At 61.3% G+C, this 115,343-nt stretch carries 85 protein-coding genes and 2 pseudogenes (1 of these 87 running past the window's edge); 36 read left to right on the plus strand and 51 right to left on the minus strand.

From position 1 onward, the window contains the following. Positions 1 to 1,698, plus strand: a pseudogene (locus tag IAE77_RS15775) (hypothetical protein); the annotation flags it as partial. 84 nt (positions 1,699 to 1,782) lie between these two features. On the opposite strand, the gene IAE77_RS15780 reads toward IAE77_RS15775, so the two are convergent. The 3 genes from IAE77_RS15780 to IAE77_RS15790 form a co-directional block, all read right to left on the minus strand. Further along, a complete protein-coding gene (locus IAE77_RS15780; protein ID WP_294228183.1) occupies positions 1,783 to 3,003 on the minus strand; it encodes a DUF1552 domain-containing protein in 1,221 nt (406 codons plus the stop codon). 313 nt (positions 3,004 to 3,316) lie between these two features. After that, a complete protein-coding gene (locus IAE77_RS15785) occupies positions 3,317 to 6,454 on the minus strand; it encodes an exo-alpha-sialidase (RefSeq protein WP_294228185.1) in 3,138 nt (1,045 codons plus the stop codon). A gap of 216 nt (positions 6,455 to 6,670) precedes the next feature. Next, entirely contained in the window at positions 6,671 to 6,835 is a 165-nt protein-coding gene (locus tag IAE77_RS15790) for a hypothetical protein (protein ID WP_294228187.1), read from the minus strand. A 253-nt stretch (positions 6,836 to 7,088) separates the two neighbouring features. On the opposite strand from IAE77_RS15790, the gene IAE77_RS15795 reads away from it, so the two are divergent. Then, positions 7,089 to 10,421, plus strand: coding sequence for a serine/threonine-protein kinase (locus IAE77_RS15795; RefSeq protein ID WP_294228188.1), 3,333 nt, complete (start codon positions 7,089 to 7,091; stop codon positions 10,419 to 10,421). A 250-nt stretch (positions 10,422 to 10,671) separates the two neighbouring features. On the opposite strand, the gene IAE77_RS15800 is transcribed toward IAE77_RS15795, so the two are convergent. Beyond that, entirely contained in the window at positions 10,672 to 12,933 is a 2,262-nt protein-coding gene (locus IAE77_RS15800) for a serine/threonine-protein kinase (RefSeq protein ID WP_294228190.1), read from the minus strand. A gap of 3 nt (positions 12,934 to 12,936) precedes the next feature. Beyond that, positions 12,937 to 13,605 (minus strand): sigma factor, encoded by a 669-nt coding sequence (locus tag IAE77_RS15805; RefSeq protein ID WP_294228192.1) that lies wholly within the window; start codon positions 13,603 to 13,605, stop codon positions 12,937 to 12,939. Positions 13,606 to 13,780: 175 nt separating this feature from the next. Between IAE77_RS15805 and IAE77_RS15810 the strand changes: the two genes are divergently transcribed. The 7 genes from IAE77_RS15810 to IAE77_RS15840 all read left to right on the plus strand — a co-directional run bounded on the left by IAE77_RS15810 (position 13,781) and on the right by IAE77_RS15840 (position 28,414). Beyond that, positions 13,781 to 14,650, plus strand: coding sequence for a hypothetical protein (locus IAE77_RS15810; RefSeq protein WP_294228194.1), 870 nt, complete (start codon positions 13,781 to 13,783; stop codon positions 14,648 to 14,650). Between the two features lie 156 nt (positions 14,651 to 14,806). Further along, positions 14,807 to 16,453, plus strand: coding sequence for a hypothetical protein (locus IAE77_RS15815; protein WP_294228196.1), 1,647 nt, complete (start codon positions 14,807 to 14,809; stop codon positions 16,451 to 16,453). Positions 16,454 to 16,516: 63 nt separating this feature from the next. Beyond that, positions 16,517 to 18,682 (plus strand): tail fiber domain-containing protein, encoded by a 2,166-nt coding sequence (locus IAE77_RS15820; protein ID WP_294228198.1) that lies wholly within the window; start codon positions 16,517 to 16,519, stop codon positions 18,680 to 18,682. Between the two features lie 314 nt (positions 18,683 to 18,996). Further along, positions 18,997 to 26,874 (plus strand): hypothetical protein, encoded by a 7,878-nt coding sequence (locus IAE77_RS15825; protein WP_294228200.1) that lies wholly within the window; start codon positions 18,997 to 18,999, stop codon positions 26,872 to 26,874. A 36-nt stretch (positions 26,875 to 26,910) separates the two neighbouring features. After that, positions 26,911 to 27,483: a hypothetical protein gene (locus IAE77_RS15830; protein ID WP_294228202.1), complete on the plus strand. Its 573-nt coding sequence runs from the start codon at positions 26,911 to 26,913 to the stop codon at positions 27,481 to 27,483. A 60-nt stretch (positions 27,484 to 27,543) separates the two neighbouring features. Further along, positions 27,544 to 27,951, plus strand: coding sequence for a hypothetical protein (locus IAE77_RS15835; protein WP_294228204.1), 408 nt, complete (start codon positions 27,544 to 27,546; stop codon positions 27,949 to 27,951). Positions 27,952 to 28,057: 106 nt separating this feature from the next. Then, positions 28,058 to 28,414, plus strand: coding sequence for a hypothetical protein (locus IAE77_RS15840; RefSeq protein ID WP_294228206.1), 357 nt, complete (start codon positions 28,058 to 28,060; stop codon positions 28,412 to 28,414). A 40-nt stretch (positions 28,415 to 28,454) separates the two neighbouring features. Here IAE77_RS15840 and IAE77_RS15845 read toward each other — a convergent pair whose 3' ends face one another. Both IAE77_RS15845 and IAE77_RS15850 read right to left on the minus strand, forming a co-directional pair. Continuing rightward, positions 28,455 to 29,609, minus strand: a complete 1,155-nt coding sequence (locus IAE77_RS15845; RefSeq protein ID WP_294228212.1) for a sialidase family protein — start codon at positions 29,607 to 29,609, stop codon at positions 28,455 to 28,457. 263 nt (positions 29,610 to 29,872) lie between these two features. Beyond that, a complete protein-coding gene (locus IAE77_RS15850; RefSeq protein ID WP_294228214.1) occupies positions 29,873 to 31,003 on the minus strand; it encodes an ATP-binding protein in 1,131 nt (376 codons plus the stop codon). Between the two features lie 116 nt (positions 31,004 to 31,119). Between IAE77_RS15850 and IAE77_RS15855 the strand changes: the two genes are divergently transcribed. Next, positions 31,120 to 32,172, plus strand: coding sequence for a LacI family DNA-binding transcriptional regulator (locus tag IAE77_RS15855; RefSeq protein WP_294228216.1), 1,053 nt, complete (start codon positions 31,120 to 31,122; stop codon positions 32,170 to 32,172). Here IAE77_RS15855 and IAE77_RS15860 read toward each other — a convergent pair. The 7 genes from IAE77_RS15860 to eda all read right to left on the minus strand — a co-directional run bounded on the left by IAE77_RS15860 (position 32,156) and on the right by eda (position 40,484). Continuing rightward, the gene (locus tag IAE77_RS15860; RefSeq protein ID WP_294228218.1) at positions 32,156 to 34,327 is read right to left on the minus strand and encodes a DUF1549 domain-containing protein; all 2,172 of its coding nucleotides are present in this window, start codon (positions 34,325 to 34,327) and stop codon (positions 32,156 to 32,158) included. The genes IAE77_RS15855 and IAE77_RS15860 overlap by 17 nt on opposite strands. A gap of 59 nt (positions 34,328 to 34,386) precedes the next feature. Continuing rightward, the gene (locus IAE77_RS15865) at positions 34,387 to 34,674 is read right to left on the minus strand and encodes a PcfJ domain-containing protein (RefSeq protein WP_345780988.1); all 288 of its coding nucleotides are present in this window, start codon (positions 34,672 to 34,674) and stop codon (positions 34,387 to 34,389) included. Between the two features lie 3 nt (positions 34,675 to 34,677). Further along, positions 34,678 to 35,670 (minus strand): hypothetical protein, encoded by a 993-nt coding sequence (locus IAE77_RS15870; protein ID WP_294228220.1) that lies wholly within the window; start codon positions 35,668 to 35,670, stop codon positions 34,678 to 34,680. Between the two features lie 175 nt (positions 35,671 to 35,845). Then, positions 35,846 to 37,645 (minus strand): M3 family oligoendopeptidase, encoded by a 1,800-nt coding sequence (locus IAE77_RS15875; protein WP_294228222.1) that lies wholly within the window; start codon positions 37,643 to 37,645, stop codon positions 35,846 to 35,848. A gap of 34 nt (positions 37,646 to 37,679) precedes the next feature. Next, a complete protein-coding gene (locus IAE77_RS15880) occupies positions 37,680 to 38,477 on the minus strand; it encodes a hypothetical protein (protein ID WP_294228224.1) in 798 nt (265 codons plus the stop codon). Positions 38,478 to 38,808: 331 nt separating this feature from the next. Then, positions 38,809 to 39,840: a sugar kinase gene (locus tag IAE77_RS15885; protein WP_294228230.1), complete on the minus strand. Its 1,032-nt coding sequence runs from the start codon at positions 39,838 to 39,840 to the stop codon at positions 38,809 to 38,811. Continuing rightward, the gene (eda, locus tag IAE77_RS15890) at positions 39,837 to 40,484 is read right to left on the minus strand and encodes a bifunctional 4-hydroxy-2-oxoglutarate aldolase/2-dehydro-3-deoxy-phosphogluconate aldolase (protein WP_294228232.1); all 648 of its coding nucleotides are present in this window, start codon (positions 40,482 to 40,484) and stop codon (positions 39,837 to 39,839) included. Before eda ends, IAE77_RS15885 begins: the two co-directional genes overlap by 4 nt. A gap of 102 nt (positions 40,485 to 40,586) precedes the next feature. Between eda and IAE77_RS15895 the strand changes: the two genes are divergently transcribed. Together IAE77_RS15895 and IAE77_RS15900 are read left to right on the plus strand one after the other, a co-directional pair. Beyond that, positions 40,587 to 41,891 carry an ATP-dependent 6-phosphofructokinase gene (locus IAE77_RS15895; RefSeq protein WP_294228234.1) on the plus strand — a complete coding sequence of 435 codons (1,305 nt, stop codon included), beginning with the start codon at positions 40,587 to 40,589 and terminating at the stop codon, positions 41,889 to 41,891. A 4-nt stretch (positions 41,892 to 41,895) separates the two neighbouring features. Further along, a complete protein-coding gene (locus IAE77_RS15900; RefSeq protein WP_294228235.1) occupies positions 41,896 to 42,540 on the plus strand; it encodes a DUF2490 domain-containing protein in 645 nt (214 codons plus the stop codon). 5 nt (positions 42,541 to 42,545) lie between these two features. On the opposite strand, the gene IAE77_RS15905 is transcribed toward IAE77_RS15900, so the two are convergent. The 4 genes from IAE77_RS15905 to IAE77_RS15920 all read right to left on the minus strand — a co-directional run bounded on the left by IAE77_RS15905 (position 42,546) and on the right by IAE77_RS15920 (position 50,635). Continuing rightward, positions 42,546 to 45,158 carry a right-handed parallel beta-helix repeat-containing protein gene (locus IAE77_RS15905; RefSeq protein ID WP_294228237.1) on the minus strand — a complete coding sequence of 871 codons (2,613 nt, stop codon included), beginning with the start codon at positions 45,156 to 45,158 and terminating at the stop codon, positions 42,546 to 42,548. A 120-nt stretch (positions 45,159 to 45,278) separates the two neighbouring features. After that, entirely contained in the window at positions 45,279 to 47,174 is a 1,896-nt protein-coding gene (locus tag IAE77_RS15910; RefSeq protein ID WP_294228239.1) for a bifunctional serine/threonine-protein kinase/formylglycine-generating enzyme family protein, read from the minus strand. An 80-nt stretch (positions 47,175 to 47,254) separates the two neighbouring features. After that, positions 47,255 to 47,965 carry a sigma-70 family RNA polymerase sigma factor gene (locus IAE77_RS15915; protein WP_294228241.1) on the minus strand — a complete coding sequence of 237 codons (711 nt, stop codon included), beginning with the start codon at positions 47,963 to 47,965 and terminating at the stop codon, positions 47,255 to 47,257. 54 nt (positions 47,966 to 48,019) lie between these two features. Continuing rightward, positions 48,020 to 50,635 carry a choice-of-anchor D domain-containing protein gene (locus tag IAE77_RS15920; protein ID WP_294228243.1) on the minus strand — a complete coding sequence of 872 codons (2,616 nt, stop codon included), beginning with the start codon at positions 50,633 to 50,635 and terminating at the stop codon, positions 48,020 to 48,022. Between the two features lie 127 nt (positions 50,636 to 50,762). Here IAE77_RS15920 and IAE77_RS15925 point away from each other — a divergent pair, with 127 nt between their 5' ends. Beyond that, positions 50,763 to 53,507: a choice-of-anchor D domain-containing protein gene (locus IAE77_RS15925; RefSeq protein ID WP_294228245.1), complete on the plus strand. Its 2,745-nt coding sequence runs from the start codon at positions 50,763 to 50,765 to the stop codon at positions 53,505 to 53,507. A gap of 27 nt (positions 53,508 to 53,534) precedes the next feature. Here IAE77_RS15925 and IAE77_RS15930 read toward each other — a convergent pair whose 3' ends face one another. From IAE77_RS15930 to IAE77_RS15960, 7 genes are read right to left on the minus strand one after another with little or no spacing between them, the layout of a single operon-like run. Beyond that, positions 53,535 to 54,689, minus strand: coding sequence for a prenyltransferase/squalene oxidase repeat-containing protein (locus tag IAE77_RS15930; RefSeq protein ID WP_294228247.1), 1,155 nt, complete (start codon positions 54,687 to 54,689; stop codon positions 53,535 to 53,537). A gap of 30 nt (positions 54,690 to 54,719) precedes the next feature. Next, positions 54,720 to 55,199 (minus strand): cupin domain-containing protein, encoded by a 480-nt coding sequence (locus IAE77_RS15935; protein ID WP_294228249.1) that lies wholly within the window; start codon positions 55,197 to 55,199, stop codon positions 54,720 to 54,722. A 10-nt stretch (positions 55,200 to 55,209) separates the two neighbouring features. Further along, the gene (locus IAE77_RS15940; RefSeq protein ID WP_294228251.1) at positions 55,210 to 55,731 is read right to left on the minus strand and encodes a GNAT family N-acetyltransferase; all 522 of its coding nucleotides are present in this window, start codon (positions 55,729 to 55,731) and stop codon (positions 55,210 to 55,212) included. After that, the gene (locus IAE77_RS15945) at positions 55,728 to 56,150 is read right to left on the minus strand and encodes a DUF4442 domain-containing protein (RefSeq protein ID WP_294228253.1); all 423 of its coding nucleotides are present in this window, start codon (positions 56,148 to 56,150) and stop codon (positions 55,728 to 55,730) included. Before IAE77_RS15945 ends, IAE77_RS15940 begins: the two co-directional genes overlap by 4 nt. Before the next feature lie 8 nt (positions 56,151 to 56,158). Next, a complete protein-coding gene (locus IAE77_RS15950; protein ID WP_294228255.1) occupies positions 56,159 to 56,647 on the minus strand; it encodes a GNAT family N-acetyltransferase in 489 nt (162 codons plus the stop codon). Further along, a complete protein-coding gene (locus tag IAE77_RS15955; protein ID WP_294228257.1) occupies positions 56,644 to 57,105 on the minus strand; it encodes an MOSC domain-containing protein in 462 nt (153 codons plus the stop codon). Before IAE77_RS15955 ends, IAE77_RS15950 begins: the two co-directional genes overlap by 4 nt. A gap of 42 nt (positions 57,106 to 57,147) precedes the next feature. Next, complete coding sequence (locus tag IAE77_RS15960) at positions 57,148 to 58,287, minus strand: FN3 domain-containing metallophosphoesterase family protein (protein ID WP_294228259.1); 1,140 nt, start codon at positions 58,285 to 58,287, stop codon at positions 57,148 to 57,150. A gap of 62 nt (positions 58,288 to 58,349) precedes the next feature. Here IAE77_RS15960 and IAE77_RS15965 point away from each other — a divergent pair, with 62 nt between their 5' ends. Further along, a complete protein-coding gene (locus tag IAE77_RS15965) occupies positions 58,350 to 59,072 on the plus strand; it encodes a GNAT family protein (RefSeq protein WP_294228261.1) in 723 nt (240 codons plus the stop codon). 12 nt (positions 59,073 to 59,084) lie between these two features. On the opposite strand, the gene IAE77_RS15970 is transcribed toward IAE77_RS15965, so the two are convergent. The 3 genes from IAE77_RS15970 to IAE77_RS15980 are packed head-to-tail and all read right to left on the minus strand — an operon-like array spanning position 59,085 to position 60,915. After that, on the minus strand, positions 59,085 to 59,426 hold the full coding sequence (locus IAE77_RS15970; RefSeq protein WP_294228263.1) for a hypothetical protein: 342 nt from the start codon (positions 59,424 to 59,426) through the stop codon (positions 59,085 to 59,087). After that, positions 59,423 to 60,289: a hypothetical protein gene (locus IAE77_RS15975; protein WP_294228265.1), complete on the minus strand. Its 867-nt coding sequence runs from the start codon at positions 60,287 to 60,289 to the stop codon at positions 59,423 to 59,425. The genes IAE77_RS15970 and IAE77_RS15975 overlap by 4 nt, the downstream gene beginning before the upstream one ends. 26 nt (positions 60,290 to 60,315) lie before the next feature. Next, positions 60,316 to 60,915, minus strand: a complete 600-nt coding sequence (locus IAE77_RS15980) for a hypothetical protein (protein ID WP_294228267.1) — start codon at positions 60,913 to 60,915, stop codon at positions 60,316 to 60,318. Positions 60,916 to 60,997: 82 nt separating this feature from the next. On the opposite strand from IAE77_RS15980, the pseudogene IAE77_RS30925 reads away from it, so the two are divergent. Next, a pseudogene (locus tag IAE77_RS30925) lies at positions 60,998 to 61,147 on the plus strand (GNAT family N-acetyltransferase); the annotation flags it as partial. A 56-nt stretch (positions 61,148 to 61,203) separates the two neighbouring features. On the opposite strand, the gene IAE77_RS15985 reads toward IAE77_RS30925, so the two are convergent. The 3 genes from IAE77_RS15985 to IAE77_RS15995 form a co-directional block, all read right to left on the minus strand. Continuing rightward, positions 61,204 to 63,354, minus strand: a complete 2,151-nt coding sequence (locus tag IAE77_RS15985; protein WP_294228269.1) for a hypothetical protein — start codon at positions 63,352 to 63,354, stop codon at positions 61,204 to 61,206. A gap of 74 nt (positions 63,355 to 63,428) precedes the next feature. Continuing rightward, complete coding sequence (locus IAE77_RS15990; RefSeq protein WP_294228271.1) at positions 63,429 to 65,624, minus strand: DUF1549 domain-containing protein; 2,196 nt, start codon at positions 65,622 to 65,624, stop codon at positions 63,429 to 63,431. A gap of 71 nt (positions 65,625 to 65,695) precedes the next feature. After that, positions 65,696 to 67,036 carry a DUF1501 domain-containing protein gene (locus tag IAE77_RS15995; protein WP_294228273.1) on the minus strand — a complete coding sequence of 447 codons (1,341 nt, stop codon included), beginning with the start codon at positions 67,034 to 67,036 and terminating at the stop codon, positions 65,696 to 65,698. Positions 67,037 to 67,112: 76 nt separating this feature from the next. Between IAE77_RS15995 and IAE77_RS16000 the strand changes: the two genes are divergently transcribed. Next, on the plus strand, positions 67,113 to 68,141 hold the full coding sequence (locus tag IAE77_RS16000) for a hypothetical protein (RefSeq protein ID WP_294228275.1): 1,029 nt from the start codon (positions 67,113 to 67,115) through the stop codon (positions 68,139 to 68,141). A gap of 105 nt (positions 68,142 to 68,246) precedes the next feature. On the opposite strand, the gene IAE77_RS16005 is transcribed toward IAE77_RS16000, so the two are convergent. From IAE77_RS16005 to IAE77_RS16015, 3 genes are read right to left on the minus strand one after another with little or no spacing between them, the layout of a single operon-like run. Beyond that, on the minus strand, positions 68,247 to 69,686 hold the full coding sequence (locus tag IAE77_RS16005; protein ID WP_294228277.1) for a DUF1501 domain-containing protein: 1,440 nt from the start codon (positions 69,684 to 69,686) through the stop codon (positions 68,247 to 68,249). A 46-nt stretch (positions 69,687 to 69,732) separates the two neighbouring features. After that, positions 69,733 to 69,912 (minus strand): hypothetical protein, encoded by a 180-nt coding sequence (locus IAE77_RS16010; RefSeq protein ID WP_294228279.1) that lies wholly within the window; start codon positions 69,910 to 69,912, stop codon positions 69,733 to 69,735. 48 nt (positions 69,913 to 69,960) lie between these two features. Then, positions 69,961 to 71,322: a DUF1501 domain-containing protein gene (locus IAE77_RS16015; protein WP_294228281.1), complete on the minus strand. Its 1,362-nt coding sequence runs from the start codon at positions 71,320 to 71,322 to the stop codon at positions 69,961 to 69,963. Between the two features lie 88 nt (positions 71,323 to 71,410). Here IAE77_RS16015 and IAE77_RS16020 point away from each other — a divergent pair, with 88 nt between their 5' ends. The 5 genes from IAE77_RS16020 to IAE77_RS16040 are packed head-to-tail and all read left to right on the plus strand — an operon-like array spanning position 71,411 to position 75,333. Further along, positions 71,411 to 72,397 (plus strand): hypothetical protein, encoded by a 987-nt coding sequence (locus tag IAE77_RS16020; RefSeq protein WP_294228283.1) that lies wholly within the window; start codon positions 71,411 to 71,413, stop codon positions 72,395 to 72,397. Between the two features lie 49 nt (positions 72,398 to 72,446). Beyond that, positions 72,447 to 73,175 (plus strand): 3-oxoacyl-ACP reductase FabG, encoded by a 729-nt coding sequence (fabG, locus tag IAE77_RS16025; RefSeq protein ID WP_294228285.1) that lies wholly within the window; start codon positions 72,447 to 72,449, stop codon positions 73,173 to 73,175. A 35-nt stretch (positions 73,176 to 73,210) separates the two neighbouring features. After that, complete coding sequence (locus IAE77_RS16030; RefSeq protein ID WP_294228287.1) at positions 73,211 to 73,462, plus strand: phosphopantetheine-binding protein; 252 nt, start codon at positions 73,211 to 73,213, stop codon at positions 73,460 to 73,462. A gap of 21 nt (positions 73,463 to 73,483) precedes the next feature. Further along, the gene (locus IAE77_RS16035; RefSeq protein WP_294228289.1) at positions 73,484 to 74,494 is read left to right on the plus strand and encodes a lysylphosphatidylglycerol synthase transmembrane domain-containing protein; all 1,011 of its coding nucleotides are present in this window, start codon (positions 73,484 to 73,486) and stop codon (positions 74,492 to 74,494) included. Beyond that, a complete protein-coding gene (locus IAE77_RS16040; RefSeq protein ID WP_294228293.1) occupies positions 74,491 to 75,333 on the plus strand; it encodes a patatin-like phospholipase family protein in 843 nt (280 codons plus the stop codon). The genes IAE77_RS16035 and IAE77_RS16040 overlap by 4 nt, the downstream gene beginning before the upstream one ends. Here the strand turns inward: IAE77_RS16040 and mfd are convergent, their stop codons facing one another. After that, positions 75,334 to 78,501: a transcription-repair coupling factor gene (gene mfd / locus IAE77_RS16045; protein WP_294228295.1), complete on the minus strand. Its 3,168-nt coding sequence runs from the start codon at positions 78,499 to 78,501 to the stop codon at positions 75,334 to 75,336. A 143-nt stretch (positions 78,502 to 78,644) separates the two neighbouring features. After that, positions 78,645 to 79,358 (minus strand): hypothetical protein, encoded by a 714-nt coding sequence (locus IAE77_RS16050; protein ID WP_294228297.1) that lies wholly within the window; start codon positions 79,356 to 79,358, stop codon positions 78,645 to 78,647. Positions 79,359 to 79,475: 117 nt separating this feature from the next. On the opposite strand from IAE77_RS16050, the gene IAE77_RS16055 reads away from it, so the two are divergent. The 3 genes from IAE77_RS16055 (at position 79,476) to IAE77_RS16065 (ending at position 84,148) form a co-directional block, all read left to right on the plus strand. After that, positions 79,476 to 80,840: a Gfo/Idh/MocA family oxidoreductase gene (locus IAE77_RS16055; RefSeq protein WP_294228299.1), complete on the plus strand. Its 1,365-nt coding sequence runs from the start codon at positions 79,476 to 79,478 to the stop codon at positions 80,838 to 80,840. Between the two features lie 46 nt (positions 80,841 to 80,886). Beyond that, entirely contained in the window at positions 80,887 to 81,603 is a 717-nt protein-coding gene (locus tag IAE77_RS16060; protein ID WP_294228301.1) for a sigma-70 family RNA polymerase sigma factor, read from the plus strand. A 61-nt stretch (positions 81,604 to 81,664) separates the two neighbouring features. Beyond that, positions 81,665 to 84,148, plus strand: a complete 2,484-nt coding sequence (locus IAE77_RS16065) for a serine/threonine-protein kinase (RefSeq protein WP_294228303.1) — start codon at positions 81,665 to 81,667, stop codon at positions 84,146 to 84,148. Here the strand turns inward: IAE77_RS16065 and IAE77_RS16070 are convergent. From IAE77_RS16070 to IAE77_RS16090, 5 genes are all read right to left on the minus strand, one after another. Further along, on the minus strand, positions 84,142 to 84,414 hold the full coding sequence (locus IAE77_RS16070; protein ID WP_294228305.1) for a hypothetical protein: 273 nt from the start codon (positions 84,412 to 84,414) through the stop codon (positions 84,142 to 84,144). The genes IAE77_RS16065 and IAE77_RS16070 overlap by 7 nt on opposite strands. A gap of 35 nt (positions 84,415 to 84,449) precedes the next feature. Then, positions 84,450 to 84,809 carry a hypothetical protein gene (locus IAE77_RS16075; RefSeq protein WP_294228307.1) on the minus strand — a complete coding sequence of 120 codons (360 nt, stop codon included), beginning with the start codon at positions 84,807 to 84,809 and terminating at the stop codon, positions 84,450 to 84,452. Between the two features lie 33 nt (positions 84,810 to 84,842). Beyond that, positions 84,843 to 85,595 carry a sulfite exporter TauE/SafE family protein gene (locus IAE77_RS16080; protein WP_294228309.1) on the minus strand — a complete coding sequence of 251 codons (753 nt, stop codon included), beginning with the start codon at positions 85,593 to 85,595 and terminating at the stop codon, positions 84,843 to 84,845. 74 nt (positions 85,596 to 85,669) lie between these two features. Further along, on the minus strand, positions 85,670 to 87,676 hold the full coding sequence (locus IAE77_RS16085) for a VCBS repeat-containing protein (protein WP_294228311.1): 2,007 nt from the start codon (positions 87,674 to 87,676) through the stop codon (positions 85,670 to 85,672). A 22-nt stretch (positions 87,677 to 87,698) separates the two neighbouring features. Continuing rightward, positions 87,699 to 89,303: a fucose isomerase gene (locus tag IAE77_RS16090; RefSeq protein ID WP_294228313.1), complete on the minus strand. Its 1,605-nt coding sequence runs from the start codon at positions 89,301 to 89,303 to the stop codon at positions 87,699 to 87,701. A 191-nt stretch (positions 89,304 to 89,494) separates the two neighbouring features. Here IAE77_RS16090 and IAE77_RS16095 point away from each other — a divergent pair, with 191 nt between their 5' ends. After that, entirely contained in the window at positions 89,495 to 90,658 is a 1,164-nt protein-coding gene (locus IAE77_RS16095; RefSeq protein ID WP_294228315.1) for a hypothetical protein, read from the plus strand. On the opposite strand, the gene IAE77_RS16100 is transcribed toward IAE77_RS16095, so the two are convergent. The 4 genes from IAE77_RS16100 to IAE77_RS16115 are packed head-to-tail and all read right to left on the minus strand — an operon-like array spanning position 90,636 to position 95,569. After that, positions 90,636 to 91,514 carry a hypothetical protein gene (locus tag IAE77_RS16100; RefSeq protein ID WP_294228317.1) on the minus strand — a complete coding sequence of 293 codons (879 nt, stop codon included), beginning with the start codon at positions 91,512 to 91,514 and terminating at the stop codon, positions 90,636 to 90,638. The genes IAE77_RS16095 and IAE77_RS16100 overlap by 23 nt on opposite strands. 11 nt (positions 91,515 to 91,525) lie before the next feature. After that, on the minus strand, positions 91,526 to 92,110 hold the full coding sequence (locus tag IAE77_RS16105; RefSeq protein WP_294228319.1) for a hypothetical protein: 585 nt from the start codon (positions 92,108 to 92,110) through the stop codon (positions 91,526 to 91,528). A 6-nt stretch (positions 92,111 to 92,116) separates the two neighbouring features. Further along, entirely contained in the window at positions 92,117 to 93,427 is a 1,311-nt protein-coding gene (locus tag IAE77_RS16110) for a PQQ-binding-like beta-propeller repeat protein (RefSeq protein WP_294228321.1), read from the minus strand. Positions 93,428 to 93,478: 51 nt separating this feature from the next. Then, the gene (locus IAE77_RS16115) at positions 93,479 to 95,569 is read right to left on the minus strand and encodes a hypothetical protein (protein ID WP_294228323.1); all 2,091 of its coding nucleotides are present in this window, start codon (positions 95,567 to 95,569) and stop codon (positions 93,479 to 93,481) included. Between the two features lie 144 nt (positions 95,570 to 95,713). Here IAE77_RS16115 and IAE77_RS16120 point away from each other — a divergent pair, with 144 nt between their 5' ends. Beyond that, positions 95,714 to 97,036 carry a hypothetical protein gene (locus tag IAE77_RS16120; protein ID WP_294228325.1) on the plus strand — a complete coding sequence of 441 codons (1,323 nt, stop codon included), beginning with the start codon at positions 95,714 to 95,716 and terminating at the stop codon, positions 97,034 to 97,036. 5 nt (positions 97,037 to 97,041) lie between these two features. Further along, entirely contained in the window at positions 97,042 to 98,259 is a 1,218-nt protein-coding gene (locus IAE77_RS16125; RefSeq protein WP_294228327.1) for an SGNH/GDSL hydrolase family protein, read from the plus strand. 29 nt (positions 98,260 to 98,288) lie between these two features. Here IAE77_RS16125 and IAE77_RS16130 read toward each other — a convergent pair whose 3' ends face one another. The 6 genes from IAE77_RS16130 to IAE77_RS16155 all read right to left on the minus strand — a co-directional run bounded on the left by IAE77_RS16130 (position 98,289) and on the right by IAE77_RS16155 (position 102,853). Next, positions 98,289 to 98,501 (minus strand): hypothetical protein, encoded by a 213-nt coding sequence (locus tag IAE77_RS16130; RefSeq protein WP_294228329.1) that lies wholly within the window; start codon positions 98,499 to 98,501, stop codon positions 98,289 to 98,291. Beyond that, on the minus strand, positions 98,498 to 99,037 hold the full coding sequence (locus IAE77_RS16135) for a nucleotidyl transferase AbiEii/AbiGii toxin family protein (RefSeq protein ID WP_294228331.1): 540 nt from the start codon (positions 99,035 to 99,037) through the stop codon (positions 98,498 to 98,500). The genes IAE77_RS16130 and IAE77_RS16135 overlap by 4 nt, the downstream gene beginning before the upstream one ends. Before the next feature lie 19 nt (positions 99,038 to 99,056). Beyond that, the gene (locus tag IAE77_RS16140; protein ID WP_294228333.1) at positions 99,057 to 100,226 is read right to left on the minus strand and encodes a hypothetical protein; all 1,170 of its coding nucleotides are present in this window, start codon (positions 100,224 to 100,226) and stop codon (positions 99,057 to 99,059) included. 400 nt (positions 100,227 to 100,626) lie between these two features. Next, complete coding sequence (locus IAE77_RS16145) at positions 100,627 to 102,054, minus strand: toll/interleukin-1 receptor domain-containing protein (RefSeq protein ID WP_294228335.1); 1,428 nt, start codon at positions 102,052 to 102,054, stop codon at positions 100,627 to 100,629. 143 nt (positions 102,055 to 102,197) lie between these two features. Further along, a complete protein-coding gene (locus tag IAE77_RS16150) occupies positions 102,198 to 102,431 on the minus strand; it encodes a hypothetical protein (protein WP_294228338.1) in 234 nt (77 codons plus the stop codon). After that, entirely contained in the window at positions 102,428 to 102,853 is a 426-nt protein-coding gene (locus IAE77_RS16155; RefSeq protein ID WP_294228340.1) for a PIN domain-containing protein, read from the minus strand. Before IAE77_RS16155 ends, IAE77_RS16150 begins: the two co-directional genes overlap by 4 nt. A 263-nt stretch (positions 102,854 to 103,116) precedes the next feature. Here IAE77_RS16155 and IAE77_RS16160 point away from each other — a divergent pair, with 263 nt between their 5' ends. The 9 genes from IAE77_RS16160 to IAE77_RS16200 form a co-directional block, all read left to right on the plus strand. Next, positions 103,117 to 104,616 (plus strand): sialate O-acetylesterase, encoded by a 1,500-nt coding sequence (locus IAE77_RS16160; RefSeq protein ID WP_294228342.1) that lies wholly within the window; start codon positions 103,117 to 103,119, stop codon positions 104,614 to 104,616. An 87-nt stretch (positions 104,617 to 104,703) separates the two neighbouring features. Next, the gene (locus IAE77_RS16165; protein WP_294228344.1) at positions 104,704 to 106,902 is read left to right on the plus strand and encodes a sialate O-acetylesterase; all 2,199 of its coding nucleotides are present in this window, start codon (positions 104,704 to 104,706) and stop codon (positions 106,900 to 106,902) included. 118 nt (positions 106,903 to 107,020) lie between these two features. Continuing rightward, positions 107,021 to 107,536: a hypothetical protein gene (locus IAE77_RS16170; RefSeq protein WP_294228346.1), complete on the plus strand. Its 516-nt coding sequence runs from the start codon at positions 107,021 to 107,023 to the stop codon at positions 107,534 to 107,536. After that, positions 107,533 to 107,733 carry a hypothetical protein gene (locus IAE77_RS16175; protein ID WP_294228349.1) on the plus strand — a complete coding sequence of 67 codons (201 nt, stop codon included), beginning with the start codon at positions 107,533 to 107,535 and terminating at the stop codon, positions 107,731 to 107,733. Before IAE77_RS16170 ends, IAE77_RS16175 begins: the two co-directional genes overlap by 4 nt. 58 nt (positions 107,734 to 107,791) lie before the next feature. Continuing rightward, a complete protein-coding gene (locus IAE77_RS16180; protein WP_294228351.1) occupies positions 107,792 to 108,676 on the plus strand; it encodes a ThuA domain-containing protein in 885 nt (294 codons plus the stop codon). Positions 108,677 to 108,757: 81 nt separating this feature from the next. Further along, complete coding sequence (locus tag IAE77_RS16185) at positions 108,758 to 110,224, plus strand: sigma-70 family RNA polymerase sigma factor (protein WP_294228354.1); 1,467 nt, start codon at positions 108,758 to 108,760, stop codon at positions 110,222 to 110,224. 80 nt (positions 110,225 to 110,304) lie between these two features. After that, positions 110,305 to 111,027, plus strand: a complete 723-nt coding sequence (locus tag IAE77_RS16190) for a family 16 glycoside hydrolase (RefSeq protein ID WP_294228356.1) — start codon at positions 110,305 to 110,307, stop codon at positions 111,025 to 111,027. Positions 111,028 to 111,038: 11 nt separating this feature from the next. Then, positions 111,039 to 113,084, plus strand: coding sequence for a redoxin family protein (locus IAE77_RS16195; protein ID WP_294228357.1), 2,046 nt, complete (start codon positions 111,039 to 111,041; stop codon positions 113,082 to 113,084). Positions 113,085 to 113,189: 105 nt separating this feature from the next. Next, positions 113,190 to 115,343, plus strand: the 5' portion of a protein-coding gene (locus tag IAE77_RS16200) for a hypothetical protein (RefSeq protein ID WP_294228359.1). Its footprint extends 72 nt past the window's final position; the window shows 2,154 of its 2,226 coding nt (coding positions 1–2,154); its start codon is at positions 113,190 to 113,192; its stop codon lies off the right edge, out of view.

Consider the following 115,343-nt stretch of genomic DNA (forward strand, 5'->3'; position numbering starts at 1 on the left):
GCCGCGCCGGCCGGACTGCCGATGGAGGCCCCTGGAAGCCCAGTCGGAGGCGGCATTCCGAATCACTCCCGCCTCATCCCGGGCTCGCCTGCTCTGCCGAACATGACCGCTGGCCATTCTCCCGGAATGATGGGTGGCATGGGCAACCCCGCAGGCAGTTCCCTGCTCGGCCGTGAAGTCTCTCCCGCCCCGCTGTCTCCCATGACCCAGCCCCTGGCGGCTGCGAGTGGGCCATCCTTGAGCCTCGGCGGCTCTGGAGACATGCCTGCATCTCCGATTCCAGCCGGACGCAGCATTCCACACCTCCGCGCACCACGAGGCACGAATTTCATCCGCCTGGCTTTCGCCGCAGTGTTTCTCCTCGGATTCCTCGGCCTCGTGGGATTCCTGCTGAAAGACTACCTCCCCGGCGTGATTCCGGGGCTGGCTGCAAACGTTGACACCGAAGAAACCAGCGCGCCAGGGGCCAGCATTCCGGCACTGCCGTCAGCTTCAGCCCCCAAGTCAAACATCACCGAGACGGTCAGTGAAGGAGGTCCCTCCAAATCCACGGCCAGCGTCGTTGCCGAGAGCCAGACCAAACCAATCGTGATTGGATTTGATCCTGCCGAGCCCGCTCCATCGGGCACCCAAATGACCACGACTGCGGAAGCTGCTTCCTCTGATGTCACCGGCTCGTCCAAAACAGCCCTCGTTGCAGCCGTCCCGGTGGATTCGGCCCCCGAAGTCGCCACGCCGGGAGGTTCGCTCCTCGAAGTTCCATCGAAACAGACGATGGCATCCACCTTGGCTGCGCCTCCTGCCGTCGAACCAGGGGCCACCCCTCCTGCTCCGGCCGTCACGGAAGAAGACACACCAGCCGAAGCCAGACCCGCAGTGGATGCGCTGAAGAAATTCCTGTTCGCCACTTCCCTGGCCGACCGTCTCCAGCACACCTTGGGAGCCGAACACATGAAGCCGCTGATGGAGCGCTACTACACACGTTCACCCGACGGCCCCGTGCTGGTGGATCGCATCCAGTTCGTGCGGATGGATCCCAATCCCGAACTCGGATCCGGTAAACACTGCATCTTCAGCCTCGAGAACAAGACGTGGGAGTTTCCCGTCCCGGTCATGCTCGAAGAGCAGCCCGAAGGGTTCAAAGTGGACTGGCTGGCGTTCGTTGAGTTCAAGGACCGTCTGCTGGAAAAATTCTTCCAAGGTTACCAGGAAGGGCCGGCGCGGTTCCACGTCGGCATCATCCGCCAGCACTACTTCGAGGACGATGTCCCGAACATCGACACCAAGGATGCATTCCGTGTGATGCCCGCCCCACCCAATTCCTATCAGGCGTCCGTTTTCATCAACAAAGACACCCAGCTAGCCCAGCAGTTGCGCAACCGCCTCCCCTGGGAGACGCATGTCTGGGCCGTGGTGGAACTTGAGTGGAAAAAGCTCGGCTCGCAACAGTGGGTGGAGCTCAGCGCCGTCCCCCAGATGCACTGGTACTCCCTCCCCATGTCGAAGCCCATCTCCGCACCGCAAAAAGCATCGCAGGAGAACGACATGCCCCCGGGCATTTCCAAAAACGGCAAAGGCAACGCCCGTCCCGCCGGCAGCGCCACCAACAACGGTGCCACCATGCCGCCCACCGGCATCCGGAAATCCACGCCAGATCTGCCGCAAACGATCAGGCGGCCCCTTCCCGCCGGACGTTGACCGGGTTGTCGCTCAGCTTATGAATCGGCTGAACAGATCTTTGCTGGCGGCCAGCCAGCAATATACACGGTCAAAAGCCTACGCTCAGCTCACTTCCAGCCTGCCTGTGCTGTCACCGACTTTCTCCGCAGGCACCCCCAGGCGGTCCAGCATCGAAAGATACAGATTGGTCATGGGCGTCTCACCTGGCAGAACGATCCGCTTGCCCGGGGTCCAGGTGCCTCCTGCACGACCTGCCAGCAAAATGGGCAGATTGTCATGGTTGTGACGGTTGCCATCGCCGATCCCGCCGCCGAAAACGATCATGGAGTTGTCCAGCAGCGTCTGGTCGCCCTCCTTGATCGATTTCATCTTGTCGAGGAAGTAACCAAACTGCCGCAGGTAAAACTGGTCGATCTTGGCGATCTTCTCCAGCTTCTGCGGGTCGCTTTGATGGTGGGAAATCGAGTGATGCGCGTCCGGCACGCCGATCTCCGGAAAGCTGCGGTTGCTGCCATCATGAGCGAGCATGTAAGTGGACAGGCGGGTCGTGTCCGTCTGGAAGGCCAGCACCATCAGGTCGAACATCACCCGGATATGCTCCTCGTACGAGTCGGGAATCCCCTCTGGAATCTTCACATCGGGCATTTGCGCGGTGAATTTCTCAGCACGCTCAATGCGGAGTTCAATGTCACGCACTGACGAAAAGTACTCGTCCAGCTTGCGCCGGTCTCCCGCGTTCACCTTTCCTTGCAGGCTCTTGGCCTCGTCGAGCACGGTGTCCAGGATGCTTTTCTGCATGCGTTGCGCCCGTGCGGCGTCAGCTCCGTTTCCTGCGGTCGATCCCAGTCCAAACAAGCGCTCAAACACCAGCCGCGGGTCCATCTCGGGCGCCATCGGCATCGTTTCGTTCTTCCAGGCCAGATTGAACTGATAAGCACAGGAATAACCGGAATCACACTTCCCCGAGCTGCGCTGCCCGTCGGTGCTGAGCTCCAGCGAAGGCAGGCGTGTGAGATGCCCGATCTTCTGCGCGGCGATCTGATCCACCGAGATGCCCAGATGAATGTCCGAACCGGCCGTCTTCTTCGGCATGCATCCGGTCAGGAAGGTGGCCGTCGCCCGCGCATGATCCCCGCCGCCGTTTCCATGGCTGCGGGCAAAGTCCTGCATCAGTCCCGACACCACCATGAAGTCCTCACGGTGTTTTTCGATCTGCTTCAGCGAGGCGGACAATTGGTAGCTGGCACCTTCGCCAGTCGGCATCCACTGGTCCACGTTGACCCCGTTGGGAATGTACAGCCAGGCCGCGCGAATCGGCTTCACGGCCGGTTTCGTCGCTGCAAACGCTTTGGCCCCAAAGGACTCCAAAAAGGGCAGCGAAATCATCGAACCCAGCCCGCGTAAGACACGGCGGCGGCTGGGCGAATGGGCGGCAAGGGAGGTTTCGCTGAATGGGTTCATTTTCAAAGCTGACTACGATGGGCGAACTGAGAAACTTTCGTGCCAGGAAAGCCCCGCTCTCCCGGCTTCGCAAGAGTTCACCATACACCCGCACTGGATCTGCGAAACCTCACAAAACATCGCTTTTTTTGGCTCGCCGTGGCCATGACGTGGCCAGCCACCCCGCAGCGCCGGCTCACTCATCCCTCACGCCTCTGAGTCCCGGCCCGCCTGCGCCGACGAAGCCGTGGCTGGCACCATTGGCATCGTCGATGACCCAGAAAGCATACAGGGAGCCTTTCGACTGATGGAAGCGCAATTTCACCGCCTTTCCAGTCAGGTCACCAAGGTCAGCGCCATCAGCCCACTCCACCTTCAGCTTCGTTTGATCACCTGAAGCCACTTTGGATCTTCGCAGCACCTTTCCAGCCGCATTGAGCACCTCGACACGCAGCTCGCCGTTCACGTTCACAAAGAGATGCTTGCCCTTGAACTGCACACTGCGCGTCGTCAGCTCACCGGAGCCGTCCATTGAGGCAAAACCATCGCGCCGCAGCGTGGCGAGGCCGATGCTGCCGCCGCAATACATGCCGCGATGACCATTTGACGCGATGCCGGAGTAGGCGCAGTAGGGGAAGACGAGTTGGTCATCGAGCACCACACACACGCCCGTCGTTGTGTGCAGATACGCGCGATCCCAATCACCTTCGCGTCGTGTGGCGGCGATGAAGGCGCGGCGATCGGGACGATCCCAGTGAAAGCCATCGCGGCTGAAGCCGACTTTGAGCTCGGTGATCTTCGTGAACTTGCCGGCATCGCAGACTTTGTTGTCAGGGCCGAGGTGGATCTGAAACATGCCGAGCATCACGCTCTCATACGCGACCGCGCTGAGGCTGTAGAGTTGCGCGGGCTTGCCGATTTGCGGATCAGGCAGGTCAAGGCGGTCGGCATTGGCCCAAAACACCGACTTCGACCAGTCCGCGCCCGCGATGAAGTCGCGCGACTCATGATACCAGCGATTGCGGCCCTGTTTGCTGCCTTGTTTGATGCTGTAAACCCAGCGCTCGCGAAAGGGATTGAAGAAGAACGAGCAGTAATCGCCCGCAGGGCCGGTGAAGACGGGCTGCGTCCACTCGCGGCCATCGGCGGAGGTTTGCAGTTGATGCCCGAGCTTGCCGCGATCGGTCATGAACTTGATGCGCGCGTCCTGCGATGCGAGATCGAGCCACACGCAGTTGTCGCCACCGGCTTCGTTGCCTTTGTCGCGCAGCAGATTGTCCTCGCGGATGCCGAGACTGGGTCGCGTCCAGGTTTTCAGATCGCGACTCGTTGCGAGGGCCAGCGGACCGCGCCAACCGGCGGTGTAGAACATCTTGAAGAGCTTCGCCGACGGATCGTAAAACACGCCGCCGTGGCCGAGGTAGGTCACGGCCTCCTGCGCGCCTTCCGTGCCGCCCGACGAGCCGAGTTCGTGCTTCGTCTCGGCTTTGAAAACGGGATTGCCGCTGAACTTCGTCGCGGTGTGAAACGTGCGCTTCAGCGTGCTGCTCTCGATGAGGAAATCGTCCACGAAGAGCTGACGGCCCACATCGATCGGGATGATCTTCGGCGGATGCTGCAAATACGGCACCGGCATCGGCTCGGCCGAATCCTGATCGTAATGCTCCGGCGGCCACACGTTTGGCAACACGATGCCGTTGTAGAGCTTCTCGCCGTTGTTCGCCGGCCATGGATTCGGCGCTTTTGGTTCGTAGAGGCCGATCTCGCAGCCCTCGCCCATGATGAGCACGACCATCTTCGTGAATCGCAGCCGCTCGCCCGCTTTCGCGGTCTTTTGATACAAACTCACGCGATTGATCTCGCCGGGAAAAAGCTGCACCTCGGGCACATTCACCTTCGTGAAGCCGGCTTTTTGCAGCGCTTCTTCCTGACTTGCAGCTTTGGGACGAATCGTCGGCGTGAGCGCGTAAAGCACGCCCGGCTTCTTCACCTCGACGGCGCACTTCTCGATGCTCGTGCGCAAAAACAGCCGATCACGCACTTCCGCGGGTATTTCGTCGATCACATACTCGCGGTCGGTGAAGAGCTTCTCGCCTGGATTCAGCTTCGCCAGCCCCTTGGGCAGCACGGGCGGCCACTCGATGCGTTTCTGGCCTGCTTGCGGTTCGAACTGGCCCACTGACTCCAGCTTGCCGAACATGATGCGATCCTTCTGCGTGCCTTGGGTGACGCTGAGCCAGATCACGCCCTGATGCTCATGCAGCGTGGGATATTGGAACGAATAAGGCGTGATGAAGCGGTATTTGCGCTCCCAGGTTTTGCAATCGCGTGAGATGTCGATGTTGAAGATGGTGCGGCGGTCGCCGTTGATCACCTCAGCGTCCTGCCAGCCGAGGTAATAGACCTCGCCAAACTTGTCGAAGGTCGGCTTGGAGTTCGAGCCCTTCACAAAGGGCATCTCCGTGCCCACGGTCCATTTTTTGCCATCAGCGCTCGTGGTGAAGTGGTAGTTGCCCTTGTCGTTGCGCACGATGGCCATCCAGGTGCCGTCGGGCAGCCGGTTCACGGCGGATTCGCTGAGTTGCTGGGTCTGCGGCTCGTTGTAATGGCCGATCACTTCAAAGGTGACGAGATCATCGTGCAGCACCGAGAGCGCGTTCTGCCCGACAGGGAAGTTGTTCAGCGCGACGTAGGTCTTGCCATCTAACTTCTTGAACGAATCGAAGATGAACAAGCCCGCGTCCCTGGCTGGACGACGGAGACCCTGCTTCGCCGCGTCGTCGTAGAAAGGCTGCGGCTGCATGTCGAAGGTGCCTGCCGCCGTCTTGAGCTTCGCGCGGAAAATGCGGTTCTCGAAGGCCACACGTCCCAGATCGAAGTCGATATACCACATCTGAGCCTGTCGCTTGCCGGGATCCTGACTGGTGAAATAGCAGCGCAGTGTCTTCGCGTCCTTCTGAAGGATCCGAGGCACGAAGCACTGCCCGAATGGTAATGTCTCGTTTTCAAAAACCTGCTCACTGCGGGCGAAGTCGATGATCTTCTCCACCTCCAGCGTCTTCACGTTCACAATCGACATCGTGACGTAGATGAACGGCCAGGCGGAGCTCTCCCCAGCGCGTTCATCATTCGCCTCCGTGACAACGAAGGCCCGGTCACCGACGCAGACGAACTCCGCATCATGCGTGCCCTTCACCTTCGGCGCGGTGACTTTGACAAGCCGCTGCATGACGATGTCGCCCGCGAGCGCGGGGTCCCAATTGGCGGGGAGGAGGCTTTGAGCGCTGATTGAGCCGCAAAAGAGCGCAGAGATCGCAAGGAGTCGGAGGAGCATGATGAGAGAGAACGAGGTTGGCGCAGACATTTCGCGCCTTGAATGGTGGTGTGGTCTGTTATGCTAACACTTTTCGCCGGGCGGAGCGTGCCGCGCGAAATCCTGCATGCGGAGCCTTTCCGGGAGAAATCGATGCCTCTGGCGTGGAATCGCCGCGCAAGTTGCATGAATCAGGCCGGCCTTGTCTGCCGTGCTTCAGCGATGGCCGGCAAGACATCATTCTGTCATCACCTTCCGCAGCCAGGCCAGCTCTTCCTCGATGTCTTCCGGCTTCATCACCGTCTTGGCGATCTCGCGCTCCAGCAGATCCCGGAATTTCTTTCTCAACCGATGCACCAGCAGGCGCACCGCGCCGGGCGTGGAGCCGAGTTTGACGGCCATCTCGTCATAGGGCGGTTGCGTGTCCTCGCTGGGTGGTGGGAAACGGGGAGGAGTGGGTCTTCATGAGGGCAAAGGAGCAGCGTCGTGAGGAAGGCCGGGGGGAGGGATCGGCGAGTTTATGCGGAGTAATCAAAAAACGCGAGAAACGAATTCCCGCTGTCCCCGCAAGATGACGTCAGCCGCCGTTCTGCTGCTCCGGACAAGATCCGCGCGTGTCTTCACTCTCCTCATCCCTCACGATCCGCCCTCTCTCATGAAATCTCCCGAGACAAACGAAGACACCTCACTTGGAGATTTCATCCGCGCAGCCGTGAAGGATCACGATCAGGGACGGTCCCACGAACAGGATGCGCCGACGGTCATCGAGAACGCACCACGGCGTGGGGCGAGGCTGGGAGTGCTGCCCGGCCATGAGGTGCGGGACTTCATCGCCCGCGGTGGCATGGGCGCGGTGTATCTGGCGCGGCAGCAGGCGCTGGAGCGTGAGGTGGCGGTGAAAGTGATGACGCGGGATGCGGGCTCGGCGGAGATGGCGGAGCGGTTTCGGCGCGAGGCGCTGGTGCTCGGGCGGCTGGCGCATCCAAACATTGTGCCGGTGTATGACATCGGCACCGATGATGAAGGGCAGCTTTTTTATACGATGAAGCTGGTGAAGGGCCGCACGCTCCAGCACATCCTCAATGACCTGCGGACGGAGGACGCGGCGGTGTTGAAGGAACACACGCTGGCCTCGCTGCTCACCGTTTTCCGCAAGGTGTGCGATGCGCTGGCCTTTGCGCACTCGCAGGGGATCATTCATCGCGATTTGAAGCCGGAGAATGTGATGGTGGGCGAGTTCGGTGAGGTGCTCGTCATGGATTGGGGGCTGGCGAAGAAGATCGGCGAAAAGGCGGATGCCGGGGAGCTGTCTCCCTCTTCGATGATGATCCGCAAGGCGGACTTCGGCGGCACGCTTGCCGGCTCGGTGATGGGCACGCCGCAATACATGAGCCCGGAGCAGGCGATGGGACTCGTCGATGAGCTGGATGCGCGCTCGGACATCTTTTCGCTCGGCGGCATTCTTTACGCCATCCTCACGCTGAGACCGCCGGTGGAGGGCACGACGCTGGAGGAGGTGCTGAACAAGGTGCGCACGGGAAACATCGCCTCGCCATCGGCCTATGGAGCCACGGCGGGCGAAGGCAAGGTTCAGGCCAAGGGAACTGTGCTGGAGGCGCGGAAGATCACCCCGCTGCCGCACATCGAAGGCGGCAAGGTGCCTGTGGCGCTCTCCGCCGTGGTGATGAAGGCTCTCGTGCTCGACAAAACGCGGCGCTACCAGACCGTCGCCGCCTTCAGCGCGGACATCGAGGCGTTTCAGGGCGGTTTTGCCACTACTGCGGAGCAGGCAGGGCTGGCGAAGCAGCTCGTGCTGCTCATCCGCCGTCACCGGGGCATCTTCACCACCGCCGCGGCGGCCTGGCTTATCATCACCGCGCTGGCGATGTGGTTCGTCTTCCATCTCCGCGAAAAGGAGCAGCGGGCCATCGCAGGTGAAGAGGCGGCCATCGTGGAAAAGGAAGCCGCGCGGAAGTCGGCTGCCACAGCGAATCTGAACGTCGCCGATGCGGCGTTGCGCGAGGGCAATAGCGCCGCGATGCAGGCGGCGCTCGATGCGGTGCCTGAGGATCTGCGCGATTCTACCTGGGGCTACCTGCTCGACCAGTCGGACACGTCGATCGCCCGCATCCGGTCCAGCGGCACGAATGATATCGAGGGTGTGGCTGCCGATCCCCGGCGTCCGGGTGTCTTTGCCGTGGCGGACAGGCATCGCCATATCACCGTGCTGGAGGTGCGCACCGGTATGCGGCTGCTGGAGTTCAAGGCGGCGTTCAGCGAGACCGATCCCCGCGACCAGTTCCGCCTCGCCTTCTCACCCGATGGGGAGCGTATCGCGGTGGGACGGAGTGGGGCTGGCGAGATCGTCATCCACAGTGCGAAGGACGGACAAAAGCTCGCAGGCTGGCCCGCCCCCGCAGCCAGTTGGCTAAAATTCAGCGCCGATGGCGGACGGCTGCTTCAAAGGACAGCCGGAGCCAAATCACATGTGATGATGTGGGACAGTGCGAAGGGTGATATCCTCTGGAAATATGCTCCAACAAGAGGTGCTGGCTTTGCGGACTTCACCCCGGACGGCCAGCAGGTGGTGACCATCGGCAAGGGGGAAGCGCTGCGGCTGGTCTCAGCTCAAGATGGCACTCTCGTGCGCGACATCGCACCCGGCGTCGAGTCTTCCATGACAGCCCTGTCGCTCGGCGGCTCAGATCTTCTCGCGGTAGCCGATGAAATGCGTGCCATCAAAGTACTGAACTGGCGTGATGGTCGCGTCATCACCCGCTTCCAGTGTGAGGTCTCCGGTCCCCGGATGATCAATGACCTCGTCTGGACGCCGGATGGAACGCAACTCATCACCGCCCTGGAGGGGACCGATGGCCGGCAGATGATCCGCGTGTGGGATGCCCGAACGGGTGCCATGCTCAGATCGCTGCTCGGCGGCAGCCTCGGGGTGCATTGCCTGGATCTGCATCCGCTTTCCGGCGAACTGCTCGTGACAGGGCTTGCCTCACGCGCCTGGAGCCTCACGGGGGCGAGAGCGGCGTGGACACTGCCGCAGGCTGGTATCACCAGCATGGCCTTCTGGGGAGCGGATGATGTGATCCTCGCCTCGCCGCCACCTGGCTCAGTTGTGGCTGTTGCCGCGCAAAAGCTCCTGCCTGACGGGGGATCGAAGCTGCTCTGGAAGCCTGTCAATCTCGGCTATCGGAACCCCATCGTCAGCCCAGACGGCCAGTGGGCTGCCGTGACCTATCCGAGGGGCAAAAGCACCGTCCTGCTGCGTCGAAAGGGCGACGAGATCGATCCCGTCCTCACGCTGAACACTCCCCACCAGGCTGACCATGTCCGATTCAGTCCGACTGGAGCCACCTTGGCAGCCTACAATTTCTCTGAGCTGGAGCTATTCAGCACCGCCACAGGGAAACCCCTGCCGAAGCTGGAACGAGAAGGCATCCGTTATTTCGCCGACCTCACCTGGATCAGCAAAGAGCGGCTCGTCGGACTCGTCATCGCGCATGCCCGGCGGCTGGAGGCCGGTTCTGAGGAATGGGTGGTCCTGTGGGATACCCGCACCGGCAAGATCCTCCAGACCACCAAGCATGACAGTGCACTGAACGTGCTGGCCGCCGCCCCTGATGGCAGCCGCTTTGCCGAGGCCGGTGTGGACAAAAAGGTGCGTATCCGGGATGCGGTCACGCTGGCCGTGCAGCAGGAATTCCGTGCGCACGATGGCCCGCTCACCGCGCTGGCCTGGCATCCCTCGCGGGGCATCCTCGCCACGGCTTCGACGGATCTCAGCATCCGCCTTTGGGATCTCGCCACCGGCCGCCGCCTGGAGGAGCTGCGCGGCCCGACGCGGCCGCCGCATCAGCTTTCCTTCAGCCCCAGCGGCCACCTCATCGGAGCCGCCTCCACGGGTGATCCGACCCCCATCTGGCAGCCGGAATCGCTGAAGGAGACCAACGAGGCGCAGCAGCCGGTGAACAAGTAAATGACCGGGAGAGCAGAAGATGCGTGGCTTGAAAATCGGAGCCGCAGGCTCCTTGGACTGCGTGCAGCCCTGCTGCCGCTTGTCGGAGGCAGCCCTGCTGCCGTCGGCGTCTCGGTAGGTTGGATGGCTGAGGCGCTGTCGCGTGGGCGGAGCCACTGTGTGTTGGAGGAGGTCTCTCGGACTTTGACGCCAGCAGGGCTGGCTGGTGAAAGCGGCAGCAGGGCTGCCGCAGTCCAAGGTGACACTCGCCTCACTTCTCATCCTTCAGCGCCTGCTGCGCTTCGGCGAGGTCTTGGCGGCGGGCGGCGAGCTTGGTGGCGGCAGCGGGGAGCGCTTCATATTTCTTCACCTGGGCTTCCAGAGCCTTGATCAGGGCATTGAGCGGCTCGCGGCGGTAGCCGTGGCCTTTGGGATAGACACGGCGGGCGACGGCGACGCCATCGCGCAGGTGTTTGAGCTGGAGTTCCTCATCACCACGTCGCGCGGCGATGATGGCCAGTCGTGCGAGGGCATGGTCTTCGTTCGGATTGCGGTCGCCGAAGAAGTTGTGGCCCTGGCGGACGGATTCTGTGAGCACTTTTTCCGCTTCGTCGAGCTTGCCGTTGTTCACGAGCTGCATGCCGAAGTTGTCGAGGCAGAGGACGATGTCGGGATGCTCGGGGCCGTGCTGTTTCTGCAAGGCGGCGAGTTCACGGCGATACATGGCCTCGGAGTCGGCGCCGCGTTTCAAGTGCATGAAGACGCAGGCGAGTGTCTTCGGCGCTTCCTTGAGGCGGGTGTCGGTGGGATCACGCTCCCAGATTTTCACGGCGCGCTCGGAGGGTTCGAGGGCTTCTTTGGCCCTGCCGGTCTTCATCAAGGACCAGCCAAGCTCGGAGAGCGCATCGCCGGTGTCAGGATGGTCCGGGCCGAGCACCCGCTCCAGCATGGCGATGCCTTCCTGGGCGAGCGGGATGACGTCTTTGAAGCGTCCGAGTTTTTCCAGGCAACCGGCGTGGTCGATGATGGCATTCGCCAGCACGGCATCGTCGCGGCCCGCAAACTGGGCGCGATACAGCTCCAGGCAGCGGCGGGAATGCTCCTCGGCCTTCACATACTCGTCGATGTCGCTGTAGGCACCGCTGATGGCACCGCGCAGCTCGGCTTCGACCTCGGGCTGATCAGCCAGTTCGTGGCCGATGCGCTCGGCGGTCTGATCCAGCACCTCGCGCATCATCGTGGCGTCACGACCGAGCGCTTTCGACACACCGGCGGAGGCGAGCATGTCCTGAAGGAAGCGGGAGACTTGTTTGCTCTTGCTCAATTCGGCATCCGCCTTCGCCAAGGCATCACGCTCACGCAGAAAGAGCACCGTGGAGGCGATGAGACCCGCCAGCAGCGCGAGAAGCACCGCCGCCGCGCCTGTGACGGCCACGCGATTGCGCCGTGCGAACTGTGTCATCACATACATCGTGCCCGGTGCGTGGGCGAGCACGGGCTGGTGCGCCAGATAGCGCTCCACATCGGCGCAGAGGGCATTGGCGGCGTCGTAGCGGCGGTCGCGCTCTTTTTCGAGCGCCTTCATGATGATCCAGTCGAGATCGCCGCGCAGCAGGCGCATGAACTCGGCAGGTCGTGTTTGCCGCGCTTCAGCGATGGATTGCAGGATGGTGGCCTTCATCGTCCGGATGCGTGTCGATGGCTTCGGCGCGGGTTTTTCGAGAAGCACGCGCATCATGCCCTCACGACCCGCGGCGGCGAGTTCGTTCGGCTCGAACGGCGTGCGGCCGGTGAGCAGCTCGTAGAGCACCACGCCGAGGCTGTAGATGTCCGTGCGCGTGTCCACGTCCTGCGCGCTGGTGATCTGCTCCGGGCTCATGTAGGCGGGCGTGCCGATGAAGCGGTGAATCTGCGTGACGATGGTCAGATCGGTCAGTTTTTCGGCTCCGGTGGCCTTGGCGATGCCAAAGTCGATCACCTTCACCTGCGCGCGGCCTTCGTGCTCGGTGACGAGGATGTTCGCGGGCTTCAGATCGCGGTGGATGATGCCTTTTTGATGCGCGTGCTGCACGGCGCGGCAGACTTCGATGAAAAGCCGCAGGCGCTCCGTGGCGGACAGCTTCCGCTCATCACAGAACTGCGTGATCATGACGCCGCGCACGAGTTCCATGACGAAAAACGGCCTGCCGGACGGGGTCGAGCCGGCATCGAGCACGCGCGCGATGTTGGGGTGATCCATCACCGCCAGCGCCTGGCGCTCCTGCTCGAAGCGGGCGATGACCTCGCGCGTGTCCATGCCGAGCTTGAGGATTTTGAGCGCCACCTGCCGCCTTACCGGTGCCGACTGCTCCGCCAGCCACACCGCTCCGAAACCGCCCTGGCCGAGGCATTCCTTCAAAGTGAAGGCCCCGATCACCATGCCCTCGTGCTCACCCATCGCGGCAGGTGCCTCCACACCGATGGTCGTCGATCCCTGGCTCACGAGCGCGTCGTGATCACGGAGGATGCCGCCGATGTCGAGGGACGAACTCATGGGTCACTCGGTCGTCACCTTCCGCAGCCACGCGAGTTCTTCCTCGATGTCCTCCGGCTTCATCACCGTCTTGGCGATCTCGCGCTCCAGCAGAGCGCGGAACTTTTTTCTCAACCGATGCACCAGCAGGCGCACTGCGCCGGGCGTGGAGCCGAGTTTGACCGCCATCTCATCGTAGGGCGGCTGTGTGTCCTCGCTGCCGAGGTAGGGATCGAGCGTCTCGAACATCTCCAGCCGACCTTCGTCTTCGAAGGCAGCACGCAGCTTCGTTCGCACGCCGTGGATCAAATCGCTGGCCCATGCGTGAAGGTAGATCTTTTCGGGGTCGCGCACATCCTTTGGCTCGTGGCCATAGCGTTCCTCGGCTTCCATCGCGTCGAAGGACAGCACGGCATGGCCGCCGCCACGTTTGAGCGCGTTGTTATGACGACCTTGATTGCTCAGCAGACGAATGAGCAGCGTCAGCAAAAACGAGCGCAGTTTTCCGCGATCCTGCCGTGCGTGCTTGATCGCTTCCTCCGCAATGAGCTGCTGGAAGAACGCCTGGGTGATGTCCTCGGCATCATGCGCACTCCGGCCGCTACGGCGGAGGTAGGCGTAAATGGGGAACCAGTAGTTTTTGCAGATCGCTTCCATCGCCCTGGTCGCCTCCTCTGGCGTGCCTTGCTGCACGGATTGGATAAGTGTCCAGTGAGTGGTGGGAAAGGGGGAAGAATGAGTCTTCATATGTGAAATGATGAAAACAGCCGTCGGATGAGGCGGGTGGAGGTTAGCTAAAAAATCTGAAAATAGCGAGAAACGAAATTCAGGCCTTTGCGCAAGCAAGGAGCGAATCGCCGCCTTGCCTATGAACATCTCGCCTCTGTTTGCCTCTCTATGCCGACTTCTGCCGGTCGGGATTTTGTTGATGGCGGCCGCTGGCCGGGGCCAGGCCTTCCCACCTGCGCCTTACTATACGCTCTACGGCATGGTGCGGGATCAGGTGGGACAGACCATCACCGCCGAGGGGGCGGTCATCGTCTTGCTCAAAGGCGGCGTGGAAGTCGGTCGCACGCCGATCAACTCCGACCTTCAGCTGGACCAGAACTACGAGCTGCGCGTGCGAATCGACCAGAACCGCAGCGGCACCACGTTCTACACCGAGAAGGCCGTCGCGGCGCAGGGTGCCTTCAGTTTGGTCGTGGAGATGAATGGCTCGCTGTTCTATCCCATCGAGGTCGCGGGCAATCTCACGGCGGGCAAAGGCGGCGAGCGTGTGCGGCTGGATCTGAATCTCGGCGAGGACCTTGATCACGATGGCCTGCCGGATGTCTGGGAGCAGTGGCAGCTCTATCAAGCGGGCCACTTCCCCGATGAGAACGGCCACTGGCCGATTCATCTTATCGACAAGAACGGCGACTTCGACCAGGACGGTCTGAGCAACTGGTTCGAATACGTCGCTGGCACGTTTGCCGGAGATGCGACGGAGAAGTTCGAGCTGGCCATCAAAGAGAAGACGGAGGGCAGCGTGCGCTTCGAGTTCTTCGCCATCACCGGCAAGACCTACACCATCGAGCACAGCACGGATCTGAAGACCTGGACGCAGGTGCCTTTTTCCATCGGCACGCCGACGTCTGGAGTGCCGAGCTACAGCGCGACAATCGTCGGCATCCTCAGCGCTTTCACCACACCCGCGCTTGGCAGTGAGAAGGAGTTTTATCGGCTCACGGTGAGGTAGAGAGGCAGAGGTTTGAACCACTAATGGACACTGATGAGCACTAATTTTTCCAAGCCTATGAATTCACTGTTAAGCCCGGCACAGGGGCCTGTTTCTCGCCTCAGGTTTCTGTCATTAGTGCCCATTGGTGTGCATCAGTGGTTCCTTCTTCTCTTCTTGTTTGGCACTGTGGCACAGGCGCAGTGGCAGACCACCACCTACGCACTGAAGGGGGGCTTCAATGCCATTTACCTGCATGGTGATGCCTCCTACACCACGCCGGACACACTGTTTGCTGCCGGGGACGCGCTGAAAATTCTGGAAGTGTGGCGCTGGAACCGAAATCCGACGCAGGTGCAGTTCACCTCTGATCCGCTGATCCCCACGCCGGGCACGCCGGAATGGAGCACTTGGTATCGAGGCAATCCGGGTGCGACCTCGCTGACGGCGCTGACCGGACAGCAGGCCTACCTCATCAAATGCACGGGCGCGGCGGCGGACACCTACAGCGTGCAGATCAAACACCGCCCGCAGCCGCCGGAGAGCACCTGGGTGCGCAATGGGGCGAACCTGCTCGGCTTCCCCACCTTCAAAAATGGCGCGAATCATCCGCTCATGTCAGCCTACTTCGCCACCTTCCCGGCGGCCATCACGGCGAACACGAAGATCTACAAGTATGAGGGTGGCGACCTGGGCGCGACGAACCCACTCCAGGTCTTTTCACCCACCTTCGAGCAGCTCGACCGCAACCAAGCTTACTGGTTTAATGCCGAGGTCGTCGGCAGCTTCTACGCGCCCATCGAGATCGCGCCGACGGTGCCTGGCGGGTTGGAGTTTGGCCGCACGCGCTCCATCATCGCCGTGCGGCTGCGGAACCGCACCAGCGCACCAGTCACGATGACGATGTCATTGGTGAATTCCGCCGCAGCCCCGGCCGGACAGACGGGCGTGACTGGTCCCGTGCCGCTGACCCGGCGCGTCTTCAACACCGGCATCGGCGAATATGAGGAAATCGCCATCACCGGGGCCTTTAATCAGGTCATTGGCCCGCAGTCCTCGCTGGAGCTTGAGTTCGGCATTGATCGCGGCGCGATGAACGGCGGATCGAGTGCCTTTTACGCCTCTCTGCTGAGTTTCCGGGACAGCGGGAATCTGCTGGAGGTCTTCCTGCCCGTCAGCGCGCAGCCGGCCTCGCTGGCGGGATTGTGGGTGGGGGATGTTTCGGTCAATCAGGTCACGAGCACGGTGGCAGGCTCCCCCGGAGCCACGACTCTGCGGCCCTTTCCGCTGCGCTATCTCCTGCACATTGATGATGGCGGCACGGCGCGGCTGCTGAGCCAGGTCTTTATCGGTGTGCTGGAGGCGGCTCCGAATGGCTTCGGCGTCTGCACCCTCGAGACCGCGCTCAAGGACGACAGCAAAGCCTCCGCCACGCGCCTGGTGGCAGCGCACATGCCGCTGGATCTCGCGCTGGCTCCCACCACGGGCGGCGTGGCTCTCGGCAGCACGGCAGAGTGGACGATTGCCATGCCCTTTGACGACAAGGTGAACCCCTTCGTCCACCAGTATCACCCCGATCATAACAACAAGAACGCGCGCCTCCAGCCAGTGGGCAACAAGGTGGAGAGCCACACCGTCACGCGCAAAGTGAGCTTTGAATTCCTCGGCCCCACGCCGCCCGGCAGCAGTGGCTGGGGCACCACCGTGCTTGGCGGGACTTACAGTGAGACGGTCACTGGCCTTCACAAGCAGCCGCTCAGCAGCGCCGGTGTCTTCACCTTCCGCCGCGTCAACGACCTGGGCGGCATCACCCTCACGCCCTAAAACCAACCCATCAGACGGATGGGCCGGATCGGACAGATCACTCAACACAGAACTCTCCAAAACATGAAAACAACACGCCTCCTCCTGGCAGCCCTGCTGCTTCTCCCCTGCCTGGCCCGCGCTCAAAGCCAGGTGCCCGGCCTCATCAGTTACCAGGGCATTGTCACTGACACAGCCGGAGTCCTGGTCGGCAATGCCGCGCCGGTGAACCGGGAGGTCTTCTTCCGCATCTGGGACAGCTCCACCGCCTCTGACGTGGGAAACTTGGTCTATTCTGAGCGTCAGGTCGTCACCATCAGCAAGGGAGAGTTCAGCGTGCTCATCGGCCAGGGGGCCGTGGTCACGGGCACGCCGCTGGGTTACAGCGAGACGGGCAAGGGGCCGCCCACCGTGACGGTCGCCACTGCCTTTGCAGCCAGCGGGCGCTACCTCGGTGTCACCGTGGATGATGGAACGGCGGCGGCGGACGTTGAGATCACCCCGCGCCAGCAGATGGTCTCCACCGCCTTCACCATCCGTGCTAGGCAGGCGGAGGCTCTTACCAGCGGCACCATCACGGGCGGCACCATCACAGGCGCGGTCACGGCCACGGACAGCACCTTTACTGGAGGCGTTTTTAACGCGGGCACCTTCGCCGGCACAGGCTCGGGTCTGACAGCCCTCAATGCCTCGAACATTTCGACTGGAACGCTGGCGGATGCGCGGCTGTCGGGCAATGTTTCCCTGCTGGGCTCCTCGATCGAGTCGGCGGAGATCACCAATGGCACCATCACCACCGCCGATCTGGCGGATGCCTCGGTCACCAAGGCCAAGCTGGGAGCGGATGTCGGCGTTTGGGACAACGCCTCCGGGAATGCCTACCGCAGCACGGGGAATGTCGGCATTGGCTTCTCCACTGCTCCCGCTGCGAAGCTCGAGGTGCGTGGACCCGCTGCCAGCACGTTGTTGAGACTCCAGCCGACGTCAGACAACTGGTTTGTGTCTGAGATGGTGGACTTTGCGGGAACGCAGAGGTTCTATACTGGGATCGCCAAAAATAGCAGTGATTTCGTTTGGGGCACTGGGCCCGGAGATGCGGCGATGGGGGTATCTGGTGCCAAGAAACTGTTTATCAGTGCGATTGGTGTCGCTGGGCAGCCTGTCGAAAGTGTCGGCATCGTCATGCATGGCAACAACGTCGGCATCGGCACCACCAGCCCGGCGTCGAAACTTTCAGTGAATTGCATAACGAATCAGGTCGGTGAAAACAATGCCTCTTTCGCCTCTCCAAACATCGGCACAGGTGTCTGCTTCATCCACTATGGCACCTTGGGCGACGTTTATTTTCGTTCGGCCAACACCAGCACAGGGAAAGTCATCATTCAGGATCAAGGCGGCAATGTCGGCGTCGGCACCACCAGCCCCACGCAGGCGAAGCTGGTGGTGAATGGTTTTGTGAGTCACCAGCCAAATTCGACCGCTTCCAATTTCATTTTGAACTCAGGCCAGACTCCCAACACTGTTGTGACTGCACAAAACAATTCCATCTACACATCTACCACGATCTGGTCGGGCGGCTGGGTTGTCGTGTCTTCGGATGGGCGCATCAAGACCATCACTGGCATTTCCAACAGCCAAAAAGACCTCGACATGCTGCGCGGAATCGAGATCACGGACTACTTTTACAAAGACAAGATCACCAAGGGCGGCGCAGCACAGAAAAAGGTCATCGCTCAGCAGGTGGAGAAAGTGTTTCCCCAGGCTGTCAGCAAGCAGACCGATGTGTTGCCTGACATCTTCCAGACCGGAGACTTCAAGGACGGCTGGGTGACTTTGAAGACCGACCTCAAGAAAGGCGAGCGCGTTCGCCTCACCGACGACAAGACCACCGATGTCTTTGAAGTGCTGGAGGTGAGGCCCGGCAAGTTCCGCACCGCCTTTAAACCCGAGGGCGACAAAGTCTTCGTCTATGGCCGCGAGGTGAAGGACTTCCGCACCGTGGACTACGACGCCATCTCCATGCTCAACGTCTCCGCCACGCAGGAGCTGGCGCGGAAGGTGGAGGCGCTGGAGAAAGCCAATGCCGAGAAAGACACCGCCCTCACCGCGATGACCCAGCGCCTCGCCGCTCTGGAAGCCAGGGACAAAGCCCGCGATGCCAAGCTGGCCGCCATCGAGTCGATGCTCAGCGGTGACAAGCCGGCGGCTTTGCCGGTGTCCCTGAGGAAGAGCGTGGGTGGGGCGGAGTGAGTCTTGTTTTTGGCCTCTGTCATGAAACTGGGAGTTCCAACACCTCAACGCGCCGACTCGGCATGGCGCAGCCCTTGGACTGCGGCAGCCCTGCTGCCGCTTTTCCGAGCCAGCCCTGCTGGCGTCGATGGCCGGGAGGGGGTGTTCAACACCCAGCGGCTCCGCCCTCGCGGTAGCGCCTCGGCTTCGATCTTACTCACAAGAACTCCGACGGCAGGGCTGCCTCCAAAAAGCGGCAGCAGGCTGCCGCATTCCACGGTGCTTCGCACTCCTCCGCTTCGTCATTCTGACTCCGTCATTGCCCTTTTCCGCCCATGAAACGCTTCCTCCTTCCCGCCCTCGGCTCTCTGCTTCTCGCCACCACGGCGGCGGCGCAGTTTGAACTCAAGGGCGGCAGCTTCAACAGCCTGCGGGCCGTGCCGGTGAACACGGGCGGCTCGCCAGCCGTCTTCACCCCCCAGTATTCCGGCCAAGCCGCGACCACAGGCTCCGCCGGAGCCATCGACACCACACCCGGCAATCCACTCGATGCGGGCAGCATCGCCGCAGAACACTACAACCGCTATCCGGCGGGCAAGCAGACCACCGGCGTCACCGTGGTGGGGGGCATCGTGCTGATCCGCTCCAGCGTCGGCGGTGTCTTTGCCTCCGGCGTGCCACGTTACTTCCTGGGGGATGAGATCGAGCGGCCTCTGGTGGCATCGACCGGCATCGGCGCCGTCGCTCCTGGGTATTGGCGGGCGAAACCGGTGGCCTATGGCGAGATCATCACTCATCCCGGCGGCGGGCAGGAAACACCGCTGCCGAACCCCAACGCGCCCGATCCTGCGCCCGCCCACAGCTTTTACTACAGCCCTCATGCGGGGAAGGTCTTTGCCCACGAGCCCGGACGGGTGACGGTGATGTGGGTGACGCAGGCACCCGTGGGACCAGGCGGCACGACGGGGGCGGGCGACAATCCGAAGGAGTTTCGCTTCAAAGAGGAGAGCTTCAGCGTCTCCTCCGGCACCTCGCGACCTGTGCGCACGATTTACTGGACGGAGCGCACCTTCAACGGGCCGGCGGTCACCATCCCCACCGGCCGCATCGTGACGGTGAATCCGGTCTTCAACACCTTTTTCCCGCAGAACGTGGACGAGGAATATGCCGGAGTGGGTGTGATCCCCGGCAATCCGAATGCGACACCGCCACCGGAGCTGCGCACGCTCTGGTTTCAAAATACGGCGGGCCTGGGCCAGCTCCGTGCCTATAACAAAGAAGGGCGCATCCTGGTGGAATATCTTGGCACCCTGCAAAGCGGCGGCGGCGCGGTGCATGAGTTCCTCGGTGCGGACATCGTGGAGGTGGTGCAGGCGGCACCGAGCATCGTGACGACGGTGAATCTGGGCGAGCAGCTGCTGCCGCGTGATTTCAACGGCCAAGTCCCCGATAATGCTGACGCCCTGCGGCCCACCGCCGTGATGAACCTGGGGCAGAACGGCGTGACCTACTATGGCACCAGCGCCCGCGCCGATGGCCAGCTCATCTACCACGCCGAGTGGGAGAACGACAACCCGGACCGGGTCAGCTTTTACTGGCTGGAGGAAAACGATGCGGCCATCCATTTCCTGGACGCTCCAGGCACGCCCAATCTGGGCATCGCCTGGCCGAAGTATCTCAACAAATACCACCAGGTCTGGCCCGGCCCGATATCCGAATATGCAGGCGTCAGTGTGGAGGACAACGGCAGCACGGCGGCCACCGGCCTCCAGTTCAGCGGCGGCAGCCTGCCCACGATCGTGCATCAGGATGATGGTGCGCAGACCGAGGCGGAGATCGACCAGGCCACGCAGCGGCTGGTGGTGGACTTCAGCGCCTCCACGGACAAGACCAACCGCAGCCTGCTGAAGTTCAGCACCGGCAGCTCGGTGTGGTATGTGCGGCTTTTCATCCAGTCGCAGAGCGTGCTAGGCACGCCGGAGATTCTTGATCCAGACGGAGCCGGACCGCTCACAGGCACACCAGCAGTGTACACGCTGGCGGATCTGGATGCCAATGGCACACGCGATCTGGTGGTGACCACCGCCATCGTGGGCCAGCGCATTGAACGGCCGGACTCGAATCACGAAATCGCGGGCTTCATCGCCGCTGGCAAAGGCTATCATCCAGGTGCGTATGTGAATCCCTTTTTAGCAGGTGTGCCTGCCGCCGCGGCAGGGGCCATCATTCCCGTAAATGCCATGCCCGGTGACGATCAACTCACGGTGTGGTGGTTCACCAAAGTGACACCTCCGGGCAATGGCTTCGAGCCGTTTTATGTGCCCTCGACATCGGGCGTGTACACCGTGTCGTATCCTTCGGGCGCAGATCAGATCATCATGGCTTCAAACGCGGGCACAGGGGATCTCAGCCCCGCACAGGCGGCAGGTGAACTCTACTACCAAAACAATGCCGCGCTGCCCGGCTACAACCCGAACGAGGAGCATGCGCTCATGCTCGCTGGACGAGCCTACGCGCTGCGGGATGATTTGAATGTCACCAGCGGCGGTGGCTTCACCTCGCAGCCCTTTGCCCTGATCAGCTACACCAATCCAGCAGACAACCGCCCCGCCATGCGCGTCTTCCAGGTGCTGCGTGAACTCGATCTTCCCGGCACGGCCAATGACGTGCTCTTCAACTATCCTGTGACCGCCGGTGCGCGCATACCCGCGCCCATGCCGTTGCCACTGCTGCCGCTGCCTGTGGATGCTAACGGCAATATGCCGAACCGCGAGGTCGTGGTGACGCCAGATCCAGCGCCGCACGCCACCGCGCCAGATGCCTACGACGCCTTCACCTACAAGGACAGGAGGGACTTCATCTGGGTCTATCGCGGGCCGCACAATGCCGGAACGCCGACTCTGGGCATGCAGTTCTACTACATGATGCAGGAGGGCTTCTTCATCCCTGGCGTGGGCACGCAGCCCGCCGTGGGCTCCGTGCTGCCCTACCTGCGCCCGCTCTCCGGCGGCGTGCCGCAGGGAGATGCCGTCACCGGCACACCGCTGACGGTGACCTACCGCCCGACGTGGCCGACCGCCGCACCGGAACTGCGCGTGGCGGAGACGCTGGCGCTGCCGAAGTTTGGCCTGCCGCAGGTGCGTGGACAAACCAGCGCGGAGGTGCTCTACCAGCAGTCCATCGCCCTCAACGGCATCGCCAAGAACAGCGTGACACTGCATGATCCCACGGTGGCAAAGAAGGTTCTGCTATCCTCTCAGGGGCTGACCGATCTCCCTGCCAGCATCGCCACCACGATCTACAACGGGCGCACCTATTTCCAGCGCCTGCCTCCGCATTTGCAGCAGCGCTTTTACATGACCCCGGTGCTCGGCGGTGATCTGGAACTGGTCCTGGAAGGTCAGTTCATCGATGAACCGGCGGGTGAGGACTATCTGAACCTCAATGTGCTCTCCGCCACAGATGTGGCGAAGCTAAAGGAACTGGCTTCTGATGATCCCGGAAACAAATGGAGCAATGCGATTGATGCCCTGAAAGCCAAGGTCGATACCTTCATCGAGAATCCGGCCAAGAAGGGCACCTTCAAAATCGGCAGCAGCACCGACGTCAACGGCACTAGCCTCGTCAAGATCAGTGACTCCGACACTGCCGTGGACAGCTACGCCCTCACCGCCACGGGCCAGGGAACCGGCTATGTGACCCTGCTGTTTGCGGATGGCGAGGCATTCACTCCAGAAGGCGATCCCATCAGCCTCGCCGTGATCAAGGTGGCCCCGCAGCTCTATGTGGGGGACATGAAGGTGCTCTTTTCCAGCAACCCGCTGGATGAGCAGGTCTCGCTGCGACACAGCGGCGACTTTGCCGCCAGGCCACAGGACTATGAGTTCGAGTGGCGCTACTCTCCGCTGGTGGACGGCCTGCCGCCTGCCACCTACGCCTACAATGCCCCGACAGCCGTCCTGAGCAACGCCACCACCTGGAAGCTGGTGCAGAATCCCGCTGCCGCCCTGCCCAGCGCCGCCGAATATACCACTGCGGCTACCGTGCCCGTGCCGCGCACTTTGACGATCTACAACGAAAGTTACGCCAGCGGAGAGCTGCCCGGCGTGGTGATGAAGAGCACCACGGATGTGGACTTCACCGCCGCACTGCCCGCCCAGGTCATCTTCAGCGCGGACCTCCCCAACGATCTCGACGGCTTCGTGCTCCATGTGAACGGCATCCCCGTGCTGGCCTTCCGCGCACCGGAGTCCTTTACCAGCAGCAACGCTGTCACCGGGCTTTCCAGCACCGGTCTGCCCCAGCAGTTCTCCCTGAGCCCGAACTCCTTCACCAAGGGCGTGAACACCATTGAAGTGGCGCTTTTCAGCGATGCCGACCCGCTGGTTTCCTCGCAGGTGAATTTCCGCCTCGAAACCGTGACCCGCAACGACCGCGTGGACCCCGCTGAGTATGCGGGCTCTCCTTGGTTGCAACCCAACGGCACCTTTTTGAATCTGATCACGCTCGGCGGCTCTCCCACCGCGCCGCTCGGTGATCCCGTGCTGCTCATGCAGGACAATGCCTTCACTGTGCGCTACCGGCCCAAGATCGGGATTGGGCATATCCTGGCGCCGGGAGCAGATCAAAGTGCCGTACCGTGGTCGGACTGGATGGATGCCCAAACGGTGCCCGGCTGGGTGAAGCGCGTGCTGGCGGCCATCAACCCCTTCAACCAGCGCATGACCGATCTTTATAACAACGCGGTGAACACCGATGTCAGCGTGCTCACGCAGGCCGGCACCCGCTGGGAAGGTGACATCGCGCTCAATCTGGAAAACATCAACAGTGCCGGACTCATCGAGATCTACGAGACCGTGCTCAACCGCGCCAAGCTCTTCAGCATCGACAACGGCTACGACGTGCCCGGTGTGAATGACGCGCTGCTGCTGGCCGCCGGTTATTTGAACGACCTCTACATCCTGCTGGGCAATGAAGCTTATGCGGATGCGGCGAATCCGACCATCTCGCTCGACGACCAGACCACCATCACCGAGGTGAACACCAGCCGTTTCTCCTTTGAAGGCCAGGTGGCCAGCGCACTGGAAGAGGAGCTGGCCCTGCTGCGCGGACGTGACGATTTCCTGGCCACCAGCGTGGCCACCGCGCCTGCCTACAACCGCCTCTACTGGAACTACACCGGAGGCATCAACAGCGGCGAGGTGCTCTATGCCGTGAACTACAACATCAAGGAAAAGGCGGGCAGCAGCACACAGAACGGCATCATCAACGCCGCCGACGCGCAGCGCATGTTCCCCCAGGCGCATGGCGATGCCTACGGTCACTATCTGACCGCGCTGAAAGGCTACTACCGCCTGCTCACGCACGAAGACTTCACCTGGACGCCGCGTGCCGAAGTGGTGCTGGTGCTCGGCCAGAATGTCAGCGTGGACTACTACGACGAGCGCAAGTTCGCCGCCGCCGCCGCCAACGTGGCACGATCGGCGGAGCAGATCCTCGCCCTGACCTGGCGGCAGGCCTATCAGGATGACAAAGCCACGGGCTGGGCCCATTTCCGTGATGACAAACTCAACAGTCGCACCAATGAAAGGCGCCAGTGGGGCGTGGATGAGTGGGCCGCACGCGGCACGGGCGGCGCGTATCTGCACTGGCTGTCCGGAAACGCCGTGCTGCCGGATGAGGATAACAATCCCCAGCACAGCGGCATCCAGATCGTGGACCGCAGCACCGTGCCGGAACTGGTGGAACTCGCCGCTGCCGGTGCCTCCATGCAGGAAACGCTGGACCACGCCAACGCGCATCTCAACCCGCTCGGTCTCAGCCCCGATGCCATCACCTTCGACATCTCACCCTCACAGCTCAAGGCCGGGAACACCCACTTCGAGCAGGTCTATGGCCGCGCCCTCAGCGCCGTCCTGAACGCCAAGGGTGCCTTTGACCAGGCCGGGCGCATGACCCGCCTGCTGCGCAATCAGGACAACCAGATTGACGACTACAACACCACCATCGAGGAGCAGGAGCGCGCCTTTGACTACAAGCTCATCGATCTCTTCGGCACGCCCTACACCGCCGATGTCGGTCCCGGCAAAACCTATGCGCAGGGTTATGACGGCCCCGATCTGATCCACTGGTTCCTCGTGGATGAGGCCAGCGATCTGGAGGATTCCTACGGTCCTGCCAGGACGATTTCAGTCAAACAACCGATGAACTTTGACCCGTCACTGAAAGTCTCCGGCTCGGACTTGGACGAGACGGCCAGCTTTAACACGATCTACAATCAACTGAATGATCCCGCGCTTTACGTCACCAGAGAGGTCTCGGTGGAACCAAACCGACTGGCTCAGAAGGCGAATATCTATCTCGGTGGCACCGCAGGTGAAAGACGCGTCACCGGTGAACTGCAAACCGCGCTGCTCTTAGCCCAGGAGGCACAGATCGAACTCCAAGGCAGCCTGGATAGTGTCGGGCGCTACATGAAGCGCTTCCACGCGAGTCGGGATCTTTTTGCTGAGATGGTGCGGATTCAGAGTGACATTCTCAGCAAACGAAAAAGCTCTCAAGCGACCATCATCGCGGCGGACAAACTCCAGAAGACTCTTGAGTCCAGCGCCAGGGAGGCAGATGCGATCGCAGCGGCCGCAAATGAGATCGCGACGGGTATTTCTGAGGCGTTTCCCAAAGTGCTTGGATTCTCAAACGATGCTTCCTCTGGTCCCCGTTCTCTCACCATTCTTGCAGGAGTTGCCATTGCCCAGGTGGCCCGGTTTATCGGAGTGGCCCAGGCCACGGAGGCGGCTCGGGAGGAAACGAAAATATTGGAAGCAAACCTTCTGCTCGAAAAAGATCTCGATGCCCTGGGCTTCGATCTTGAGCAGCGCCAGTTCATCTATGAGTTCTATCTGCTCTTCAATGAAGTCGTGGATCAGACCTTCAATGTGGCCGCCCGCGCTGGGCAGTATCAGCGCGCCAACGAGGAGATCCGCAACGTCCTCGCCCGTGGTGACCGCATCCTGGCCGAGCGTGAGATCTTCCGTCTGCGCGCCGCCGCTATCATTCAGGGCTACCGCACGCGGGATGTGGCCTTCCGCGCCTTTCGTAATGAGGCGCTGGAGCAATACCGTACGCTCTACGATCTCGGTGCGCGCTACACCTACCTTGCCGCCAAAAGCTACGACTACGAGACCGGCCTGCTCGGCTCACCCGCAGGTCGGGCGGTGATCAACCGCATCGTCGCCTCACGCGCTCTCGGCGATCTCACCAACGGCACCCCGCAGGCCACCGTCAGCACACTCGGTGATGCAGGGCTCGCCGGCACCATGGCGCAAATGACCGCCGACTTCGCCGTCGCGAAGGGCCGTCTCGGCATCAACAACCCGGACCAAAACGGCACGCTCTTCTCCCTGCGTCACGAGCTTTTCCGCCTCACCGAAGATCCCACTACCACCGCCGATGACGATCAATGGCAGCAGACTCTGGAGCAGCATATCGTCAGCGATCTCATGACCGATCCCGACGCCGCGATCTACTGCAACAGCCTCAGCAACTCCAATGGCGGCCGCGTGCCCGGCATCATCATCCCCTTCAGCACCACCGTGCGCGACGGGCTCAATTGGTTCGGCCTGCCCACCGCCGGCGGTGATCACGCCTACTCCGAATCCAACTTTGCCACCAAGATCTACTCTGCGGGAATGGTGCTCAAAGGCTACGTCGGCATGGACCCCTACGCCTTCGGTACTCCGAACGCTGGCGGCCCCACCACCAGCGGCTCGAACACCCTCAGCGCCACACCTTACGTCTATCTCATCCCCACTGGCACCGACTCGATGCGTGCGCCTGCCCCTGGCACCACCGGTTCCATCCGCAGTTGGGAGGTGGTGGATCAGGCCCTGCCGCTGCCTTACAACCTTGGAGCAACCGCCTTCAACGGTGCTCAGTTCTTCAACGCCAGCGGCACCCTCACCGAGAAACCCTGGATTGTCCGCCAGCACCAGGCCTTCCGTCCGGTGAACGATCCCGCCTTTTTCTACAGTCTCATCCCCCAGGAGTTCACCAGCAGCCGTCTCGTCGGCCGCAGCGTGTGGAACAGCGGTTGGAAGATCGTCATCCCTGCCTACACCCTGCTCAACGACGAGGAAGAGGGCCTGAACCGCTTTGTCCGCAGCGTGAAGGACATCCAGCTCTTTCTGCGCACCTACAGCAACTCGGGCAACTAGTGAGACAGGCATCCTGCCTGTCGGATCATCGCCAGCATGAATCGCACTGCTTTCATCACTCTCGCCGTCCTGGCGGTGGCAGCCATCGGGTATCGCATGGCTGCTCCAGACAGGAACGAGTGGCTGCCTGTCGCTCGTCAGGCAGGCACTCTGCCAGCAGCCCCTCCCACTGCGACGAAGACCGATCCCACGGAAGTGTTCCAGCGCGCTTTTTGGAAACGTCCTGTTGCTGAAGACCACATTCTTCACGCGGAACGCCGTGAGTGGGCGGACAGCAAGGGGGTTCAACACTGGCAGTGGTTCATCGCAGTCCAGCCCTCGCCTGCTTTGGTGAAGCACCTGCGCGACGACAACGCCTTTAATCTCGTGGTCGGAGTTCCATCCAAGCCGGTCGAACACGCTCCTGATTGGTTCATCACGCGCACGATAACAAACCAGATGCATTCGCCGATGGGGAAAATGTGTCTCCTCTTTGATGACACGACGAACACGCTCTACGCCACCGACAGTGGAGGCGGCTTCAGCGCCGGTGCCCCACAGCCAGGCAAGGCCATCCCGCAAACGGCTGCTGCAGGCCGTCTTCCCACATCGCCACCTCCCAAGCCATGAGTTCCTCATGACACACGACTCCCATGCGCTGAGCACTGCTCCATTTCAGCATTTTTGCATTTGGCATTCGTCATTGCCTCTGGTGCCGTTCCACAGCTTCTCAATCACCAGGGGCGCATCGCGGTCAACGGCACCAACTTTGAAGGCACGGGGCGCTTTAAGTTTGCTCTCGTCAACACCAACGGCAGCACCACTTACTGGAGCAACGACGGCACCAGCACTGCTGGCTCGCAGCCGACGGCGGCGGTGACGCTCACCGTGGCGAAGGGTCTCTACGCCCTCGCGCTCGGCGACACCACCCTGACGAACATGACCGCCGCGACGGCGACGACGCGAATGGCGGCAGCTTCTCGCCAGTCACCGGCATTTCCACCGCTGCCGCACCATCTCAGACAGCGAGGCATGGCTACGCAGGGCAGCTCACCGAAGCCACCGCACTGCAACTTGCCGCAGATCCCACCACGGTGAACGAAGGCAGCACCCGTCAGCTCAGCGCCAGCCTGCTCAACGATGATCTCACCACGACCGCACTCCTCGCCACCGCGGTAAGCTGGGGTGTGCAAACGCCCGGCAGGTGCAATACTTCGGACTGGGCAATTCAAACGCCTCACCGCTGCTCGATCCGGATTTCGACGGACAAACCAACCTCTTCGAGTTCACGGCAGGCATCGATCCCACCAGCAGCGTCTCCCGCTTTCTTTTGAGCAACGCCAAACTCCCCGGCCAGCCCAACCAGATGAACATCGTCATCAGTCCGCGCCTCACGGATCGCACCTACACGGTGAAATCGAGCGCCACGCCTGGCCCCGGCGCCGTGTGGACTCCCCTCACCAGTTTCACCATCACCGACAACGGCAGCACCCGCACGATCACCGATACGGATACCACGGGGGCGAGGAAATTTTATCGGGTGGAGGTCAGCCAGCCTTAGCCAGGGACAGAACTGAAACCGGTTTGATCTCGCGGGAGCGTCACTCCAGCCACCAGTGGAGCACGTTGGTCTTGCTGTCGTCGTAGGCGTGAGAGGCCTGGATGAGGAGGCGTTGTTTGCCGCTGCCGTCGGGGGAATCGACGACGAGGCTGTTCGAGTAGGCTCCGGCACCGGCGGTGCGCATGCGGAGATACACGCCGTCGTCCCAGGTGACGCCATCCTCGGACATGTAGAGGATCATGTGGCCGCTGCCTTCGCCATACGCGCCGCTGCGGCCGTGGAGGTAGTATTTGCCACCGAAGGCGGTGAGCTGCGGATTGCGGATCTTCCGGCTGACGGTCGAGGTGCCGACCTTGGGCCAGGTTTTGCCGCCGTCGGTGCTGATGGCGTAGTCGAGCATGCTCTCGTTCGCGCTGTTGTAGATGTGGGCGATCAATCCGCCGTCGTTGAGGCGTCCCAAGGCTCCGTAGCCGCGGCGGTTGGTGATGAAGGGCAGCTCGCTGCGCTTCGTGAAAGTCTCGCCGCCATCGGTGCTGACGTGCAGCTCATAGACGTGCTCCTTCGCGTTGCCGCGCCAGTCTTTCTCGGCGTCGTTGGCAAAGTGTAGCACGCGGATTTCGCCGTCGTGATACTCGGCATCGTAAATGCGACCGCGAGACGAGCACACGGGTTTGGGTTCGCTCCACGTCTGGCCTGCGTCAGTGCTTTTCGAGACCAACGGCTCCCAGTAGGGCTGCCAGAGGGCGTTCTTCGACACATCGCAGATGAGGTAAAAGAGCACGATCTCGCCTTTGTCGGTCACGACGGCTTTTTCGGCCATCGCGGTGCGGCCGTTGTGTTTGTTGAACAGCGCTTTGGTGAAGGTCAGCTCTTGGCGCGGCCCCCAGGTCTTGCCGCCGTCCTCGGATCGCTTGAACTCCATCCAGCCGACCGCTGAGTGGCCGCCGTTGTCGCTGGAGCAGTTTGGGTAAAACGCGAGCAGCTTCCCCGGCGCATACTGCACCAAGGCGTGGCCGAGATGCCCGCTGCGATTGGCCTTCGAGTGATCGACGAAGAGCAGGCCGTTGTTCGGCGGATTCGGCGGCGTGATGCGAGTGGCGCAGGCGGAGGTTTTGCCTGGCAGTGAGGGCGGTGGCGGTGCCGCGAGGGAATAGCCGCCAAGGAACGCAGAGATCGCAAGGAGTCGGAGGAGCATGATGGAGAGAACGAGGCCAGCGCAGGCATTTCGCGCCTTGAATGGCGGCGTCCCGTGTTATGCTAACATCATGCTCGGTGCTTCCCGTTGGGCAGATCCAAGAAGTTCACGGAGTGATGACGCAGTGTGGTCCGCACAGTCCCCTGTGCGGCGCTTGCTGGCTCAGTGGACACTCGAACCGCACAGAGGATTGCCTCGCTGCGGGCAGCCTTCGGCTGGCTACCTCCGCTTCGCTACGGTTGTGCGGACCACTTTAAGCCACTTTAAGCCCTCAAGCCCGATGGGTTGCACACCGTGACTTCGTGTGAACCGAAGCGTTTCACATGCGAAGGAGCCGCGGAGGGCGTGAGCAGGAAGTTCCGGCCTTTGGGGTAATAGCTGCGAAAGACATTCAAAGCAGCGCCGTCAAAGGCACCACTGCTCCACTTGCACTCGATCACGTCCACTGCATCGCGCTGACGGGGCATGACGAAATCAATCTCGCGGCCTTGCTTGTCGCGCCAGTATAGTGGCGGAGTGTCAGGGAAATGCGCCTGCAAATGCTCCAGCACGACATGCTCCCAGAGCGGGCCAAAGTCGTCCTGCCGCAGCGGGTCCCAGCCACGGGCGAAACTCACGAAGCCGGTGTCGAAGCCGTAAATCTTCGGCTGCTTCACCAGTTCGTTCAGCCCGCCGCCATGAAAGGGGCGCACCAGCGTCACTGCCTGAGTGATCTCCAGTGCGCTGACGTGACTCTCCACGGTGGGGCGCGTGATGCCGAGCGCGGTGGCTGTTTTGGTGACTTCAAACTGGCCGCCGCTTTGCTTCAGCAGGTATTCAAAGAGCGCGTTGAAGCGATTGATGTCGCGGAAACCGAACAAACGCTGGATGTCCCGCGCGAAGAACGAATCCAGCCACTCACGGTAAAACGAGGACTTCTTGGATTCAGCGAGCAAGGCAGGCGGGAGACCACCGTGAAACAGCCGTTTTTGCAGCGTGACACCGAAAGCCTCCAACTCATCCCAGAGCACCGGTGTGAGATGCACCAGCCGCTTCCGGCCCGTGAGAGTGTCGCGGAATTTTTTGCTCGCGGCGAGCGTGGACGAGCCCGTGGCCAGGATCTTGAGCTTCGGGAAGGCGTCAGCACCGATTTTGAGCACCCGCGCGGGATCGCGGAGCTGATGGATCTCGTCAAAAACCACCACAGGTTTGGTGCAGCCCCGGTAAAACATCTCCGGGTCGGCGATGACCTCCTCGGTCGAGGGCAGGTCGCAGTTCAGGTAGAGAACCTGGTCCGCACCGAGGCTGTCGGCCAACGTCGTCTTGCCCACTCGTCGCACCCCGCACAGCCACGCGATGGGCGCTTCTTCCCAGGAAGAGTGGAGTCTTTGGAGCCAAAAGGGGCGACTGATCATGCTTTCATACTATACAAATAGTAAAACTATAAGCAAGTTATGCCTTCAGACTCAAATCAGCCTCGTGAGCGAAAGCAGCCTCCTGACGCTCCCCCGAATGACTGTATCCTACCACCATGCCCACCACCGGACAGCCTACGCTCAAAGACATCGCCCGCGCGACGGGCGTATCGATCATGACGGTGTCGCGGGTGCTGCGTGGGGCGCCGAAAGTGGCGGCGGAGAAGCGGGAACTCGTTTTGAAGGAAGCGAAGAGGCTCGATTACCAGCCGGACCCGCATTTGATGCGCATGATGCAGGTGGTGCGCGGGAAAAAGGAGAAGCGGCTGCGAGCGGTGATCGCCGTGATCCGCGAGCACGTGCCGCAGGATGGTTTGCTCGGCCCCTCGTATCAATATGTGCCCATCGAGGACATCCGACGCCGTGCGCACGGGCATGGTTATGCGGTGGAGGAGTTTTATTTGGGCAAGGACGGCCTCACGCCGAAGAAGCTGCAAAAGATCCTGCACGCACGCGGCATCGAGGGCGTGATCGTGTCGCCGCAGAGCATGCAGTTGCCATGCAGCAGGCTGGATTACTCGCCCTTTGCCGCGGTGACGTTTGGAAACGCCATGAGTTCGCCTGCGCTGCACATGTGCGCCGGAAACATGACGCTGGGCATTCACATGGCCGCGGAGCAACTCGCGGCGCGCGGCTACAAGCGCATCGGCGTGGCGGTGACGAAGTGGATCGTCAATCGCTCGCAGTTTGGCTACAGCGGCGGCCTGTTTCACTGGCAACATGGCCTGCCGGAGGCGGATCGCGTGCCGCTGCTGCTCTTTCCGAGCAACGACATCAGCCAGGGCTTCGACGCCTTCTCGAAATGGATGCGCGAGCACCAGCCGGACGCGCTCATCACCTTCGACACGCACGTCCCCGGCTGGCTGAAGCGACTCGGCCTGCGTGTGCCGCAGGACATCGGCTTCGTCGTGCATGACTGGACTCCGAAGATGAGCAGCTACGCAGGCATCTACCAACAACGCGACCACCTGGCCGCTGCCGCAGTAGATTTGGTCGTCACGCAACTCTCGCAGCACGAGCACGGCGTGCCTGATGTGCCGCGCCAGATCATGATTCCACCGAAATGGATCGAGGGGCCAAGCATCAGGCTGCTCAGCGGACAAAAATGAACTGCTGCGTGTTAAGCAGAGCGAAGACGAGATCATCAATGGTGGTGAGACCAGATTTCGACCACGCGGCTTTTTCAGCCTGCGTCGGCAGGCGTGAAAGCAGCGTCAGATAGACGGAGGCGATTTGATCGTCGGGATACTTCGCCGCAGCGAGATTGAGGCGGAGCTGGGTATTGGGTTTGAGGATGCTCTCGAACAGATCGCTGTTCATGAGAACGAGCGCCTGCGGCATGGAGGCATCGGAGTTCGAGTTGTCGATGAGATCACGGTCGCTCTGGCCGAATTCACGCAGGTAGTGGCCACGTGGCGCCGGTGAGTCGAGATCAGCGGCACGCGGCCAGTCACGGGCCTGCTCGCGGCGGGATTTGAGGTAGGAATCAATATCAGTGATGCCGAGACGCTTTGCTTCATCCCGGAAAACCTCGTCGCGGGCGTCTGCGGCGGCTTTTTCTTCCCGTGGAATGGCCTGGTCGATGTCGTAGCCGGGCACATCGATGTAGTCGCGGTTCTGGCCGGACTTCTTGAGTTCTTCCATCGTGGGTTTGCGGACGGGAATGGGCGGAGGCGCGGGTTTGCCGGTTTTCTTGGTGTAAAGGCGGGCCACGGCAGGCACGACGACTTGATCGTGAATGCCGGTGCGGGCGACGAATTCGACACTGCGGATCTCGAGGTTCAGCTTTTCGATGAGCGGCTTGTCCTTGGACTTCTGCGCGGCGGTGTAGGCGTCACGCAGCGGTTTGGCGCGTTGGGAGACGGATTCATAGACCTCGGAAGCCTTCATCGCCCCGTTGAAGATCTCCTGCGGCGTCATCAAGTCGAGCGCGTCGCTGAGTTTGCCGCGATAGACGAGTTTTTGCGCCATTTCGGAGTCGATCCCTCTCCGCCGCGGGAGATCGGGAGTGGCATGGATGAGCGTGACAAAGCTGTCGTAAATCTGCTCTGCCGACATGCGCCGCAAGATCGGGCCGGTGAAGTGATAAACCTCGCCGACGACCAGTTCAGTCTGTGTCACGTCGTTTTGATAAGCCTGCGTGTTGTAGAGCGCGCGCAGGTAGGCTTTCAAATCGTAGCGGCTCTCGATCATGAGCTTTTCGAGGCGCTGCATGAGCGCCGGATTCATCGCCACGGTGTTGTCGAACAGTTCATCGACTGGCTCGATCAAACCGACGCCAAACACACGCTTCCACAGCCGGTTCGCGATGACTTTGGTGAAGCGCGGATTGTCCGGCGAGGTCATCCAGTTTGCGAAGGTTTGCAGGTCACCGGTTTCATGCTTGCCCAGCAGCGTGGCCGGTTTGACCGCGTCCTTCGGTTTGGCGTCGGTGTATTGGTAGTCGTGCGGCAGTCGCAGCACTCGTGTGGGAAGAGCCTGCACCTTGCTGTAGCGGACGAAGTCGCCCAGGTTTTCAAACACACGACCAATGTGGCGTGCGTTGGTGGCCAGTCCGGGCTTTTTGTCCGCTGCGCGTTTCAGTTCCATCAGTTCGCCTTTGTCGGAGACGCCGGTGAAGTTCGTCTCCAGCGGGTAGGTGAACGCGGCCATCTGGTAAAACTGCATCTGCGTCCATTTGTCGAACGGATGGTTGTGGCACTGCGCGCACTCGATGCGCGTGCCGAGGAACACGCGTGTCGTGTTCGCCAGATTGTCGAGCGGCATGCCGAGATCGCGCATGTAGTAGCCGATGGCCGGATTGTCCCACACCTTTCCCTGCGCGGTGAGCAGTTCGCGCACGAAGGCGTCATACGGCATGTTTTCGCGGATGCGCTTCTTCACGTGCTCCAGGTAGGGCTTCGACGTCATGTGCCCCTGGCCGCCATTGGCGTTTGACTGAATGCGCAGGAGATCAGCCCAGAACTGGAACATGTGCTGGCTGTAGCCGTCGCTGGCCAGCAAAGCGTCGATCAGCTTCGCACGCTTGTCCTTGTCCGTGCTCCGCAGGAATGTCTGCGCCTCCTGCATCGTCGGAATACGGCCGATGATGTCCAGATGGAGCCGGCGGACGAAGGTTTCGTCGCTGGCAGGCGGATTCGGCTTCAAACCGTTCTGCTTCCAGTCCTTGGCAAGGATCTCGTCGATCTGTTTCGCCGCCTCCCCGGCCTGCGTGCAGACGACAAGGCTGAGCGTGATGAAAAGCGTGCGCGTGAGTGCTTTCATGAAGCTGTGGCAAACGAGGCACTGTGACGGGATCTAGCAGGCGAAGCAAAGTGGCCATCTCAGCAAAGGTTGTTCTGTCGTGCCCACTCGTGGATCATGCGTTGGCACGAGTTGTTGACCGGCCGGTTTCGAAAAGCCCGGATCTGGACGATTTTGCGGCTCGGTGGATGTACCTCGATGGTGGCATAGGAGACGGCCCGCGTGGCACCGTCCGAGGCGATCTCCAAATGACGGAGGCTGAAGATGGCCGAGCTGCCCTCCCGGCAGCGGCGGGCGTAGCCAAAGACACAATGGCTCATCGCGACGCCCTCTTGCTTCAATGAGGCAAGCGAAGACAGCTCATCAATCCGTCAACAGGTGTTCAGATGCCCTGACCGAAGCGCCTCGCCGCCCAGAAACGGCGGCCAGGTCGCGGCCACCATCTTGGACAACTGCGCCTTTTCAGCCGCCGCACGCAGCTGCTCAGGGGAAAGCAGATGCCCGTTCGACCTCAACAACTCGGTAACAAACCGTTGGCAGTGCCGGACAAGGTCAGTCAGCGGAAGAGCCATGAGGCGTTCGACCTGCGCAAAACCACGATGTGCTTTCACCGCGACGATACTGTCGGCCACAAGGGCAAAGTGTGTGGCAGCCGAATCACCAGCGCCGACGAATTTCGCGGTCAGACGCAGCCACAGAGCATGATCGTAAAGCTCTTGCGGCACCCGGCTTCCCATGACCGCATCCTGCAGGACAGCACAGGCCTTCATATGCTGTAACTGCGCATGCCAGACAGCCTCGGCGAGGCTCTTTCCGCGTCCACCGACAAGCGCGTGATGGAGCACACGGTTCGAAACGCTCTGTGGGAATCCGTCCACCTGGCGGAGACTTCGCCCAAACCCAAGCGCGCACCAGCAATCGCGTTCAAAATGAACAAGGCTGCCTTTGAGCAGCCACGCCGAGTCGAGAAAACCGGGCACGTCATAGCGGGCCAGCAGGTGGCGCAACAGGTGTGCCCATTGGGCATGAGCATCATCCTCGGCTCTAGGCAGCCAATCCTCGGGATCTCGCAGCCAGCAGCCGGCATAGGCTCCAAGCCTCGCCACGGCCGCCACGATGGCGATCTCGTTGGGGTGAATTTCGTGCAGAATTCGACTTCGAGTCTCCAACACCGTGAAGATTCGCGCGCACTTTGCTTGGAGCCCCTTCAGATCCGCACGACGAAAGGTTCGGACCAGGGCGTGACAATGCTGGCGGAGACAATTGTTTGAGATGCGGCGCCCAGTCCATGCGCGACCAGCAAGGATCACCGGCATTACCAGCTCCTGTGGGCGCGTCGATGCGCGCCCGTGATGGGGATTCATGATTCTCTATGACAAACGGCCTGACTTGATCCGCCCACGTTCGTGCAGCGGATAACTCGTTCCCGGCATCGTGGCCGGACCTCAGCGAGTGGGCAGTATCAGGCGAATGAGAACAGAATCATGGCGGGCCGATGCTAGCGCACCAGCATCGTTCCGCCAGTCGTTGTCGAACTTTTTACAAACCGACGCGTTCATACGCCACCAGCGAAGGCTCGATCGCCTTCAGCGCCGTGGCCCAGAAGTCGGGCTTGGTGAGGTCTTCACCGAGCGTCTTTTTGACGACTTCCTCGCACGTGGCGCTGCCGGTCATGGCGAGGAAGGCCTCGTAGCGTGGCAGGAAGGCCGCGCCTTCGGCTTTGAAGCGGGCGAAGAGCGCCTGGCTGAGCAGGTAGCCGAAGACGTAGGGGAAGTTGTAGAAGGAGACGCCGGTGATGAAGAAATGCATCTTGTAGGCCCAGAACATCGGGTCGGTGCCGTCGGGCAGCAGCGTGTCGCCGTAGAGCTTGCGTTGCGCTTCGCTCATGAGCTCGCTGAAACGCGAGACGGACAGCTCACCGCCGGCGCGTTCGGTGTAGAAGGCCTTCTCGAACTCGTAGCGCATGGGAATGTTGATCAGGTAGGCGTGGGCGCGAAGCATCTCCTGGTCGAGCAGGTAGGCTTTCGTGGCTTCGGTGATGCCAGGGTCGCTCATGAGGCCGTCCAGGAGGATCATCTCGCCAAAATTCGACGCGGTTTCCGCGAGTGTCATCGGATAGCCGGCCGCGAACGAGCGTGCAGGACGCAGCACACACGAATGCCACGCATGACCGACCTCATGGGCGAGCGTGACCATGTCATGCACGGTTTTGTGGAAGGTCATATAGACGCGCTCCTCGTGCTTGAGCTGTGATCCGGTGCAGAATGCGCCCGGACGCTTCCCAGCACGCGGTTGGGCCTCGATCCAGCGCTGCGCGAGCATTTCGCGGAAGTAGGCACCGAGTTTCGGATACGCGGCGCTGAAGGCGTGATCCACGGTCTTGCAGGCCTCGTCCCAGGTGAGTTCTTTTTCGTCCGGCGCGGCGATCTGCGGCGCTTCGAGGTCGAAGTAGTGCAAAGCGGCCGTGCCTTGCAGCTTTGCCGCTTTGCGGATGGCACGACGCGGCAGCTCGATGTTCGCGTGAATGGCCTCCAGCATCGCATCCAGGGAGTTCCGGCTCATCGCACCGTCAAACAGCGGGGTGTCGAGGAAGTGAGGCAGACCACGACGACCATACAGGCTGAGACGCGTGCCCGCGATGCCGTTCAGAGCGGCGGCGAGGGTGGTGGCGTGTTCGTTCCAGGGCTTCTGCCCATCGTGAAAGGCTGCCTCACGCACTTTGCGGTCCGGCTCAGACATCAGCGCGCGGCGACGTGACATCGGCACGATTTCCTTGTGACCATCCGGAAAGGTCATTTCGAACTCCATCTTGCCCGTGAGCGTGTCGTAGAGCCGTCCCCAGGCGTGCAGGCCGTTCACGTTGAGATCGGCGGCCAGCGACTCCATCTCCGCGCTCATCTGATGCTGTCCTTCGTGCCGCAGACGCTTCACCGTGTGCTCCGCATCCTTCAATGACGATTCGGCGAGCATCGAATCGAACGCCGCGTCACTCAAGGCCGCGAGCGCGGACCGCAGGGATGCCAGCAATTTGGTGTTCTCGGCCTCCAGCGTCGAAATCCACGCCTCATCGGCTTTCACCGCCTCGTCATTGGCATCATCGGCTGACAGACAGCCGAGATAGGCGGAGAGATGGCCGAGACGGTCGCCCACGGCTTCGAGCGTGTTGATCACACCGACGATCTCATTCGCGTCGCTGCCGAGAGCCGAGGCCCGTTTCTTGAGTGCGTCGATGTCGGCCACCAGCGCGGCTTTGAAGTCGATGTAATCCGCCTTGCCGAAGCCGGAGAACCAGGATTCGAGGGACCAGCGGTCGGGTGTGGTGAGGGATGTGGTTGCCATGCGGCCTGATACGACGAATCGGCCGCCGTGCAAATCACGAGCGCAGGGCTTTGCGGATGCTGCTGACAAAAGTCACGGCGATCTTCAAAACCCAGGCGACAAACGGGATGAGGAAAAGCGTGAGGAACCAGCGTGCCTCATGAGCTTCCAGCCACATCTCAGCGCAGAGAGACACAAACACGCCGACGATGGAGCCCACGAAAACAAGAGCCAGCGCGAGCCCGGCCGGCTCGCTCCACCGCTTTCGTGGCAGGCTTTTGATGTTCCTCCTCGCTTTCGTTTGGCGCCGCAGTGGCGTGGCGAACGGAATCGACAATCCCAAAAAACCGACGGCGATGAATGGCACAGGAAACAACGCCATGCCGAGCCCGGGACGCCAGCCCCAGCTCAAGGTGATCTGCCACGGCTTCTCCGGATTCACGCGACACTGACGTGCGGAACGGTTTTCCACGCCACATCCGAAGAAAGCACCGTTCAAGACTGCCTCGCGCTGTCTGCCTTCGGCAGTGTAGCGAACCAAAAACTCGCGCGTGGTGGACTTTCCTGACCGGATGCTGCGATGGGCTGCCACCTTGCAAGGCACCAGATCCCAGTCCGCTGCTTTGACATGCTGGGCGACCGCAGGCCAGAAGTGCGAGGCCATGAAAACGCCCGCAATGAAAAAGAGCAGCAGGACACTCGTGACGAGGACGGGCTGCCCCCAAGGCGGAGGACGCAACGGCAGCAGCAGGACGATGCCAGCGAGCAAAATCACGCTGCCGATGATGACAGTCAGCATGTCACCGGAGGGTGTGAAACTGTCAAAAACACCCTTTTTGAGGTCGGGTGCCACGAGGCAAGAAACCGAAGTGCCCACGGGTCTCGAAAGGGCCGATTTCCACGCCAGTTCGCTGCTGGAGAAGAAGGATTGAACGGATGCCTCCCTGCCGGCGGACCCATTCCCGAATTCAACCGCCACCCGAGTCACCAACTCCACTGCCCGGGGCACGTCGTCGTCCCAACGCTGCCGGTTGAGCCGGACCTCGTGGTCCAGCACCCTGGCTTGAACAGCTGAGTAGCTGCGTTCCGGGGCAGCGCTCCATTGACGGTGTCCGGTGATCGCCAGAGTGGCCCCCAAGGCGATCAGGAGAAGCGAAACGAAAACATGTTTCATGGGCGTGCCATCAGCGGCTCACACGTCCTCCGCCATCGCCCTGCATGACGGCTTCGATCTCGGAACGGGTGCTGTAGTTGTAGTCGCCTTCGATGGAGTGCGCCAGGCATCCGGCGGCGGTCGCGAAGGAAATCGCGGTTGGAGCACTGGAGTTCTGGAGGAATGCAAAAATGAGGCCGGCGGTGAAGGCGTCGCCTGCGCCGAGACGGTCAATGACCTGCGTGATTGTGTAGGTTGGCGCGGTGTGCAGCGCGTCGGTGGCAGCTTCGTAGAGCGCACCGCTGAAACACTGCGCGGCAGCGGTGCTGCCATCGCGCAGGGTGAAGGCGGCGTGGGTGAGATTTGGAAACTCGGCCACGATCTGCTGCGCCAGCGCCTTCACATCGCCGTTGAACTCGATGCCGAGCATGGCGGTGGCGTCGCTGATGCCACCGACGAAAACGGTGACGTGCGGCAGCAGCGCACGCATGGTGCGCGTGGCCAGTTCGCGTGCGGAGAAGGGCGGTTCCCAGCGCCAAAGTTTGGTGCGGTAGTTCATGTCGCACACGACTTTGATCCCGCGCTTCCGGGCCTCTTGAACGACGAACAGCGCGACTTCGCCCGCGTTGCGCGAGATCGCAGGCGTGATGCCGGAGATCACGAACCACTCGCAGCCGGCGAAAATCGCCTCCCAATCGTAAGCGGAGGCCGGAGTGACGGCCACGGAGGAGGATTCGCGGTCATAGATCACATTGCCGCCGCGTTGATTGGCCCCGTGTTCGAGGAAGTAGATGCCAAGACGGCCTTCCGGCACACGCAGGATGTGTTTCGTCTCGACACCCAGGCTGCGCAGATCGGCCACGCAGGCGTCGGCGATGGCGTGATCGGGCAAGGCGGTCACAAAGGCAGCATCGACACCCAGATAGGCCAGCGAAGCGGCAATCGACGCCTCCGCACCGGCGAAGGTGGCGTTCAGGCCGCCAGGCATGGCCTGTTGAAAACGCGCAAAGCCCGGCGTGGCGAGCCGCAGCATGATTTCGCCAAAGGTGACGACGCGGCTCATGAACGGACCTGTTTGACGATGCCCGTGATTTCAGATGCGAGAGCGGTGATGGCCTGCCAGTCGCCCTTGGCGATGAGATCCTTCGGCGCGAGCCAGGAGCCGCCGAGCGCCAGCACCGCAGGCTCCTTCAAATAGGTGGCCGCGTTCGCCGCATTCACGCCGCCCAGCGGGATGAACTGCACCCCCAGGTGCATGAACGGCGCGGCGATGGTGCGCAGGTAGGGCAGGCCGCCGCAGGGCTCGCAGGGGAAGAACTTGAGCGCTTTGCAGCCAGCCTCCAGCGCGTGTTCGATGTCCGTCGGTGTGCACACACCCGGGGCAAAGGGCAGCCCGAGCCGCTGTGCCTCGGCCACGACACGCGGATTCATGCCCGGAGCGACCCCGAAGCTCCCGCCGGCCTCAATCACGTCGCCGACCTGCTCCAGCGTCAGAATGGTGCCCACGCCGGCCATCATCTCCGGAACCTCGGCACGGATGCGGCGGAGGGATTCGAGCGCGGCGTCCGTCCGCAGGGTCAGCTCGATGGCGGTCACGCCACCAGCGAGCAGCGCACGGGCCAGCGGCACGGCATCCTCCACGCGGTCGATCATGAGCACAGCGAGGACGCCTGCGCTGCGAAGGTGATGGGTGATGTGGTCATTCATCGCGTGAAGCAGGACGGGACCCGCGTTTTTGCAACCGACATGTGCGGCCGGCCGGCAGATGCGCGGCTGGCATCCGTCTTGCTCTCAGTCTTCGGGCCGCACATGACCCCAGCCCCGCCTGACACGAGCATCCAGTCGCTCGGCCCCTGTCGTTTTCATTCGCCCCTGCACCGCATCGGCGCTGTGGAGGCGCCTTTCAAATCCGAGGAGACAGACCGCATCCTCTATCACAGCCACCTGCTGGAAGACGGCCGCGATGTGTCCACACCCAGCTATGAGGAGGCAGGGCCGCGGGAAATGATCTACTTCGATCCCCATCGAACAACGATGGGCATCGTCACCTGCGGCGGGCTGTGCCCCGGGCTGAACGACATCATCCGCGGCATCGTGATGCGCAGTCATCTGCAATACGGCGTGTCACGCGTGTATGGCTTCCGCTATGGCTACGAGGGGCTGGTGCAGAGCTTCGGCCACACGCCGTTGATCCTGAAGCCGTCGTCCGTGGAGCAGGCGCATCATTTCGGCGGCACGCTTCTTGGGAGTTCACGCGGCAAGCAGGACATCGGTGAGATGGTGGACACGCTGGAGGACATGAAGGTGGACATCCTTTTCGTCATCGGCGGTGACGGCACGCTGCGTGGCGCGGCGGAGATCACGAAGGAAATCGAGCGTCGTGGATTGAAAAAGGCCGTCGTCGGCATCCCGAAGACGATCGACAACGACATCCGCTACCTCGACAAGAGCTTCGGTTTCGAGACCGCCTTCGATGCTGCCGTGCAGGCGGTGAAATGCGCGTATGTGGAGGCCACCGGCGCGGTGAATGGCGTCGGCCTGGTGAAACTCATGGGGCGCGACTCCGGCTTCATCGCCTGCTACGCCGCGCTGGCGGGCAGCAATGTCGATTTCGTCCTCATTCCCGAGGTGAACTTCGAGCTGGAGGGTGAAGGCGGCCTGCTGGAGACGCTGCTCTACCGCCTGCGGAAACGTGGCAGCGCCGTGATCGTCGTGGCGGAGGGAGCCGGCCAGCATCTGATGCAGACCGCCGACGGCACCGACGCCAGCGGCAACAAGCGATACGGCGACATCGGCACCTTCCTCAAAGATCGCATCAACGCCTTCTTCAAATCACGCAAGACCGAGGTGAACCTCAAGTACATCGATCCCAGCTACATCGTGCGCAGCGTTCCCGCGAACGCCCAGGACAATGTCTATTGCTCGCGGCTGGCCCAGTCTGCCGTGCACGCGGCGATGGCCGGCAAGACAGGCATGCTCGTGGGCCGCTGGCATGGCTCGTTCGTGCATCTGCCCTTGGAACTCGTGATCCAGGGGCGTCGGAAGGTCGATCCCACCCAGGAACTGTGGCACAGCGTGCTCGAGTGCACCGGCCAGCCCGCCATGATGAGGTGACCTGATGCCCCGGCTCATTCTGCTGCTCTTGCTCCTACCGCAGGCCCTGCGGGCTGACGAATGGTGGGCGTGGACCATGCTGGACCTGTGGCATCCGCCACCGTGGAGCGCGGGCGTGTTCATGGGCAACTTCCTCGACACCGAGGACGGCTCCCGGGTGCAGATCGTAAGCCCGCGGTTGAAATATCAGGCGCTCCCGTGGCTGCAGACGGGCATCGGGCTTTCAACCTTGAGCATCGAGAACACGACCACGCATGACCGTTACTGGCAGGAGCGGTTCGAGTTGGAGGTGAATCCGAAATTCAACCTCACGCCACACCTCCTGCTCGAAAATCGCAACCGCATGGAATGGCGCCTGAACGAACGTGAGGCCTTCACCACCAACCGCCTTCGCGACCGGCTACAGCTTTCCTGGACGCTTCCAGACCCCGTCGGACCGCTGACGCGGCTGTTCGCGAGCAATGAGTGGCTCTTTGACCTGCATCGCCAGAACTGGACCGAAAACCGTCTCGTGCCGCTCGGACTCACCTTCAAACTGGCTGCCAACACCGACCTCGATGTCTTCTACATGATCGATTCCCTGCGCCCCAGGAAGTCAACGTGGGACCATGAGTCCGTGCTCGCCACCTACGTGCGCATGCGATTCTAAGACCCTCAGCGCCGCTCCAGCTTCACGTTATCGATGAAAAACGCGGCTTTCTTCGTGCCGAGGGCGCTGAAGAGCATGTAGCTGGCGCTGTTCCAGCCGGGTTTGGCCGCGAAGGTGAGCCAGCCTTTCTTTTCGCCATCCTGTCGCGTGGCGTTGACGGTCCAGGTGCCTTTCTGCGTGTCGGCGTTGAGTTCGATATGCAGCCATTGATTCGGCGCGACCTCGAAGGGAACGGCCTTGCCATCAAGACCGGGGACGAATTTGCCATTCTGCCAGCGCACATAGGGTCCGGCGGCGAACTCGCCGTTTTTGCCGCGAATCTCGAAGAACCAATCCGCGCCGTCCTGTGCCATGATGTCGAACTCGATGTGGAAGGCGCCGCCTTCCCAAGTCGTGGGGTAAATGTCGAGCACCGGGTCGTAGCTGTGCTTCAAACCGGGCGCGTCCTGCACTTTGAGGCAGCGCTTGCCGCCGGGTGTGAATGGCGATGAGGTCTCATCGGTCACGCCGATGCTCTCGCCTTTGTTTTCGCGATCATACTTCGCCGTGCGGATGCCGAGCAGACCGAGCGAGGTGTGCTCGAAGTCTTGATCGACCGCAAAAGACGGCGCGGGCCACGGTTTGGCATCGGTATCCCAGTTTGAATAGTCGTGACCCTTCGCGGCGAGTTCTTGCCACTTCGCGTCGGCTTTGCGAACTCCGGCCAAGGTGAGGTCCCAGGGCTTGAAGCCGATCTTTTCGGCCGGTGAGCCCGGTTTGAGGCGGAAGTCGCGTTTCGCGATGTCTTCGAACATTGGATCGGCAAACTGGCTGCCGTTGTCGCGGCCCATCTTGCGCCATTCATCCCAGGTGAAGTGGCTTTTGGTGAGCTTCGCGGGGATTTTGCCGTCGGTGGGCCAGTAGAGGTTGTTTTTGAAGATGAGGCTGTCCTTCGGATCGCCGCGATCGATCTTGTCGAAGAGCTTCCAGTTCCACTCGCCGCCATCGAGCAGCGGTGACGCAGGGTCCCACACGACGATATTGTTCAGGTAGCGAAAGCGCAGTCGCGCCTCGTTTCGCGAGGCTTGGATCTGCGAGGAGTTGCCGAAGGCGAAGATGTTGTTTCGCACAGTGTTGAAGTAGCCGTAGTGCTGGTGAAAGCCCGCGTTCCAGGTGTCATGCACGAGGTTGTTTTCCATCAGCGTGTCCGTCGCGCCTTCATCATTGTAGAGTCCCCAGCCACCGTAGCGATGCGCGGCCACATGATGCACGTGATTGCCACGAATGATCGTGCCCGGCGAGGTGCCGAGACCATAAAAGCCGCCCATGTCGCTCAAATACGCCCAGCCGAGGTGATGAATGTGGTTGTTCTCGACAAGCGTCTCACGCGACGCGGTGTCGCCATAGCCCCAGTTCCATCCGGCGCTGATGCCGGTGTAATAAAAGTCGCCGATGTCGCAATGCGTGACCGCGCAGTGCTGCGTGTGCGTGAAGACCACGCCGCAGGCGCTCGGATGCAGCCGCCCGCCATGCTGAATGATGCAGTCATCGACAACGAGGTGGTGATTCACCCGCGCATCCGCCGGACGCCCCGTCTCGCCGACATACACGCCGCCGCCGCCGAGATCGTGGAGTCGGCAATGCTTCACCGACGAGTCTGCGCAGCCGTTTTTGAACCAAATGCCGTGCAGACCGGTGTGTGCGATCTCGCAGTCTTTGAAGTGAATGCCGCGCGAGTCCTCGATCTCGATGCAACCATCGCTTGTCGTCGCCGCCTGACCATCGTGCAAGCCCTCCGCCGGATACAAATGCTGGCTGTATTGAAACGAGATGCCTTCAAAGCGCACATCATGCGCGCCTTTCATGACGATGAACTTCGTCACGACCGGCGCGATCGCCTCCGCCTTCGTCATGTCCTCGCCCGGCAACGGCAGGTAAAGCACCTCGCCCTTCGCCTTGTCGAGAAACCACTCGCCCGGCGCATCCAGCGCGGCGCGAAAATTCTCCGCCCACCAGCGCTGATCTGGCTCGAACTCGACAAACGGATAACGCGCTCGCCCTTTGATCTGCACGGCGAGCGCTTCGTCGTTCAGCGCCTTGATGCGGCACTGTCCCACGGCCCAGGCATGCGTCACGGTGAGCAACACATCGTCACGCTCGGCCTGCGGCAGGGCTTTGAGCACCTCGAACTGCTCGGAGGGGATGCTGAAGGCATGGAAGTTCATGTTCTCCTTCAGATCCGGAAACACACCCGCTCCGACGGCCTCGGTGATGTGGTGGTAGCCTTTGTTCGGCGAGCGAGCCAGCGTCGCGCGGCGGCCATTGATCCAGAGCTGCTCAAACTTCCACGCCTTGTCCGGCAGCGCGGCTTTCCACATCGCTCCCTCTTTGACCCAGCCGGTGATCGGCTTCCCAGCCATGAAAACCGCGTTTTTGCCGCTCCACGTCACCTGCGAGTCGTCTTTGCCGAGTGTGATCGTCTCCGTGATCGGATGAATGCCATCCTCGACGACGATGCGCACGGGTTTGGGTGCCTTGCGAGCTTGTTCGAGCACGGCGGCGAGGTTCCCGGGTTTCAGAACGAGGTCGGCGGCAACCAGCGATGAGGTGAAGGCGAAAAAGATGGCGAGTCGGATCATGCGAACTCGATCTGGCGTGCGGAAATGAACTTCGCAAGAGCGGGCGTTGCGACAATCTTGCGGGCCTTCTCGTAGCACGGACTTTCCAGGCCGTGTCAGGCACGAGTTGGAAAACTCCTGCTACGGCTTCTTCGTCGTCGCGGGCTGCATCGCGAGATCGAGCATGATGCGGAAGCCGGAGTTTACTTGGGCGCGGCCGGGGTGGATGCCGTAGTGGTAATCGGGGCGGGCCTGGCGGGGATTGCCAGTGGACCAGGAGCCGCCGCGCAGGCCGTAGAGGATGATGTTGCCATCGCCGACGCTGTCGGGCGCGGGCGTGTCCACCCATTCGGCGACGTTGCCAAAGAGGTCGTAGAGGCCGAGGGCGTTCGGCTTGAAACTGCCAACCGGCGCGGTGCGCGGAAAGGGATCGCGGCGATTGAAGAAAGGGGCGCCTTCAGGCCAGGGCTGCACTTCAGTGGCCTCGATGCCGCCGAAGTTCGCGAGCGCGGCGGGGTCTTCGCGTTGCCAGTCGGTGGTGTCGAGCGTGGCGAGTTCATTCCACTCGTTCTCACGGGGCAGGCGGTAGGCTTGCTCTTTGGTGAGGCGGCCTTCCTGTCGCTCTTTCCAGGTGAGCCAGGCGCAGAAGAGCCGTGCTTCGATGAGATCGACGCCCGTGACCGGATGGTCGGGTGTTTGCGGAAAGCCGGGTGTGTCCCAGGTAGAGAGTCTTTCGCTGCGCTCGGATTTTGCCTCGCGCCCTTTGGTGAAGCCGCGGATTTGTTTGCGCGGATTGGCGAGACCCATGCGCCAGTCGGGCAGCACGGCGTTTTCGGCTTCGCTGAAGGCCTGGTAGTCGCGCAAACGTGTCTCGTAGATGCTGATGAGCAGCGGGAGCTTCGGCAACGGCACGAATTTCATGCCGAGACTGTTCTCCCAAGGCTTTTCTTTGGCTGCGGAGGCCGGTTTGGCGAAAACGGGCTTTGCTGGCTCAAAGTGCCGCGAGAGCACAAACCACGCGCCGAGGGCTCCACCGAGCCCGAGGACGGCGAAAGCGGCGGCGAGGGCAAAAACGAGCCGAGAGCGCTTTTGGCGCGAAGCATGTCGCGAGGCGATTTTTCGCACTTCAGCTGCCAAGTCGGCCACGGAGGTGGTGCGGCGCTGGGGATCGTCGGCGAGGGCTTCGGCGAGGATGCTGTCGATGCGTTTGTCGATGTCGATGCGCTGCGAAAGCGGTGTGTATTGGCCCATGGGCACAGCGCCGCAGAGCAGCTCGTAAAGCAGCACGCCGAGCGCATACACATCGCTGCGTTGATCGGCCACGCCGGCCTGTCGCGTGACTTCCGGGGCGATGTAGTAGGGCGTGCCAAAGGTGTCGCGTGTCTGCGTGAAGCCATACCAGTGTGAATCGTCCACCAAGGTCTTCGCGAGACCGAAGTCGGCGATTTTCACGGTACCGTCGCTGCCGACGAGGATGTTCGCGGGCTTGATGTCGCGATGCACGATGCCGCGCTCATGCGCATGGGCGATGCCGGTGCAGACCTTGTCGAAGATCTCGAAGGCCCTCGCGGCTTCGAGGCGCTGCGCTTTGAGCAGGCGGCGGAGGTCGCAGCCGTCGATGAACTCGCTGACGAGGTAGTGTCGGCCATCGGTGGTCTCGCCTTGATCGAGCACGCGGACGACATTTTCATGACTGAGCTGCGCCATGGCGCTGACTTCGTTTTCAAATCGCGCTGTGACCTCGGGATCGCGAGTGAGACGGCCTGCAACGACCTTGATGGCGACGATCTGGCCATCGTGCAGCCTTTTGGCGCGATACACCTCGCCCATGCCGCCGCCGCCGATGAGTTCGTGGACTTCGTAGCCGTCGATTTCGAGTGAGATGGCTTCTTTCTCGGCTGCGGGCTCGTCGAGCAGGCCCATGAGGCCGCTTTTCATGCTGCGGGCCACGCAGGCCGGGCACAGGCCGTTCACGAGCAACGTGGCATCGAGCGCCGCTCCACAGCTTGGGCAGGGTTGGATGGCGGCGTCACTCATTCGTCATTCGTCATTCGTCATTCGTCATTCGGATTTCGTCATTCGGATTTCGTCATTCGGATTTCGTCATTCGTCATTCATCACGCGACTTCTCCGAGGACGGAAAGCAGGTAACGCAGCTCCGTTTCGACATCGCCGCCGCTTTCGAGCGTGGAGGCGACCTCGGAGCGCAGTTCATCGGCGAGGCGTTTCCTCGCGCGGTGCATTTCGATCTTCACATGGCCTTCCGTCATGCCCAGAGCAGCCCCGATCTCGGCGTAAGGTTTCAACAATTCGGGATTTGCCAGCCCGGCCTTCAGCGCATCGAAGAGCGGCGTGCGGCCGCGTTCCTCGAAATGCGCGGCCATGCGGTCCATGGAGCGACGCAGCACGGACCAGGCCCAGCGGCGGTCGAACCACGCGTCCGCCACGTCCGGCGCGGCGGCCACATCAAAGGACTCCATCTCATCCATCGACACGATGGCCTGCCCGCCGCCGCGTTTCTGCCGCGCGGCATCGCGGCGGGCATTCGAGAGATGATTGCGCACGGCCTGCATCATGTAGCTGCGCAGTTTCCCACGCTCTGGAGCGACCTTGTGGAGATCGCCCTTCGTGATGAATTCCGACAAAAACTCCTGCGTGAAGTCCCGCGCTTCCTCACGCTCGCAGCCGAGCGCTCGCAGGTAGGTGTAAATCGCGGGCCAGTAGGCTTTGCAGATGTCCTCCAGCGCCTCACGAGACTCCGGTGCCTCGGTTTGAGCCGTGAGCACCTGAGTCCAGGCAGTGGCGGGAAAAGGAGCGCGGGAGGGCATGACGCCGCCACTTTGTCGTGGCGGCGTGACGCGGCAAGATGGGATGCGTGGCGATTATTGCGCCTGCACGCGGAAGAAGGCGGCATTGCCAGGGACTGTGAACTGGAACTCCAGCCTGCCCTGGCCGTTCACCGTCATCTGGGGTGCGACGAACGGCAACGGAGTGAAGTTGGTGAGGTTCGTGCTCTTCTCGATGCCAAGTGTCAGTGTGAAGGCGCCTGTGGTGGGACTTTTTTGCAGCAGCGGCGTGCCGACATTGAGCGACTGAATCTGCGCGGGCGAATACAAGTCGTAGGTATTGGGGGTGCTGAGCACATCATTGCGACCTGCACTGCGGTTCGCGTCATACTGTGCCTGGTTGTAAAGACCTGCCTGCGAGGCGCTGCTGTAGAGCTGGTTCACCAGCGTCGTCTGCTGCACCTGCCAGTTGAATCCCAGCGGGGTCATTTGCGACTCGGACGCGTCGCTGAGGCCATCTCCATCCTGATCGTTGGTGAAAGTGAGGCCCGCACCGGAGAGATTGATGTCGAAGGGTGACTCATCACTGTCTGTGTTCGGGATAGTGAGCGTGGCGGACTTCGGCCCGCCGGAGGCAGGTGTGAAACGCACCACAAAATTGCTGCCACCACCGGCTGGAATGGTGGCTGTTGGCAGCGACATGAGGCTGAATGACGCGGCGTCAGGCCCCGCGAGGCTGATGCGTGGAGTGCCGTTCAAGCCAAGCATCTGCCCACCGACGTTTCTCACGGTGAAAACCACATCCGCACTCTCACCCACGATCACGCCGCCGAGGCTTTGATTGCTGCCATCCGGGACATTCGTGGGGCCACGCACGAGGGCAATCTCCGCCGCTGGCGCCGAGCCGTCGAGCTGGATGAGGTAGGGATTGTGGTCGCCGTCGTTGTTTTGAATCGCGAGCACTGCCGACTTCGCGCCAGCGCTAGATGGCGTGAAGGTGACAGTGACCTCAAAAGCACCCCCTGCACCGATGAATCCCACCATCTGTGTCGGGGCCGCAAACATGGCTGCATCCGGGCCGCTGAAGGTGATGCTCGGCGACCCGGAGAAGTCGAGCTGGGCATCCCCCTCATTCACGATGGCGAAAATGCGGTTCAGCGTCTGCCCGATGACAGCCGGGCCAAAACTGATCTGGCCGCCTGATGGCACCGGGTAGCCATCGGACAGCACCGCCATGTCCGGTGTGCCGCTGCGCTCGAACATGTAAGCCGCTCCCGCGCCATCGCTGGCGAGTTCATTCGATACAGGGTCGATGCCTGTGCCCATGCCATCTTCCCCGATGGCGCTGATCAGGATCGTGTTGCCGGAATGGGCAAGAGCTCCTCCAAAGTAATCATCCGGCCCGGTGTTCGACGCTTTCAACGTCGAGTCATAAGACCAGATGTCCGAGCTAGAATGGGTGAAAAAATGCGCAGCACCGGAGTTATAGCTCGTCTCCGTCACGGGCGGATCAATGCCTGTGCCGCTGCCATCCTCATAAATAGATCCCACCAGCAGCGTATTGCCAGACAGGCAAAGACTGGCACCAAATGAATCACCTGCCCCGGTGGCTGGCGATTTCAGATAGGCCTTCTCCAGCCAGGTGCCTGACGAACGAAAATACGCATACGCCGCGCCCGCACCCAGGGTGAGATTGTTGTCTGCCGGGTCCACACCCGATCCACTGCCATCCTCGCTCGGCGCGCTGATGACAGCCCGATCACCGAAGAGCGTGACGGCCGTTCCGAAAAAGTCTCCAGCATCCGAGTTGGGTGATTTGATGAACGCCTGCTGCGTCCATGCTCCACCGCTGCGCGTGAAGACATACGCTGCTCCCGAATCGGTGACGAACTCGTTCGACGGCCCGTTGTTGCCGCGCGTCGAGCTGTCCTCATAGGGAGCGCCGACGATCATGCTTTGCCCCGAGATTTGCAGGCTGCGGCCAAACCAGTCGCCGCTGCCCGTGTTCGAGGGTTTCACATACGCCTCCTGTGTCCACACACCGCCAGAACGGGAGAAGACATACACAGCCCCCGCAGTCAATGCGTTCTCGTCCGAAGGTGCGTTCACACCTGTGCCACTGCCGTCCTCACCGATGGCCGATACCGCCATCCGATCGCCCGAGATCGAGACTTGAAACCCAAACCAGTCACCACTGCCAGGATTCGAGGCCTTGATGTAAGCCTGTTGAACCCAGCCGCCGCCCTGACGCACAAAGACATACACCGCGCCTGAATCCGTCATCGTTTCATCGGACGACGGATTCACACCGCTGCCGCCACCATCTTCGTGTGTGGCCCCCACGACGATCGTGTCGCCAGAGATCGACACGGAAGTGCCAAAAAGGTCGTTAGAGCCGGTGTTCGATGCCTTCAGATAGGCCTGCTGAGTCCAAGATCCATTGATCCGCTCATACACATAAACAGCCCCCGCGTTCAGGCTTGATTCATTCGAAGTGGAGGACGTTCCCGTGCCGCTGCTGTCCTCATAGGAAGCACCGACGACCATCGTATCCCCGCTCACCGCCACCGAACTGCCAAAGTAATCCCCGTCGCCCGTGTTGTGTGCTTTGATGTAGTGCTTGAACGTGAGGCCCGTCAGCGCCTGCGCGAGCGACATGGGTAGTAGAATGAAGGCAGCGACGAACAGACGACAGGGTGAGTGTAAATGCATGGTACCGTGAACTGCCCCGCGCGGAATCGCAGGTTACAAGTCTGCGCACACTTTTATGAGCCGCCTCTTTTTTGTAACCCGCACACCTCTTCCGGGGCTGCTTGCGATGAACCTCTTCGTTCCCCGCATGAAAAAAGCCCTCCCCGCCTTGCTACTGCTCATCTCGAATGCCCTCGCCCAACTGCCCCAAAACTGGTCGCCGAATTTCCCGGTGGCGACAACGGTCGGCTCCATCAATGCCATCGCTGAGTCAGCGGACGCCTACTACGTCGGTGGGTCGTTTAGCAAGCTCGCGGGAGTCGCTGCGCAAGGCATTGCACGTGTGGACAAGACAACCGGCAGGGTGACACCTCTGGGCGCTGGATTGACGGGTGGCACGCTGATTGTCAATGCGGTGGCCGTCATGGGCGGTGACGTCTTCATCGGCGGCACCTTTACCGCTGTGGATGGCGTGGTCGCCAGTCGTGTGGCAAAGTGGAATGGCAGCACATGGTCAGCGCTCGGCAGCGGTGCCAGTGGAACGGTGAACGCCATGGCCGTGCTCGGCTCCGAGTTGTTCATCGGCGGCACTTTTAGCTCTGTGGGCGGCGTGTCACTGACTTCGAGGTTGGCGAAATGGGATGGCACGAACTGGCTGGCAGTGGGTGCAGGTTTTAACTCCACCAGCGTGCCCACGGGTGGCCTGGCAGTGGCGGGCAGCGAGTTATTCGTTGGCCGTGGCACGCAGGTGCAAAAATGGAACGGCACCGCCTGGTCGAATGTGGGGCCGACGACCGACACGATCAGCGGCATCGCCACGCAGGATGGCGTCAACGTCTATGTGGTCGGCAACAGCAGCTGCCGTCATTGGGATGGCTCCACCTGGACGACGCTGAAGACCTTTGATGAGTTTACCACGGAGATCGCCCTGCTCGGCACGGATGTGTATGTGGGCGGGCAATTCAGCAACTTCCTCGAACGCTGGGATGGCAGTGCTTGGCAAACCGTGGGAAGCAGCGGTGTCACTCAATACCTGACGATGGTCGTGCAAGTCGGGGGCGCGGTGTTTGTAAGCGGTGACTTCACGGTGACCGATGGTGTGAAAACGCCCAGCCTCGCCCGCTGGGATGGCAGCGCATGGTCTTCCATCTTCGAAGACCTCGATGGCGGCCTCAATGGCGAAGGCTACTCCATCGTCGAGCTGAATGACAAAATCTACGTCAGCGGCGACTTCACCACCGCAGGAAAGATCGCGGCCAATCATGTGGCCTGTTATGACAAGCCCACCAACACCTGGACCGCACTGCCGGGCAGTCCAGGTGGCAACCTCATCGCTCACAACGGAGAGTTGTATGCATACTACTGGGTCGATGAACCCGCGCCTCCGTATCACTTCAACGTCGCGAAGCTGACCGGCACCACTTGGACGACCATTGGCACGCTCGAGGGCACCTCGATGGGCACCCCCGCGAGCATTGGCGGAGTGCTCTACATCATTGGCAACTTCTCATCCGTGAACGGCACACCCATCAACCACATCACCAAATGGAATGGCACGACCTGGAGCGACGCGGGCGCAGGCATCACACTCAATGCCGACTCCATGGTGCAATCCATTTGCCAGGTGGGCAGCCAGCTCTATGCCTCCACATTCAACAATGAACTCGTGGGCCTGGATTGGATTCAGACCAGCCACATTCTGCAATGGAACGGCAGTGCCTGGGTCACGCACACCAGCAACATCACACCAGTCGTGCAATCGATGATCGCAATCGGCAATGACCTCGTAGTCGGAGGGCTCATTGATTCCATCGATGGTGTTCCCTGCGGCAACAACGTCGCCCGCTGGAACGGCATCACCTGGAGCGCCCTCGGCACGGGTGTGAATGGGGCTGTCAACGTGCTCAAATACACCCACGGCCTTCTTTATGCTGGCACGCAGGTGGACGATGAGTTCCTCCGCGAATGGAACGGCAGCACCTGGGAAGAAGTGGGCGGCGGCCCCAACTGGGACGTGTGGGACATCGCGGTGCTGGGCGATGAGTTGTTCATCACTGGTGGCTTTACCGAGGCCGGATGGAACTACGCAGAGTTCGAAGGCCCTGTTTATACCGCTACCAGCTCCAGCTACATCGGCAGCTACCCGCTCACGCCGGAGCTCGCCATTGAGCAACCGGTGAACACCAACCTCATCGACGGGAGTGCCAGCATCAACCTTGGACATGTCACACAAGGATTGAGCAGCGGTGCCTTCACCGTGACGATTCGCAGTGCAGGCACGATTCCACTGCTCGGCCTGGGTTTAACCAAAGATGGGGCCAACAGCTCCGACTTCACCATCAGTGCGATCCCCTCCGTGCTGGAGGACAACACCAGCACCACCTTTACCATCACCTTCACCCCGGGCGGAACGGGCACTCGCAGTGCGGTGCTGCACATCGACAGCACGGATGCGAATGAGAGCCCTTTTGACATCGCGATAGCAGGCGTTGGTCTGCCTGCTTCGGGAAGCGTCGATGATTGGCGGTTGGCATGGTTTGGAACCACCAGCAACACAGGAGATGCTGCCGACGCCGCCGATCCTGATGGCGACGGGCTCAAAAACCTCCTCGAATTCGCGCTGTTGCTCAATCCGCTGCAATCCAGCGCTCCCAACTTCCAGATCACCCAAACAGGCGGGAATCTCGAGTTCACCTACACACGCAGCAAAGCAGCCGTGCTCGCCGGAGTGACCTTTCGCCTTCCGTGGACTGACACGCTCAATAATCTCGACTGGAGCGAGCTGGGAAGCACCCAAACCATCCTTGCCGACGACGGAACGGTGCAAACAGTCAAAGCCACCGTGCCCGAAGGCAGCAGCGGCCGCCGCTTCGTGCGCTTGGAGGTGCAGTGACGTAAATCGAGCTTCCCAACTCGTTCATCACTCAGCACCCAGCGCAGGCAGCTCATCACACAACGCCAGCGCCTTCAGCGCCTGGCAGGTCGCGATGTAGGTGCTGTAGTGGTAGTTCCCGCGATACAGCGAGTGCATCCACCAGCGACCGGAGACGCGCTGCTCCTTCTTCAACCACGTCACGGCTTTCTGAAGGCGCTCATCTTTGGCTGGCACACCGCTTTGACGCATCAGCACGACGGCGAGCGCGGTCATGTAGGCATCGCTTTCGGGTTTGGCGGCATCGGGGAGGCCTGTGATGAGCTTTCGAACGGTTTCGCTGACTTCGAAGTGCCAGTCGTTGAGTGCGGAGAAGTCGCGCGTGCTCCAGCCGCCGTCGGCGTGTTGTTTGGAGGAGAGGAGCTTCAGTGCGGCATCGCGTTTTTCGGCGGAAACGAGTTCCGGCATGTAAAAGGCGAGTTGCAGGCTCAGAACGCGATCCCAGTCATTTTTCGGCTCGGCGGTGCGAAGCCACGTTTGGAGCTTTTCGACCTTCCCGAGTAGTTTTTCGTCCTTCAGGCCCGCGAGCCATCCGGGAGCGGCGGTGATGGTGCGTGCGGCTTGCAGCGAGAGTTCGAAGTCGGTGGTGATGTGCGGGATTTCGACCTCGCCATGGCTTACGAAGGCTCCGCTGGCCGCCTGGCGCTCAAACATGTCGCGGATCGAGCGCTCGGTGTGCTCGCTCGTTTTGCCGGTGAGATGTTTGTCCCACTCCGCGAGGCCCAGCGAGCGCCACACGGCCGAAAAAGCGCCCGGCATGTGTTTGTAGCCGCTCTTCGTGGCCGTCTCCTTCACCTCTTTGACCTCTTTCGGCACGAACTCGATGAAGTCCGCCACGATCTCCTCGCTCGGTTTGCCGAGCTGCGGGATCAAAGCCGGCCGCTCGCTGAGGTAAGGCCCCGTTGTGTGGCAGTTCACACAGCTTTTTTCACGCACCCAGCACGTCGAGCCGTCATCGAGATACTGCACCGCCGCCTTGATCGACTCCGCGCCGAACTGCGTCACGCGCGGCTCATCGGCGGTGGGGATGCTCACCTTGATGTCGCCGGATTCGTATTGAAACGCGGGCTTCGGTTTCGGCGCGGGCGTGGTCGCGGCCAAAAGGACCGAAGGGACGAAAAGGACGGCAAGGACGTGTTTCATGCGGCAAGAGATACGGGCCTTCCGGCCTCATCATTCCTCACCATCATAATACTCCAGCGGACCGCCGCGAATGAGCTGACTCCCCGGCGAGCGCACGAGCCACTTGCCACTGTCCGGGTAGTGGCAGGATTCGCCGATGGGATTGTCGGCGATGACGTAGAGGATGAGGTCGGCATCGCTGTTGTTGATGAGCTGGTGTGGCTCGCCGGGTTTGAAGAGGAAGGCGTCGCCGGTTTCGATGGGTGTGATTCCTTCCTCATGCCGAACCTGGCCGGTGCCGGAGATGACGTGATAAAACTCCCACTGCGCACTGTGCGAGTGAAACGGATACGGCGTTTGGCCCGGCGGGATGCGCAGGATCTCGACATCGAAAGGATGGCGCTGCATCAAGTACGTCGAAAGCGGTTCACGGCCAAGCGCTTCGGACACTTCTTTGCTCGCGCCGCCAAACTTGCCCTTCGGCGAGGTCCAGGTGTGTTCTTCGAGGGTGTGGGTGTTGATCTTCTTCATGGAGAAACGTTTACGGCAGGTTCAGGCGAAACACGTCATCGCTTTCGGGAGCTTCGCCGTGTGGATACTCGTTGCGGATGATGCGCTGAAAGCTCAGACGGTTCAGCAGCCTGATGGAGCGCTCGTTGCGCCTGTCAGCGGTCGCGTAGAGCGCGGTGACCGCAAAGTCGTCGTGCAAAACACGGATGACCGCGCTGGCAGCATCGAAGGCGAGTCCGCGCCCCCAGTACGCGGGGCCGAGGATGTAACCGAAGTCGCCAGTGCCGTCGGTATTCACGGATGCCTGCATGAAGCCGGCGCACGCACCGCTTTCATGCGGGAAGATGATCCAGTTCAGCCAGCGCTCCGCGCCATCCGGCGAGAATGTGGTCTCGTAGCGCCGGTAGCGCTCCTCCAGCTCTTGCTGTGAGGCCGGCGGCTGTCGGTCGAGGTGTTCGTAAATGCGCAGATCGCCCAGGAGCACGAACATCTCCGCCGCATGCGCCACACGCACGGGTTCCAATCGCGACAATGACGTGTGGATGAGTTTCATGCGGCGACTATGCGAGTCACAAACCACTCCACCGAAGCGGAAAGCGTGTGCGCGCCGAATTCGTCGTGCAGCTCGATCTGCACGGTGATCAAGGCGCGGCCTTTGGCCTCCAGTTCGCTGCGCAGGGACTCGATGCCATCCAGTGCGGACACGGTGGAGGTGAGGCGACCCTTCGCGGGCTTGCGAAATTTCGACTCCAGCCTCCTCACGACCGGCACGATGCCCGCCATGTCGCCGATGGCTCGCAGCAAGAACTCACCACTCGATGCCTCGGCCAGCGCGAGTTGGGCGCTCGCATGAACGGTGCCGAGATGGTTCAGATACTGCGGCCCGGCGGGCAGTTGCAGCACTTTCGCGGGATCGTCCGCGATTTGCAGGCCGACATGCTGGTTAAAAGGGAGTTCGATGACGCTATGCATGAGAAGGATCAAAGCGGTTTGTGCATGCAGAGCCCGGCGCCGGCCTCCGGCACATACACAGCCTGCTCGAAGCCGGCGGCGGCGTAGATGCGGCGGGCGTGATGGTTGTTTTCCTGCACTTCGAGGGTGAGGCGGCAGCAGCCGAGTTCACGCGCACGCGTGGCGATGGTGTCCATGAGGCGTTTGCCAATGCCGCGACCGCGTTGCGCGGGCTGCACAAAGTAGTCCATGATGTAGAGCAACCGGCGCGCCGCGAAGGTGGAAAAGCCGAGAAAGCAAATCGCGATCCCGACCGCCTCGCCATCGGCGTAGGCCAGAAAAACGTGCGTCGTGGGATGCTGGCGCAGGCCGGGGATGAGATCACGACGCGCGGCATCAGACAAAGAATGCCCGTCGCCCATCGGATCGGCCGAATAGGCATTCAGCAGACGCAAGGTGTCTGCCGCATGGTCTTCGCGGATGAGATTGGCTTCGAGGGTGAGGATGGATGCGTTCATGGGGTTTCTGGCTCGGGAGTGATTGAGTCGCCCACGCGGATGACGCCATGGCTCAAGATGTCCGCTCGCAGGCCACCACGGTGGGCGAGCGGTTTCAGCAGCGCTTGGCCGGTCACTTTGTCCAAATGCGTGCATGGCGGGCAGAGGCGGATGCCCTCGATGAGCACGCCGCCGATGCGGAAGCGCTTTCCGACGAGGTCGTTCAGTTGCACACCCTCGGTGACGATGTTGCGGCGAGCTTCAGCGGCACTGAGGCCGAGTTCTGCCAGCACTTCGCCTTCGATCAGCGTGAGTTCGCGACCGGGGCCTTTGGGTTCCCAATCGCTAAAAGTGCCGCAGCCTTCAAAGTAACGATCTCCGACAAGCCCACGATGTGCAGACGCATGCGACTCGTTCACCGCATGTGGCAGCACGGTTGCCGCTGGACTGATGTAAATGGCAGACACTCGCGCAGGCATGCGCCGATGATGGCCGCCGCACGAAACGGCGCAAGGGCCGCGTCATTTTACTGGCGCAGCGGGATGGCGCTGGCGGATCTCCGACGTGTCGAGCACCTCGCCGCGGAGGTTTTTGAATTGGGCGGTGATCGTCGGAGCTCCGGCACGCAGCGTGAGCAGCAGGTAGTGATCCTCGCGGGCGTTGAAGCGGGAGTGCGGGTCTTTGTAGAGATCGCCGTCGCCTTTGAGGCAGGTGTTGAAGTAGGGCAGGCTGTTGAACTCGGCGCGTTCGGCGAAGTAGCCGTAGCCGGTGAAAACGGCGCTCGTTTGCTCAAAGAGCGGCAGCCAGGCCTTCTGGTCGTAGCCACGCATGAGCGAGTTTTGCTCGTTGTTCAGCGTGAGCACGAAATCGGCATCGGTGCGGGCCGCTTCGCGGGCAAACCACGCGTGCTGCTCCGATCCGGCGGTGATGGGATGATTCGTCTGCCACGTCGTGCCTTGATCCTTCGTGTGGCTGGCATCGAGAGCGAGCAATCGCAGGCGGAAGGCCGGAATGTCGAAGCGCCAGCGCCACTCGACATCCGGCAGCGCGAAGAAATCGCGGTAGGCCGTGGCCTCCACATCGTAAACCGCATGCGCAGGCGGCTTCGGGCCGCGCGAGGTGATTTCGCGGTCGTGATTGCCTAAAATCGGCATCAGCGGCGTGGAGCGAAAAAGCTCGCGATGCTGGTCGATGAGCGCGCTGAAGGCTTTTGTGCCTTCGCGACCTTTTCCGTGCAAATCGGGCACGTTGTCGCCGAGCGTCACGAGCAGATGCGGATCGTCCTTCATCAGCGAAGCGAGGTCTTTGCCCTTCGCGAAGCCCCAGTCGCCCACCATCGCGAGGCGCAGTTCCTTCGTCGGATAGCCTTTGAAGCGAAACACCTCCGACGCATCGCCACCGCTGCGCACGCGGTAGTGATAAACCACGTCCGTCTGCTCCAGCGGGATCTCGATGTGATGCAGCGTGACCGCCTCCGCGGCCTTCACCTGCTTCCCAAGCTCCGCGCTGGTGCCAAACTCGACCACCGAGTCGCCCGGCGTCGCCGTTTCCCAGTTGATGACGATCTTCGAGGGATCATTCGAGGCATGCGTGAGCCACACACGCTCGATCGGCGCGGCGGCGAGGCTGGTGGCAAGGAGGAGAAACAGCGGGCGGATCATGAGAAGGGAAAGTCTTGAGTCATACGCCAGATGCGCGAAGAAACTCGACTGCAATCACCACCATGCCCGAAATCCCGCATCAACCCCTCGGCGAAATCGTCGCCAACTGGCGCGAGCCTCCGTTTCCGGCCCGCGAGGTGATGCACGGCCGTTTTTGCCGCCTCGAGCCGCTCGATGCCGCAAAGCATGCGCGGTCGCTTTTCGATGCCTACGCGCTCGATCTGCATGGCTCTGGCTGGACTTACCTGCCTTACGGGCCGTTTGAGGTGTTTGAAGACTTCCGCGCCTGGCTGGAGCAGCAAAGCAGCACACGCGATCCGCTTTTCTTTGCCAAAGTCGATCCTGCGAGCGGCGAAGCCATCGGGTTAGCGAGCTACCTGCGCATCTCGCCTTCCTGCGGCAGCATCGAGGTCGGTCATCTGCATTTCTCGCCGAAACTCCAGCGCACGCCCGCCGCCACCGAAGCGATGTTTCTCATGATGCGCCACGCCTTCGAGCTCGGCTACCGCCGCTACGAGTGGAAGTGCGATTCCCTCAACGAAGCCTCGCGCAAGGCCGCGCTGCGCCTCGGCCTGTCCTTCGAAGGCATCTTCCGTCAGGCGACGGTGCGCAAAGGCCGCAATCGCGACACCGCCTGGTATGCCACCATCGACAAAGAGTGGCCCGCGCTGCGTGCAGCCTTCGAGCAATGGCTCAGTCCGTCGAATTTCGATGAGCAGGGGCGTCAGCGCGTGAGTTTGGCATCGCTGACACAGCCGATTTTGAATCCAGCTGTCTGCGCCTGACCCTTCGCGACATCATGGCTCGACGCGATAGTGGAGAAGCTCGCGGGTGAGGGGCGAAATGCTGTCATCTGGCTCTTGATAGCTCAAAAGAGCCTCTTGCAGCGGATCGTTCGCGGCCTCGGGCGGTGTGTCACGAATCATGAAGCTGAGGACGAGCACGGCCGCGATACCCGCTTCTGCCATCGCCACACGGGACCAGGTGATGAAGCGCGGAGGGACGCGGCGAAAATGCGCCTGCCACTCGCGCCGCAGGTCGTCCGGCATGGCGGGTGGATTTTCACGCGGCACGCGAGGGTGCTGCTGCTCGATGAGCCGCTGCGATGGGGGGGATTCTTCTGGAGCCTGCGGGTTCATGACGGATCGAGAAGGTGACGTCGGATGTGGAGGAGCGCCTCATCGAGCGAGTCGCGCAGACGACGGCGGCGTGTGGCTTCGGAGCTGCGGGGATCGATGTGCAGGGCGCTCATGAGACGGGCATCGGCGATGAGGCTGGTGTGAGTGTCTGTAGAACGAAGGATGAGACGATCAATGATTTCCCACTGGGCGGCCGTCAAGAGGCGTGCGCAGTGATCCCATACGTCCTGGAGGTCGAATTCCATCGCGCATGCCGCGTCGGCGGCCTCCTGATCATCGGAAACGAGGATCGCATCGCGTTTCAGCGCCGAGAGATGCCTCACATGATCCACCGCGCGGCGTCGAGCGATGGTTTTGACCAGCGGTGGCAATTGCTCCGCGACGAGCAGACCTTGGAGAGGACCGATGAGCGCCGCGAGCACCTCGGAGAAGACATCTTCGGCCTCCGCCACGCCCGCGCCATGAATCACCGGCATGGCGAGCGCGCGCAGCACCGGCATCGCGGCTGACCACGCGGCGTTTTCATGAAGGCGCAGGCCGCGCAGGTCCATCAGCGGCTCGTCGGGCTGCCAGTTCGCATCATGCCAGAGCTGCGAATCGTTTTTCGCCGCGCGTTCAGCCGCCACGCGCTGGAGGGCACGCTGACGGCCATGGCGCTGCAAAAAGGCACTGATCTCGATCGCGGTGGCGCGAGGTGGCAGTTCGTTCATCGCGTCGCACATGACCTCGCGAGCAATCTCCGCGGCCACGGTCATCGGCACGATCACGCCATCGCGTGGCTGGTGCGCCCAGAGCACACAGTCATGCCAGAAGCCCTCCGGGCCCTGTGGAGGCTCGGAGGGCGTGGTGGAGGTGGCGGACATGAGTCAGCAGCGGCTTCCGTGTTATCTTACTCGGTGAAGCTGAGGTTTTCCGGCTTGCGGCGCGGCGCGGGTTCAGCGGCGGTGGCAGTGACCGGCACGGAGCTGTCCACGATCTCAAAGGTCAACCCGCTCACCCACATGCGGCCTTTGCCAGAGAGCAGCACGCCGATGAGAAAACTCTCCGCGTGCTGCGGAATGTCAGCGACGATGGACACCTCCGTCCAGTCGGACGTGCCGCTCACGGTGCGCTTGTCCATGTTGTCGATGATCAGGGTGCGCTTGTTCACGTCATCCACGCGCATCCAAAGTCCTGCGCCACGGCCGGTGACATCGCGTGTTTTGACATAGCCTTTGAAACGGACGCGCTTGCCGAGGTAGTCCGCCGCGATGAATCCCTGCGTCATGGTGCCAAAGCCGCTCGCGTTGCCTTTGATCGACTCGATGAACACCGAGGGCTTGCCTTCGCGGGTGACCTCGGAATCGACTCCGCGCCTGTACTCATCCATTGGCGTGCCGCCCCAGCCTTTCGGCGGCGGCCCGTCTGCGGCGTGGAGATTTGAGACGACGAGGAAGCTCAGCGTGAGGACGCCGAGCAGACGATGGAGGGATGATGGGCGTGGGTTCATGGTGAAAGGAGCATTCAGAGGCTCCACCTCATCACGTCGGAATGCTTGCGGTGCTTTTGCAAACTCACGCCAAAAAGAGGAGGGCCGCAATCGCGACACCGCGTGGCATGCCGCCATCGACCAAGAATGGCCCGCGCTCCGCGAAGCCTTCGAGCGATGGCTCAGTCCGTCGAATTTCGATGAACAGGGGCGTCAGCGAGTGAGTTTGTCATCGCTGACACGAGCCGCGTGAAACCTCGCGGCAGCGCCACCGCGCTCGATGGTTCGAGGTTTTCCAGCATGCCCTGACTACTTCTTCGCCACTGCGGTCACGCGAACGCGGATCGGGTTCGAATAGACGATGAACGTCGCCTCTTTGGCCGCGGTTTTGGCGGTGAGGTCTTTGACGGCCTTGTCTGCATCCGTTTTGGCCTTGTCGGCGGCTTTGACCGCATCGGTGGCTGTTTTGACGAGTTCGGCCTTCTTCGGCGTCGTGTCGGCGTTGGCGGCATCGAGCTGCTTTTTGGCGGCGGCTTGGGATTCGACGGCTTTTTTCACATCAGCTTCGGCGGTGCCCAGTTCTTCGAGATTTCGACGCACTTTCATCTTCGCCGGACCTTGCAGGATGAAGCCGTATTCGCCCGGAGCGAGCTTCAGTGTCTTCACATCGAGCGTGAACTTGCCTGTTGCGGCTTTCGCCGGGATGTCGGCCTCGGGAGCCTTCGCGGCGTCGATCAAGCCGAGGGCCTTCAGCTTGATCGCATCGGGAAACTCGGCGTGGCGTGTGACTTTGAGAGGGATTTCGAGCTTTCCGTCGGCGGGGACTTCGAGGATGTCGTTCTTCTCGGTCTGAATGAGCGCAGGCGTGCTCAAGGTGCTCACGCCGATGGCTGGCGGCCCTGTGCGACGTGAGAGCAGGTTGTCACGTGTGGCGTCCTTGATGTCGAAGCTCACATAGGCCGACTTGGCGAGGCTCGTGACGAGTGCAGCGCCCGCTGGAGCATCGGGAGTGGCCTGGAAGGCCATGTAGCCGAGTGACTGGCCTTTGCCGATGAAGCCACCGAGGCTGATGAGACCGGCGGGCAGTTTGTCGGCCTTGAGTTCGATTGCTTCGCTCAGCGCGTTGCGATTCAGCACGGCCACTTCGAGCGCCAGGATGCCGCCGCGGCAGACATTCGCGCTGCCGACCTCGCCCGTTTTGGCATTGGCGGCTTTCGGCAGCGTGGCGTTCATCGCGATGAGTTCTGGAGTCTTCGGCGCACCGCTCGAAACGCGCAGTTCAAACGGCTGCGTGGTCGCAAAGGCATCGTTGAGCGTGATGCGAAAGGTGCCATCAACCTTCGCCTCATACGCGTAGGAGGGATCGCGGTTCGGAATCGCGCTCGCAACACTCGGCGCGGGCGAAATGGCTGGTGCGTCGGCCACTTCAGCCTGTGCGGTGATCGTGCCGTCGGGTTTGAGGTTTTCGATCACGAGATGCGGATCGGTGTCGTGGCCGAGTTGATGCGAGAAAACTTCGACGACAAACCTGTCTCCAGCTTTGAAGGGCATATCGTAAGTCCAGGCGGCTGATGGAACAAAAAAACCGCGGCGAACATCGCCAATCTTGAGTTCCTGCCTCATCACGCTGGGCATGATCCGTGGTTCTTCTGCTTTAGCCTCCTCCAATGCGCCGAAGAAGCCGTAGTCGTCGCCTGCGCGATGCATGAGCTCATGCACTTCCATGCGATACGTGCCGTCAGCAGGCGGCGTGAAGTTCATCCTGCCGCGCTTCAAGCGCGCCAGTTCGCGCCCTTTGCCGTCGCTGATCGCGCCAAGCACTTCCGCACGCGTGTCGGCCTTCAAGCCGAGAAAAGTCGCTGTGAGTGACTGGCCCTTTTTCGCCTCGAACGTGAACCAATGCGGAGTGGTGGCCTTGAAAGCACCGCTGATGGCCGAATTGACCGCGAGCTTGAGCGCTTTGTCGGGTTTCGCGTTCGTGCCGGGCGATTCGACCACGACATGTGGCGTCACGACGAACACACGCGGGTTGCTGACACCGTAGCGGCCGACAAAACGCAAATCGTGCGCCCCTGCGGGCAAATTAGCCGGAAGTGCGACACTGGCCTTGGTCGTCGTTGAAATGCTGATCGAGCGGTCTCCGATCAAAACAGCCGCAGGACCATCGAGATCCGTGCCACGAAGCGTGAACTCGACCGTAGCACCTGCCTTGCCGCCGAGCGGCGAGATGCTGGTGAGCACTGGGGAAGGAAAAGTGGCCTGGGAAAAGGCGCTCGAAGCGATGGCCCCGCAGAACAACATGCTGAGCATCGCAAGGCGCGGCAGCGTCTTGGGGTGCTCCAGCCCTCTGGAGCTTTGGGCAGGCCGGGAGGCTCCCGAAAAGCGCTGGAGGACCAGCGCACTCCAGGACGCTGTCGCGCCGTTAAGAGTGCCAGGGTGTGCAAACGTGCAGCGATTCATGGTACAATTCAGTTCTTCCATTTCATGGAGGCGGACGAGGACGTCCGCGCTCCGCATGAGGCGGCGCTTCCTGATCAATGATTGAACAAGAACTCCTTCGTGTTCAGCAGCGCCCAGAGAATGTCTTCATAGGCCTCCTTCTTGCCCTTGAAGGCCTCATCTCCAGTTTTGCCGGCGGTCTTCTTTTCGAGATGCGCGTGGGCGAACTTCACTTCGTCGGCATTCGGGTCACGACTGAGGGCGATGTGATATAGGTCGGTGATCTTGTCGTCATCGGGGCGTGTGTCCTTCGTCAGCGTGTCGGCGCGGCCGTTACCACGAGCGAGCTGGGTCTGGATGTCGGCGGCATTGAGCAGATGCAGGCTTTGCGCGAGGCTGGCCTCTTGCGTGCGTTCGCACTCGCAGGCGCTGGATGAATCCGGGCGACCGAACACACTGAGGAAGTAGGTGCTCTGGTTGTAACTGTTGTCGGGCAACGCCACGGCGCGTGTGCCAGGAGCCTGCCCGGCAAAGTTGCTCTCCACATCGAGCAGCGTGTTCACCGCGTCGTAGAGCACCTCGGCGTTGAGGCGTTTTGGGTAGTAGCGGCTGAAGTTCTGGCGGTCCTTGGCGTTGTGCGCGTTCGGCACGGCGCTGAGTTGATAAGTCGTGCTCGTGACGATGTTGCGGATGAGCTTCTTCATGTCGTAGCCGCTCTTGATGAAGTCTGCGGCCATCGCACTGAGCAATTCGGGATTCACCGGCGGATTGGTCTCGCGCATGTCGTCCTCAGGTTCGACAAGGCCGCGATTGAAGAAGTGCTTCCAGTAACGATTCACCAGCGTGTGCGCGAAGAAGGGATTGTCCTTCGCGCGCATCCACTCAGCGAGCGAGAGACGCGGATCCTGCTCCGGTTTGAGCTTCAAAGCGGCACCGCCGAGGCTGGTAGGCATGACTTGCTCCTTCGTGCGGATGTTCTGCGTCTGCGCGATGCCGCGCTTGTGATAAATCATCTCCTCGCCGGTGAAGGACGATGGTTTGCGGGCCACATTCGCGAAGAACGCGGCGAAACCATAGTAGTCCTGCTGGCTCCACTTCTCGAAGGGATGGTGATGGCACTGGGCGCACTGCATGCGCGTGCCGAGGAAGAGCTGCGCGACGTCCTCCATCTGCTGCTTCTGCTCCTTGACCTGACGATACCAGGCGACGGGCGGACTGTTGTCGAGATCGCCCGATGCGGCGATGACCTCGCGCACGAACTGGTCGTAGGGTTTGTTGTCCGCGATGCTGTCGCGAATCCACTGCCAGAAAAGATAGGTGCCGCGGGCATAGACGGGCTGTGTGCGTTGATTGCGCAGCAGCGCGGACCACTTGTTCGCGAAGAACTCCGCGTAGTCCGGGCTCTCCAGCAGCCGATCCACGAGCGCGGTGCGCTTGTTCGCGTCCTTCGAGGCCATGAAGTCCTTCATCTCGCCCGCAGTCGGCAGGCGACCCGCGATGTCGAGCGTGACACGACGGATGAACGTGCCGTCATCGGCGATTTCCGAAGGCGGGATGCCGATGGTCTTCAGTTTCGCGAAGACGAGATCGTCCACGAAATTGCTCACCGGAGGCAAGGTGGCCACGGGAGCACCCAGCGGCACGGTGGCGCGGAACGTGGACACTTTGCCCTGATAACGCACCATCACCGCGACATCGCCGGGCAGGTCAAAGAGCTTCACGAGGCCCGTTTCGCTCGTTTCGGCCATCGCCTTCTCGTTTGCCTCATAAAGAGCGCGTTTCGTCACATCGCGCGTCGAGCCGTCGGTGTAGTGCGCAGTCACTTTGAGCTGCTGTGCGCCTTTGAGCGGCATGGTGAGCTTCGCGGGCTCCACGCTGATGCGGGCCATCTTCGGATCGGTGTCCTTGCCATACGGCATGCCCTCGCGAATCCAGCGCACGAGGTCGGCGTAGTCCTCGGAGTTCGGATCGAGCTTCTTGCCGCCGCCGTGGGGCGTTTGCGCGACGGCCTTCGTCAAAAGCAAACTCTGCTCCGGCGCCCCTGGAAACACACGACGTCCACGCGCTTCCTTCACGATGTGCTCGTAATCCTCCTGCGGTTCGAAACCGAGCAGTGAGAGCTTGAAGCCGTTCTGACCGCCCGCCTTGCCGTGGCAGCCGCCGCTGTTGCAACTGCCCTTCGTGAGGATCGGCACGATGTCGTTCGCAAAGTTCAGCGGACGCGGCGCATCAGCAGCAAACGCTGGAGCGGCGGCGAATGCGGCGAGGAAGGTGAGGCGTGGCAGGTTCATGGCGGCGAGAACCTACGGGCGAAAGGCGCAAGTTTTGTCGTTTCAAAACAAACTAGGCGCAACGATCACGCTCACACCAGCTCCGGCATCGGCATATTGCCATCCACCAGATACTGCGGGCGGCCGGTGAGGTCGGTGAGCGTGGCTTTGGTGACGTCGATGCCCATTTGTTTGTACAGCGTGGCAAAGACCTCGCCGAAGGCGACGGGGCGGTCGGTGGGCTCGCCGGCGTGCTTGTCGGTGGCACCGATGACCTGGCCATGACGCATGCCGCCGCAGGCTAGCAGCGCGGAGGCGACACGCGGCCAGTGATCGCGGCCGCCTTTGTCGTTGATCTTCGGTGTGCGACCGAATTCGCCCCATACGACGACGGACACATCTTTGTCGAGGCCGCGGTCGTGCAGGTCGGTGATGAGGGCGCTGAGACCGGCATCGAGCAGCGGCAGGTCCTCGCGGAGCTGACCGAAGTTGTTCGAATGATAATCCCAGCGGCTGAAGGCGAGTGTCACGACGCGTGCGCCAGCTTCCACGAGGCGGCGTGCCATGAGGAAGTGGCTGGTGAGGCGGGGACCACCGTCGTCGCGGTTGCGGTTCTCGCCTTTGCCATAGCGCTCGACGTTGCGCGGGTCCTCGCGGCTCAAATCGAGCGCGTGCAGCAGTTTCGGGCTCGTGAGCACATTCAACGCCTGCTCATTGAAGACATCCACACCGCCCATGAGGCCGGTGGCGTCGAGATCGCGGCGCAGTGTGTCAAAGCTGGTCAGCAGCGTTTTGCGGTCGCCGAGACGATCGAGTGTGATGCCGTTCAGCGACATGTCCTCCGTGCCGCCGCCGCGATTCGGCTGGAAGGGCGCATGCGCGACGCCGAGGTAACCCGGCTCACCGGTGCGCGCCCAGGGCATGTGGCCCATCTTTGGTGCGAGACCGACGAAGGCCGGCATCGCCGGATTCACGCTGCCTTGCAGTTTCGACACGATGGAACCCATCGACGGCCAGCCACCAGGTGGTTGACGTTTCGCACTGCGACCCGTGAGGCACTGGAAGGCGTCGTGGCCCGGATCGCAGTCCGCCAGCGAGCGGATGATGGTGCATTTGTCCATCATCTTGGCGAGACGCGGCAGATGCTCGCAGATCTGGATGCCGGGCACGTTCGTGGAGATCGGTTTGAACTCGCCACGAATCTCGCTCGGCGCGTCCGGCTTCAGATCAAACATGTCCTGATGCGACGGACCACCTGGCAGGAAGACCATGATCGTCGCCTTGTGCGACTTGCCGGTCTTTTGCACGAACTCGGCACGCAGCACGTCATTCAACGACATGCCGCCCATCGCGAGGCCGCCGATCTTGAGGAAGTTGCGACGCGACACGCCATCGCAGAATCCGCCGCTGGATTTGGAGTAGATCGAGAGCATGGCCGGGTGAGGTGGTTGGCGCAAACCTACGAGGGCACTGACAGCTCTCTTGCTGCCGGGTCGTTGAGTTCAACACATGAGCGGACTGATCGGACACACGATGTATGGCCTTCTCGCGGAGAAGGCGGTGAAAAGCCGCGGCCTGCCCGTGGCGTCGTTGATCGCGAAACATCGCGCCAGTTTTCTCTGCGGTGCCTACCTCGGTTGCGACATCCAGGTGATGCCGGAGGCCGTTTGTGTCGATACGGGGCGCGAAGTGGGCTTCGGCACGGTGCCGCTGGAAAAAAGCCCGATCACGGGTGGTGCGGTGCGGCCGTGGGTGCTCGTGCATGACGGGCAGATGTATCGTCCCCGGCAGATTCACGAGCTGTTCTACGGCCGGGCGCATCTTGTCTTCGGCTGGACGAAAGCGGATGTGGGCCTCCGCGTTCCGTGGGACCATCTCGCCGACTACTGCTCGCTCGCGATCCGCGATGACATGACGAGCGAGCGCGGCCTCGCCTATGCGCTGGGCTGGATGGTGCACATCGTCGGCGATTCGCTCATCAAGTCGATCCAGCCCGGCATCCGCATGCATTTGCTCGACGGCGTTTACACGCCGCGAAACCGCATCGTGCAGGATCAGTTCACGTTTCACGCCATCGGCGGCGAGTTGGGCATCGACTGGCCGAAAACCTTCGCCGACATGGCGGCGACGCCGATTGAGCCGTTGCAACCGCACTACATGCGCATCGGTGAGAAACGCGGCAAACTCGGCGCGACCTTCGCTGACGGCTGGAAGCCCGAATTGCAGCCGCTACTGGCCGCCGTGCTCGCCGAAAACCGCCGCTGGCTGTCGAATCACACGCAGGACGTGCTGCGCGTCGTCACGCTCATCGACGGCAAAACCAGCGATGAGGCGAAACGAGTCAGCGGCGGCCTCGAACACGCAAAGATGCTCGAAATCGCCGAAGCTGCCGGCATGCGGCGAACGCTTGTCACCATCGCCGAGCATTGCGCTGATTTGATCGAACAAGTCGTCATGCAGTTGCCGGAGTGGCGTGGATTGAAGCGCACGCCGGATGACGAATGGGATGCTTTGAAAAGGAAATGGAGAGTCGAGTGAGCGCGAAGCGTCTTGGAGTGCTCCAGCCCTCTGGAGCTTCTCGCAGGCCATGAGTCGCTCGAAAGCGGCGGAGGGCCGCCGCACTCCAAGACGCTTCGCGATAAATCACACCAGCCCATTGATCGGCGATCCCATGTAAAGCGTGTGCGGGCGCTGGGCGAAGTCCTTCCAGATGGTCTCGCGTGGCAGGCCGAGGGCTTCGTAGATCGTGGCGGCGAAGTTTTCCGGCGTTTGCGCATCGCTGATGGGATAGCCGCCGATCTTGTCGGTCTCGCCGATGACGCGGCCGCCTTGGATGCCACCACCGGCGAGCAGGATGCTCTGCGCGTGGCCCCAGTGATCGCGACCGGGCAGCGCGGTGGCTGAGATGCTTTTGATCTTCGGCGTGCGGCCAAATTCACCGGCCATGACGATGAGCGTCTCATCAAGCTGGCCGCTGGCGTCGAGATCCTCGATCAAGGCGCTCACGGCCTGGTCCATCGGCGGCAGCAGGAAGTTCTTCAAATTCGGCCACGCGGCCTGATGCGTGTCCCAGGTCTCGTTGTTGCCGAGGTTCACCTGCACGAGGCGCACGCCGCTCTGCACGAGGTTTTTCGCCATGAGCAGCGACCAGCCGAAGCTGTGGCGGCCGTAGCGGTCGAGCAGCTTCGGATCGACTTTCTCCAAGCTGAAGGCGTCATGCACCTTGCGGTTGCTTAGCAGCCCGATGGCGGCCTGACGCGTGGAATCGAAAGCCTCATCACCGGCGAGCCGCGTGAGGTTTTCCGTCTGCTTTTCGAGTGAATCACGCAGCGACACGCGGTCCATCACACGATCGAGCGTCAAACCCTGCGGCAGCGAGAGATGCGGTGCCTGAAATTTCAGCGTGGGGTCTTTTTCAAAGCCGCGCTCGTGATGAAACAGGTAGCCAGGATACGCGCCGTAGTGCTTTGGATGATACGGAGACATCTCCAGGAACCACGGGTCATGCTGCGAGCCGAGCATGCCGCCGAACTGCCCCGCAAGCGTGCGCCCCTCGCGATGCACGAGCTTGTCCGGCATCACGATGGCGGGCGGCAGGTTGTCCTGGCGCTTCGGCAGCAGGGCGGTGGCCAGCGCGGCCATGCTGGGGTAGTCGGACTTTTGCGGCTTCGCCGGGCTGAAGCCCAGCGGCGCGTCACTGCGACCCGTGAGCATGATGTGATGCCCCAGCGAGTGATCGCTGCTGCCATGCGTGAGCGAGCGCACGAGCGACCACTTCTTCGAGATGCGCGCGAGATTTGGCAGATGCTCGCAGATGTGCAGGCCGGGCGTCTGCGTGCGGATGGGCTTGAAGTCGCCGCGATACTCCATCGGCGCGTCCGGCTTCATGTCGAAGCTCTCATGCTGCGCCAGACCGCCGCTGAGGAAGATGTAGATCACCGACTTTGCGCGTGCAGGCTGCGTGCCTGCCGTCATCGCTTGCAGAGCGCTGAGATGATTCATCCCGAGGCCCAGCAAGCCGACCGCACCCGCCTGAATCACTTCACGGCGGGAATAGGGATGCGCTGGATGCGGCAGGGACATGCGCGTGGGAATACGCCCTGCCGCCGGCAAGCCTTTCCGCGACGGCCTACTTGCGATTCCAGGTGCCCAGCTTGGCCTTGTACTCGCTGGCGGGGGACTCAGGCGAAGTTTTGCGCAGCACCTGGGTGACCACCATCACGCCATCCTTGATCTCCACCCGTAGATCAGCCTGATCTCCCTCTTTCAGGAAAAGGCCTTCGGCAATGGTCGTCGCAACGGGATACATGTCCGCCCCTAGACGCTGCATTCGTCAAAAGCAAGCCACGTCTTCTGCTCACACCAGCTCCGGCATCGGTGACCAGCCATCGACGAGATATTGCGGACGACCGGTGAGGTCGTTGAGCGTCGTCTTCACCGTGTCGATGCCCATGTGCTTGTAGAGCGTGGCAAAGACCTCGCCGAAGTGCACGGGGCGTTCGGTGGGTTCGCCGCCGAGCTTGTCGGTGGCACCGATGACCTGCCCGGTGCGGAATCCACCGCCGGCGAGCAACGCACCGCCGACACGCGGCCAGTGATCACGGCCACCGTCCTTGTTCACGATCGGTGTGCGGCCGAATTCGCCCCAGGCGACGACGGCGACGTCTTTGTCGAGACCCCGTTCGTGGAGATCCTCGACGAGAGCGCTCATGCCTTGATCGAAGAGTGGCAGATGGCGCAGGAGCTGCGGGTAATTGTTGTCGTGGAAGTCCCAGCGGCCGAAATTCAGCGTCACCACCCGTGCACCGGCTTCCACGAGACGACGTGCGAGCAGGAAGTGCTCGAGATTAAGCGGAGCACCATCGCCGTAGTTCTTCGGATCGCCCTTGCCGTAGCGTTCACGTGTTTTGGTCGTCTCCTTGCTCAAATCGAGTGCGGTGAGCAGCTTGCTGCTGGTGAGGACGTTCAGCGCCTGCTGATTGAAAGCATCCATGCTGCCGACAAGGCCGCTGGCGTCGATTTCACGGCGAAACTTGTCGAAGCCAGTCAGCAGCGAGCGACGATCTTCGAGTCGGTCCAGCGTGATGCCATTGAGCTGAAGGTCTTCCACCCCGGCTCCATTCGGACGGAAGGCAGCGTGCGTGTTGCCGCAGTAACCCGGGTGCCCCGGCGAGCCGTAGGGCGGATGTCCTGCCTTCGGCGCGAGACCGACAAAGGACGGCACAGCAGGATCGGCCTGGCCTTTGAGCTTTGAAATGACGGAGCCGAACGACGGCGGATCGGAAAGACGGCCCACAGGCGCCGCACCACCGTTCGGAGGCGGCGGCTTGCCGGTGTAGCAGATGAAGCTGTCATGCGCGCCGTTCGGTGAGCCCCACATGCTGCGGATGGGCACCAGCTTGTCCATGATCCTCGCGAGACGCGGTGCGTGCTCGGAGATGTGAATGCCGGGGACGGCGGTCTTGATGGGCTTGTAGGGGCCGCGGATCTCCAGCGGCGCGTCCATCTTCAAATCATACATGTCCTGATGCGGTGGCGCGCCGCAGAGGTAGATCATGATCACCGACTTGAAGCTGCGCCCTGCCTTGGCCTCTGCTTCCGCCTTCAAGAGCTGCGGCAGCGACAACCCACCCATGGCGAGGCCGCCAATGCGCAGGAAATCGCGACGCGAGACGCCGTCGCAGAATTTGCCGTGGGATTTGCCGGAGAGGGTGAGCATTGGAGTGCCAAAATAAGCATCCAATGTGCCGGAACTATCATCAAAACCGCGTTAAGTGCCCGTCATGCGCCGCACGCTTCTATTCTTCATGTCCCTCACCCTTGCCGTCTCCGCCGCTGATTTGAAATGGTCCCCACTGCCGCCGCTGCCTGACGAACGAGGCTTCGCGGGTTCCTTCGCTGGTGTGAGCGGCGGGGCGCTCATCGTGGCAGGGGGCACGCATTTCATCGACAAAATGCCATGGGAAGGTGGCACGAAGCTCTGGTATGACACGGTTTACTTTCTTGACGAGCACATGGGTGTATGGCGTCGCGGTCGGAACCTTCCAAAGCCGAATGGCTACGGTGTGAGTATCACCACGCCGGAAGGGCTCGTCATCGTGGGCGGCGGGAATGCGACGGAGCACTTCCGCGACGTGTTCTGGATCGACAACAAGGTGGAGCTGGCACCGCTGCCGAAACCCTGCGCCTTCATGGCGGGCTGTGTGCTTGATGATGTGATTTACATCGCCGGCGGCATCGAAACGCCCACAGCGACGAGTACGATGAGGACGTTCTGGTCGCTCGATTTGAAGAAGACCGATGCGTCATGGCAGGAACTGCCACCTTGTCCCGGCAAGCCACGCATTCTGGCCTGCATGGCCGCAGCGGATGGTGCGGTGCATTTGTTCAGCGGTGCGGCTTTGCATGCGGACAAGGATGGCAAAGCCGAACGCGAGTGGCTGAACGACGCATGGCGCTACAAACCGGCCACCGGCTGGGAAAAACTGCCCGACATGCCGCGTGTGGCCGTTGCGGCTCCGAATCCTGCTCCGGTGGTCGATGGCAAAATTCTTGTCATCGGCGGTGATGACGGTGCGAACGCGAACTTCGAGCCCAAATCGAAGCATCCCGGCTTTCCTCGTGACATCCTGGCTTTCGACCTCAAAACGCAGTCGTGGTCAAAAGCAGGCGAGGTGCCGTTCTCACTCGTCACGACGAACGCCGTGCTGTGGAAGGGCCAGATCGTCATCCCCGGCGGCGAAGCGCGACCGGGTGTGCGATCACCGCAGGTGTGGCAGGCTCCGCTGAAATGATGACCTTCCGGGCTTGAAACCTGAAACGTGAAACTCCAAGACTGGCTGCATGTCCCGCAGCATCCTGATCACTGGCGCGAATGGCGCGCTAGGCCTCGCCATCGCCGAGTATTTCCTCACCAAGGAGGCGGACTGCCGTGTGTTTCTCGGTGTGCGTGAGAGACGTGATCGCGCCGAGGAGCTAGCGGCGCGTTTTGCGGACCGTGCGGAGTTGATCACGCTGGAAATCACCTCGCCGGAGGCTTGGAAGACTGCTTTGGCGGAAATTGCGGGCAAAGGCACGCCGCTGGGCGTTTTGATCAACAACGCCGGTTTCCACGAGGACGCGCTGCTGGCGAACATGAGCGCGGATCAGTGGTCTCGCGTGCTGGATGCGAACCTGAACGCGGTTTTCCACGGCTGCCAGGCCGTGCTGCAGGGGATGATGCGGGAAAGGCAGGGGCGCATCATCAATATCTCCTCCCTCAGCGCCATCTCGTCGCCCGCTGGCCAAACAAACTACGCGGCGGCCAAAGCGGGCGTGATCGGCCTGACGCAGAGTCTCTCCAAAGAAGCAGCCCGCATGGGCATCACGGTGAACGCGGTGTGCCCCGGCTACATCGAGGGTGGTCTCCCGGCCGACTGGACCCCGGAACATCTGAAGGCGCTGAAAATGCAGCTCCCCATGCGCCGTTTTGCGAAACCTGCCGAGGTGGCGGCGGCGGTTTTCTTCCTTGCCAGCGCAGAGGCGAGCTATATCACTGGATCGACCCTCAAAATCGACGGCGGCCTCCTCTGATACCGCCTTTTCCCCGTCCAAAACGTATTCCCAGCATGCCCACACGCCAGCGCCTCAAGGTTCTTCTCATCAGTGAACTGATGCTCGACATGAAAGAGGATGAAATTGGCGATGACACCCCGCTTTTCGGCCCGGCAGGCATCGGTCTGGATTCCGTGGACGCGCTGCAGGTCGTGGTGATGATCGAGAAGAATTTCGGCTTCAAGATGGCCGACCAGGAGCAGGCCAAACGGGTGCTGCACAGTGTGAACACGATCGCCGAGGCCCTGGAGAAGCAGGCGGCGTGACCCCGATCCCCTTCCCCCGGCTTGAAGCGCGCGTTTTCCATCCTGCTACGACTGGTCATCAGCGGGGTGCTGTTGTGGCTGCTGTTCCGTGAGCACGACCTGACCGACACCATCCTGCCACGGCTGCAATCCATGGCGGAACACTGGCCCTGGGCGCTGGCGGGTCTCGGCTGCGCCTTTGGCTCCCTCTTTTTCACCGCAGTGCGCTGGCATGTGATCCTGCGAGGGATCGAGCCGGCACTGCCTTTCGGCACCGTGCTGCGGGCGGAGCTGGTCAGTGCCTTTTTCAACATCAGCTCGGTCGGCGTGGTGGGCGGGGACGCCTACAAGATCATGGCGCTGTCACGCCGCCTGCCAGGCAGGACGATGCCGGTGAGTGTTTCGTTGATCCTCGATCACCTGACGGGTTTCGTGGCGGTGTCGCTGCTGTTCCTGGTCTGTGTGGCAGCCACCAGCGGGCGCTGGGAGGCGATGGGCGCGGATGTGCGGCTCATCGTCACCGGCTACGCCATCTACACCGGCGGGACGACGGTCGGGCTGCTGATCTCGTGGTTTTCGCTCAAGCCCGACACGCTGGCCTGGGGGCGGCGCACTTTTCCACGCACGTTCGGCCTGCCCAAATTCGCCGGCATCATCGCACGCATGGCGCGTGTGCATGACATCGCCTCCATGCTGTGGGGCCGCCTGCTCTCCGCCACGGTGGTGGCCGTTGGCATTCATCTGACATTCTTCCTCAGTTTTTACTGCGGCCTGCGAGCCGTGGGCGGGGAGGCGCCGGTGCTGGATGTGATCACCGCCATGCCGATCGTGGACACGGCGGCCTCGCTGCCGGTCTCCATCTCCGGCCTGGGCGTGCGGGAGCGCACGTTTGAGGTCTTGATTTCCGGCATTGCACGTGTTCCGGAGACGATCTGCATCTCCGCCTCGCTGGCGGGATGGCTGCTGAATCTCTGGTGGGGCCTGGCCGGCGGGCTGTTGTTCCTGCGTTCAAAACATCATCCGGCGCCGGAGCCGGAGGAGGCGGCCGCATGAGCACGAGGCCGCGCATCGCCATCTCCCTGGGCGCGTCGTTCATGGGCTATGCCACGCATGCGGGATTCATGGCACGCCTGCATGCGCTGGGTGTGCGGCCGGTGGCGGTGTCAGGCTCGTCCGCAGGGGCCATCACCGCAGGCCTGTATGCCGCAGGACTCGAGCCGGAGATCATCAAACGTGCCGTGCTCAGCAAGCGGCTGTTTCTCTCCTTCGCCTCGAAAACCAAGTGGGTGTGGCACCAGTTTGTCGATGTCTTCAATCACTGGCATCCGGGTTTCTTCAATGCGCACGGAGCCATCGCTTATTTCGAGTCACTCGTGGGTGAACTCGACATGGAAAAGCTCACCGATCCGCGGCTGGTGATCGCCCTGAGTGACCTGCGCAAGGAGGAGACCTTCTTCGTCTCCCGTGGCTCGCTCGCACGGGCCATGGCGGCCAGCGCCTGTGTGCCGATGTTGTTCTCCCCGATTCAATTCGACGACCGCCACTGCACCGACGGCGGCATAGCGCATGAGATGCCCGTCGATCCCTGGTTCAAAGACGACAGCATCGATCACATCATCCTGCACCGCATCACGCAGCCACCGGGAAAACGCCCGCTGCTGCTCCCGGGGCGGTTGCTGGCCACCATCGCGGCCTCGCATGAGACCCTGAGCCGTCAGATCCTGGCGGACCGGCTTGAACTGGCGCGTCTGCATGGCAAAGCAATCACGCTGGCGACCACCGTGCATCCACGTCCCTCGCCGCTCTTCCCCGGCCGCCTGAAGAGGAGCTATGAGCTGGGCGAGGAGTCCGCGCAAAAGCTCTACGACGAGACACTGTCGAAGCTCCTCTGATCAGAGCGACCGCAGCATCAGCAGCGCCTCTTCGAGCTGCTTGTGGCCCGGGACGCTGGAAAGACGCGGAAACTTGCCCTGCACCATGACGTGGCGGCTGTTGCGCGTGAGCATGAGCTTCCGCTCCTTGATCTCCACATCGCTGACGCCTGCATGCGACGCCGCCAGGCGAATCCCGGCGCAGGTGAGCAGGTTGGCGACGGCGTGCGGCAGGTTTTCGCCGAATTGATCCCGCCACTGCGCTTCGAGCTCATCGAGTTCCTTGCGCGTCATGATCTCGCCGAGCTGGCGATAGGCGGTGATGCGCATTTTGGCGTCCTCGATGAAGGTGGAGGGTAGAAACGCGGGCGTGGCACCTTTCGGGGCCTGGAGCATCAGCGCCTCGCTCATCACGAGGAAGTCGGCACGCAGTCCGACCTCGACCGGACGCGCGACGCGGCGTCCCTGCATCCTCGCGACGCTTTGCTTCAGCATCTGGCAGTACAAATCGAAGCCGATGGCGGCGATGTGGCCGCTTTGCTCGGTTCCGAGGAGATTGCCAGCACCGCGGATTTCCAGATCGCGCAGGGCGATCTTGAAGCCGCTGCCGAGTCCGGCGTATTGCTTGATGGCGTTCACGCGCTTGCGGGCATCGCCCGCGGTGACGGCATCGCGTGGCAGAAGGAGGTAGGCGTGGGCTTGCACGCCACCACGGCCGACTCGGCCTCGGAGCTGATACAAATCGGCCAGACCGAAGCGATCCGCCCGGTCGATGATGATGGTGTTCGCGTTCGGAATATCGACGCCGCTTTCGATGATCGTCGTGCAGACGAGCACGTCCGCCTCGCCATCGACAAACTTGTGCATGATGTCCTCCAGCAGTTCGCTTTCCATCTGGCCGTGGCCGATGATGACCCGGGCCTTCGGGCACAGCTCGCGGATGCGCATCGCCACTTTCTCGATGGTCATGACCCGGTTGTGGAGGAAGAAAACCTGCCCGCCGCGCTCGATCTCGGCGTCGATGGCCTGTTTGATGACGCGTTCGTCATACGGGCAGATTTGCGTCTGCACGGCCTGCTTGTTCGGCGGCGGCGTCTCGATGGTGCTCATGTCGCGCATGCCCATGAGCGCGAGGTAAAGCGTGCGCGGGATCGGCGTGGCGCTCAGCGTGAGCACATCGACGAGCCGGAACAGGTCTTTGAACTTCTCCTTGTGCTTCACGCCGAAGCGCTGCTCCTCGTCGATCACGGCGAGGCCGAGATTTTTGAAGCGCACATCCTTTGAGATGACGCGGTGCGTGCCGACGACGATATCGACGGTGCCTTCGCTGATGCCTTTGACGATCTGCCGTTCCTTGCTTGCGGGTGTGAGTCGGCAGAGCATTTCGACGGTCACGGGGAACTCACTCATGCGCTGGCGGATGTTTTCCCAATGCTGGCGGGCCAAAACGGTGGTTGGCACCAAAATGGCGACCTGCCGGCCTCCCATCACGGCTTTGAACGCGGCACGAATCGCCACCTCGGTCTTTCCAAAGCCCACATCGGCGCACAGGAGCCGGTCCATCGGTTTTTCGGCTTCCATGTCGCGTTTGATCTCCTCTGCGCTGCGGAGCTGGTCGGGCGTCTCGCGATACAAAAACGACTCCTCGAACTCCACCTGCCACTTCGTGTCCGGCGGATGCGAGTAGGCCTTCAGCGTCTGACGTTCCGCCGCGACGCTGAGCATGCGGGCAGCAAACTCCTCCACGCTCTTCTCGGCGGTGGCCCGCGTTTTCTTCCAGCGCTGCTCGCTGAGCTTGCTCAAGGCCGGCGCTTTGCCGCCGACCCCGACGTAGCGGCTGACCATGTGTGCATGAGCCAGCGGCACGAAGAGCTTTGCGCCCTCCGCGTAGTGCAAGACGAGGACTTCCTCCTTTTTGCCGCCCTCGCGCACCTCAATGCCTGCATAGCGGCCGATGCCATGCTCGGTGTGGACGACGAGATCGCCCTCGCGCAGCTCGCTGAGCACATCGCGGGCTTTGCGCAGCGTTTCGGCCTCATCGAGCTTCGATCCGCGCACGCGGCGGATGTGCTGATGGCGGCCAAAAATCTCCGCGCCGGTCAAAACGGCCAGTTTGGCCGCCGGAATGGTGAAACCGCGATACAGCAGCCCCAGCTTCGTCTCGACAGACGAGGGCAGTTTGCTCTGCAACTCGTTGAAGCGCTCGCGCTCCGCCTCGTTGTGGAAAAAGATGACGGTGCGCCAGCCCTGCGTGTGCCATTCCGTGATCTGGCGGGCGAAAACCTCCCGCCGTGCCTCGTGCAGCACGAAATCCGATGCGTCGAACACGCCCAGCGGATTCTCATGAATCGCCGCGGAGTAGTCCTCCATGCCCTCCACCTCCGCCGCACCGCTGAGGATGCGTGCGTGGGCGATTGTAGCTCGGAATTCCGATTCCGAGTCGGCTCCTTCGCGGAATCGGAGTTCCGCGCCACGATCCTCGATCTGCACGATGAAATCGTCCTTCCGCAGGTGATCGCGGACAGCGCCGGTCTCCTCGGTGCCTTCACCCATGCTCAAGATGACGCTGGCGCTCTGCAGCCGCCGGATGGACGACTGATTGTGCAGATCGAAGGCGCGGATCGACTCCAGTTCGTCATCAAAGAATTCCAGACGCAGCGGCTCCTCCGCCTGCCAGGAGAAAAAGTCCACGATGCCGCCGCGACGGGCGAACTGGCCGCGCTCCGTGACGACCGGCACGCGTTCGTAGCCGGCTTCCCCCAGTTCCTTGAGCAGTTGTTCGACATCGAGCTTCGCACCGGCTTCGAGCGTGCGTTTCTGCTCCGTGATGGTCGTGAGTGCCGGCGCCAGCTCGTCCAGGCTGTCCGCACAGAGCACCAGCACCTGCGAGTCGCCCTCCGTCATGCGCGTGAGCACGGCGGTGCGCTCGGCGAGCATCTCCGGGTCGGCCAGAGCGCCTTCGATGACATGGCCGAGGCGCGGAAAATACAACGCCGGGCATTGCCACACGCCGAGCTCGGCATGCACATGGTCCTGCGTTTTGACATCCGGGCACAGGATCCACACGCGGCGTTTTTCCTTTTCCATCCGCCGCACCATCAGCGCCGCGGCAAAGCCGAAAGCCTGCGGCGCGATGTGATCCAGCACCGTGCGTGTCTTGAATTCCTTCCGGGACAAAACGAGGTCCACAAGACCGAGCGCGTCCCCCCGCGCACGTGATGGCGGCGGTTTCGCAAGTCGTGACGCAGCTCGTTTGGCGGAGTGCAAAAGAAAGAAACGCCGGGCCTATGCGGCCCGGCGCTGAGGAATTCAAGAGTTGATTGCCCTGGCTGTTACTTCGGGGAGCCGGCATTCGAGCCGGCGGCCTTCGGCGTTCCGACGGCGGCGGCGAGCAGGTCCTCCTTGGTGGCCCATTTATGAACCTCACGGCCGTTTTTGTCGAAGATCCGCACGGCAATGCCGCCCACGGCATCGGACTGCTGCGAGTTGGAGCCGTCGATGTAGTAGAAGCCACCGTCGAGCTTCTGCTTGTTCAGGATGATCTCGGAGGTGTCCACCGTGACCGTGCCTGATCCGGCGATGGTCGGCACCTTGATGCTGCCCGAGGTCTCAACACGGGCGGTGCCCTTCCCCTTTCCGCCGTCTTCCTTGCGGAAGCACCAGTAGTCCACCCGCAGGTCGCCGACGGTGAGTGGCTCGCGGTTTTTCAAGCTGATCTTGTAGATCCAGGTCTCCTGCTCGTAGGTGGTGTTGTTGCGGCGGGTCTTCACCTCCCCCAGCTTTTTCTTCGTGTAGGAGACGTCGAAGCTGTATTTGGCGTTCGCCGCCGCCCACTCACGGATGAATTTCTGATCCGCTTCGGAGAAAAGGGCGATCTTGGCCGCGATGGCCCGGGTCTCGCCAGAACGCATGAGGGTGACGGTGTCGCCGGTAGCGCTGAGGATCTCAGCGTCGAGTTTGCGCCCTTGCGTGTCGGTAAACTCGCGGGCGGAAAGGCCGCTAAGGCCCAGAAGCATGCAGGTGGGGATGAGAATGCGCGTTTTCATGGACTTGAATCCTGTTTCAGACGGTCGGAGGCTAGGTGAATGCCCCCTTTCGCGTCAAGAACGTTTTGGACATGCCGGATTGATCAATCGTCTCGGAAAATTCGTTTATGACAGGCCATGACTCACGCTTCAGCCACCTCACGCCGCCGTTTCCTCCAGCAATGCACCGCCGCGGGCGCGGCGTTCGGCTTTCCCACGATCATCCCGTCCTCAGCTCTCGGCAAAGACGGCACGGTGGCTCCCTCGAACCGCACCACACTGGCTTTGATCGGCTGCGGCGGCCGCGGCACGGATGTGGTGAAGAACTTCCTCAATGACGAACGCGTGCAGGTCATCGCCGTGTGCGATGTCGAACGCGAGTCCGACCGCTACAACAAAGGTCTCATCAAAAAGGCTGGTGCCTTTGGCCGCGAGCCAGCCAAACGGCTCGTGGACAAAACCTACGGCACCACCGGCTGCGCGGTGCATGAGGACTTCCGAGAGGTGCTCGCACGGGCAGATGTCGATGCCGTGCAGATCGCCACGCCGGACCACTGGCATGCCTTGCAGGCTGTCGCCGCTGCGCGGGCGAAGAAGCACATCTACTGCGAGAAGCCGCTGAGCCTCACCATCGCCCAGGGGCGCTTCATGAGCGATGTCGTGCGCCAGAGCGGTGTCGTGTGGCAGACCGGCAGCCAGCAGCGCAGCGATGTGCATTTCCGCATGGCCGCCGAATACGTCCGCAACGGCAAGATCGGCAAGCTGAAGCAAATCCGTGTCGGCCTCGCCAGCGACAACCGCGACAACAACGGCTGCGCCTCGCAAACCGAGCCCACGCCCGTGCCCGCAGGCCTGAACTACGACCTGTGGCTCGGTCCCGCGCCCGAGGCCCCGTTTTGCCCCGCGCGACTGCACTCGAACTGGCGCTGGTTCTACGATTACAGCGGCGGGAACATCACCGACTTCGGCGCCCACCACCTCGACATCGTGCAATGGGCGCTCGGCATGGATGAGAGCGGCCCCGTCGAATTCCTCGATCTCAACGCCGAATGGCCCGCACCTGGCAGCCTGTACACCACCGCGCCGAAATTCGACTTCGCCTACCGCTACGCCGACGGCACCACCGTGCGTGTGAAGGACAAGCAGGACTTCGGGGCCGGCATCAGCTTTGAAGGTGAACTCGGCAGCGTGCTGTGCACCCGCGGCAAGCTGGAGATCAAGCCCGTCGAGCTGCGCAAACCTCTCGCCGACGGCGATGTGCGCCTCTTCGAGAGCAAAGATCACTTCCGCAACTTCATCGACGCAATCCAGACCGGAGCGAAAACGGCCGCCCCCATCGAATACGCCCACCGCAGCATCACCATCGCGCATCTGGCAAACATCGCCCTGCGCCTCCGCCGCCAGAAACTCCGCTGGGACCCGACGAAGGAGCAGATCCTCGATGATGCGGAAGCAGCGGCCATGCAGACACGCCCGATGCGCGGTCCGTGGAAGCTGGCTTGATTTGCGTGTAACAACCGGCGGCGTTTGCTGAAGAACCGCCGCTGTCATGTCCCCCGATTCCGCTCCATCGCCTTTGTTCGCGACCACACGCTGGTCCGTCGTGCTGGCGGCGAGGCATGTGGACTCGACGATGGCGATGGAGACGCTGTGCCGGGCCTACTGGTATCCGCTTTACGCGTATGTGCGGCGCGAAGGCCATCCGCCGCATGACGCGCAGGACCTGACGCAGGAGTTCTTCGCACGATTGCTCGAAAAGGACTGGCTGCGGGCCGCAGGGCCGGAACAGGGACGCTTCCGCACCTTTCTGCTGGTCGCGATGAAGCGCTTCCTCATCAACGAGTGGCACAAACAGGCCGCGCAGAAGCGTGGCGGCCAGATCACGCATGTGCCGCTGGATGTGGACGATGCTGAACGCCGTTTTGCCTGCGAACCCGAACTGGTGCCGGATGCGATGTTCGAACGGCGCTGGGCGATGACGTTGCTGGAGCAGACATTGACGGCCTTGGAGGCCGAATTCGCCTCCGCAGGCAAAGGGGCTGACTTTTTTGCCATGAAGCACTGCCTCACGCTGGATCGCGGCAGCATCTCGTATGCGGAGCTGGCGGCCAAAACCGGCTGTGGCGAAGGTGCGGCGCGTGTGGCGGTGCATCGGCTGCGAAAACGCTTCCGCGAGCTGTTTCGCGAAAACATCGCCGCCACTCTCGCTGAAGGGGAAGATGTGGAAACCGAGATCCAGCACGTCGTGGCCGTGCTGGCTGGCTGAGAGGACGACAGCGGCGTTTTTTCTTGTAACGGCCAGCCGCATCTCCTGAACTGCCTTGTTGATGAACGAAGTGCCTCCATGCCCGAAGTGCGGCTCGACTCTTCCCGACGATGCGCCGCTGGGCCTCTGCCCGCGTTGTCTCGCGGCTTTGAACTTTGCCACGGAGACGATGCCGCCTGAATCGGGGCCCGTGGCCCCGCAGGCTCCGTTGAAGCCGGAGGAGATCGCTCCGCACTTCCCGCAGCTCGAAATCCTCGAATGTCTCGGTCGTGGCGGCATGGGGGTCGTTTACAAGGCACGTCAAAAGTCGCTGAACCGCCTCGTGGCGCTCAAACTTCTCGCCCCCGAACGTGCGGGCGACGCGACGTTCGCCGCACGCTTTGAAAAGGAGGCCCAGGCGCTCGCGGCGCTGAATCATCCGCACATCGTCACGATCCATGACTTCGGCCAGGCGGGCGGTTTCTTCTACCTGCTGATGGAGTTCGTCGATGGCGTGAATCTGCGCCAGGCGATGACTGCGGGACGTTTCACGCCGGATCAGGCGCTGGCGATCGTGCCGCCGGTATGCGAGGCGCTGCAATACGCACACGAGCACGGCATCGTGCATCGCGACATCAAGCCGGAGAACCTGCTGCTGGACAAGGAAGGCCGCGTGAAGATCGCCGACTTTGGCATCGCGAAGATGCTGGACCGTGGCCATCTCACTCCGCGAGATGAGCATGCCGCTGTCGTTGGCAACGATCACAGTCAAGGTTTGGGCGCAAAAGAGGCTGGCGTGAGCGCTCATCTCATCTCGCGGAGCGAGATGGCTACTTTGGCTGGCACCCCGACCTATGCGGCCCCGGAACAGCAGAGCGATCCGCGGCATGTGGATCATCGCGCGGACATCTATTCGCTTGGCGTGGTGCTTTACGAACTGCTCACGGGCGAGTTGCCGAAAGACAAGCTGGAGCCGCCATCACGGCGTGTGCAGATCGATGTGCGCCTGGATGAGGTGGTTCTGCGTGCCCTGGAAACGCGACCTGAGCTGCGCTTCGCCACTGCGGCGGAGTTTCGCACCCAACTGGCGGAAATCACAGCCGCACCACCGGCTCAACCTCCGCCGCTGCCCCGCCGGCAAAAGCCTTCGCCGGGCAGACGCCTGCTGAGCGGGTTCGCCATTCTCCTCAGTCTGATCATGCTGCTCGGAGCGACGGTTTTGAACGAGTTCATCGATGACTTCGGCCTCACGGCGAACGCGCGGAAACACCTCCAGGCTCGACGTGCGGCCCAGGAGGCGCTCCACGAGACCAAAAAGGCGGCCGTGGATATCAACCACCTGCTGGTGGAGGCCCGTGAAGCACAGAATCTGGCCGAGATCGAACGGCTGACACCCAAGGTGGAAAAGGCCCAGGCCAAAGCAACGCAGGCGGCGGCAGACCTGGAGCAAACCAATCTCCGCAAACAGAACGACGAGGTGGAACGGGTGATGATCATCCGTGTCCTCGCCTGCGGCCTTCTCGCAGCGGGCCTTGTGGGCTTTTTCCGCCCGCCGAACGCCACATACCCGGGCGAAAGCCGAAGCGTTGGCAGAATCGTCGTGGGCATCTTGTCTGCCTGGCTTCTCGCGGCTGCACTCTACCACTGGCGTGCGGACCTGGACCAACTGGGCGGCCTTCCGACAGCGATGACGCCGTCGGGCCAGTTCGGCATTCCATGGCTGGCCTTCGGTCTCCAGCTCTTGATCCTTGCGCTACTCGTCGGTGGAGCCGTCTGGCTTGTACGAACGCTGTTCAAGCGCAACCAAGTCGGATGTGCCGTCGCCGTGATCGTGTTGCTGGTGATTCTGGCGCTTTTGCTCGTTCCGGCGATCGTCTGGCGCGTGTCCAGGTCCGCCCATGCCAAACAGGCGCCTGTTCCGGCATCGGACAAAGCCACGCGGATCGCGCCTGTCACCGCTTGGGAATCGCGACTGATGGACGACCTGCTCAAGTGGAAGAAGCAGGAGGCGGAACTCAGCAAGACCTTGGGAGCGGCGCACCCGCAACTGAAGGCCGCACGGGAACAGATCGCGCTGCTCGGGAAACTGATCGAGGCGGAACGCAAAAAGTATGACTCCGGTGTGCCTGCGATCACGCTCAAGGACACCCGCTTTCTCACCACGGGAGGACAGCGCGTGCTGAACTCCCGCTACACCCTGGATGTCAGCTTTCGTGCCATGACGGGCCTGGATGGAAAATCGCGGATGCGGGGCTACACACTCAAGGACAGCCAGTCAGACGGGGCGCAAGGGATCACCCGATTCGCGCCGTTGGCGATCAATGACGAGGCCTTCGTCATCTTCTGGGACAACGACAAGAACGACCTTTGGCTCGCGTCGCCTTCCCTCATTCGTTGGCATCACCTGCCGGAGTCAGGCCGCCCCTCGGACAAGGTGGTCTTCGCACCGGACATCAAGGCTGATCTCACCCGGCAAATGCCCGAACCTTTTCGCGAGGCCGTGGCACGCTGGCATTTCCGTCAGGAAGGCGACATCGAAGCTGCTGCCAAACAGGCCGCTCAGTAGCGTGACGGGACGGGAGCTGGCCGCTGCGGGTCCACATACTCCGTTTCAGCCCTCCGCACCTCGACCTGCGGCGGAGCGGGAGGCGGAGGTGGGGGTTCCTCCCTGCCCTTCCCACGTCCCACCGCATCAAACGGAGCCGTGACGATGTCACCTGTCGTTTTCACCGTGGTGGTCACGATGCTGCCCGCCGTCTTTACCGGCACGGTGACCAAAGAGCAGCCTGTCATGCTGATGCACATAGCCGGCAGAATGAGGCGGAAGTTCATGCGATGGGTTTAACTGAATCCGGGCGGTTTGTCACTCACCGCGTCGGCTGTGGCGGATATGGATACCAGCGGCCCTGATACCACTGGCCCTGCGGCTGCTGGGCCGGGTAAGGATACGCTTGTTGGGGGGGCGGATAAGGCGGCACATACGGCTGCTGCTGCGGATAATACTGCGGCGGATACTGTGCCGGATAGGCTTGCTGCTGAGGATAGTAACCCTGCTGCGGCGGTGGCGCAGGCTGGCTGTGGCTGCCCATGGCCTGGACTCCCGCCTTTGCCACGCCTCCCGTGGCCTTCACCGTGGCACCAGCCACCGTTCCGGCGGCCCCCAGCGGAACGGTGACGAGTGAGCATGAGGCGAGGCTGCCAATGAAAATAAACGCGAGGAGGCGCATGAGGAGCGCCATTAGCCCGGGACTGCCGCCTTGTCACCCAAACTGCTTCCAGAACATGACAATCGAGATCACGAAGCCGATCGCCGTGATCAGATGCCGCACACGCCTCGGTTCGATGCGTTGGGAGAAATGTGCGCCGAAGTAATAGCCCACCAGCGCCCCGGCGGTCAGCGCCAGCGCCTGCGGCCAGTTCACCATGCCGGCGGCGATGAACCACACGGCCGCGACCACATTGATGAGGCTGCCGAGCAGGTTTTTCATCGCATTCATCTCGTGGATGTGCGTCATGCCCATGAAACCAAACGAGGCGAGCATCAGGATGCCGATCCCCGCCCCAAAAAACGCGCCGTAGATGGCCACCGGCAATTGCAGCGCCAGAGAAAACCACAACGCCTTCGCTTTCGCATCTGTCACTGACTTGCGCAGAAAGCCCTGGAGAAAAAACAGCACCGTGGCGAACAGAACGAGGAACGGGATGAGCTTTGAAAACTGGTCATCGCTCGTCTGCGTCAGCAACCAGCTCCCAAACGCCGCACCGACGAGGCAGACCGGGATGAAGCGCCACAATTGCTCGCGAATCGCCCGCAAATGCCCGCGAAAGCTCACGATGCTGCCCGCCGTGCCGATCACGAGGCCCACGGTGCTCGTCGCATTCGCCATCACCGGCGGCGTGCCGCACATCAGCAGCACCGGAAACGTCAGCAACGTCCCCCCACCCGCCACCGCATTCACCGCCCCCGCCGTGCATCCGGCGGCGCTGAGGGCGAGGAGTTCGAGGAGGGACATGCCCCGTTCCTAAAGTAGCCTTGTTGCTGCGCAACAAGGTTCTGCCAGTTGCACCGCAACTGGACAATTTTGGACTACTTCGCCTTCGGATTGCGCATGTAATAGAGATGGCCGTCTTCGGCACCGCCGACGAAATCAGGCACGCCGTCGGCGTTGAAATCGACGGTCGTGGGGCTCACGTCGTGGCCTTCGATGTTGGCGTCGGAGAGCAGGCCCATGTCGGTGAAGAACCATTTGCCGTCTGAGGTGCTTTCCTGGCGGAGGAAGTTGGCGTTGGCGGAATTGAGCAGGATGTCGAGTTTGCCGTCCTGGTCCCAGTCCATGATGCAAATCTTGCGACGACCGCTTTTGCCTGCGATGCCGCTGTTGAGGCGAAGAGACTCGCCTGGCGTCATGGCGACGGGAGTCTTCACTTTGAGGTGTTCGAGAGCCTTGTCCAGCAAACCGGGCTTTTTCGCGTCTTTGGAGGAACAAATGACGCGCTGCGGATGCTTCAGCACGAGCTTGTCACCCTGCTTCGCACGCTCAAAAAAGGCTAGGTAGCCTTCTTGATCGAGCATGACGAGGTCGGTGAGGCCATCCTTGTTCCAATCGACTCCGACAGGCGTGGTGCGCCACTGCGTGAGCAGCGCTTTGCTTTCGGGACGCAGCCAGCCGTAGGCGAGATGGGGCTGTGAGCCGTTCCATTCGACCTCGACGGGCTGCGCGGCGGCGAGTTGCGGTTTTTGGCGAGTGCCGATGTTTTTGAACCACACGACTTTGCCAAGGATGGAATTGAGCAGGAGGTCGGGAAGGCCGTCTTGGTCCCAATCGGCGATGGTTTGCGTGGTGTAGCCCCATTTGGCTTCGCAGGGGCCTTGGATGCTGCCATTCGGGCCGGCCATCGGACGGATGACTTTGCCTGCGGCGGTGAGTTTGACTGGCGCGGCCCATTTCGGCTGCTCCACGCCTTTGCCGCTGAGATTTTCAATGAAGGCGACATAACCCGCCGTGTTGCCGCAGATGAGATCGGTGTCGCCATCGCCATCCCAATCGAAACCAACGGGTGTGACGAGAGCGCCGAATTTCACCTGATCGGCCTCCTGCTGGAAATAGCGCGGGTCGGCATAGATCGGCGCTTTGTTGTCGAACTTGCCCGTGTGCTCGATCAAGGCCACACGGCCATCTTCATCGCCGCAGATGAGATCGAGATCGCCGTCCTTGTCCCAGTCGATGGCGGTCGGCGTGATCATTTCGAGATCCATCGTGAGATAGCGGCCCGTGTCGGCTTTGAGGCGAACGCCGAGAGCATACTTCGGCTTCGTGCGGCTGCCGGTGTTTTGGAAGTAGGTGAAACCGTCGAGGAACTCGCCGCAGAGCAGGTCGAGGTCGCCATCGCCATCGAAGTCGCCAAAATTCGGTGAAGGCCAACCAAATGTCTCCACGGGTCGGTCGGTGGCGTTGATCTTCTTCGGCTTGTCATACTTCGGCGCTTCGTTCGTGCCGGTGTTGCTTAGCAGATACACATAGCCGCGCAGCGGGCCGTTCATCCAGCGGCCATCAGCCGTGTAGGCGTTGTCCCAGCCGTATTCGGTCCAGTCGCCGACACCGACAACGAGGTCGTTTTTGCCATCGCTCTCGAAATCGACCATGCGCCACATGTTGGCGCGGACTTTGTTCATGTGGACGTTCGCAGGCGGACCGAGCTTCACCTGCTGCTCGATGCCGGTCTTGAGGAAATCGGGATGCGCATTGCCTGGTGTGAGCACGACCGGTTTGCCGTCGAGGTAGCTCACCTGCACGTTTTGCGCGCCTTTGCTGATGCGCTTGGCCGGTTTGAAGACGGGCATCTTGTTCTTCGCGGTGTCGCCGCTGGCGTTTTCGAAGAAGTAGATGCCGTTGTAGGGCTTGTCGGGGCAGTTGACCACGAGATCGAGGTCGCCATCGCCATCGAAGTCCATCGGCAGCGGCCAGGCCCACAAACCAACGCCGAGATCGACGACGAGGCCGGGGTGGTTGTACTTGAGCGGCGTGAGCGTGGCCTCGGCGGCAAAAGACTGGCCACAAAGAAGTGCGAGGAGACTGATGGCAAAACGATTCATGGTTGGGAGAATGTGTGAGATGCTAGGCCAGACGAACGTCGCCGCACAAGGAAACATGCAGGCCGAGTTCGCGCATGGCGGCGGCCTTGATGCGTGCGGCGCGATGCGCCTGCTTTTCATTCGGGCAATAGACCACCTGGATGTGGTTCGACTTGTGGCGGGCCATCATCTGGTCACGCGACACGCCTTTCAGCACGGTGTGCATGATCGGCCACTGCGGCGTGGTCTCCTGCCAGCGACGATTCGTCTCCGCATCCGGCAGTTTCACCACCTCGGCGATGCCAATGTCGCAATGCAGCGCTCCATTCATCACAAACACGCGGCTCCACACGATGTGGCCCGGCTTGCTGATGCCTTTCATCGTGCCGCCACCGAGCCGAAAGTACATCGCAGGCTGACGTTCGCTGCTCGCGCCCTTCCAGCCGCCGATGAAATGCGCGGGCGGTGCCGCGCCGCTGATCAACAGCACCCAGACGTAGTCTTTGCCAAATTTCTGACCCCAGCGCAGATCATGCAGCGTGTTTTCCGGCGCAAAACCGAGCTCACGCCACAAACGATACGTCACGAGGCCGTCGAGACCGGCGCATTCATCGACTTCGTTGAAATGCGGCAGCGCCTCGCCTTCAAACAGCACGCGCCTGCCATCCACGCTGCGCACTGGCGGACGATCGGCGTTGTTGAGCATACCTTCGACCAGATCGCTGGCCGGCGTGAGGTCCTTCAAGCCCTGCTGATACTGGATGCCGATGGCATCGCAGCCAAACTCATCCGCCAGACGCACGGCGGCGATGTACATTTTGCACTGGAGCAGCACCTGCGGCTCCGTGAGTTCCGTGGCCTCATCGGTGCCGAGCTTCATTTGCAGCCCTTTGCGCTTCAACCACGCATAGACCGCCGCCGCATCGGCATCGCTCACGTTTTGCATCGCCGCGAACAGCGTGGACTGGCTCAGGCGCTCCTTGAAGCAGCCGGTGGCGTGAAACAGATCGTCCGGAATGATCGCGTTGAACATGCCCATGCAGCCTTCATCAAAAACACCGAGGATCGTCTTCCGCGTGCGGAAGCGGCGGCCGAAGTCGCGGCCGATCTGTTCATCCTCCGCGGGCAGCTTCAGCAGCGGAAGCTCGCGCACATGCGATTGATCATGCGTGACCTGGCCGGTCGTCAGCCATTCACGCAGACCGGCTTTGACGAACGCATCGGTGAATGTCTCGCTCCACAACGTCGAGTAACGCACACCTGCTTTGGTGAGCGATGCGTTCAGGTTCAGCAGGCCGACCAAACCCGGCCACTGGCCGCTCCAATTCGCAACCGTGAGGATCGGGCCGCGATGCGTGGTCAATCCAGCCAGCACATGATGCGAATACTGCCACACCGCCTCCGCCACGATCAGCGGCGCATCGGGATCAATGCCGCGAAACACCTCGATGCCCTCACGCTGGCTGGCGATGAAGCCATGCTTCTTCTTCGCATCATACGGATGCGCACGCTTCACATCGAAGCCCTCGGCCTTGAGGGCCTTCGTGAGCGCGTCCTCCATGGCCTTCTGCGCAGGCCAGCAGGTTTGGTTGGCAGCGAGACGCAGATCGCCGCTGGCGATGAGTTGGATGGTCGGTTTGGCAGGCATGGCCGACGATTCTGCCATTCCTGCCGCCCCGACGGCAAGCTTTGCCCTCAGCGCATCCTTGGCATGCGGCTGACGATTCTTGATCTAAGCATGCTGGGACGAATGTGAGGCTCGCTGCCACAGCACACGTCGTTAGAAGAAACCTGTCGCCATGGAGCGTCTGGCGGGCAACGATCCGACCCACATCGACCATGAAATCTGTTCTGGCCCTTTTCCTTGCCGCCGTTGTTCAGGCCCAGGAGCCCGATCCCGTCGCGCTATGGGCGAGGGATGTCGTGATCAAGCCGGTCTCCGGCATCGCGGATCGTCACAGCATCCACACTTACTACGTCACGAACCCGGAGAGCCCGGATGGCCGTTACGTGCTCTTTTTCGCCTCCACGCATCCGGCGGGCTATGTCGGCGAAGTGCGCATCCTCGAGCGGGCCACCGGAAAGGAGACCGTGCTCGCCGAAAACGTGCACACGGAGGATGCGCATCGCGTCGCCTGCCAGCAATGGCTCGCCGGTGGTCGCATGGTCGCCTTTCATGAGGTGATCGACAAAAAATGGCGCGTGGTCGTCGTCGATGTAGCCACGAAGGAGAGGAAAATCGTCGCGGAGGACCGCCAGGTCGGCTTTGGGCATCCATCGGGCGATTTGCTGCCGATGTATAGTTGCCACTGGAATCCAGGCCCCAATCGCGATCTCTACGTCTGGGACGCGAAAACCGGCGGAACACGCGTGGCGCTGAAAATCGCCGCCGTGGAAGCCCAGCACGGCGAATGGCTGAAAAAAGAGTTCAGCGGCAAACAGACCTCCGTCTTCTTTCCCGTGCTTAGCCCCGATTTGAAGCGTGCCTTCTTCAAAATCGCCGCGGGCAATGGTGGAGACGATTACATGTCCAAAAGTGCCAGCCATCGCCAGGGCTGCGTCTGCTTTGACCTCGAAACCTCGCAGATGAAGTGGTTTCGCCAGCAATGGGGGCATCCCGCGTGGCATCCTGACTCGCGCCACATCTTTGAAATGGGTAACATCATCTTCGACACGGACATCGGCTCGCCCGCCCGCTACACGAAGCTCAAGGATGTGCCAAACCTGCGCGGCTCGCATCCCTCCGTGAGCCCCGACGGCTCGCTCATGGTCACCGATGGCTACAGCGAGCCGGCGGGCGGCAAACCGAAGGAGTGGGGCATCATGGTCGCCGACATGCGCGGTGGGAAGTGGTCACTCCTCCACAGCTTTGACCAAAGCCAGGGCGCGAAATCCTGGCGTCGGAACGACCCGCATCCCGTCTTCAGCGCCGACGGCAAACGCATCTACTACAACGTCAGCGACGGCCCGTGGACTCGCCTCATGGTCGCGGAGCGGAAGTGAGCACCCCGCTCAGCGGATGCGCTTTCACCGCATCCCAAGCGAGCTTTTGAAGCAAGCGGTTGAGAGCCTCTCCATCTTTTTGCTGGCTCAGCGCTGGCGGGCAGGGAAACCCCTCTGGCGAGCGGCGGTAGATCACCGCGAAGTGGCAGTAGGCCGTGAGCCATTGCAGCGGCGCTGTCGCATGGCCGATGGCGTCGGTGAAGAGATCGTTCTGCTGTTTCAATCCCGGCGCCTCGCCTGCGATGATTTTCGCACGCAACGACAGCGAAGCCTGCCCGACGGGCACCACGAACACCACGCTTTTGCCGAACTTCTGATTCAGCGCCCGGACATGGTCATCCATGCTCTTGAAATACGACTCATTGATCGAACGCAGCTCCGCGACGGTGCGGGAGTTGCGGTCCACAGGCTCGGGCTTCTTCTTTTTGTAGTTCACGTCAAAGACATCGAACGGCAGCCAGAACTCCTGGATCGTGACGCGGATGTCCGGCCGGTGCTCGAACCCCAGCTTGGCAAAATTTTCGATCCCATCGTCCGGCAGATAAATCGGCGAGAGCGTGAGCACATCCACCTGACCGGCACGCAGGGCTGTTTTGAGCGCGTTCTTCTCATCCGCCACATTCCAATGCTGATAAACATACGAGCCGCCGATGGAGCTGACGCCCGCCTGCTGGTGATTGGAAATATTCGCCGCATTCGCCAGTTCAGCCAGCATCTTGGGCATGAACATGTGAAAGCTGTGCCCAGCCGAAAAGACACGCTGGCCTTTATCGACCGGTTCAGCAGTGAAGACAGACGATCCCACGCCGATGAGCAGAAGAGCGGTGATGATGCGGGTGCGCTTTAGTGTTTTCATGGATTGTCTTGCTATTGAACGGTGAACTTGGTTTTGAACTCCACAGGCTTCTTTTCGCCCGGCTGCTCATCGGTCGGCCAGTTGGTCTGGTAGTTGTTCTGGGCCTCGCGCGGCTTTTCGAGCTGTTTGAACGTCAGCGGCTTCACGAGCCACGTCACCGTGTAATCGCCCGCAGGCAGCTTGCCGAGGTTCAAAGCGGTCACTTCATACCAGGTGAAGGTTTTGAAGTAATTCCCCTGCCAGATGGCCTCGTGCATTGTGATGGTGAAGGCATTCCCGCTGCGCTCGATCTTCTCGATCCACACGCGGTCGTTGTCATCGAGCTGGCGCGTGCGGAACAGCAGCCAGTTCTCATCCGTGGCGGTCACAGCAGGCTTTTTCTCGCCTGCCACGTCCATCCAGTCGTCGAGTGGCATGCCTTGTGGCTTCGTGGTGTGCAGCAGCATCGCCGCGTCGTTCCACTTGCCCGTGTCGCCACGCACGAGCTGCCGCTGATCGCTCAGCGTGCCGCGCTGGGTGCGGTCTTTGACCGCTTTGAGGACTTCCTGCGCATGCAGCAAGCCGGTGAAGAGAAGGAAAAAGCAGGCGAGTCTCATGACGGGTCACTTCTTATTCTGAATGCGATACAGCCACGAATACGTGCGGATGAACAAACTGCCGCGCGCGATGGCCGGCGTGGCCCAGGCGACATCGCCGAGCGAGTTTTTGCGCAGCAGTTTGTATTCGGGGCCGTCCTCGATCACCCAGGTGTCGCCGTTTTCGTTTAGCATGAAGACGCGACCGTTGTAAGCCCACGGCGAGGCGTAGAAACGACCACCCTTCGTGTTTAGCCGCTTCTTCGGAATGATTTCCTCGCCCGTTTTCGCGTTGAAGCAGCCGAGCAGGCCGGAGTCGTAACACACGAAGAGCCGCTCGCCGCTGCTGAGGTAGCCCGGATGGATGCTGGAGCCGCGCTTTTGCGACCACACGATGAATTCATTGCTCGTTGCTTCACCCGCGAGCGAGATGTCGCCCTTCGCGCCGGGTTTGATGGCGTAAAGCGGCCCGTAGTGGTAACCCGCGCCCGCGTAGAGCAGTCCTTGCTTCGAGAGCGGGATCTGGCTCACGAGTCCGGCCGTGCCGCTGATTTCCCACAGCAACGCGCCGTCCTCCACCGCGTAGGAGCGCACTTTGTTCAGGCCGATCGTCACCAACTCGGTGCGCTGGCCGCTTTCCCACGCATACGGCGTGGACCAGGTGCTGCGCTCCTCGCGTGACACACGCCAAAGCATTTTGCCGGTGAGCTTGTCCACTGTTTCGAGGAAGGACGCTTCATCGTTGTCATTCTGGATGAAGATGCGACCGCCATGTAGCACGGGCGAGGTGCCGGTGTTCCAGCCATCGCGCATCGGATAGCTCGGCCAGCGGCGCTCCCAGAGTTTTCGGCCGTTCATGTCGCAGCAAAACAGGCCGATGTTCGCAAAGTAAGCATACACACGCTCGCCATCCGTCACCGGCGTCTCGTTCGCGAAGGAGCTGCGCGGATGCCGCATCTGCAACGGCACGCCTTGATGCGCCTCGAACTCCCACAGCACCTTCCCCGACTCAAAATCGAAGCAATACAACATCCAGCGATGCACCTCGCCCGTGCCGACATGTCCGCCGGGATAACCGCCCACATGCGGCGTGGGCAATTCCTTCTCACCCACCGCCGCCGTCACGAAAACCTTGTCACCCCACACAATCGGCGACGACCAGCCCCAGCCCGGCACCTTCACCTTCCACACCACATTCTCCGTGTCGCTCCACGTCTCCGGCAGTGTCGCGCCCTCGCCGAGCCCATCCGATGCCGCGCCGCGAAACTGCGGCCAGTTGGGAGTCTCCGCCGCCCAAACAGAGGCGACGAGGGCGAATGCGAGGAGCCCGAGTTTCATGGTGGTCGTGGTTGTGGCTGAAAACGACCGCCCGGCGAGGAACTTGCGCTCTCACTTCCCGCTAAACCGCGCATCATCCCACGCAAACGGCGGACGCTTGCCAAGCAGCAGATCATAGATGCCGTGGTTCGTCTTCATCATCTCGGCCAGCATGTCCTTCCACAGGCGATCCGCCACGCTGAGGAGTCCGGTGTTGTAACTTTCGCCGTTGTATTGGCTGAACCAGCGGCCCGTCGTGGCTTGATCGACCAGTGTGAACCACTCGATGCCGATCACAAAGCCCAGCGAAGCGCTTTGCTCGACGTAGTTTCGATACGCCAGCCCGCGCTCCTGTTGTGAGCTCACTTCGCGACCGCCGATGAGCCCGCTGTCCTTCGGCGAGGCCCAGAAGAACTCGCTCAACATCATCGGCTTGCCACCGGTCCACTCGTGGTAGCGTTTCAGCGCCGCCGTATCGACGCCGAAGGTGTAGTAGTTGTAGCTCACCACATCGAGATGCTGGCCCATAATGCGGCAGAGTTGCTCGTCCTCGATCGTGATCGGTTGAAGACGGCTGCCGATGAGCAGATGATTCGCGTCATGCTGGCGAAATACCTTCTCGATCTGCGTGAAGTAAGTTTCAAGAAACACGCCGACAAACGCCTTCACGTCTGCCTTCGCCGTGTCCGTCGTCACCGCGAGCCCGGAGCCGATGAGTTCATCAAACGAGGCCGCTTTCGCCTGCCACGCGGTGTTGAAAGCTTCCACGGTGCTGTATTTCGCCTTCAAAGCGGCCACCAGCTTTCGCTTGCACGCGTGCTTGCCATCCAGCGATGGGATCACGCGCGGCAACTCATCAAAGCGCGGCTCATTGACGATGAACCAGCCAATCAAGAGCGGATCGTTCGCTCGCGCAGGCACCTCGCGGGCGATGTCCTCCGCGATCTTTGCCGTCGTGGCCGCATCAAACGGGTCCCACACCTCATGCGCACCGGGGATTCGCGGCACGCCTTCCCATTCGTTGGTCGGCAGATGCGCCACATACGGAAACGCCGCCTTCTCCGGCACCGGACTGAACGCACCAATCGAATTGAAGCCCCACTTCTTCACTCGCTCAATCATCCGTGCCGCGTGCGCTTCGAAATCATACGCCGTGCCGAACTTCTTGATCGTGTTCGCGATGTAGAACGAAAAATGGTCCGAATTGCCCTCGCGGAAGGCCGATGCGTATTCGCTGTCCAGCTTCGGCAGCCACTCGTAGATGCCCTCGCGGCCTTTCACATAGGTGTAGTCGTCATTCGGCGCGAAACCGCACACGCCGAGGTGGAAGAAGGCATTCCCATCCGGATCGACTAGCCACGATTTGCCGCTCTTCTGCTCCACATGGAAGAAGCCGGTCTTCTTCAGCCCCAGCGCTTCCCCACTGCCCGGCAATCCTCCAATGCGATCCAGCTTCGGCGTCTCAATGCCCGCGTAGTAGGCCTTGTCTGCTTCCACATCGGCTTTCAATTCTTCGAGGCTCTTCAGCTTGTTCGGAAACGCATCCTTCAGGCTCTGACCGAACGGATCGATCAGTTTCGTCACGGAGGCCAGATCCGACGTCACCTTGATCTTCGTCGCGGCGCGATCCGCCATCCACGGAACGATGAACTGCCAGTGATACACCGCCCAGTTCCACTCCCGATTGTCCGTGAGCTGCTGAAACGCATAATCCGGTGTCAGGAAGCTCAAACTCTGCCCTTGGGCATTTTTCACCAAAAACGTCGTTCCGTTCAAACTCGCGATGTGCGGCGGCGAAGCCTTCTCCGCCGGAAAAACGCCGTTTTTGTCTGCGATCTGCCACGAGCCGCCTTTCGCGAAGCCAATGTCGATGAGCGTCGTCATCTTCCACGACTTCACATCGGCTGAAACACCGCGAAAACTCACTCCGACCTCATCCTTGGCCAGTGAAACATCGCACTGCGGTCCACCTTCATACTTCACACTGGCCTGCGTCCCGCTCGCCTTCACTTCGATGATTTTGTGAGCTGGCTCAAACTCTGGATACATCAGTAAAAAGCTCCCCAAACTGCCTGCTGCGATCTCGACGCCGTTGTTGGTCGTTTTAAGCTCGGCGGCAGAGAGGAATGAGGGAACGAAAAGAAGCAGTAGCAGGGATTTCATGGAATCGGCGATGTATCGCATTTCCACTCAAAGTTGCACGCGGCACTTCTCAAATGAAGCAGGCTCAGTAGCCGCGCAGAAAGGCAGGTCGCAAAGGTCTTCGAATTCAGGCGTAATCCTGTTTGCCCAACTTCACACCGCCTTATGCCGTCATCATTCAAACAGCCTCTTTGTATTCTCGCCCTCATTTCCACGCTCCACGCCGTAGAGCCTCCATCCTGCGAATGGGTCTTCAGCGGCGGCGGTGGTGGGCATGACAAGACGAGGGCGGTGACGACGGATCGTGCTGGGAATGTGTTTCTGGCGTCCGAGTGCGTGGGGGATGCGATGTTTGGCGATCAACAGCACAAAACGGCCGGTGAGATGGACATGTGCCTGACGAAGCTCGATGCTGCGGGCAAGCCGCTGTGGGTGAGCGGATTCGGCGGCAGCAAGACGGATCGCGCGTATGGCGTCATCACGGATGCGGCGGGGAACGCGTATGTTACCGGCCACTTCGAAAGCACGGACGCGATGGCGAATGGCGAGAAGGTGCCGAATGCAGGCAGCTATGATGCCTTCACCGCGAAATTCGCGCCGGATGGCAAGCTGCTGTGGGTGCGTGTGAAGGGCGGCGAGGGTTCCGATTACGGACACGGCATCGCCATTGACTCGAAGGGGCATGTGGTCATCACGGGCGCGATCGGCGGACAGTTTTTCTGCACGAAGTATGACGCGGAAGGTCGCGAGATCTGGCATCGCACGCCTTCCGGCAAGGTCTCGGGCAGCGGGCACGGCATCGCGATTGATGGGAAGGACCACATCTACCTCGGTGGCAGTGCTTCGGGCGCAGGCACCTTTGGCAAAGTTGCCATCGAATCCAAAACGAGCGCCGCGCTCGTGCTGAAGCTCACTCCGGAAGGCGAGGGCGAATGGGTGAACCTAATCCCGGGCACCACGACCGCCATTTACCACGAGATCGCGTGCGATTCGCAGGGTCGCGTCTGGGGCGCAGGTATGTTCAAGGGCAGCGTGAGTGTGGCAGGCCAGACGTTTCAAGCCGGCACCGAAAAAGATTACGAAGGTCTGATTGTGCATCTCGATGCTGCGGGCCAGGTCCAGTGGGCGAAGCACATGCATGGCCCGGGCACCGATTACTGCCTCGGCGTGACCACCGATGATCACGGCACGGCCTTTGTGTGCGGCGATTTCAATCAAGACACCGTGCTGGCCGGTCACGCGCTCGCCACCCGAGGCAGCGGCGACATCTTCGTCGCGGCGTTTGATGTCAAAGGCGGCCTCCTGTGGGTGCAACAGGCCGGTGGCAAGCTCAACGACAGCGCTTACCCCATCACTTTCCGCGCTCCGGATGAACTCATCATCGCCGGCGCACTCTCCACACCTGCCACCTTTGGCACTCACGAAGTGACCAAATCCGGTTCGAGTGATTTGTATGCCGCGAAGTGGAAGCTGAAACCCCTCAAATGACCCCGATGAAGCCTCTCTTTGCTCTTCTGCTCCTGCTGACCGGCTTCGCCTCCGCCGAGCCCAAATACGATCCCGCGAAGCTGCCGAAGGGTCACGATTACTTCGAGCTGCGCGATGGATTGGCGAATTGTCAGCGCAAGTTCACGCAGGAGAAAACCGGTCGCGTCATTTTCTTTGGGGGCTCGATCACGGCGGGCGGTGCGTGGCGGCAGCACACCTGCGATTACCTCACGAAGAAGTTCCCGGACACGAAGTTCGAGTTCATCAATGCGGGCATCGGCTCCATGGGCTCCGTGCCACATGCGTTCCGTTTGGAGCGCGATGTGTTGGCGAAAGGGCCGGTGGATTTGCTCTTCGTCGAGGCGGCGGTGAATGACAGCTCAAACATCCCGCAGCATCCCGATCTCATGCTGCGCGGCATGGAGGGCGTGGTGCGTCACATGCGCATGGTGAGCCCGCTGACGGACATCATCCAGCTTCACTTCGTCATGCCACCGCACATGGATGACTACCACACTGGCAAGGTGCCCGCGTCCATCGCCCAGCACGAGCGTGTGGCCGTGGCGTATGGCAATCCGTCGTTCAACCTCGCGCGTGAAGTCACTGACCGCATCGACGCGGGCGAGTTCACCTGGGCGGACGATTTCAAAGGCCTGCATCCCTCGCCGTTCGGTCATCAGCTCTACGCCAACAGCGTCGCCCGCATGCTCGACGCCGCTTTTGCCAAACCCATCGCCGCATCCGTGAAAGAGCATCCGCTGCCCGCGCCGCTCGATGCTCAAAGCTACGCCAAAGGCCGTCTCGGCGACATTGCGCAGGCAAAAATCATCCAAGGCTTCACGCTCGTGCCGTCGTGGAAACCTGCCGACGACGACAAGCAGCCCAACGGCAAAAAAATCGGTGTGCGCGAGGGCTTTGTGAACGTGCCTGCGCTCGTCGGCACCGAGCCGGGCGCGGAGTTCGAGTTCAGCTTCGAAGGCACCGGCTGCGGTCTTTTCATCGCCTCCGGCCCCGATGCCGGGCAGATCGAGTTCAGCGTGGATGGCGGCGCGCCTCGCACGCTCGACACACTGACGCACTGGAGCAGCGGCCTGCATCTTCCGTGGGCCTTGATCCTCGATGACCAGCTCAAGCCCGGCCCGCACACCGCGAGGGTCCGCCTCGTCGCCTCGAAGACCTCATCCAAGACCGCGCTGCGGGTGTTTCATCTGCTGCTGAATTGAGATCGAAACTTTTTCCGGCAAATGAGGCCCTACCAAGGACAGGGCTCGCCATGAAGGCGTTGAAAGGCACGACGCTTCATCTCGATGTCTGAGACCGCGCCTGCTTCTCGCTGGATGCCCTGCATGACCAGCTCCCTTGCCGTCGCCATCATGTCGAGGCTCATCATCAGCCGCTCCTCCGGCGTCCTGCGCATCATGGCGTCAAAGAGCCGCCGGTTGATCTCCGGCGGCGTGTCTTTCACGGCAAAACCCGTGTCAGCATATCTGTCAGGTTCAATGCGGCTGACCATCTGCGTAGATACGCCTCATCACAGCCGCTGGCAATCAGGTTCTCCACGTCCGCGAACTGCCGTTCCGAGTGCGACTCCCGCGCCCATTCCAGCTTGGAGAGGATGAGGTCTTCCTTGCTCACCACCCACAGTTCAAAATCCGCCAGTTTCAGTCGAACCCGCCGGGTAAACTCATGCAGTCGATAATCTTCCCGCTTCCGCACCATGAAGTCCACCTTGATCAGGGTCGCCTCGTGGATCGCATTGAAGCTGCTCTGATGCAGCACCGCCTCCAGCGCTGCCTCGGGTGAGACGTAGTATTCAGTGCCGAGCACCGAGGTGATGCGGGCTGCATCTTTGAGGTAAAAGGCGACAACCAGATCAATGTCGCGCGTCATGCGCGGCTGGGCATGGCAGGCGAGCGCCACGGAACCAGTGAGCATGTAATCGATACCCGCCGCATCCAATCGGGTCGTGATGTCTCGGAGGATGGAGAGTTCTTCGGTCATGGTGCTGATGTCCTCTCGCTCACATGTAATAGCGATACTTTGTCTTCGGAATGACTGATCCATCGTTAGGAAGCTCCGCCATTACCCTCCCAACATCCCGTGCAAACCGCATGGTGATCGGCGAGCTGCTGCCAAACCAACAGCTGTTCCAGTTCAGCTTGGTCAGTGAAAGTATTTCCGAGCAAACTAGCAAAGGCGGGGAGTCTCCGTGATGCTCGATAATCTCCAGTGGGCAAGGGATTCGCTTGCTGGGGTAAGACCGCAGATAGGGGATGTAACCATTCGTATAAACAAGGTAGTTTCCTTTGCCCAATACGATCACAGTGCCTCTGACAATGGGCCGCCGCCCCGCTCGCATGAATCGAGTATCCAAATCTCCAAAAGCTAAAAAATCGTGCCGGAAGATGCCTTGAGCTGCCTTCCGAAAACCAGCCAGCTCCTCGGGCCAGTATCTCGAACTTTTGTGAATCACAACGCGGGTCGGTGGGACGCCGTGCTGCAAAGCATACTTCTCCAGGGCTTGTTTGAGCAGAGACTCCGCGCCTGCTTCTGTGAGGTGGGGACTGGGATCGCCTTTTGACTTGTCGAAAACGGCCTTGTCCCCCTGCAAGACAATACCTTCTCCCGCGCCAAAAACTTGAGCGAGGCTTGTGTGCATGTCGGCCCTTCCAAAGGGGCGTTCCTTGAAGAAAGACACGCCGACGTAGCATGTGGTGTCTGGCAGCATCTGGAGACGCCAAGGGCTATTTCCAGCCTTGTAGTAGAGGGCCGTCAAAAGGTTCCAAGATACCGAAGCCTGATTCTGTTCGTGAAGGGTTGTTTGCCAAACCAGTTGTGTTGGAGCGGAAAACTTCATGGCGTGTGCCTTAAATGCATGGTGGAAATTCCAAAACCCGCTTGTTGTTTGGCCTTCATCTTCGACATCAAGACCGAAATCTAATGTCATCTGACCTTTATCGGTGTCAGCTTTGAGGCTCTTCAGGAATCTCTCTTTGGGACTCAACACGACACGACGCTTAGACATTGCAGCCCCAACATGGGCTATCTGGCTCTCAACTTCTGGAGGCAGCACGACAACGATGACTTGTGGAGCTGGTTCCAAGTTGTTGAGAGCTTCAATCTCCTTCATCACCAGGCGCACAACCTCTTTGATTTTAGCCTCCTCCTTGGCTGTCTTGATGGCGTTCATGAAGTATTCGAGGTGAATGCTTCTCTGATACGTGGAGCTGCTACAAACAAAACTAGCTCCGAAGGTTCTACCGTCGGCCCAGCCCGGAAAATCTGGATGAGTGTGAGGGTCCAAGGTTTTCCCCCGAGTGTTCATTCCCGGTGAGACCGTTTCCCTCGCAAGGTCCAGAAAACCCTGGAACTCTCCGATGCCTTCACCAGTTCCGATGATGCCGATGTTAATGGTTTTAACGCCAGTTTTATCCGCATCATACGGGCCGTAGGATTCCAGTCCCGACTTGGGGTCAACCGACAAGTTACCTCCTCCGAACACGAGCTTTGGCTCCTCTACATGGAAGCATTGAAACGTGGGTGTTAACCCCTCAAGACGCTTGTCTAGTGGGACTGGGCGAGGCCGTCTGCTATTCTTCTTCATTGTCGGCATCCTCCTCGTTAAAATCACTCGACTCCTTCAGATTGTTGGCCGCGTCCTCTAGCTCCGAATCCTTGAAGTTAAACAAAGTGCGGAAGTCCACGCGGTCATAGGCGACGCCGATTTGCATTCGTGCTGCCGCCGGGACCGCCTCAATCTGGATAGGTGCTGAGCCTGTCTCGATTTTTGCGAGTTGCTCCCCGTTGCCTAAAACATAAGTCCAAAACAGAACATCTCTAAAAATGTCGGGGTTCTGCTGTTTACTCATCCACATGTGCGACAATTTGCCCGCCGCCTTGCCGCCAATAGTTGTTTGTCCATCCTCAGTGAAAAGGTAAAGCGGCACAATCAGCAGAAAGACCTTCTGGCCTAGAAGCCGAAACCGCAATCTAGCGCCGTGGTGAACCCAAAACTCCGAATCACCACCTTTTGGCCTGATTCGCTTTGCGACTGTTCGCCCTTTGCCCGTAGGCATCGGCCAGATACGATCATTGCCCCCTTTAGCAGGAGCAAAGTAAAATCGCCCTTTCCCATCTGTCTTGATCCACTTTTGGCGGAGGCTTCTGGTGAGACTGCTGTTGAGCAAGGCGACCAGCCATCGTTCACGGTCTGGATCGAGAAACCAGTCATTGCGCGACTCTGGCTTGATTGTGCTGCAATCAACCACCTCTCGCAGTGGCTCGTTTTCATCCAAAAGGTTGGTGAAGGTATAGAGCTTTCCTGCGCGAAGGATGAATGCTTGGCTGTTATCCACCTTGTCCCATATACCTCTCTTTGAGTCCTCCCTGTATGGCGTGTTTGCGGTCCAAATCTGAGTCGGCATGTGTCCAACTGTAAGGAGATTTGAGAAGATGAACTCAGGCAGTGAGTCGGGAAGCCAGGACATTTCCGGCTGGGTTGGTCTTGGCACAACTGCAGGGCTGTTTCCAGCCAGCGGAGGCAGCCTTCTTCCTCGCTCAGGAGGCATGTTTCGGATTTTCCGAACCAGATCGGTAAACCCCACCCTGAAGTCCGATGCCTTGCGGAAATCGATGTATTTCAGGTCTCGAAAAGGGGCGGGTAGGTTGAGCCTTGCGATTCCGTCCAAGCCTTTGTCTCTAAGGAGAATCGGAATTATCCGCCCGCCGACATTGTTTGGATTGGAGGCTACGATGTGTTTCCACTCAAAGCGCGGCCAGTCAGCGGCTAGAAACTCAGGCGACAGGATGCAAACAACATGCCTCGCTTTCGACATGCCCTCATTCATCTTGTCAATGAGGCTGTCACCCGGCCCCATGTCCCAGCGGTCGAAAAAGACATTCAGTGTTCGGGATGTTTTGATGCCATCAATCGTCTCAGACTCAAGCTGCTCAGCGAGCCGCTTTACCCAGTCGAGATCATTGCTGTTGTAGCAGATATAGGCGTCTTTGTGGTCCACGTTACATGTTGAAGCACATCAGTGCGGCTGTCTCTCAATTTAACCGCTTTAGTGCGGCCTCGAAAAACATCTTTGCCCGAACAAGCCCGGTTTGCTCTGCTGGTGGCTAGCGCAATTTCTCCCGAATTCCAGGTGGGCTGGCCTCACTTCTCATCCCCCGCCATCGGCGGCACATCCGGCACGGCGGTGAGGATGGCATCCAAATCGGAGAGGCTGCCCCGGTTGGCGCGTTTCTCGACGCTGTCGCGGACCTGCCAGACGGAGACTTGGGAGGAGAGAGCGATGGCGATGATGGAGTCCACGCTGGTGCCTTCACGCTGAGCGACATCGGCGGCCTGACGGATGAGAAAGTCGGGGATGTTGGCTTGAATGGTCATGGGACGATGGATTGAAGGACGTGGAGAAACTCTTTGGGCGAGACGACTTTGACGGCAGGCAGGCGCTCGGCGGGAAAGTGGCGTTGATTGAACGTCACAAGATAGCCGACTTTGGCTTCGAGTGCCAGTTGAGCAAAGGCCTCGTCGTCGGCATCAGGCAGGGAAGGTTTCCAAAAGCTGGAGGTGGGGAAAGCATCGGCTCCGGCACAGAGGGCGTCCAGGTAGCGGTTCACGATGGCGGTGGTGATGCCAAACGACGGCCCCTCGCGCTTGAGAACCTCGTCATACTCGGAGAGGACGGTGTTGCTCACGAGCAGCGAAAACTCGCCCTGACGATAGCGAGAGATGATCTCGAACGATGCGCCTTGCCTCGACCGCAGGGCGGCGAGCAGGACATTGGTATCGAGAACGGCGCGTATCATGAGCACGGATGCTAGCGGGTGGTCAGGGGTTAGGCAAGCAGAGGGGTATTCCCGAAGATGCCCTTGCCCGGAACCTCCTCGACTCGGCAAATCCGCCAAGAGCGCTGCGGCAATGTCTCCCGAGTCTCAGGTGGGACTCTCTGGCTGCTGGAGTTGAAGAAGATTGGCAGCTTAGGAGCGGCTGCTGTGAGGGCAGCGGCTTTGCATCGCATTCGAGCACTCGAATCATTCGACCTTCTGCCAGCGTATGAGCTTCCTTGCTCATGAAACGCTCCTTGCTTGCCCTCACCCTCCTTATCACCGCCACCGCGCATGCCGATGTGTCGCTGCCTGCGACGTTTTCGGATCACATGACTCTCCAGGCTGATGCGGCGGTGCCGGTTTGGGGTTGGGCGGCTGCGGGGGAGGACGTGAGTGTTTCGATCGCGGGCCAGACGAAGTCGGTGAAGGCGGACGACAAGGGCGAGTGGCGCGTGAAGCTCGATCCGCTGAAGTCCGGCGAGAGCACCACGATGACGGTGAAGGGCAAAAACACGATCACGATCCAGGACGTGCTCATCGGCGAGGTGTGGCTGTGCTCGGGGCAGTCAAACATGGCGTGGACGGTCGGCAGGTTGCGTGCCTTCAAGGATGAGCAGGCCACCGCCAATGCGCCGCAGCTCCGCATGTTTGTGGAGTCATCCGGCGGAGCGGGGGAGAGCAGCTTGAAGCCGCGCGGTGAGTGGAAGCTGACCACGCCGGAGAATCTCGCCAACTTCAGCGCCACGGCGTATTTCTTTGGCCGGCATCTGCATCGCGAGCTGAAGCAGCCGGTGGGTTTGCTCGTGTCCGCCGTGGGCGGCACGCCGATCCAAAACTGGATCAGCCCGAAGTCGCAACGCACGCATCCGGAGATGGCGAAGCCTTTCACAGCGATGGATGCGTCGATGAAAACCTGGACGCCGCAGCGTGCGAAGGAGCTGTATGCGCGACAGCTCGAAGGCTGGCAAAAACTGGCCGACAAGGCCAAGGCGGAGAACAAGCCCGTGCCGCCGAAACCCGCGCCGAGTCCTGATCCGCGCTCGCGGGCTCCGGGGAACCTCTTCAATGGCAAAATCGCCCCGCTGGCCGGTTACGCGATCAAGGGCGCGATCTGGTATCAGGGCGAGTCGAACGCCTTCACCATCGAGGGCGGCAAGTTTTACGCCGAGCAGCTTCCGATGCTCGTCAAAGACTGGCGCGAGCATTGGGCGCAGGGCGATTTTCCGTTCGCCTGGGTGCAACTGCCGAACTTCCACAACGAACGCTTCCTCGGCTGGTGCGAGGTGCGTGAATCCATGCTCAAGACGCTCGCCGTGCCGCAAACCGGCATGGCGATCTGCCTCGATCTCGGCGACCCGAAGGACATTCATCCGCAAAACAAACAAGAAGTCGGCCGCCGCCTCGGCCTGTGGGCGCTGGCGAAGGTTTACGGCCAAAACATCGCGTGGAGCGGCCCTTTGCCAAAGGCGCAGCAGTTTGAGAACGGGGCTGCGGTTTGCACCTTCGAGCACGCGGAGGGCCTGAAAGCCCGCGCAGGCCAGATCGAAGGCTTCGAACTCGCCGGAGCCGACCAAACCTTCCATCCCGCCATCGCAAAGATCGACGGCGAAAAAGTCATCGTCACCTCACCGGAGGTGAAAACACCCGTCGCCGTGCGCTACGCCTGGAAAGACGATCCGAAGGCAAATCTCGTGAACGACGCGGGGCTGCCTGCCTCGCCGTTCCGTAGCGATGCGTGGTGAACCCTGATTTAGTAGGCAGAAGAATGGGGGCAGGAGAATGTCCCTGAATTAATTCTTCTGCCCCCATTCTCCTGCCTATTGATTTCAATGAAACGTCTTCTCGCATTTCTCCTCGTCGCCACTTCCGCATTGCATGCTGTTGATCTCACTTTGACCTCGCCACTCGATTATCAGGTCGTGCAGCGGAGCAGTCCGGGGAAAGGCTTGATACGCATTGCGGGTGAGTTGTCGGAGGCCGTGTCTTTGCCAGACATCACGATGGAAGCGCGGGTGGTGGGTGAGAAGGATCAGACTTCGTGGCAGCGTGTGGGTGGCTCCGTTTCTGGGAAGAAGCTGTCGGGCGCGGTCGAAGCGCCGGCGGGTGGTTGGTGGAGGTTGGAGGTGCGGCTTTCGCAGGGTGGGAAACAACTCGCGCTCGGCAGTGTGGCGCATGTGGGCATTGGCGAGGTGTTTGTGATCGCGGGGCAGTCGAACTCGGCGAATCACGGCCAGGAAAAGCAGATGACGAAGACGCGGCGCGTGGCGTCGTTCGATGGGAAGGCGTGGCGCATCGCGGATGATCCGCAGCCGGGCGCGAGTGGTGGTGGCGGCAGTTTGGTGCCGGCGTTCGCGGATGCGGTGGTGGCGAAGGAAAACGTGCCCGTGGGCATCCTCGCGTGTGGCATTGGTGCGACGAGTGTGCGCGAGTGGTTGCCGAAAGGGGCGACGTTTCCGAATCCGCCGACGCTCGTGAGTCGCGTGGAGCAGCTTCCGAATGGCCAGTGGGCCAGCAAAGGCGCGGCGTATGAGGCTTTCATCGCACGGATGAAGTCGGCGGGGCCGCTGGGCTTTCGCGCGGTGCTCTGGCATCAGGGCGAGAGCGATGCGAATCAGAAGGACACGACGCGCACACTGTCGGGAAAGCTTTACCGCGAGTGCTTGGAGAAGATCCTCCGCGATTCGCGACGCGACATCGGCTGGAGCGCGCCGTGGTTTGTGGCGCAGGCGAGTTATCACGTGCCGGGCGATGAAGGCAGCGACGACATCCGTGCGGCGCAGGCCTCGCTTTGGAAGGATGGTCTCGCCTTCGAAGGTCCCGACTCCGATGCGCTGAAAGGCAAACTCCGCGAACGCGATGGCAAGGGCGTCCACTTCAGCGGCGAGGGCTTGCGTGTTCATGGCTCGAAATGGGCCGAAAAGGTGCTGCCGTGGCTCGCGAAGCAATGGACCGAGCCTCGCCAAACGAACGATGGAACGGAGTGGAGTGATTTTGCGCAGCTTCCTGAATGCCACAGCCTCGGCTGGGTGAGCGCGAACGTGCAAACGAAGGACACGAGGAGCTGGAACGGTGTGCTCGACGAGGCGAAGTGGGGCACGCCGGACCCGCAGCAGGTCGTGAGCCGCAACTGGGACTGGAAAGTGAGCGAGGCGCAGTGGCGCGAGGCCGTGAAGCAAAAAGGCGAAGGCCGGCGCGAGGAGGTGCGCTTTGATCTTTGGCTGCCGAAGGACCTCCAAACCGCTCGCGGCATCGTCGTGATGTCCGGCCACGGCAGCGGCGAAGGTCTCTTCAAGCGTGCCGACCTGCGAAAGCTCGCGCAGGAGTTGGGGCTCGCCTTGTTCAAGTTCACCGGCAATCCGATGCAGCGAGGCTTTTGGCCTCAAAGCCTGCTTTTCGAGCACTTGCGGCAGTTTGGCAAAAAGAGCGCTCATCCCGAGCTTCAGCACGCGCCGCTCTTTCTTTACGGCCACTCCAACGGCACCGGCTTCTCCGCCATTTTCACGTCGTATGTGCCTGATCGCGTGTGGGGCTGGGTTTCGATGCGTCCAGGCACCACGTTTCAAGTTTACCAACCCGGAGCCGCACAAGTTCCCGGTCTCGTCATCTTCGGCGAGGACGATCCTTTTCTCGCGCGACCTTCCAAAGACGAAAACCTCGCCGTCGTGCCCGCCCTGCGAAAAAACCATCACGCTCTGTGGAACATCGCCGTCGAGCCCAAGACCGGCCACGGCCCCGGCGAGAAGACCTGGCCGCTCGTGTTGAGTTTCCTGCGCCACACTTTCACCGCCCGCGTTCCGGCCGATGCCGATGCGAAGAGCGGCCCCGTGAAGTTCAACGCCCTCACGCTTGAAAGCGGTCACCTCGGCCAAAACTGGCAGACGAAGCCCGGCGGCTATCAAAAGCTCCTCACCGCGCCTTTCGCCGAATTCACCGGCGACAAATCCACCGCCTCCTGGCTGCTCAATGCCGACTATGCGAAGGATTGGCAGCAGTTTCAGAGCACGGGAGAGGTGCAGCCAAAGAAGTAGCGAGCTCTCAAAGAGATGGAATACCGGACGCAATCGTCCGCAAGCGGAGCCTTGTCTCCGATCCATCGCTGTCGTATAAATGTATTCGTGATGAAGCCCGAACCTGTGCCTCTCGGAGATGGATAAGATATTCGCCCTCCTCAACCAGATGGAAGCCGATGGAGTCATCGGCCACTATGCCATTGGCGGAGCGGTGGGGGCGATTTTCTGGCTGGAGCCTTTTGCCACGAAGGATCTGGATGTGTTTGTGACGCTGCCCACCGGGGAAGGAAGCTCACTCCTGACACTGGGACCGATCTATTCCTATCTCATGAGCCGTGGCTATCAGCCGAGCGGTCAGTTCATCGTCATCGAAGGCTGGGCCGTGGAGTTTGTGCCGCCCACCACGCCTCTCGTCGAGGAAGCATTGGAGAAGTCTGTGAGGCGAGATGTGAACGGCATCGATACTCGTGTCTTCACTGCGGAGCATCTCGCGGCCATCTGTCTGCAAGTGGGGCGCGCAAAGGACTATGACCGGCTGGTTCGTTTTCTGGAGGCTGAGGTCATTGATGCGACAGTGTTTGAAAGCATTCTACAGAGACATGAGTTGATGCCACTGTGGCAGAAGTTCCAAAGCACCTATCTCGAACCATGAACCCGCTTCTCAACGACATGATCGACCGCAAACGTGAGCGAAGGAAGGAACTGGCTGCTTTGCCAGTTGGGGAGAAGCTACGGATGCTGGAACAAATCCTCGCTGACACGAAGAACATCGTGGCAACGCATCCACCCAAGCCTGCGAATCCCTTGAGGCTCAAAGCCCGTAAGACGCCTCTGACTGTTTCGCCCTGAGTATCCGCTTTGCAAAATGCATTGGCATCGCGTTCGAGAGCTTCGATGGCTCAAAACCATGAGACACCACATCCTCGCCCTTTTTCTGGCAGCGGTCCATCTTCACGCCGCTGAGCCCATCCGCGTGCTCGTGTGGGATGAGCAGCAGCCGGAGCAAAAGCAGGGCTATGGCGAAAAGTTTCTCGGCGAGATGCTCGCGGCGCATCTGGCGAAGCTACCGAGGCTCGCGGTGAAGACCGCGAAGCTCGACGAGGCGGATCAAGGCCTGAGCGATGCCGCGCTCGATGCGACGGACGTGCTCATCTTTTGGAGTCATCGCCGTGCGAAGGAGCAAAACGATGCACGGGCCGAGGCCGTGGTGAAACGGGTGAAGGAAGGCAAGCTGGGCTTCATCGGCCTGCACTCGGCGCATTGGGCGAAGCCGTTTGTGCGGCTCATGCAGGAGCGGGCGAAGGCCGACGCGCTGAAGCAGGTGCCGGAGGCGGAGCGGGCGACGGCGAAGTGGGAGTTCGTCAATGAAGCGCCGTATTACAAGCTCATCGGCCGAGCGTCGCGCATCACGCCATATGTTGAGAAGGTCGAGGGCGCCGTGTGGCGGCTCACGCTGCCGCAGTGCGTGTTTCCCGCGTATCGCAACGACGGCATGCCATCGCACGTCACCACGCTGCTGCCGCAGCATCCCATCGCCGCAGGTTTGCCCGCGCAGTGGGACATCCCGCGCACGGAGATGTATGGCGAGCCCTTCCACGTGCCGACGCCGGATGAAGTCGTGTTCGAGGAAAAGTGGGACAAAGGCGAGCACTTCCGCAGCGGCTGCGTGTGGACCGTCGGCCAGGGCCACGTCTTCTACTTTCGCCCCGGCCACGAAACCTATCCCATCTTCCAGCAAGCCGAGACGCTGCGGGTGATGGAAAACGCGGTGCGGTGGATGGGAGCGGATTAAAGGCTTCCTTGGAGGGCACGGTGAACTAGAAGTCAAAAATCTTGTCACCTTGATGGCCGTTTCGACCACTCATCGGCAGCCATGAACACTCAGATGATGAATCCCCCTGACGTCTCAGATGCCGATCTTGTAGAACAATCTCGCGCAGGCGTTGCAGCGGCGTTTGGCCGGTTGGTTGAGCGGCACCAGTCGCTCGTCTGCTCCGTGGCTCTCGGAGCTTGTGGGGATCTGCATCGCAGCGAGGACATCGCGCAGGAGGCGTTTGTGGGCGCGTGGCGGCAACTGGGCGAGTTGAAGGAGCCGGGGAGTTTCAGGTCATGGGTCTGCGGTATCGCACGAAACATAGCGAACAGCTCTATACGTCGAGATGATCGCACACCGACGGCACTGGCTGGCGAGGCAAGCGGCGAGGAGGTGCAGGTCGAAGCCGCCACGCCTGCTGATCATGCCATCGACAGTGAAGAGCGTGCGATTCTGCTGCGTCAGTTGCAGGATCTGCCACCGCTGTATCGCGAGCCCATGGTGCTCTTTTATCGGCAGAACGAGTCGGTGGCGTCCGTGGCGGAGGCGATCGGAATATCTGAGGACGCGGTGAAGCAGCGGCTCTCACGCGGACGTGCGTTGCTCGCGGAGCGAGTGGAGCGGTCACTCGGGGCCATGTTGCGCCGTTCTGCGCCGGGCGGGATTTTTACACTAGCAGTGCTCGGGGCGGTGGCATCCATTCCGGCACCGGCGGCCGCGGCGACCGCTGGAGGTAGTCTGGCCAAGGCTACAGCCAGCCACTCGGCGGGTGGCATGATGGCACCATTTGTGGCTATGGCTGGAGTCACCGTGGGACTCTGGAATATCATGAAGGGGTATGTGGATGATGCCCGGTCCGCCGGAGAAGGAAGATTCATGGGACGCGCATTCATGTGGATGACGGCCGTCTGCATCGTGTCGGGGTTAATGGTGGGAGTCCTCGCGGCCATGAAGCCGGGCTTCGCCGTCCTGCTTTGCGTTGGAACCCCGGTGATGACGGGGTTGCTTGCTTGGCCGTTGGGTCTGTGGATCAAGCATAGGCGCCACCAAATCCGCAAGTCGGATGGTCTCATCTCCGAGGAACATGCGCATCTGGAGACGGGAACGCCTCAGTTTCGCAGAACCATCGCAGGCGTGATCGTTGCCGGAGGGTTCTTTCCGGCTTTCTCCGTCGGCTTATTGGGCTTGGTCAGCCACGAGACACCCGAGGCAGTCGTCTTCGGATTCTTGGCGGCCTGCGCCGGAATCGTGCTGGTGTCCACTGCGGTGATCTGGCACCGACCATCCAGATATCGAGTAGTGTTATTGGCACATTTCGCCTCGCTCTGGGCAGCTACTCTGGTGCTGGCCCTTTTCATGCGCCAGACCTGGCTCGCTTCGGGCCAATGGGAGGAAAATCAGCTCCATTTCAGCATGCTGATTGGGCTCCCGCTGGCAACTCTGACGATCACTTGGCTTGCATGGTCGATTTACAGTTTTCGACAAAAAGCACAGACAAATTTTGGACCCTCCAACGTCCTGCGATGATGAACCAACGAACGGACGACCAAGCGAAACGAATCATGCAGACACTTATTCCTATCCTCTTACTCCTTGCCATCACGGTCTTGAATGCTACCGAGGAGGCTCCGCCCCCTTCATCGTGGACCGACGACTTCTCCGATGTGGGCAATTTGACGGACAACTGGCGGCCCTATGGCTTTCTCGCTACCAGCATCGATGCCAAACATCCGCTCGGCAAGACTGTGAGTGGCAAGGACGCGCGGCCTGAGTGGTGGCAGATCGTTGACGGGGCGTTGCGTGGGCAGTGTTTCCCAGAGGAGAAACATCCGCCTGGACTGCGCCGGGCCATCAGCGGGAACGATATTCGGCTCCACTGTCGCTTCAAAATGGCTGCCGAGGGCCAGATCGGCATCAGCATCGGCGGGCCGAATCCCATCGTGGAGCGAGATTTCAATGTAGCGGGCCTGCACATCCGCCCCGACGGCATCACCGCTTGGGACAACGACGTTTTGCACCCGAAAGGCTCGCCTGAAGCCGCTGCGCTGAAGGCCAAGGGCATCTGGAACCGCAAGTTCTTCTACGCGAAGACGGAGAAGCTCCAAATCGCGCCTGACGTGTGGCACAACATCGCCGTTGAACTGCGCGGCAAAGAGTTGCGGGTCACGCTGGATGGCAAACCGGCTCTCACCTACACCACGCTCTGCGGTGATGTGCCGAAGAACGACATCGGCCTCCAGCCAGGAGGAAAAAGCAAAACACCCGTCGCATCTTGGTTCGACGACATTCGCATCGAGCCGCTCCATGCAGCTAAACAGACGCCACAATGAGACTCGCCACCATGAACACCACGCGCACACTCCTAACCTCCTTGCTGCTCGCGCCGCTGGCCGCGCTGCATGCCGCTGAACCACAACTCAAAGTCGGTGATCCCGCACCGCCTTTGAAGGTATCACAATGGGCTGCGGGAACTCCGATTGGCAGTTTTGAGACCGGTCGCGTTTATGTGGTGGAGTTTTGGGCCACCTGGTGCGCGCCTTGCATCGCGGCGATGCCGCATCTCGCCGAACTCCAGCGAAAGCACGAAAAGGGCGGCCTCACCGTCATCGCTGTGGCGGTCAAAGATGAGGCGAAGGCAGTGAAGGATTTCGTGGCGAAGCGAGCATCCGACTGGAATCACCCTGTGGCGACGGATGATGCCGAGGGCTTCATGGCAAAACACTGGCTCGACAAGTCAGGGCGCGAGGGCATCCCGCAGACCTTTCTCGTGGACCGAAAAGGCAGCATCGCCTGGGTCGGCCATCCCATGCGGGTGGATGGACCACTGGCAGCCGTGCTCGCCGGGACCTTCGACCCCGCGAGGCAGCAGCAGGTGGACGCTGCCTTTGCGGAACTCGATGTGAAGCTCGGAGAGGCCCTGCGCACAAGCCGCTGGCGGGAGGTGCTCGCCGTGCTCGATGAAATGAACCGGGCTGACCCGGCAAGCGCACCGCTGAACTACGCGACGAAAGTCAAAGCCCTGCTCCAACTGGGTGAACAACAGGACGCCCAGCGCTTTGCAAAGGAAGTCGCCCCCACCGCATCGGAGAGCATCGTGGCGCATCTTGCCAGCGAACTCCTCAAAGCACCTGAGAAGCATCCGATTGACCACGAACTGGTCATCAGCCTCGTGCAGCAGGCGATCAAAAGCGGCGGTGCCCGCAATCCCGTAGCGCTCAGCGCCCTTGCCCGCGCCTACGAAGGCCAGGGCAAGGTGGCAGACGCCACACGGGCCTGGCAGCAGATGCTGGCGCTCGATGATCCAAGCATCGACAAAGACAATGTGCGCAAACGTCTTGCCAGCCTGACTGGCAAGTCATCGGCGGGCACGCCGCCAGCCACGAAGGCCCTGCTTGGCCCCGGCGATCCCGCTCCAGCACTGAAGGCACATTCATGGATTCAAGGGGAGCCCGTGCAGACGTTGGAAAAGGGCAAAGCCTATCTTCTCGACTTCTGGGCCACCTGGTGCGGCCCCTGTGTGGCCTCCATTCCACACATCGAGCATCTGCACCAAAAATACAAAGACCAGGGGCTGGTCGTCATCGGCCAAAACGTGTGGGAGGATGATACCGGCAAAATCAGAGCGTTTGTCGAAAAGGTGGCGAACAAGATGACCTATCGTATCGCCCTCGACTCGCAGGAAGCGGTGGCGAAACCGTGGCTCAGAGCCGCCGGGCAGAATGGCATTCCCGTCGTCATTCTCGTGGGCAAAGACGGCAACATCGCATGGATCGACCACCCGGAAGGCCTGAGCGAAACCGTGGTCGAGCAAGTGCTGGCCGGAACTTTCGATCTCGCCAAGGAAAAGCGGCTTCATCAAGTGCGCGGAAAGATCAGCGGGGCCTACTATGAAGCGTTTGGGAAATTCCAGCCCGCCATCAAGGCGCGGAACTGGGCGGATGCGCACGCTTTGCTCGACCAGATGAACTCCATCGTGCCGGCCGATGACACGGAATGGAGGGCTGTCATCCGCAAACAGCAATTCACACTCCTCGTCGCCAAAGGCGAGGACAACGAGGCCATCAAGCTCGGCGAGTCGATCCTCACGGATGAAAAGCAGAACAGCGGGTCTGCCAATTCGCTGGTCTGGATCATTGTTCACGCAGAAAATCCGTCCCCCGCACTGCTCAAGTTTGCCGAAACCTGTGCCAAGCAGGCCAATGAGGCCACTCGTGGCAACCACCCGCGAGTTTTGGAGCACCTCGCCAGGCTTCACTTCCGCCAGGGTAATCGCCGCGAAGCCATTCAGCGCCAGGAGCAGGCCATAGATCGCGCCACCAGCCCTGACGAAGAAAAACGCCTCCGTGACGGCTTGGTAGCTTACAAGGCGGGAAAATTGCCGGAATAGTCGAAGGTTTTTCACTCAAGTCATCTCGCATGGAACGCCGCGGGTGATCGAGAATGCGTCGCATTGCCAATGGCGAAGCGGGCGTTTTGCATTCAAACCAATCTCATGCCACGACGCCTGTTTTTGCTTCCGCTTTGCCTTATCACCTCAATCACCCTCGCCGCCGAGCCGTCGCTGGTCGATTGGATGCCGCGGATGGAGAATCAAACGGGGCTTTGGTGGGTGAATGAGCCGCCGACGATGTTTCAGCGAGCGGAGCGGACGAAGGAGGAGATCCTCGGGTTTCAGTTTGGGAAGCAGACGATGCTTTTCGACACGCGACGCGTGCGACCGGTGGAGGGCGAGTGGGAGTGTGCGGTGATTGCGGAGGGGCGGCGGTTTGTTTGCAACGGGCACACGCAGCCGGAGGACGAGTGGCAGCAGCCGGTGCGCTTCGTGGAGAGCGGTCGCTTTTTTCAGCGCGTGGTGATCGAGGGGCTGACGTTCGCGGATGCGGAAGGTAAGCCGTTCGACGGCACGGCGCGGCTGGAGATCAGTGTGTGGCCGGACAGGCTCGCGTTTCGTCTGGAGAGCGAAAACGAGTCAGTGATCGAGCTGCGACATGGCGGGAAAAAGGTGAGCGGCAGTCGCAGTGTGTTGCTGGAGGTGCTCGCGAGTGAATCGAAGGCCGTGGTGGAGTCGGAGCTGGCGGTGACGCGGGATGAGGCGCTGGGTTGTCATCGGCTGGCGCTGCCGGAGGAGCGGTGGAGCAATGCGGGCGGCACGTATTACCCCGAGGAGCATCTGGATCGCATCGACCGCTGGCGTGTGACGCTGCGCAACGACACCGATGAGCCGACGGTGGCGCGATTGATGTTCACGCAGGAGAAGCATCTGCCAATCACAGGATTCACGCCGATGCTTTGCGAACTGGATGGCACACCAACGGGCATTCCGGTGCAGATTTCGAAAAACTGGCACATCCGCGCGGAGAAGGGCCGACTGCCGCATGACGGGCAGTGGTTTCATGGCTTCGCGTGGGTGCGTTTGCCGCCGAAGTCGCGGCGTGAACTCGTTTTCCAGATGGTGCATGCCCGCTACGGCGGCGTGTGCGCGGCATCGCATGCGCAGCTCTGCCTCATCGGCTGGGGGCACAATCAATTCTGGGATCAGGCGGCGGTGGGCAGCTTTGGCGAGAGCATCTGCTTCGAGCCTGGACGTGTGCAGCGGCGTTGTTTCATCACGGACGTGCGCCCGCTCATGACCTTGCCCGTCGAAGCGAAGGCGAAACGCTGGGGCTGGGCCGAGAACTGCGGCGGCGGCGATTTTCTGATGTGGAAGGACGCGCAGGGTCGCTATCAGGAGATGAAAGGCACCCGCACCGAGTATCGAGCGCAAGGTCCGTGCCTCACCGATGTGAGCTACCGCGAGGAATCGAGCGGTGGCGAGATCGCGGCGCGCATGGATGTGTCCGTGCCCGCGGCGAACGATCATCTGCGCACCTTTCTGCGACTGCGCTACGACGTGCGAAAGCCGGTGCGCTGGCAGAGGCTCGCGTTCTTCCAGCTCGGCGCGGATTTCTACAACGACGTGCCCGCGCGACGAGTGGCCATCGGCGATGTCACCGGCCTGCGCGAGGAATGGGAGCCGCGTCGCGCGAAGGATGAGTATGATCGCACCGCTGTGCCGCTCGCTGACGAGGGCGCGTGGGTCTCCGTGCATGGCGTGGAGCGTGCCGTGCTGAAAAAAGGCCACGCTGCGGCGACTCGCGGCTTCATCGTGCGCTCGTGGCGTGCGGTGCTCGGTGGCAAACCTGCCGCGCCGCATCTCGCGACGTTTTGCACCGAATGGGGCAAGAACAACCACCGCACCGCCGTCGAGCTCGCACCGCCGCCTGGCATCAGCGAGTTGCAGCCCGGCGATTTCGTCGAGGCCGAGTTGGAACTCGTCATCTTCCCCGCCGATGCCGCCGCTTACTACGGCCCGGATGCCAAAATGCGTGACATGCTCGCCCGCGATGCCGACACCTGGCGTCCCGTGCATCGCGAGGCGCAAGGCAATGCGCTGAAACCCATCGCGAAACGCGGTGAGATCACGAAAAGCTATCCGCTCATCGTCGCCGTCGATGACGAGCAGCGTGCGCAAGTCCTCGTAAAAGGCGGACTTGGGCATGTGCCGGTCACTTTTGCCGAGTTGAAGTCACCGAAGGGCCATCGCGTGCTCGTGAACGACCAGCCGATCTCGCATTGGCAGACGAATTGGGATGCCGCGACGCAACGC

This window comes from Prosthecobacter sp., assembly GCF_014879935.1.
GTDB lineage: Bacteria > Verrucomicrobiota > Verrucomicrobiia > Verrucomicrobiales > Verrucomicrobiaceae > Prosthecobacter.

What these genes read in the sequence shown, in the direction of transcription:
- IAE77_RS15970 (WP_294228263.1), bottom strand. Translation starts at nt 59,426, where the DNA reads ATGAACCCGCAGGCTCCAGAAGAATCCCCCCCATCGCAGCGGCTCATC.
- IAE77_RS15920 (WP_294228243.1), bottom strand. Translation starts at nt 50,635, where the DNA reads ATGCATTTACACTCACCCTGTCGTCTGTTCGTCGCTGCCTTCATTCTA.
- IAE77_RS15930 (WP_294228247.1), bottom strand. Translation starts at nt 54,689, where the DNA reads ATGAAACACGTCCTTGCCGTCCTTTTCGTCCCTTCGGTCCTTTTGGCC.
- IAE77_RS15910 (WP_294228239.1), bottom strand. Translation starts at nt 47,174, where the DNA reads ATGAGTGACGCCGCCATCCAACCCTGCCCAAGCTGTGGAGCGGCGCTC.
- IAE77_RS16065 (WP_294228303.1), top strand. Translation starts at nt 81,665, where the DNA reads ATGAACGAAGTGCCTCCATGCCCGAAGTGCGGCTCGACTCTTCCCGAC.
- IAE77_RS15900 (WP_294228235.1), top strand. Translation starts at nt 41,896, where the DNA reads ATGCCCCGGCTCATTCTGCTGCTCTTGCTCCTACCGCAGGCCCTGCGG.
- IAE77_RS15990 (WP_294228271.1), bottom strand. Translation starts at nt 65,624, where the DNA reads ATGAACCTGCCACGCCTCACCTTCCTCGCCGCATTCGCCGCCGCTCCA.
- IAE77_RS15850 (WP_294228214.1), bottom strand. Translation starts at nt 31,003, where the DNA reads ATGATCAGTCGCCCCTTTTGGCTCCAAAGACTCCACTCTTCCTGGGAA.
- IAE77_RS15960 (WP_294228259.1), bottom strand. Translation starts at nt 58,287, where the DNA reads ATGATCCGCCCGCTGTTTCTCCTCCTTGCCACCAGCCTCGCCGCCGCG.
- IAE77_RS16180 (WP_294228351.1), top strand. Translation starts at nt 107,792, where the DNA reads ATGAGACACCACATCCTCGCCCTTTTTCTGGCAGCGGTCCATCTTCAC.
- IAE77_RS16095 (WP_294228315.1), top strand. Translation starts at nt 89,495, where the DNA reads ATGAAATCTGTTCTGGCCCTTTTCCTTGCCGCCGTTGTTCAGGCCCAG.
- IAE77_RS16150 (WP_294228338.1), bottom strand. Translation starts at nt 102,431, where the DNA reads ATGACCATTCAAGCCAACATCCCCGACTTTCTCATCCGTCAGGCCGCC.
- IAE77_RS15785 (WP_294228185.1), bottom strand. Translation starts at nt 6,454, where the DNA reads ATGCTCCTCCGACTCCTTGCGATCTCTGCGCTCTTTTGCGGCTCAATC.
- IAE77_RS16060 (WP_294228301.1), top strand. Translation starts at nt 80,887, where the DNA reads ATGTCCCCCGATTCCGCTCCATCGCCTTTGTTCGCGACCACACGCTGG.
- IAE77_RS15860 (WP_294228218.1), bottom strand. Translation starts at nt 34,327, where the DNA reads ATGAAAGCACTCACGCGCACGCTTTTCATCACGCTCAGCCTTGTCGTC.
- IAE77_RS16195 (WP_294228357.1), top strand. Translation starts at nt 111,039, where the DNA reads ATGAACACCACGCGCACACTCCTAACCTCCTTGCTGCTCGCGCCGCTG.
- IAE77_RS15950 (WP_294228255.1), bottom strand. Translation starts at nt 56,647, where the DNA reads ATGAACGCATCCATCCTCACCCTCGAAGCCAATCTCATCCGCGAAGAC.
- IAE77_RS16140 (WP_294228333.1), bottom strand. Translation starts at nt 100,226, where the DNA reads ATGAACGCCATCAAGACAGCCAAGGAGGAGGCTAAAATCAAAGAGGTT.
- IAE77_RS16080 (WP_294228309.1), bottom strand. Translation starts at nt 85,595, where the DNA reads ATGTCCCTCCTCGAACTCCTCGCCCTCAGCGCCGCCGGATGCACGGCG.
- IAE77_RS16020 (WP_294228283.1), top strand. Translation starts at nt 71,411, where the DNA reads ATGTCCCTCACCCTTGCCGTCTCCGCCGCTGATTTGAAATGGTCCCCA.
- IAE77_RS16135 (WP_294228331.1), bottom strand. Translation starts at nt 99,037, where the DNA reads ATGACCGAAGAACTCTCCATCCTCCGAGACATCACGACCCGATTGGAT.
- IAE77_RS16015 (WP_294228281.1), bottom strand. Translation starts at nt 71,322, where the DNA reads ATGCTCACCCTCTCCGGCAAATCCCACGGCAAATTCTGCGACGGCGTC.
- IAE77_RS15800 (WP_294228190.1), bottom strand. Translation starts at nt 12,933, where the DNA reads ATGAGTTCGTCCCTCGACATCGGCGGCATCCTCCGTGATCACGACGCG.
- IAE77_RS15905 (WP_294228237.1), bottom strand. Translation starts at nt 45,158, where the DNA reads ATGATCCGACTCGCCATCTTTTTCGCCTTCACCTCATCGCTGGTTGCC.
- IAE77_RS16040 (WP_294228293.1), top strand. Translation starts at nt 74,491, where the DNA reads ATGAGCACGAGGCCGCGCATCGCCATCTCCCTGGGCGCGTCGTTCATG.
- IAE77_RS15795 (WP_294228188.1), top strand. Translation starts at nt 7,089, where the DNA reads ATGAAATCTCCCGAGACAAACGAAGACACCTCACTTGGAGATTTCATC.
- IAE77_RS16075 (WP_294228307.1), bottom strand. Translation starts at nt 84,809, where the DNA reads ATGCGCCTCCTCGCGTTTATTTTCATTGGCAGCCTCGCCTCATGCTCA.
- IAE77_RS15955 (WP_294228257.1), bottom strand. Translation starts at nt 57,105, where the DNA reads ATGCCTGCGCGAGTGTCTGCCATTTACATCAGTCCAGCGGCAACCGTG.
- IAE77_RS15825 (WP_294228200.1), top strand. Translation starts at nt 18,997, where the DNA reads ATGAAACGCTTCCTCCTTCCCGCCCTCGGCTCTCTGCTTCTCGCCACC.
- IAE77_RS16165 (WP_294228344.1), top strand. Translation starts at nt 104,704, where the DNA reads ATGAAACGTCTTCTCGCATTTCTCCTCGTCGCCACTTCCGCATTGCAT.
- IAE77_RS16030 (WP_294228287.1), top strand. Translation starts at nt 73,211, where the DNA reads ATGCCCACACGCCAGCGCCTCAAGGTTCTTCTCATCAGTGAACTGATG.
- IAE77_RS15995 (WP_294228273.1), bottom strand. Translation starts at nt 67,036, where the DNA reads ATGCTCTCGATCTACTCCAAATCCAGCGGCGGATTCTGCGATGGCGTG.
- IAE77_RS15885 (WP_294228230.1), bottom strand. Translation starts at nt 39,840, where the DNA reads ATGAGCCGCGTCGTCACCTTTGGCGAAATCATGCTGCGGCTCGCCACG.
- IAE77_RS15830 (WP_294228202.1), top strand. Translation starts at nt 26,911, where the DNA reads ATGAATCGCACTGCTTTCATCACTCTCGCCGTCCTGGCGGTGGCAGCC.
- IAE77_RS15845 (WP_294228212.1), bottom strand. Translation starts at nt 29,609, where the DNA reads ATGCTCCTCCGACTCCTTGCGATCTCTGCGTTCCTTGGCGGCTATTCC.
- IAE77_RS15925 (WP_294228245.1), top strand. Translation starts at nt 50,763, where the DNA reads ATGAAAAAAGCCCTCCCCGCCTTGCTACTGCTCATCTCGAATGCCCTC.
- IAE77_RS16120 (WP_294228325.1), top strand. Translation starts at nt 95,714, where the DNA reads ATGCCGTCATCATTCAAACAGCCTCTTTGTATTCTCGCCCTCATTTCC.
- IAE77_RS15870 (WP_294228220.1), bottom strand. Translation starts at nt 35,670, where the DNA reads ATGAATCCCCATCACGGGCGCGCATCGACGCGCCCACAGGAGCTGGTA.
- IAE77_RS15855 (WP_294228216.1), top strand. Translation starts at nt 31,120, where the DNA reads ATGCCCACCACCGGACAGCCTACGCTCAAAGACATCGCCCGCGCGACG.
- IAE77_RS16050 (WP_294228297.1), bottom strand. Translation starts at nt 79,358, where the DNA reads ATGAAAACGCGCATTCTCATCCCCACCTGCATGCTTCTGGGCCTTAGC.
- IAE77_RS16070 (WP_294228305.1), bottom strand. Translation starts at nt 84,414, where the DNA reads ATGAACTTCCGCCTCATTCTGCCGGCTATGTGCATCAGCATGACAGGC.
- IAE77_RS16100 (WP_294228317.1), bottom strand. Translation starts at nt 91,514, where the DNA reads ATGAAAACACTAAAGCGCACCCGCATCATCACCGCTCTTCTGCTCATC.
- IAE77_RS15935 (WP_294228249.1), bottom strand. Translation starts at nt 55,199, where the DNA reads ATGAAGAAGATCAACACCCACACCCTCGAAGAACACACCTGGACCTCG.
- IAE77_RS16155 (WP_294228340.1), bottom strand. Translation starts at nt 102,853, where the DNA reads ATGATACGCGCCGTTCTCGATACCAATGTCCTGCTCGCCGCCCTGCGG.
- IAE77_RS15895 (WP_294228234.1), top strand. Translation starts at nt 40,587, where the DNA reads ATGACCCCAGCCCCGCCTGACACGAGCATCCAGTCGCTCGGCCCCTGT.
- IAE77_RS16175 (WP_294228349.1), top strand. Translation starts at nt 107,533, where the DNA reads ATGAACCCGCTTCTCAACGACATGATCGACCGCAAACGTGAGCGAAGG.
- IAE77_RS15940 (WP_294228251.1), bottom strand. Translation starts at nt 55,731, where the DNA reads ATGAAACTCATCCACACGTCATTGTCGCGATTGGAACCCGTGCGTGTG.
- IAE77_RS15820 (WP_294228198.1), top strand. Translation starts at nt 16,517, where the DNA reads ATGAAAACAACACGCCTCCTCCTGGCAGCCCTGCTGCTTCTCCCCTGC.
- IAE77_RS16010 (WP_294228279.1), bottom strand. Translation starts at nt 69,912, where the DNA reads ATGTATCCCGTTGCGACGACCATTGCCGAAGGCCTTTTCCTGAAAGAG.
- IAE77_RS16115 (WP_294228323.1), bottom strand. Translation starts at nt 95,569, where the DNA reads ATGAAATCCCTGCTACTGCTTCTTTTCGTTCCCTCATTCCTCTCTGCC.
- IAE77_RS15875 (WP_294228222.1), bottom strand. Translation starts at nt 37,645, where the DNA reads ATGGCAACCACATCCCTCACCACACCCGACCGCTGGTCCCTCGAATCC.
- IAE77_RS16000 (WP_294228275.1), top strand. Translation starts at nt 67,113, where the DNA reads ATGAGCGGACTGATCGGACACACGATGTATGGCCTTCTCGCGGAGAAG.
- IAE77_RS15975 (WP_294228265.1), bottom strand. Translation starts at nt 60,289, where the DNA reads ATGTCCGCCACCTCCACCACGCCCTCCGAGCCTCCACAGGGCCCGGAG.
- IAE77_RS15945 (WP_294228253.1), bottom strand. Translation starts at nt 56,150, where the DNA reads ATGCATAGCGTCATCGAACTCCCTTTTAACCAGCATGTCGGCCTGCAA.
- IAE77_RS16125 (WP_294228327.1), top strand. Translation starts at nt 97,042, where the DNA reads ATGAAGCCTCTCTTTGCTCTTCTGCTCCTGCTGACCGGCTTCGCCTCC.
- IAE77_RS16170 (WP_294228346.1), top strand. Translation starts at nt 107,021, where the DNA reads ATGGATAAGATATTCGCCCTCCTCAACCAGATGGAAGCCGATGGAGTC.
- IAE77_RS15790 (WP_294228187.1), bottom strand. Translation starts at nt 6,835, where the DNA reads ATGGCCGTCAAACTCGGCTCCACGCCCGGCGCGGTGCGCCTGCTGGTG.
- IAE77_RS16185 (WP_294228354.1), top strand. Translation starts at nt 108,758, where the DNA reads ATGAACACTCAGATGATGAATCCCCCTGACGTCTCAGATGCCGATCTT.
- IAE77_RS16105 (WP_294228319.1), bottom strand. Translation starts at nt 92,110, where the DNA reads ATGAGACTCGCCTGCTTTTTCCTTCTCTTCACCGGCTTGCTGCATGCG.
- fabG (WP_294228285.1), top strand. Translation starts at nt 72,447, where the DNA reads ATGTCCCGCAGCATCCTGATCACTGGCGCGAATGGCGCGCTAGGCCTC.
- IAE77_RS15810 (WP_294228194.1), top strand. Translation starts at nt 13,781, where the DNA reads ATGAACATCTCGCCTCTGTTTGCCTCTCTATGCCGACTTCTGCCGGTC.
- IAE77_RS15965 (WP_294228261.1), top strand. Translation starts at nt 58,350, where the DNA reads ATGCCCGAAATCCCGCATCAACCCCTCGGCGAAATCGTCGCCAACTGG.
- IAE77_RS16085 (WP_294228311.1), bottom strand. Translation starts at nt 87,676, where the DNA reads ATGAATCGTTTTGCCATCAGTCTCCTCGCACTTCTTTGTGGCCAGTCT.
- IAE77_RS15915 (WP_294228241.1), bottom strand. Translation starts at nt 47,965, where the DNA reads ATGCCCTCCCGCGCTCCTTTTCCCGCCACTGCCTGGACTCAGGTGCTC.
- IAE77_RS16005 (WP_294228277.1), bottom strand. Translation starts at nt 69,686, where the DNA reads ATGTCCCTGCCGCATCCAGCGCATCCCTATTCCCGCCGTGAAGTGATT.
- IAE77_RS15985 (WP_294228269.1), bottom strand. Translation starts at nt 63,354, where the DNA reads ATGAATCGCTGCACGTTTGCACACCCTGGCACTCTTAACGGCGCGACA.
- IAE77_RS16160 (WP_294228342.1), top strand. Translation starts at nt 103,117, where the DNA reads ATGAAACGCTCCTTGCTTGCCCTCACCCTCCTTATCACCGCCACCGCG.
- IAE77_RS15980 (WP_294228267.1), bottom strand. Translation starts at nt 60,915, where the DNA reads ATGAACCCACGCCCATCATCCCTCCATCGTCTGCTCGGCGTCCTCACG.
- IAE77_RS16110 (WP_294228321.1), bottom strand. Translation starts at nt 93,427, where the DNA reads ATGAAACTCGGGCTCCTCGCATTCGCCCTCGTCGCCTCTGTTTGGGCG.
- IAE77_RS16090 (WP_294228313.1), bottom strand. Translation starts at nt 89,303, where the DNA reads ATGCCTGCCAAACCGACCATCCAACTCATCGCCAGCGGCGATCTGCGT.
- eda (WP_294228232.1), bottom strand. Translation starts at nt 40,484, where the DNA reads ATGAATGACCACATCACCCATCACCTTCGCAGCGCAGGCGTCCTCGCT.
- IAE77_RS16055 (WP_294228299.1), top strand. Translation starts at nt 79,476, where the DNA reads ATGACTCACGCTTCAGCCACCTCACGCCGCCGTTTCCTCCAGCAATGC.